Annotated in this window: 100 protein-coding genes (2 of these 100 cut by a window edge); 45 read left to right on the forward strand and 55 right to left on the reverse strand. The window is 56.6% G+C overall.

Features of this window, described 5'->3' with window-relative positions:
- Positions 1-247, reverse strand: partial view of a patatin-like phospholipase family protein gene (locus tag ACP7A4_RS04860; protein ID WP_059764318.1) — the 5' end (the start) only. It extends 794 nt beyond the left edge of the window; 247 of the gene's 1041 nt are visible here — the first part of the coding sequence; it begins with the start codon at positions 245-247; its stop codon lies off the left edge, out of view.
- Positions 248-400: 153 nt separating this feature from the next.
- Here ACP7A4_RS04860 and ACP7A4_RS04865 point away from each other — a divergent pair, with 153 nt between their 5' ends.
- The 3 genes from ACP7A4_RS04865 to ACP7A4_RS04875 all read left to right on the forward strand — a co-directional run bounded on the left by ACP7A4_RS04865 (position 401) and on the right by ACP7A4_RS04875 (position 2347).
- Entirely contained in the window at positions 401-679 is a 279-nt protein-coding gene (locus tag ACP7A4_RS04865; protein ID WP_048365212.1) for a hypothetical protein, read from the forward strand.
- Between the two features lie 26 nt (positions 680-705).
- Complete coding sequence (locus ACP7A4_RS04870) at positions 706-1473, forward strand: CHAD domain-containing protein (RefSeq protein WP_203302683.1); 768 nt, start codon at positions 706-708, stop codon at positions 1471-1473.
- Positions 1474-1549: 76 nt separating this feature from the next.
- Positions 1550-2347, forward strand: a complete 798-nt coding sequence (locus ACP7A4_RS04875) for an acyl-CoA thioesterase (protein ID WP_426245779.1) — start codon at positions 1550-1552, stop codon at positions 2345-2347.
- On the opposite strand, the gene ACP7A4_RS04880 is transcribed toward ACP7A4_RS04875, so the two are convergent.
- The 3 genes from ACP7A4_RS04880 to ACP7A4_RS04890 form a co-directional block, all read right to left on the reverse strand.
- Positions 2348-2602: a terminase gene (locus tag ACP7A4_RS04880; RefSeq protein ID WP_203302685.1), complete on the reverse strand. Its 255-nt coding sequence runs from the start codon at positions 2600-2602 to the stop codon at positions 2348-2350.
- Positions 2603-2707: 105 nt separating this feature from the next.
- Positions 2708-4189 (reverse strand): methyl-accepting chemotaxis protein, encoded by a 1482-nt coding sequence (locus tag ACP7A4_RS04885; RefSeq protein ID WP_059764309.1) that lies wholly within the window; start codon positions 4187-4189, stop codon positions 2708-2710.
- A 156-nt stretch (positions 4190-4345) separates the two neighbouring features.
- Positions 4346-5152: a TatD family hydrolase gene (locus ACP7A4_RS04890; RefSeq protein ID WP_426245782.1), complete on the reverse strand. Its 807-nt coding sequence runs from the start codon at positions 5150-5152 to the stop codon at positions 4346-4348.
- A gap of 238 nt (positions 5153-5390) precedes the next feature.
- On the opposite strand from ACP7A4_RS04890, the gene ACP7A4_RS04895 reads away from it, so the two are divergent.
- The 3 genes from ACP7A4_RS04895 to ACP7A4_RS04905 all read left to right on the forward strand — a co-directional run bounded on the left by ACP7A4_RS04895 (position 5391) and on the right by ACP7A4_RS04905 (position 8189).
- Positions 5391-6809, forward strand: a complete 1419-nt coding sequence (locus ACP7A4_RS04895) for a transglycosylase SLT domain-containing protein (protein WP_059764305.1) — start codon at positions 5391-5393, stop codon at positions 6807-6809.
- A 103-nt stretch (positions 6810-6912) separates the two neighbouring features.
- Positions 6913-7350 (forward strand): DoxX family protein, encoded by a 438-nt coding sequence (locus ACP7A4_RS04900; RefSeq protein WP_059764303.1) that lies wholly within the window; start codon positions 6913-6915, stop codon positions 7348-7350.
- A 530-nt stretch (positions 7351-7880) separates the two neighbouring features.
- Positions 7881-8189, forward strand: a complete 309-nt coding sequence (locus tag ACP7A4_RS04905; RefSeq protein ID WP_059764301.1) for a hypothetical protein — start codon at positions 7881-7883, stop codon at positions 8187-8189.
- A 5-nt stretch (positions 8190-8194) separates the two neighbouring features.
- Here ACP7A4_RS04905 and greB read toward each other — a convergent pair whose 3' ends face one another.
- The 3 genes from greB to ACP7A4_RS04920 are packed head-to-tail and all read right to left on the reverse strand — an operon-like array spanning position 8195 to position 11914.
- The gene (gene greB / locus ACP7A4_RS04910; RefSeq protein ID WP_048365220.1) at positions 8195-8692 is read right to left on the reverse strand and encodes a transcription elongation factor GreB; all 498 of its coding nucleotides are present in this window, start codon (positions 8690-8692) and stop codon (positions 8195-8197) included.
- 34 nt (positions 8693-8726) lie between these two features.
- The gene (locus tag ACP7A4_RS04915; protein WP_426245785.1) at positions 8727-11231 is read right to left on the reverse strand and encodes an ABC transporter permease; all 2505 of its coding nucleotides are present in this window, start codon (positions 11229-11231) and stop codon (positions 8727-8729) included.
- Entirely contained in the window at positions 11231-11914 is a 684-nt protein-coding gene (locus ACP7A4_RS04920) for an ABC transporter ATP-binding protein (RefSeq protein ID WP_048365222.1), read from the reverse strand. The genes ACP7A4_RS04915 and ACP7A4_RS04920 overlap by 1 nt, the downstream gene beginning before the upstream one ends.
- Positions 11915-11924: 10 nt before the next feature.
- Between ACP7A4_RS04920 and ACP7A4_RS04925 the strand changes: the two genes are divergently transcribed.
- The 3 genes from ACP7A4_RS04925 (at position 11925) to ACP7A4_RS04935 (ending at position 14027) form a co-directional block, all read left to right on the forward strand.
- Positions 11925-12530, forward strand: coding sequence for an arylesterase (locus ACP7A4_RS04925; protein WP_426245787.1), 606 nt, complete (start codon positions 11925-11927; stop codon positions 12528-12530).
- A 58-nt stretch (positions 12531-12588) separates the two neighbouring features.
- Positions 12589-12882, forward strand: a complete 294-nt coding sequence (locus tag ACP7A4_RS04930; RefSeq protein WP_048365224.1) for a hypothetical protein — start codon at positions 12589-12591, stop codon at positions 12880-12882.
- Positions 12883-12989: 107 nt separating this feature from the next.
- Entirely contained in the window at positions 12990-14027 is a 1038-nt protein-coding gene (locus tag ACP7A4_RS04935; RefSeq protein ID WP_059764291.1) for a L,D-transpeptidase family protein, read from the forward strand.
- Between the two features lie 124 nt (positions 14028-14151).
- On the opposite strand, the gene oprI is transcribed toward ACP7A4_RS04935, so the two are convergent.
- Positions 14152-14403, reverse strand: coding sequence for an outer membrane lipoprotei OprI (gene oprI / locus ACP7A4_RS04940; RefSeq protein ID WP_003172710.1), 252 nt, complete (start codon positions 14401-14403; stop codon positions 14152-14154).
- 486 nt (positions 14404-14889) lie between these two features.
- Here oprI and ACP7A4_RS04945 point away from each other — a divergent pair, with 486 nt between their 5' ends.
- The 3 genes from ACP7A4_RS04945 (at position 14890) to ppk2 (ending at position 17166) form a co-directional block, all read left to right on the forward strand.
- A complete protein-coding gene (locus ACP7A4_RS04945; protein WP_048365226.1) occupies positions 14890-15171 on the forward strand; it encodes a GNAT family N-acetyltransferase in 282 nt (93 codons plus the stop codon).
- Positions 15172-15316: 145 nt separating this feature from the next.
- On the forward strand, positions 15317-15823 hold the full coding sequence (locus ACP7A4_RS04950) for a macro domain-containing protein (protein ID WP_426245790.1): 507 nt from the start codon (positions 15317-15319) through the stop codon (positions 15821-15823).
- A gap of 173 nt (positions 15824-15996) precedes the next feature.
- The gene (ppk2, locus tag ACP7A4_RS04955) at positions 15997-17166 is read left to right on the forward strand and encodes a polyphosphate kinase 2 (protein WP_420877429.1); all 1170 of its coding nucleotides are present in this window, start codon (positions 15997-15999) and stop codon (positions 17164-17166) included.
- A 44-nt stretch (positions 17167-17210) separates the two neighbouring features.
- On the opposite strand, the gene ACP7A4_RS04960 is transcribed toward ppk2, so the two are convergent.
- Both ACP7A4_RS04960 and ACP7A4_RS04965 read right to left on the reverse strand, forming a co-directional pair.
- Positions 17211-18287, reverse strand: coding sequence for a 3-deoxy-7-phosphoheptulonate synthase (locus ACP7A4_RS04960; protein ID WP_059764364.1), 1077 nt, complete (start codon positions 18285-18287; stop codon positions 17211-17213).
- 131 nt (positions 18288-18418) lie between these two features.
- On the reverse strand, positions 18419-18865 hold the full coding sequence (locus ACP7A4_RS04965; protein ID WP_059764286.1) for a PilZ domain-containing protein: 447 nt from the start codon (positions 18863-18865) through the stop codon (positions 18419-18421).
- Between ACP7A4_RS04965 and ACP7A4_RS04970 the strand changes: the two genes are divergently transcribed.
- From ACP7A4_RS04970 to cysB, 4 genes are all read left to right on the forward strand, one after another.
- Positions 18864-19250 carry a thioredoxin family protein gene (locus ACP7A4_RS04970; RefSeq protein ID WP_059764284.1) on the forward strand — a complete coding sequence of 129 codons (387 nt, stop codon included), beginning with the start codon at positions 18864-18866 and terminating at the stop codon, positions 19248-19250. The two genes, ACP7A4_RS04965 and ACP7A4_RS04970, sit on opposite strands and share 2 nt — an antisense overlap.
- 39 nt (positions 19251-19289) lie before the next feature.
- A complete protein-coding gene (locus ACP7A4_RS04975; protein ID WP_203302691.1) occupies positions 19290-20207 on the forward strand; it encodes a 5'-nucleotidase in 918 nt (305 codons plus the stop codon).
- A gap of 83 nt (positions 20208-20290) precedes the next feature.
- Positions 20291-20791, forward strand: a complete 501-nt coding sequence (locus ACP7A4_RS04980; RefSeq protein ID WP_048398855.1) for a universal stress protein — start codon at positions 20291-20293, stop codon at positions 20789-20791.
- A 113-nt stretch (positions 20792-20904) separates the two neighbouring features.
- A complete protein-coding gene (gene cysB, locus ACP7A4_RS04985; RefSeq protein WP_048365233.1) occupies positions 20905-21879 on the forward strand; it encodes an HTH-type transcriptional regulator CysB in 975 nt (324 codons plus the stop codon).
- A gap of 117 nt (positions 21880-21996) precedes the next feature.
- Here cysB and ACP7A4_RS04990 read toward each other — a convergent pair whose 3' ends face one another.
- On the reverse strand, positions 21997-23133 hold the full coding sequence (locus ACP7A4_RS04990; protein WP_426245795.1) for a catalase family protein: 1137 nt from the start codon (positions 23131-23133) through the stop codon (positions 21997-21999).
- Between the two features lie 46 nt (positions 23134-23179).
- On the reverse strand, positions 23180-24994 hold the full coding sequence (locus tag ACP7A4_RS04995; protein WP_426245905.1) for a di-heme-cytochrome C peroxidase: 1815 nt from the start codon (positions 24992-24994) through the stop codon (positions 23180-23182).
- Positions 24995-25261: 267 nt separating this feature from the next.
- Here ACP7A4_RS04995 and ACP7A4_RS05000 point away from each other — a divergent pair, with 267 nt between their 5' ends.
- The 4 genes from ACP7A4_RS05000 (at position 25262) to ACP7A4_RS05015 (ending at position 27575) form a co-directional block, all read left to right on the forward strand.
- A complete protein-coding gene (locus tag ACP7A4_RS05000) occupies positions 25262-25999 on the forward strand; it encodes an FKBP-type peptidyl-prolyl cis-trans isomerase (protein WP_048365236.1) in 738 nt (245 codons plus the stop codon).
- Positions 26000-26415: 416 nt separating this feature from the next.
- Entirely contained in the window at positions 26416-26754 is a 339-nt protein-coding gene (locus ACP7A4_RS05005) for a helix-turn-helix domain-containing protein (protein ID WP_059764278.1), read from the forward strand.
- Positions 26751-27119, forward strand: coding sequence for a hypothetical protein (locus tag ACP7A4_RS05010; RefSeq protein WP_048365238.1), 369 nt, complete (start codon positions 26751-26753; stop codon positions 27117-27119). The genes ACP7A4_RS05005 and ACP7A4_RS05010 overlap by 4 nt, the downstream gene beginning before the upstream one ends.
- Positions 27120-27575, forward strand: coding sequence for a sel1 repeat family protein (locus ACP7A4_RS05015; RefSeq protein WP_059764276.1), 456 nt, complete (start codon positions 27120-27122; stop codon positions 27573-27575). It begins immediately after the preceding gene.
- Positions 27576-27688: 113 nt separating this feature from the next.
- Here the strand turns inward: ACP7A4_RS05015 and ACP7A4_RS05020 are convergent, their stop codons facing one another.
- Positions 27689-29770: a carboxy terminal-processing peptidase gene (locus tag ACP7A4_RS05020; RefSeq protein ID WP_165599943.1), complete on the reverse strand. Its 2082-nt coding sequence runs from the start codon at positions 29768-29770 to the stop codon at positions 27689-27691.
- Between the two features lie 139 nt (positions 29771-29909).
- Between ACP7A4_RS05020 and ACP7A4_RS05025 the strand changes: the two genes are divergently transcribed.
- The 4 genes from ACP7A4_RS05025 to ACP7A4_RS05040 all read left to right on the forward strand — a co-directional run bounded on the left by ACP7A4_RS05025 (position 29910) and on the right by ACP7A4_RS05040 (position 38119).
- Entirely contained in the window at positions 29910-30872 is a 963-nt protein-coding gene (locus tag ACP7A4_RS05025; protein ID WP_203302695.1) for a zinc-binding dehydrogenase, read from the forward strand.
- 290 nt (positions 30873-31162) lie between these two features.
- Positions 31163-33103: a hypothetical protein gene (locus ACP7A4_RS05030; protein WP_203302696.1), complete on the forward strand. Its 1941-nt coding sequence runs from the start codon at positions 31163-31165 to the stop codon at positions 33101-33103.
- 297 nt (positions 33104-33400) lie between these two features.
- Positions 33401-35437, forward strand: coding sequence for a hypothetical protein (locus ACP7A4_RS05035; protein ID WP_203302697.1), 2037 nt, complete (start codon positions 33401-33403; stop codon positions 35435-35437).
- A 327-nt stretch (positions 35438-35764) separates the two neighbouring features.
- Positions 35765-38119 carry an autotransporter outer membrane beta-barrel domain-containing protein gene (locus tag ACP7A4_RS05040; protein ID WP_426245799.1) on the forward strand — a complete coding sequence of 785 codons (2355 nt, stop codon included), beginning with the start codon at positions 35765-35767 and terminating at the stop codon, positions 38117-38119.
- A gap of 171 nt (positions 38120-38290) precedes the next feature.
- Here ACP7A4_RS05040 and ACP7A4_RS05045 read toward each other — a convergent pair whose 3' ends face one another.
- The 8 genes from ACP7A4_RS05045 to ACP7A4_RS05080 all read right to left on the reverse strand — a co-directional run bounded on the left by ACP7A4_RS05045 (position 38291) and on the right by ACP7A4_RS05080 (position 51583).
- Complete coding sequence (locus tag ACP7A4_RS05045; protein ID WP_426245801.1) at positions 38291-41809, reverse strand: hypothetical protein; 3519 nt, start codon at positions 41807-41809, stop codon at positions 38291-38293.
- Between the two features lie 357 nt (positions 41810-42166).
- Complete coding sequence (locus ACP7A4_RS05050) at positions 42167-46132, reverse strand: RCC1 domain-containing protein (protein ID WP_426245803.1); 3966 nt, start codon at positions 46130-46132, stop codon at positions 42167-42169.
- Between the two features lie 156 nt (positions 46133-46288).
- Positions 46289-46942 carry an HAD family hydrolase gene (locus ACP7A4_RS05055; protein ID WP_059764259.1) on the reverse strand — a complete coding sequence of 218 codons (654 nt, stop codon included), beginning with the start codon at positions 46940-46942 and terminating at the stop codon, positions 46289-46291.
- Positions 46943-46976: 34 nt separating this feature from the next.
- Positions 46977-47966 carry an ABC transporter ATP-binding protein gene (locus ACP7A4_RS05060; protein WP_059764257.1) on the reverse strand — a complete coding sequence of 330 codons (990 nt, stop codon included), beginning with the start codon at positions 47964-47966 and terminating at the stop codon, positions 46977-46979.
- Positions 47963-48763 carry an ABC transporter permease gene (locus tag ACP7A4_RS05065; protein ID WP_203302700.1) on the reverse strand — a complete coding sequence of 267 codons (801 nt, stop codon included), beginning with the start codon at positions 48761-48763 and terminating at the stop codon, positions 47963-47965. Before ACP7A4_RS05065 ends, ACP7A4_RS05060 begins: the two co-directional genes overlap by 4 nt.
- Complete coding sequence (locus ACP7A4_RS05070) at positions 48750-49586, reverse strand: ABC transporter permease (protein WP_059764253.1); 837 nt, start codon at positions 49584-49586, stop codon at positions 48750-48752. The genes ACP7A4_RS05065 and ACP7A4_RS05070 overlap by 14 nt, the downstream gene beginning before the upstream one ends.
- Positions 49583-50398 (reverse strand): alkaline phosphatase family protein, encoded by an 816-nt coding sequence (locus ACP7A4_RS05075; RefSeq protein ID WP_203302701.1) that lies wholly within the window; start codon positions 50396-50398, stop codon positions 49583-49585. Before ACP7A4_RS05075 ends, ACP7A4_RS05070 begins: the two co-directional genes overlap by 4 nt.
- 117 nt (positions 50399-50515) lie before the next feature.
- Positions 50516-51583 carry an ABC transporter substrate-binding protein gene (locus ACP7A4_RS05080; protein ID WP_059764249.1) on the reverse strand — a complete coding sequence of 356 codons (1068 nt, stop codon included), beginning with the start codon at positions 51581-51583 and terminating at the stop codon, positions 50516-50518.
- Between the two features lie 344 nt (positions 51584-51927).
- On the opposite strand from ACP7A4_RS05080, the gene ACP7A4_RS05085 reads away from it, so the two are divergent.
- Positions 51928-52647, forward strand: coding sequence for a UTRA domain-containing protein (locus ACP7A4_RS05085; RefSeq protein WP_059764247.1), 720 nt, complete (start codon positions 51928-51930; stop codon positions 52645-52647).
- A gap of 17 nt (positions 52648-52664) precedes the next feature.
- On the opposite strand, the gene ACP7A4_RS05090 is transcribed toward ACP7A4_RS05085, so the two are convergent.
- The 7 genes from ACP7A4_RS05090 to minC all read right to left on the reverse strand — a co-directional run bounded on the left by ACP7A4_RS05090 (position 52665) and on the right by minC (position 59547).
- Positions 52665-54824 carry a mechanosensitive ion channel family protein gene (locus ACP7A4_RS05090; RefSeq protein WP_203302702.1) on the reverse strand — a complete coding sequence of 720 codons (2160 nt, stop codon included), beginning with the start codon at positions 54822-54824 and terminating at the stop codon, positions 52665-52667.
- Positions 54825-54942: 118 nt separating this feature from the next.
- A complete protein-coding gene (locus ACP7A4_RS05095; protein ID WP_048365256.1) occupies positions 54943-55125 on the reverse strand; it encodes a hypothetical protein in 183 nt (60 codons plus the stop codon).
- Between the two features lie 135 nt (positions 55126-55260).
- Positions 55261-56550, reverse strand: a complete 1290-nt coding sequence (locus ACP7A4_RS05100; protein ID WP_048365257.1) for a M18 family aminopeptidase — start codon at positions 56548-56550, stop codon at positions 55261-55263.
- 261 nt (positions 56551-56811) lie between these two features.
- Positions 56812-57498 carry an RluA family pseudouridine synthase gene (locus tag ACP7A4_RS05105; RefSeq protein WP_125828512.1) on the reverse strand — a complete coding sequence of 229 codons (687 nt, stop codon included), beginning with the start codon at positions 57496-57498 and terminating at the stop codon, positions 56812-56814.
- Between the two features lie 39 nt (positions 57499-57537).
- Entirely contained in the window at positions 57538-57792 is a 255-nt protein-coding gene (minE, locus tag ACP7A4_RS05110) for a cell division topological specificity factor MinE (protein ID WP_059764243.1), read from the reverse strand.
- 3 nt (positions 57793-57795) lie between these two features.
- Entirely contained in the window at positions 57796-58608 is an 813-nt protein-coding gene (gene minD, locus ACP7A4_RS05115; protein WP_048365260.1) for a septum site-determining protein MinD, read from the reverse strand.
- Positions 58609-58809: 201 nt separating this feature from the next.
- Positions 58810-59547, reverse strand: coding sequence for a septum site-determining protein MinC (gene minC / locus ACP7A4_RS05120; protein WP_059764241.1), 738 nt, complete (start codon positions 59545-59547; stop codon positions 58810-58812).
- Between the two features lie 120 nt (positions 59548-59667).
- Here minC and ACP7A4_RS05125 point away from each other — a divergent pair, with 120 nt between their 5' ends.
- Together ACP7A4_RS05125 and ACP7A4_RS05130 are read left to right on the forward strand one after the other, a co-directional pair.
- Entirely contained in the window at positions 59668-60600 is a 933-nt protein-coding gene (locus ACP7A4_RS05125) for a lipid A biosynthesis lauroyl acyltransferase (protein ID WP_203302703.1), read from the forward strand.
- 27 nt (positions 60601-60627) lie between these two features.
- Entirely contained in the window at positions 60628-61773 is a 1146-nt protein-coding gene (locus ACP7A4_RS05130; protein WP_426245810.1) for a patatin-like phospholipase family protein, read from the forward strand.
- A 43-nt stretch (positions 61774-61816) separates the two neighbouring features.
- Here ACP7A4_RS05130 and ACP7A4_RS05135 read toward each other — a convergent pair whose 3' ends face one another.
- Positions 61817-62605 (reverse strand): MlaA family lipoprotein, encoded by a 789-nt coding sequence (locus tag ACP7A4_RS05135; RefSeq protein WP_059764234.1) that lies wholly within the window; start codon positions 62603-62605, stop codon positions 61817-61819.
- Positions 62598-63896, reverse strand: coding sequence for a serine/threonine protein kinase (locus tag ACP7A4_RS05140; RefSeq protein WP_059764233.1), 1299 nt, complete (start codon positions 63894-63896; stop codon positions 62598-62600). The genes ACP7A4_RS05135 and ACP7A4_RS05140 overlap by 8 nt, the downstream gene beginning before the upstream one ends.
- A 231-nt stretch (positions 63897-64127) precedes the next feature.
- On the opposite strand from ACP7A4_RS05140, the gene ACP7A4_RS05145 reads away from it, so the two are divergent.
- Positions 64128-64493 (forward strand): hypothetical protein, encoded by a 366-nt coding sequence (locus ACP7A4_RS05145; protein ID WP_059764230.1) that lies wholly within the window; start codon positions 64128-64130, stop codon positions 64491-64493.
- A gap of 104 nt (positions 64494-64597) precedes the next feature.
- Here ACP7A4_RS05145 and ACP7A4_RS05150 read toward each other — a convergent pair whose 3' ends face one another.
- Positions 64598-66145, reverse strand: a complete 1548-nt coding sequence (locus ACP7A4_RS05150) for a glycosyl hydrolase family 17 protein (protein ID WP_059764228.1) — start codon at positions 66143-66145, stop codon at positions 64598-64600.
- A gap of 213 nt (positions 66146-66358) precedes the next feature.
- Between ACP7A4_RS05150 and ACP7A4_RS05155 the strand changes: the two genes are divergently transcribed.
- The 3 genes from ACP7A4_RS05155 to ACP7A4_RS05165 all read left to right on the forward strand — a co-directional run bounded on the left by ACP7A4_RS05155 (position 66359) and on the right by ACP7A4_RS05165 (position 69403).
- Positions 66359-67210, forward strand: coding sequence for a glycine betaine ABC transporter substrate-binding protein (locus tag ACP7A4_RS05155; RefSeq protein WP_059764226.1), 852 nt, complete (start codon positions 66359-66361; stop codon positions 67208-67210).
- Between the two features lie 226 nt (positions 67211-67436).
- Complete coding sequence (locus ACP7A4_RS05160; RefSeq protein ID WP_059764223.1) at positions 67437-67748, forward strand: DUF485 domain-containing protein; 312 nt, start codon at positions 67437-67439, stop codon at positions 67746-67748.
- On the forward strand, positions 67745-69403 hold the full coding sequence (locus tag ACP7A4_RS05165; protein ID WP_059764221.1) for a cation acetate symporter: 1659 nt from the start codon (positions 67745-67747) through the stop codon (positions 69401-69403). Before ACP7A4_RS05160 ends, ACP7A4_RS05165 begins: the two co-directional genes overlap by 4 nt.
- A gap of 296 nt (positions 69404-69699) precedes the next feature.
- On the opposite strand, the gene gltA is transcribed toward ACP7A4_RS05165, so the two are convergent.
- Positions 69700-70989, reverse strand: coding sequence for a citrate synthase (gltA, locus tag ACP7A4_RS05170; RefSeq protein WP_059764219.1), 1290 nt, complete (start codon positions 70987-70989; stop codon positions 69700-69702).
- Between the two features lie 351 nt (positions 70990-71340).
- Between gltA and sdhC the strand changes: the two genes are divergently transcribed.
- From sdhC to ACP7A4_RS05225, 11 genes are all read left to right on the forward strand, one after another.
- Positions 71341-71727: a succinate dehydrogenase, cytochrome b556 subunit gene (gene sdhC / locus ACP7A4_RS05175; RefSeq protein ID WP_070411961.1), complete on the forward strand. Its 387-nt coding sequence runs from the start codon at positions 71341-71343 to the stop codon at positions 71725-71727.
- Complete coding sequence (gene sdhD, locus ACP7A4_RS05180; RefSeq protein ID WP_003446906.1) at positions 71721-72089, forward strand: succinate dehydrogenase, hydrophobic membrane anchor protein; 369 nt, start codon at positions 71721-71723, stop codon at positions 72087-72089. The genes sdhC and sdhD overlap by 7 nt, the downstream gene beginning before the upstream one ends.
- Positions 72090-72092: 3 nt before the next feature.
- On the forward strand, positions 72093-73868 hold the full coding sequence (gene sdhA / locus ACP7A4_RS05185; RefSeq protein ID WP_016780168.1) for a succinate dehydrogenase flavoprotein subunit: 1776 nt from the start codon (positions 72093-72095) through the stop codon (positions 73866-73868).
- A gap of 11 nt (positions 73869-73879) precedes the next feature.
- Positions 73880-74584 carry a succinate dehydrogenase iron-sulfur subunit gene (locus ACP7A4_RS05190; RefSeq protein ID WP_048365272.1) on the forward strand — a complete coding sequence of 235 codons (705 nt, stop codon included), beginning with the start codon at positions 73880-73882 and terminating at the stop codon, positions 74582-74584.
- A 260-nt stretch (positions 74585-74844) separates the two neighbouring features.
- Entirely contained in the window at positions 74845-77676 is a 2832-nt protein-coding gene (locus ACP7A4_RS05195; RefSeq protein WP_059764217.1) for a 2-oxoglutarate dehydrogenase E1 component, read from the forward strand.
- Positions 77677-77715: 39 nt separating this feature from the next.
- Entirely contained in the window at positions 77716-78939 is a 1224-nt protein-coding gene (gene odhB, locus ACP7A4_RS05200; RefSeq protein ID WP_059764215.1) for a 2-oxoglutarate dehydrogenase complex dihydrolipoyllysine-residue succinyltransferase, read from the forward strand.
- 106 nt (positions 78940-79045) lie between these two features.
- Complete coding sequence (lpdA, locus tag ACP7A4_RS05205) at positions 79046-80482, forward strand: dihydrolipoyl dehydrogenase (RefSeq protein WP_048365275.1); 1437 nt, start codon at positions 79046-79048, stop codon at positions 80480-80482.
- A 226-nt stretch (positions 80483-80708) separates the two neighbouring features.
- Positions 80709-81875 (forward strand): ADP-forming succinate--CoA ligase subunit beta, encoded by a 1167-nt coding sequence (gene sucC, locus ACP7A4_RS05210; protein ID WP_016780173.1) that lies wholly within the window; start codon positions 80709-80711, stop codon positions 81873-81875.
- A complete protein-coding gene (gene sucD / locus ACP7A4_RS05215) occupies positions 81875-82756 on the forward strand; it encodes a succinate--CoA ligase subunit alpha (protein WP_016780174.1) in 882 nt (293 codons plus the stop codon). Before sucC ends, sucD begins: the two co-directional genes overlap by 1 nt.
- A 373-nt stretch (positions 82757-83129) precedes the next feature.
- On the forward strand, positions 83130-84443 hold the full coding sequence (brnQ, locus tag ACP7A4_RS05220; RefSeq protein ID WP_059764211.1) for a branched-chain amino acid transport system II carrier protein: 1314 nt from the start codon (positions 83130-83132) through the stop codon (positions 84441-84443).
- A gap of 149 nt (positions 84444-84592) precedes the next feature.
- Positions 84593-85333: a DUF599 domain-containing protein gene (locus tag ACP7A4_RS05225; protein ID WP_059764208.1), complete on the forward strand. Its 741-nt coding sequence runs from the start codon at positions 84593-84595 to the stop codon at positions 85331-85333.
- A gap of 63 nt (positions 85334-85396) precedes the next feature.
- Here the strand turns inward: ACP7A4_RS05225 and ACP7A4_RS05230 are convergent, their stop codons facing one another.
- A complete protein-coding gene (locus ACP7A4_RS05230) occupies positions 85397-85666 on the reverse strand; it encodes a hypothetical protein (RefSeq protein WP_048365279.1) in 270 nt (89 codons plus the stop codon).
- Positions 85667-86001: 335 nt separating this feature from the next.
- Between ACP7A4_RS05230 and htpG the strand changes: the two genes are divergently transcribed.
- On the forward strand, positions 86002-87906 hold the full coding sequence (htpG, locus tag ACP7A4_RS05235) for a molecular chaperone HtpG (protein WP_203302708.1): 1905 nt from the start codon (positions 86002-86004) through the stop codon (positions 87904-87906).
- A 59-nt stretch (positions 87907-87965) separates the two neighbouring features.
- Positions 87966-88694 (forward strand): dienelactone hydrolase family protein, encoded by a 729-nt coding sequence (locus ACP7A4_RS05240; RefSeq protein WP_426245818.1) that lies wholly within the window; start codon positions 87966-87968, stop codon positions 88692-88694.
- A gap of 104 nt (positions 88695-88798) precedes the next feature.
- Here the strand turns inward: ACP7A4_RS05240 and yegQ are convergent, their stop codons facing one another.
- Entirely contained in the window at positions 88799-90151 is a 1353-nt protein-coding gene (gene yegQ, locus ACP7A4_RS05245; protein WP_048365282.1) for a tRNA 5-hydroxyuridine modification protein YegQ, read from the reverse strand.
- 161 nt (positions 90152-90312) lie between these two features.
- Here yegQ and ACP7A4_RS05250 point away from each other — a divergent pair, with 161 nt between their 5' ends.
- Positions 90313-91395: an AI-2E family transporter gene (locus tag ACP7A4_RS05250; RefSeq protein WP_059764201.1), complete on the forward strand. Its 1083-nt coding sequence runs from the start codon at positions 90313-90315 to the stop codon at positions 91393-91395.
- On the opposite strand, the gene ACP7A4_RS05255 is transcribed toward ACP7A4_RS05250, so the two are convergent.
- From ACP7A4_RS05255 to ACP7A4_RS05355, 21 genes are all read right to left on the reverse strand, one after another.
- Positions 91392-93491 carry a TonB-dependent receptor family protein gene (locus tag ACP7A4_RS05255; protein WP_426245820.1) on the reverse strand — a complete coding sequence of 700 codons (2100 nt, stop codon included), beginning with the start codon at positions 93489-93491 and terminating at the stop codon, positions 91392-91394. The genes ACP7A4_RS05250 and ACP7A4_RS05255 overlap by 4 nt on opposite strands.
- Positions 93492-93579: 88 nt before the next feature.
- Positions 93580-94812: a YcaO-like family protein gene (locus tag ACP7A4_RS05260; protein WP_426245822.1), complete on the reverse strand. Its 1233-nt coding sequence runs from the start codon at positions 94810-94812 to the stop codon at positions 93580-93582.
- Positions 94813-94860: 48 nt separating this feature from the next.
- Positions 94861-94992, reverse strand: a complete 132-nt coding sequence (locus ACP7A4_RS05265; RefSeq protein ID WP_256209902.1) for a hypothetical protein — start codon at positions 94990-94992, stop codon at positions 94861-94863.
- A 281-nt stretch (positions 94993-95273) separates the two neighbouring features.
- A complete protein-coding gene (locus ACP7A4_RS05270) occupies positions 95274-96233 on the reverse strand; it encodes a class I SAM-dependent methyltransferase (protein ID WP_426245824.1) in 960 nt (319 codons plus the stop codon).
- 65 nt (positions 96234-96298) lie between these two features.
- Positions 96299-96433: a hypothetical protein gene (locus ACP7A4_RS05275; RefSeq protein ID WP_426245826.1), complete on the reverse strand. Its 135-nt coding sequence runs from the start codon at positions 96431-96433 to the stop codon at positions 96299-96301.
- Between the two features lie 505 nt (positions 96434-96938).
- A complete protein-coding gene (gene nuoN / locus ACP7A4_RS05280; protein WP_048365286.1) occupies positions 96939-98408 on the reverse strand; it encodes an NADH-quinone oxidoreductase subunit NuoN in 1470 nt (489 codons plus the stop codon).
- Positions 98409-98415: 7 nt separating this feature from the next.
- Positions 98416-99948 carry an NADH-quinone oxidoreductase subunit M gene (gene nuoM, locus ACP7A4_RS05285; RefSeq protein ID WP_048365287.1) on the reverse strand — a complete coding sequence of 511 codons (1533 nt, stop codon included), beginning with the start codon at positions 99946-99948 and terminating at the stop codon, positions 98416-98418.
- A 38-nt stretch (positions 99949-99986) separates the two neighbouring features.
- Positions 99987-101840 (reverse strand): NADH-quinone oxidoreductase subunit L, encoded by a 1854-nt coding sequence (gene nuoL, locus ACP7A4_RS05290; protein ID WP_048365288.1) that lies wholly within the window; start codon positions 101838-101840, stop codon positions 99987-99989.
- A complete protein-coding gene (gene nuoK / locus ACP7A4_RS05295) occupies positions 101837-102145 on the reverse strand; it encodes an NADH-quinone oxidoreductase subunit NuoK (protein ID WP_048365289.1) in 309 nt (102 codons plus the stop codon). Before nuoK ends, nuoL begins: the two co-directional genes overlap by 4 nt.
- A gap of 1 nt (position 102146) precedes the next feature.
- Positions 102147-102650 carry an NADH-quinone oxidoreductase subunit J gene (nuoJ, locus tag ACP7A4_RS05300; protein WP_048365290.1) on the reverse strand — a complete coding sequence of 168 codons (504 nt, stop codon included), beginning with the start codon at positions 102648-102650 and terminating at the stop codon, positions 102147-102149.
- Positions 102651-102659: 9 nt separating this feature from the next.
- On the reverse strand, positions 102660-103208 hold the full coding sequence (nuoI, locus tag ACP7A4_RS05305; protein ID WP_048365291.1) for an NADH-quinone oxidoreductase subunit NuoI: 549 nt from the start codon (positions 103206-103208) through the stop codon (positions 102660-102662).
- A gap of 12 nt (positions 103209-103220) precedes the next feature.
- Complete coding sequence (gene nuoH, locus ACP7A4_RS05310; protein WP_048365292.1) at positions 103221-104228, reverse strand: NADH-quinone oxidoreductase subunit NuoH; 1008 nt, start codon at positions 104226-104228, stop codon at positions 103221-103223.
- On the reverse strand, positions 104225-106939 hold the full coding sequence (nuoG, locus tag ACP7A4_RS05315; RefSeq protein WP_426245831.1) for an NADH-quinone oxidoreductase subunit NuoG: 2715 nt from the start codon (positions 106937-106939) through the stop codon (positions 104225-104227). Before nuoG ends, nuoH begins: the two co-directional genes overlap by 4 nt.
- A 132-nt stretch (positions 106940-107071) precedes the next feature.
- On the reverse strand, positions 107072-108427 hold the full coding sequence (nuoF, locus tag ACP7A4_RS05320; protein WP_048365294.1) for an NADH-quinone oxidoreductase subunit NuoF: 1356 nt from the start codon (positions 108425-108427) through the stop codon (positions 107072-107074).
- Positions 108424-108921 (reverse strand): NADH-quinone oxidoreductase subunit NuoE, encoded by a 498-nt coding sequence (gene nuoE / locus ACP7A4_RS05325; protein WP_019412098.1) that lies wholly within the window; start codon positions 108919-108921, stop codon positions 108424-108426. Before nuoE ends, nuoF begins: the two co-directional genes overlap by 4 nt.
- A 2-nt stretch (positions 108922-108923) precedes the next feature.
- Entirely contained in the window at positions 108924-110708 is a 1785-nt protein-coding gene (gene nuoC / locus ACP7A4_RS05330) for an NADH-quinone oxidoreductase subunit C/D (protein WP_048365346.1), read from the reverse strand.
- Between the two features lie 74 nt (positions 110709-110782).
- The gene (locus ACP7A4_RS05335; protein WP_016780200.1) at positions 110783-111457 is read right to left on the reverse strand and encodes a NuoB/complex I 20 kDa subunit family protein; all 675 of its coding nucleotides are present in this window, start codon (positions 111455-111457) and stop codon (positions 110783-110785) included.
- 10 nt (positions 111458-111467) lie between these two features.
- Positions 111468-111881 carry an NADH-quinone oxidoreductase subunit A gene (locus ACP7A4_RS05340; protein ID WP_003446990.1) on the reverse strand — a complete coding sequence of 138 codons (414 nt, stop codon included), beginning with the start codon at positions 111879-111881 and terminating at the stop codon, positions 111468-111470.
- A 621-nt stretch (positions 111882-112502) separates the two neighbouring features.
- Positions 112503-113828 carry an isocitrate lyase gene (aceA, locus tag ACP7A4_RS05345; protein WP_048365296.1) on the reverse strand — a complete coding sequence of 442 codons (1326 nt, stop codon included), beginning with the start codon at positions 113826-113828 and terminating at the stop codon, positions 112503-112505.
- A gap of 245 nt (positions 113829-114073) precedes the next feature.
- Positions 114074-114802 (reverse strand): secretin N-terminal domain-containing protein, encoded by a 729-nt coding sequence (locus tag ACP7A4_RS05350; protein ID WP_426245834.1) that lies wholly within the window; start codon positions 114800-114802, stop codon positions 114074-114076.
- 170 nt (positions 114803-114972) lie between these two features.
- Positions 114973-115343 carry the 3' portion of a GNAT family N-acetyltransferase gene (locus ACP7A4_RS05355; protein ID WP_426245836.1) on the reverse strand. It continues 52 nt past the right edge of the window, so only the last 371 of its 423 coding nucleotides appear in the window; its start codon lies off the right edge, out of view; its stop codon occupies positions 114973-114975.

Genomic DNA, 115343 nt, shown 5'->3' on the forward strand with positions numbered 1-115343 from the left:
GAATGGCGCCGAGTCGAAAGCTCACGTCCACCAGCCGTAACACATCGAGATAGTCCAGGCTTTGAATCCAGTCCCGGTACAGGTCAAGCTTGCCGGCCGCGTAAATGCCGCCTACCACGGCCCCCATCGAGCACCCGGCAATGCAGGCAATGTCGTAACCACGGCGTTCGAGTTCTTCAATGACGCCAATGTGCGCGTAACCTCTGGCACCGCCAGAGCCGAGCACTAATGCAATGCGCTTTTTCATGACACGATCCTTCGTCAGACAGGCGTTAACAATGCAGTGCCTTTTCCCTAATCAGCAAGCTAGTCTTGCACAGACGCGTTGGCGGACCGGGCACTTTTCCCACGCTTTTGCGTCTCAGCCTCTAATTAACATTAATTGTTTGAGGATATGTGCATGAAAGCCCTTATTTGTGTGCCGTTGATGGCCTTGGTACTGGCGGGTTGTGCCGGTAAAACAGCCTATCGCGACACCTGCGCCACCCAGTTGGACAGCGCTTGGCACGAGCTGGACCTGGCCAAGGCAGAAGGTTTCGCGGGCACCATCAGTTATTCCAAGGCCCTGTCATTGCTGACCGGGGCTAAAACACAACAACAGTTCGAAGCGTTTGAAGGCTGCTCCAAAAAAGCCGAGAAAGCGCGTTTCTATATTCGTGAGTCGCGCGCAGGGCGTTAAGCCCGCGTATGACCGGGAGGGGCAGGATGGCGCAATTGGTAGACCGGATCGTGGCGAATATTGTGCGTCTGCAGGTCAGGTTGTTGGCGTGTCAGGCGCGTTTGCAGGCTCACACCGACCCTGAGGCGCTGCACGACTTGCGCACCACGGTGCGTCGCTTGCGCAGCCTGTTACGGCCCTTGCGCGGTTTGCCGGGTGTGGTGCAGCTGGAGATGGCGGCGTCACAGGTGGGCGCCTTGACCACGCCGTTGCGTGACCTTGAAGTGCTGGCCGCGCATTTGCAGCAACACGGACACGCCGCCTTGGCAGAACGCAGGCTGGAGCAGCTGTCGGGCAGTTATGCGGCGGTGGCCGACAGCGCGCAGTTGGCGCAACTGCAGATGATCCTCGATGTGTTTCCGCGTTTTATACGTGCCGCCGAGCGTGAAGGTTTGCTGCGTGGCTTACGCCAGCGCATCGAGCGTGTACTGGAAAAACAGTGGAAGACCCTTGAAACCGCCCTGAATGATCCGGGGCATGACCGTCATCGTGTGCGGTTACTCATCAAGCGGGTGCGTTACGGGGCCGAGGCGTATCCCGAGCTGGACCGTCTACCGGCCCTGGTAGCGGCTCGTCTCAAAGCCGCACAAAAAGCCCTGGGCGATTGGCATGACGCGTGGCAATGGCTGTTGCAGGCCGAACAACAGACCGATTTGCAACCGTGTGTCGCGCAATGGCGCGAAACACTGGCGCGTGGCGAGAAGCAGGCCGATCGGGCACTGATCAAATTGAGCGCGGCCTGTTTTCGCTCATGATTTGGCCGATATAAGCGCTGTGCAGCGTAAGGCGCGTGGGTAGTATTGGCGCTTATTCATCGGTTTCGAGGTGCTCATGCAGTTTTGTGAATTGGTTGCGGCCGTGCGTAACGACCCGTCTGCGGTGACGATCCCGGCGGATTGGGGTCAGGGACGCGCCACCTTTGGTGGCTTGATGGTGGCCTTGCAGTACGAGGCCATGCGCGCGCAGATCAGCCCTGAGCGCGCCTTGCGTTCTTTATCGGTGAGTTTTGTCGGCCCGGCCGAGCCTGATGTGCCGATCAGTTTTGAGGTCCAGGTGCTGCGTGAAGGCAAGGCAGTCAGCCAGGTGCTGGGGCGTGCGCTGCAAAACGGTCAAGTGGTAACGCTGGTTCAGGGCAGCTTCGGCGCGCCGCGTGAGTCTGCGGTCAAAATGCACAGCCTGCCCGCACCGGATATGAAACCGGTCGACGAGTGCCCGCTGCTGCCTTACATCAAAGGGATTACCCCTGAATTCATGCGCCATCTGGCGATGGGTTGGGCAGTGGGCGCGCTGCCGTTTACCGGCAAGGGCGGGCGTGAAATGGGCGGCTGGGTGCGTTTGGCGGGAGAGGTCAAGGATGAACCGCTGACTGAAACCCATTTATTGGCGCTGGTCGATGCCTGGCCGCCGGCATTGCTGCCACTGCTCGACAAGCCGGCCGCTGGCAGCACGTTGACCTGGACGGTCGAGTTTGTGCAGCCCTTGGCGCAGATCAGCACCCTTGAATGGTGCAAGTACCTGGCGGTGATCGAGCATGCGCAGGACGGTTACGGTCATGTGGCGGCTAACCTGTGGTCGCCCGCAGGCGAGTTAATTGCGATCAGCCGCCAAACAGTTGCGGTGTTTGGTTAATCAAAACGCTTGGCTATGTGGCTCGTTTTGAACCTTGTGCCCTTGATGTTGCAAGCTCATTGCTGCAAACAGGGTGACCAGGCCAATCACGGCGCTTGAAGCGTTGCCACTGAAAATGCCAGCAGCCAGCAGCAAGAAAGCCACTACCATCAAGGCGACGGCGATCAGATCAATTGCCTGGTGGGACGCGCCCTGACGGCTCTGTGGGTTCGAGCGCCATTGCCAGGCTGGCAGGTTGGGATGACGTTTGCCCATGAGTGCACTCCTTTGTTCAGTTCAGAGGTTCAGCGCGTGCTGAACCGGATGAACAAAGGATAGGCCGGGGCCACTGACGAGACGAATCAAGAATGGCTATTGGCCTTATAGCTTCAACTGGCCAATGGCCCTATTCAATTCACCGGCCAGGGTCGCCAGTTGATTGCTGGTGGTGGCCGAGTCGACGGTTTGTTGCACGGTGTTTTCGGTCACATCGCGAATACTGACCACCGCGCGGTTCATTTCTTCAGCTACCTGGCTTTGTTGTTCGGCGGCGACCGCGATCTGCGTATTGCTCTCGCGCATCTGCGCTACGGCACTGGTGATTTCTGCCAGGGCTGCGCCGGCCTCTTGGGCTTGCTGCACGCAATCGTCAGCTTTGAACGAGCTTTCCTGCATGAAGTCTACGGCGTCGCGCGTGCCCGCTTGCAGGGCCGAGACCATGGTGGTGATTTCGTCGGTCGAACTTTGCACGCGCTTGGCGAGGTTGCGCACCTCATCGGCCACCACCGCAAAGCCGCGTCCCATCTCGCCCGCGCGGGCGGCTTCAATGGCGGCGTTCAAGGCCAGCAGGTTGGTTTGCTCGGCAATGCTGTGAATCACGCTGACCACGCCGTTGATTTTTTGACTGTCTTGGGCCAGTTGCTGAATCATCTCGGCGGTTTGCTGCACGCCGTTGGACAGGCTGGCGATGGAGTCTTGCACGCGAATGACCACTTGTTGCCCGCTGCCCGCGAGGGTGTCGGCGGTTTGTGACAGGTCGCGGGTGGCGCCTGCATGCTGGGCAATGTGATAGACCGTGGCAGTCATTTCGTTGATGGCAGTGGCGGCCTGGTCGGTCTCACTTTGCTGACCGAGCATGCCGTGGCGCACCTCGTCCATGCTGCTGGCCAGCCGCGCGGCGCCTTCATCCAATTGCGCGGCAGTGTCGGCGACGGTCTGCACGATACGTTGATAACCGGCCTGCATGGCGTTGAACGCACCTGCCATTTGCCCGACTTCATCGGTGCAGGCCAACGGCACACGGGCCGACAGGTCGCCGGTTTTTTCAACGTGCAGCATCACGTCTTTTAATTTGTTGAGTTGACTGAGCAAAAACTGAATCAGCACTTGGGAGGCGCACAGCATGGCCAGCATCAGTACAAACACGGCCACGGCGTAGTTGGCCAGGCGTTCCACAAACACTTGTGCCAGGCTCGGCGCCCAAGCGAGCACGGCCACGCGCTGGCCATCGGGGCGGGTGACGACATCGGCGCCCAGCAGCGGGTCCTGGCCGAAGAACGGCATGTGATTGATCGATACCCAGCCGGTGGCTTCACTCAACTGCGCCAGGGGTTGCTCGTTGAGGGTGGGGATGTGGCTGGCACTGACCGGCAACAAAAAATCCGCCTGTGGCAGGGGTTGCCCCAGCGGCCAGGCAGCGAGAAGCTGCGCCTGGGCGCGGGCGTTGGCCTGCGCGGCGTCGCTACGCGATTGCTGTTCGAGTTGCACGGCGTAGAGCACCAGCAACAGCGTGGTGACAAAGGCCACTGCGTTGACGGCCCAGAATTTGTATTTGAGCGAGATGTTGCTAAGCCAGGCACCCATGGAAGGTCTTCTCTGATTTGGCGGAAACAATATTGGCAAGGTGCCATCATTGTGCCGTCAGTCGATGACGTTCGTGTTGATATGGGTCAAGGGCGTGGGAGGGGCTTGTCTTGGGTAACCGCGGGTGCAGTCTGCGCCAGCGGTTACCAGGCACGGTTAAATCGGAGCAGGCAAAGCAAAAAATGCGCGGGCGCAAGCGGTGCTGTGTTCGGCCAGTTCGGCTTCACTTTCAGCGCGATGCAACGCCACTTCACGCAGCACTTCAGGCAAATAGGCGGGCTCGTTGCGGCCATTTTTGGGTTTGGGGCGCAAGGTGCGCGGGAGCAGATACGGCGCATCGCTTTCGAGCATCAGGCGACCCCGCGGGATATCGCGTACCAAGGGGTGTAAATGCGTGCCACGGCGCTCGTCACAAATCCAGCCGGTCATGCCGATGTGTAAATCGAGATCGAGGTAGCTGAACAGCGCGCGCTTCTCACCGGTGAAGCAATGCACGACAGCGGCGGGCAGGCGGTCTCGGTAGTCGCGCAGTATTTCCAGCAAACGCTGATTGGCGTCGCGCTCATGTAAAAACACCGGCAGTTGCAAGTCCACGGCCAGCGCCAGATGTTCTTCCAGGACTTTTTCTTGTTGTGCGCGGGGTGAGAAGTCGCGGTTGAAGTCCAGCCCGCATTCGCCGACGGCGCGCACTCGCGGCTCTTTGAGCAATGCGCTTAAACGCGCGGCGCTGTCGGCGTTCCAGTCGCTGGCCGAATGCGGGTGAATACCCGCCGTACAGAACAGCCGCTGAGCGCTTTCATCCAGTTCGTGGCACAACTGAAGTGCCTGTTCACTGCCCTCAATGCTGGTGCCGGTGAGCACTAATTGGCTCACGCCAGCGGCGTAGGCACGGTCCAGCACCGCCTGGTGTTTACCGTCAAAGCTTGGGTTGGTCAGGTTGACGCCGATATCGATGAGTTGCATGGTGCTACCTCAGGCCACAGGCCGCGAAGCATATCAGAGCTGTAGATTTAATAAGAAAAACCAAGAACTACAGACAGTTATGGTTGTCTTTGAATGCCGCAATTGTGCAATGCCCGGTCTTTGAACGGTGGCATTCGCGCATTTGCACACAACTGGCAGCGCTGCAAAAGCCTCATAAAGGCGACCGGTTGTCGGGTTACCCGACAGGCTGGCGGGCTGTATTGTTTGCGGAGAACGGATGACGAGAGCGACGCTATTGATTGCGCTGTGCCTGATGCTGTTGCCTTTGACGGCCACGGCACGTTTGGCAGGCCCGCTACAAGCCGGGCAGCCAAGTCAGGTGCGCGATTTGGCGCAAATCCGCAGCAGTCAGGTGCTGCGGGTGCTGGTCAATCAAAGTCGCAACAGTTCGGGGCAAGTGCAGGGCGAGTCGATTGGTGTTGAATATCACCGGCTGCGGGCTTTTGAGCGCTACCTCAACGGGCATGCCCGCGACGGTCAGGAAATCACCCTTAAAATCATTCCCAAGGCCAAAGATCAATTGCTCGGCGCATTGTTGCGCGGGGAAGGCGATTTGATGGCGCCCGGCGAACTGCTGGACGTCAAGCCAACGCACGCAGTTACCCCCAGTGATCCGATTATCGAACGCGTGCCGCTGATGCTGGTGGGGGTCAAGGGCGAACGTCGTTATACGCGTCTGGAGCAGTTGTCGGGTCGCACGGTCGCGCTCACGACGGGTAGCGCGGCGGGGGAGGCGCTGAACTTGATCAATCAAAAGCTGGCGCTGCGCAAATTGCCGCCAGTGAACATCGAATGGGTTGACCCCACGTTGGCCGTGGAAGATGTGCTGGAGATGGTGCAGGCGGGTATTTATCACCTCACCTTGGTCGAGCAACCGATTGCCGAGCGCTGGGCGAAATTGATGCCCAAGTTGCGTTTTGATCGCAAGGTACTGGTGAGCGAGCCGGGGGCGATGCGCTGGTATGTGCGGCGCGATGCGTCGATGTTACGCGCCAGTGTTGATCGTTTTTTGACCACTTACACCGTGCCGGCGGATCAAAATGTGGCGTTTGAACGGGTCTATCGGCGCTTGTATCGCGTGCACTATCCCCTGGCGCGTGCCGATCGCCAGAAGCTTGAAAAGCTGCGCCCGGTGTTGCAAAAACATGCGCAGCAACAGGGGATGGACTGGTTGAACCTTGCCGCCCTGGCCTTCAAGGAGTCCACGCTCAACCCCAATGCCAAGGGGACGGGAGGCGCGACCGGGCTATTGCAAATCACGCCTTCGGCCGCTCAGCGGGTGGGCGTCAATAACATTCAGAATGTTGAGGGCAATGTGCAGGCCGGGGCCAAGTACCTGGCAATGATCCGGCGCAAATTCTTTGCCAGCCCGCAATTGAACGAGCGTGAACGCATGGCGTTTGTACTGGCGGCCTACAACATGGGGCCGGAGCGGGTGCAAGGCATGCGCGCAGAGGCCAGGCGCCGGGGGCTGAACCCCAATCAATGGTTCTTTCAGGTCGAACGCATTGCCATGGAGCAGGTGGGAATGGGAGCGGTCAGCTATGTTAATAGTGTGAACAAATACTATTTAGCGTTTGACCGGGAGCGCGACTCGCTGGAGCCAGCCCAGCCCAAACTGGTCTCTCGCAAATAATCGAATAAGTTGATTGTTATGTCGCGTTTATTCGGCTTTTTATATGATAAAAACCGATTAGTATGGCGTTCATTCCCAACCTGATTAACGAAAGGACTGCACCATGAGCAAATTGACCCAATCTGTTTTAGGGACTCACGCGGGTTACGGCCTGACAGTGTTACGCATTTTTGTCGGCATCATCTTTGCGGCCCACGGCTCACAAAAACTCTTTGGCTGGTTCGGCGGCGGGGGTCTGGCGGGTACTGCGCAATGGATGGAAAGCATAGGTCTGGCGCCGGGTACGTTGATGGCACTGCTCTCGGGCGGCACTGAATTCTTTGGTGGTCTGGCGCTGATCATTGGTTTGCTGGCGCGCCCCGCTGCGTTGGGCTTGTCGTTCACGCTACTGGTTGCGATCTTCACGGTGCATATCAGCAATGGTCTGTTTATGGCCAATAACGGTTATGAGTTTGCTCTGGCATTGCTGGGTGGCACCCTTGCGGTGTTGATTGAAGGTGCGGGCAAGGCTTCGCTCGACGGTGCGATTGCCCGCCGATAATGCGCAACAGCCATCAACCTTGTGGGTGAGCCATTCGACGGGGCACCTCAGGTAAAGGAAAGGCTGCAACGGTCGGGTTTACGAGCGCTGCGCACTCGATCGCAGCCTCGTACCTCGTCAGCGACGACAAATGATGGGCACACCATTCGTAGGCTCTGACGAGTATTGCGAGGCTGTGCAGCAGTCGCAAAACCATTCAATCGAGTACGACCTTCACACTGCCTCCATCGCACAGGCGCATTTGTTTGCAGTCTTGTACTTCGTCAGCTCAAAGCACCCAGGGACTGTGGCAGGCATCAATCGGTGCCCGCATTGATATTGTGCAAATACTTGGATACGTGATTCTTGACAGCTGCAAGCCGGTTTATCTAGGATGTTTTCTTGCGCCGATTTAAACAGCTACTTGCGGGGCGCCAGGTGTTCGTCAGACCACCTAAGAGGCTTGAAGCAGGCCTCGAAATACCGCTAAAGCGCTGGTTCGGTGTTGCCTCTCACCTGCCACGCAGAATCCTGAGGCGGAGAACCGATAGATGAGTCAGCCACGTCCCTTTGTACGTCTTGCGCCGATCACGGCGAATCAAACCTTTCGCAATCCAAAAATCCTTCTGGGCGGCAAGCATCAGCCAACGCTGTTGCGTTATCTGGACGGCTGGCCGCGTCGCAAGGGCCGGGCTTCTGCGTTTTTGATCCAGTTTGTTGAAGCGGGTGACACCCTCGCGCGGTTTGCCAACGACAGCTTCGATCTGGCGGTGATCCAGTCTCCCGGCGCTTTTCAGGCCGAAACGGTGATTCGCCATCTTGTACGCGTAGCGCGTCAGGGGTTGATCACCTTGCGCTGAAGCGCTTACGGGTAATCAATCGCTACGATGTACACCCACTGTTCGCCGGTAGGCGTCTGGACTTGCACCTCGGCGTCCAGCGCCTTGCCAATCAGTGCGCGGGCCAGAGGTGAGTCAATGCTGATCAGACCTTGTTTGAGGTCCAGCTCATCAGGGCCAACGATGCGGTAACGCGCTTGCTTGCCTTCTTCATCCTCAATCGTTACCCAAGCCCCGAAATAGACCTTGTTGGGGTCGCTGGGTTTTTCGCTGACCACCTTGAGGCTTTCAAGGCGCTTGGTCAGGAATCGCACGCGGCTGTCTATTTCGCGCAGCATTTTTTTGCCGTAGGTGTATTCGGCATTTTCGGAGCGATCACCTTGAGCCGCCGCTTCGCTGACGGACTGTGTCACTTGCGGCCTGCGCACATGCCACAACTCGTGAAGTTCAGCACGCATCCGCGCTTCACCTTGCGGGGTGATCAGCGCGGTGCCAGCAGGGCGAGGAGGGCGATAGCGGCTCATGGGCAATCCATTGGCAGAGAAGGGCGCGAGTCTATCAGCCCTCGCGCAGGACTGTCAGCGGGCTGGTATTGAGCGCCCTTCGGGTGCCGAAAACACCTGCAGCGCCCACCATCAGTGCGCCCACCACGGGCAGCAGCAATAGCCACGGGTGCGGGTGCCACGGCAGGTCGAAGGCAAACCGGTACAGCACCAGGCTGACCAATTCGGTGCCCAAGGCTGCGAGCAGGCCACTGGTGGCACCGAGCAAGCCGAATTCGATGCGCCGTGCCTTGATCAGTAATGCGCGTTCGGCACCCAGTGCGCGCAGCAGGGCGCCCTGGCGAATACGCTCGTCGAGGGTGGACTGCAAGCCGGAAAACAACACCGCCATGCCTGCCGCCAGTACAAACAGCAGCACGTACTCGACGGCGATGGTCACTTGCGCAAGGATGCTGCGCAGTTGAGCCAATAAGGCTTCGATTGGCAAGATGGTGACCGCCGGGAAGCTGCGTGACAGTTCGATGATCTCCTTGTCGTGTCCCGGAGCCAGGTAAAAGCTGGTGAGGTAGGTGGCAGGCAAATCTTGCAGGGTGCCGGGTTGGAAGATCATGAAGAAGTTGGGCTGAAAGTTGTCCCAGTTGATGCTGCGCAGGCTGGTGACGGTTGCCTCACGGTTGACCCCGGCGACGCTGAAGGTCAGGTGATCGCCCAGTTTCAGCTTCAGGCTTTCGGCCACTTTGGCTTCGACCGACACACCGGGGATGCCGCCGCCGGGCTGTTGAGCCCACCAAGTGCCGGCGGTCAGTTCATTGCCCGCAGGCAGGTCGGCGGCCCAGGTCAGGCTCAGGTCGCGCTGGATGGCTTTGTCACCGCTGGAGTCTTTGCTGACCAGACCCTGCACGGCCTCGCCGTTGATGCTGATCAAACGCCCCGGCACCACCGGGTAGAGCGGCGCGGCTGTGGCTTGCAGGTCCATCAACCGGGCGCCGAAGGTGTCTTTGTCGGCGGGCAGGATGTTCAGCGCAAAATAGTTGGGTGCGTCTTTGGGGAGCTGGTTTTGCCAGGTGTCGAGCAACTCCCCGCGCAACAGTGCAATCAAGGCCATTGATAACAGGATCAAGCCAAAGGCCAGGGCCTGACCGGCCGCCGCCAGTGGGTGACGCAGCAACTGACCCAGACCCAGCCGCCACGCCAGTGACGCCCCGGCCAGCAGGCGACGCAGGCTTTGCAGGCCCAGCAACAGCAGCCCGCCCAGCACCAACGCCGCCAACACGCCGCCGCCGAGCAGGGCGAAGGTCAATACCAGGTCCAGGCTCATGCGCCACATGATCAGCCCGAGTGCGAGCAATGCTGCGCCGTAGACACTCCAGGTGCTGGCGGGAATCGGCAGCATGTCGCGACGCAATACACGCAGCGGCGGCACGCGCCCCAGCGCAGCCAGCGGCGGCAAGGCAAACCCGGCAAGCGCCACCAGGCCGGTGCCCATGCCTGCGATAGCGGGCATCAAACCGCCCGGCGGCACGTGCGAGGGCAACAAGTTGTGCAGCAAGGCAAACAGGCCCAGTTGCGCGAACCAGCCGAGCAGGGCGCCTGCCAGGCTGGCCAGTAGCCCGAGCACAGTCAGTTGCAGGGCAAACAGCCACAAGGTTTCGCGGCGCGACAAGCCCAGGCAGCGCAGCAGTGCGCTGGCATCAAAACGGCGATTGGCGAAGCGGGTGGCCGAGAGTGCGACGGCGACACCTGCCAACAACACGGCAACCAGACTGGCCATGTTCAGATAGCGCTCTGCCTTGCCCAGCGCGCCGCCTATTTGCGGGTTACCGTCACGGGCGTCCAGCAGGCGCTGATTGGCCTCAAGGCCGGGCTCGATCACTTGGCGGTAGGATTGCAGCGCAGGCGCTTCGCCGCTCCACAGTTCGCGGAAATTGACCCGGCTGCCGGGTTGAATAATGCCGGTGGCCACCAGATCGTTCAGGTTGATCAATACGCGGGGTGTGAGGCTGTACAGGTTGCCAGCCCGGTCGGGTTCGTAGGTCAACACGCGGGTGATGCGTACGGTTTTGGAACCCACGTCGATGGTGTCGCCGACGTGCAAGTCCAGCGCGGTGAGCAATCGCGATTCTGCCCACGCTTCCCCGGGCAGGGGCCCGCCGCCTGTTTGTTCATCGGCATAGGGTTGGGCCGCGCTTTTCAGTTCGCCCCGCAAAGGGTAGGCGTCATCTGCCGCTTTGATGCTGGACAGCTGAATGCCGTTGTCCGTGGCGATCACGCTGGAAAACTCCACCACGCGTGCATGTTTGAGCCCCAGTTCTCTGCCCAGGCGCACTTGCTCGTCACGGGCAGGCGAGGTGCCATCCAGCACCAGGTCGGCCCCCAGAAACTCGGTGGCACGCAGTAACATGGCGCCATTGAGGCGCGCCCCGAAGTAACCAATCGCGGTACTCGCCGCGACGGCCACCAACAGGGCAAAGAACAACACGCGCAACTCGCCTGCGCGTGCATCACGCAGGAGTTGGCGCAGGGCAAGGCTGAACAGGCGCAACAGCGGCAGGCGTGCCATCAAGGCTCCAGAGGGCCGACCATGCGGCCAGCTTCAAGGCGGATCAGGCGTCGGCAACGATGTGCCAGGCGTTCGTCATGGGTCACCAGTACCAGCGTGGTGCCGCGCTCTTTGTTTAATTCAAAGAGCAGGTCGGTGATGCGCTCCCCTGTGTGGCTGTCGAGGTTGCCCGTGGGCTCATCGGCAAACAGCACATCCGGGTTGGCGGCGAAGGCGCGAGCGATGGCGACGCGTTGCTGCTCACCGCCGGACAGTTGGCGCGGGGAGTGGCTCAAGCGTTGTCCCAAACCGACACGCTCCAGCAGATGGCGGGCCTGCTCGCGGGCGTCTTTGCGGCCCTCAAGCTCCATGGGCAACATGACGTTTTCCAGTGCGTTGAGGCTGTCGAGCAACTGAAAGGACTGAAAAACAAAGCCGACATGTTCGGCGCGCACCCTGGCGCGTTGGTCTTCGTCCAGCGTACTCAGGGCACGCCCGGCGAGGGTGACTTCGCCGCTGCTGGGCAAGTCCAGTCCCGCCAGCAGGCCCAGCAAGGTTGACTTGCCAGAGCCGGAAGCCCCGACAATGGCCAGGCTGTCGCCTTTGTTCAATTCAAGGTTCAGCGGGTGAAGGATGATTAACTCGCCTTCCGCGCTGGGAACCACTTTGCTAAGGTTCTGCGCGGTGAGAATACTTTCGCCCATGGAGAATCCAATGCGTGTGTGGTTTTTAAGTGCTGCTCTGGCCCTGATGTGTATGGCGCAGAACGCAGCGGCGGGAACAATCTTGATCGTTGGCGATAGTATCAGCGCGGGTTTCGGCCTGGATACCCGTCTGGGCTGGGTCTCTTTGCTTGAGCAGCGACTGAGCAAGGAAGGTCATGACGATAAAGTGATCAATGCCTCCATCAGTGGCGATACCAGTGCCGGCGGGCTGGCGCGTTTACCGGCGCTGCTTGCAGAGCATAAACCGGATGTGGTGATTGTCGAATTGGGTGGCAATGACGGGTTGCGCGGGCAACTGCCTGCTCAATTGAAACAGAATCTTGCAAGCATGATCGAAGCCTCGCAACAGGCGGGGGCCAAAGTGTTGCTGTTAGGTATGCAGTTACCGCCCAATTATGGTGCGCGTTATACCCAGGCATTTGCGGCGGTTTATGGTGAGTTGGCCAACGAGAAAAAGGTCGCGCTGGTGCCGTTTCTGCTGGAGGGCGTGGGGGGTAAACCCGAGCTGATGCAGGCTGATCGCATTCACCCGGCGGCCGGGGCACAGGGGCTTTTGCTGGATAATGTGTGGCCAGTGCTAAAACCGCTGCTTTGATGCTTTTCTAGTGGCAGCGTTTCGGCTAAGGTGGCGCCCCCCCGATTTGGAGCCCCTGATGTCGCGTCCTGCCTGGTCTTTATATGCCTATCAACTGATCGAGCCCGATGAACAGCTCGATTTGTTCGCCTGCCAGGAGGTACGGGTGCATTTGGTGACGCGTCAATTGGAGCTGGGAGGCACGATTGACCGCACATTATGTGGCTCGTTACTGCCTGCGCAGCCTCGTTGGTCCGATGTCACCCGCAAGGTTTTTCAAGACCAGCGGCTGTGCCCGCTGTGCCGCGCAATCATTGAATCGCAACGCCGTGGCACCGAGCCGATCTGGCCTGAGTTGCGCTTTGAACTATGATCTACCTCGTCTGAGTGTTTCGGCGTGGTACGCCGCCTCCTGATCCCGGCAGGCTGCGTGTACACTCCCATTTTTGTCCCCCGTTGATTATGCGAAGGATGTTCCGGATGTTGTCGCGCCTACCTGCCGTCACCCGCTATCTGTCAGTTGCCGCCCTCTGTGTTGCGGGCCCTGTGAGTGCTCTCGAATTCCCGCTGCCGCCGCCTGGCGACGATGTGGTGGGTGAGGTGCAGGTCATCCAGGGCAGGTATGAAGACTCCTTTGCAGACCTGGGCAATGAGTACGAACTGGGCTATTCGGAAATGATTGCAGCCAACCCTGGCGTGGATGCCTGGTTGCCGGTCAAAAAGAACCTCGACGGGACAATTGTCGACACCAATATCGTGTTGCCAACGCAGTTCATTCTGCCGCCAGGCAAGCGTGAGGGGATCGTGATCAACCTGGCCGAGTACCGGTTGTACTACTTCCCCAAAGACCAAAACAAGGTCTATACCTTTCCGCTGGGCATTGGCCGTGAAGGCTGGGGATCGCCTCTGGGTCAGACCAAAATCACCGCCAAGACGCCTAATCCGACGTGGACACCGCCGGCCTCGATCAAGGCTGAGCATGCCAAAAATGGCGATCCGCTGCCCAATGTCGTGCCTGCTGGCCCGGACAATCCCCTGGGGCCCTTCAAGTTCACCCTCGGCATGCCCGGTTATTTGATTCATGGCTCCAACGCCAAGTTTGGTATTGGCACGGGCACCAGTCATGGCTGCTTTCGCATGTTGAATAAAAACGTGCTTGAAATGTCGCAGATGGTGCCGGTCGGCACACCGGTGCGCATCATCAACGAGCCTTATAAAATTGGTTTCAGCAACGGCAGGGTTTACCTGGAAGTGCATGAACCGCTGAATGTCAAAGATGGCTCTCTCGTCGCCAAGAGCGACAAGTCTCATCTGACACCAGAAGATTTGCAGAACAAATACGCAGGCTTTATCAATTTCCTGCTCAAGCACAAAGAACTGGAAAACAGCATTCAAATCGACAAAGACAAAGCGTTCGCGGTGGTGGGTGCTGAAACCGGAATACCGCAAGAAATTGGCGTTACTACGACCGTTATGCCTTCGACCGATGAAGGACAGTCGCTCGACTACGTGCAGTAAGCGTTCAACTAATAGCCGCCGCAGTTAACACTTCGGCGGCTTTTTTTTACCTGTTGATAAAGCATCAGGCAAAAAAAAGCCGACCCATAAAATGGATCGGCTTGGTAACAGCCCCGAAGGACTATTACTTGCGGCTTGCTTTTTCAAGCATGCGCAGAGCACGTTCGTTTGCTTCATCAGCAGTCTGTTGTGCTTTTTGAGCAGCAGCCAGTGCTTCGTCAGCTTTACGGTAGGCTTCGTCAGCACGAGCCTGGGAACGTGCTGCTGCATCTTCAGTTGCAGTCAGACGGGCTTCAGTTTCTTTAGATACGCTGCTGCAACCGGTAGCCAGAACTGCGGCCAATGCCAGAGCAGAGAATTTCAGAACGTTGTTCATCGTGTTCCCCTTCAAGGACTTTCTAATTGAAGCTGCTCCTTCAACATGAGGAAACAGCCGGCGTACATACTACCCATTACTTGTAGTAAGTAAACTGACCTAGCGCAAGAACCAAAAAAAATAATTGGTAATGGCTGGTCATGGGCTAGCTTTAACAGATTGTGCTTGAAAAACAGTCAGTTTGACGCACTAAGCACAGCGCCCTATATGAGGTCGAGCCCTAAGGTTTCAAGTGACTTTAGTCCAGGGTTCACGTCATAGCCTCAACGTTCCGTAAAAAGGTTCAGTTGTGCTGCGCATTAACGAGCGATTCAAGCGTGCGTTTGGTCGTAGCGCATGAGCATTTATTCCGAGGTTGGCTACTCTTTATGCAGGCTTGGCACCTTGGTTTTTGCAGGCGCTATCAGGCTGGGTGCCGGGTGGTTCCCTCGACGGAAAAACATCAGTAAGGTAGGGGTCACGGTTCAAGACCCGCGAGGAATAATGATGAGCGAGGCGCTGTCTATCCACCATGACCAGGCAGGTCACCAGTTTGAGACCACTGTCGACGGTCATCGTGCCTACCTGACCTACATGGATCTGGGTAAGCAGACGCTGGATATCTACCGCACATTTGTACCCAATGCCTTGCGTGGACGCGGGATTGCGGCTGCTTTGACCGAGCAGGCCCTTGAGTATGCAGAGCGCATGGGTTACGAAGTCATTCCTTCCTGCTCATATGTTGAGCGCTACATGGAACGCCATAAGCGCGCTCAAGCCAAAACCTGATGTCGCCTGAGCCGTGCCCTCCTATGGCGGTGTTGACCTGTATCAAAGCTGTGTCCTGACCCCTCGCTTAGGCTGTTAGCAAGCGGGGGAGGTTGTCGACTGGCCGCTGAACTCGGGTTAATCACTGTAAGGAGAGGCATCGCATATGATCCGTGAAGTCGAAGGTGACATTTTGCTGAGTGACGCGAAGGTGATTGCTCACGGTATTGCACCCAAGGACCCGTTCGATACCGGTTTGGCCCTGGCCTTGCGTGAGCGCTGGCCGTCTTTGGTTGCCGATTATCGACACGCCGCTCATAGCAAAGCACCGAACCCGGGTGAAATCTGGTGCTGGTCCGGTGTAGACGAACAGGGCTCGGTGCGCAGCATTGTTAACCTGATCACCCAGGATTCCCTGCACGCAGGCCATGCGGCCAAACCGGGCAAGGCGACCTTGAAGAACGTGGGTCACGCGTTGCGCGAGCTGGCTGAATACATCCGCAGTGAAAGGATCCACAGCGTAGCCCTGCCGCGCTTGGCCACCGGGGTTGGCGGCCTGGAGTGGAGTGATGTCAAACCGTTGGTGGAGAAGCACCTCGGTGAGCTCGACAGTCAGGTGATTGTGTACGAGGTTTTTCGCAAGGGCCTCAAAGCCGATGAGCGCTTAACCTGACCCCCTATTTTTGGATTGGATAAGTGGCTGCATTACCCCCGCGAGAGCCTCTCTCTCGCGGGGTTTTTGTGTGCGCAACGGTTTGATCAGCCATTTTTTGATCTGTGTCTAAGGTGTGCCTGAGGTGATGCTGTATTTATTTGAACCATCCGCAGTTCTTTTAAGGAAATCTCATGACCGATAGGGTCACGCGCACTGACACGGTAAAACCCGCTGCAAAAACTGCCGGACGTACACCGCGCACGCGACGCGTTAAAGCAGGGGATGTTGCTCCCACGCAAAAAGCCGCTCAACTTGAGCGCTATGTCGTTGATGACAGAGTCCAATCGCGTCAGGCGGCCACCAGCGCTGCCGTAAAGGACATCTTGCAGCAGATCCCTCAAGGCGATACGCAAGCACTGATCAAGACCTTGGGCACGTTGATGACGGGGCTGTCCCCCGACGATGCGGTTGTGCTGCGCAATGCGTTACTCAGCCAGGAAAGCGAATCGGTGTTTCATCAGCGCCCCCTGCACCCTGACGATCAATTGGCGCCGGACTGGCGCAAAGGTAATTACCCGTACAAAAATCTGATGTCGCGCCGCAACTACGAGCGCGAAAAATACCGCCTGCAAGTGGAGTTGCTTAAGTTACAGGCGTGGGTGAAAGAGACAGGCCAGAAGGTGGTCATTCTGTTTGAGGGTCGCGACGCGGCAGGCAAGGGCGGCTCGATCAAGCGTTTCATGGAACACCTCAACCCACGGGGCGCACGGATTGTGGCCCTGGAGAAACCCAGCGAAGTCGAACGCGGACAATGGTATTTCCAGCGTTATGTGCAGCACCTGCCCACGGCCGGTGAAATCGTCATGTTTGACCGCAGTTGGTACAACCGTGCCGGGGTCGAGCGGGTGATGGGGTTTTGCACGGATGATGAATACCTGGAGTTCATGCGTCAGGCGCCTGACTTCGAACGCATGTTGGCGCGTAGCAACGTTCATCTGATCAAGTTTTGGTTCTCGGTCAGCCGTGAAGAGCAACGCCGACGCTTTAAGGAGCGCGAGAAGCACCCGCTCAAACATTGGAAACTCAGCCCGATCGATCTGGCGTCACTGGACAAGTGGGACGATTACACCAAGGCCAAAGAGGGGATGTTCTCGTACACCGACACTGCCGATGCGCCGTGGACGGTGATCAAGTCCAACTGCAAGAAACGCGCGCGTCTGAGCGCCATGCGCTATGTGCTGCACAAGTTGCCGTATGCCGACAAGGATTTGAAGGGTATTGGCGCGCTGGATCCGCTGATCGTTGGCCGCGCTAACGTGGTGTATGAGCGGGGCGAGCGCAGGGCCACCATCCCGTTGTAGGCGCGAGCGTGCTCGCGTCTACAACAGGCCGCAGGAGGGCTTGATCAGGCGCGAGCGCGCTTTGGCAGTACATCCTTGAGCTTGGCATGCATGCTGCGCAAGGTGCTTTCAGTGCTGGCCCAGTCGATACAGGCATCGGTGATCGACACGCCGTACTGCAAATCTTCAAGGTTTTTAGGAATCGCCTGGCAACCCCAGTTCAGGTGGCTTTCAACCATCAAACCGATGATGGACTGATTGCCTTCGACGATCTGGTTTGCAACGTTTTCCATGACCAGCGGCTGCAGTGCCGGGTCTTTGTTGGAGTTGGCGTGGCTACAGTCGACCATGATGTTGGGGCGAATCTTGGCTTTGTTCAGCGCTTGCTCGCACACGGCGACGCTGACCGAGTCATAGTTGGGCTTGCCATTGCCGCCGCGCAGCACGACGTGGCCATAGGCGTTGCCTTTGGTGGTCACAATCGACACGCCGCCTTCCTGGTTAATGCCCAGGAAACGATGCGGGCTGGAGACCGACTGCAAGGCGTTGATCGCAACGGTCAGGCCGCCATCGGTGCCGTTCTTGAAGCCAACCGCCGAAGACAGGCCTGAAGCCATTTCACGGTGCGTTTGCGACTCAGTGGTACGCGCGCCAATGGCGGACCAGCTGATCAGGTCTTGCAGGTATTGCGGGGAGATCGGGTCCAGGGCCTCAGTTGCCGTCGGCAGGCCCATTTCGGCCAGGTCCAGCAGCAGCTTGCGGCCAATGTGCAGGCCGTCCTCGATCTTGAACGAGTCATCCAGGTACGGGTCGTTGATCAGGCCTTTCCAGCCCACCGTGGTCCGTGGCTTTTCGAAATACACGCGCATCACCAGGTACAGCGTGTCGCTGACTTCAGCGGCCAGTGCCTTGAGACGCTCGGCGTACTCATGGGCAGCCTTGATGTCGTGGATCGAGCAAGGCCCGATGACAACGAACAGGCGATGGTCTGTGCCATCCAGGATGTTGCGAATCACCTCACGGCCTTTGGTCACGGTCTGCAACGCGGTTTCACGCAGAGGCATCTCGCGCTTGAGCTGTTCAGGTGTGATCAGGGTTTCGTTGGAGGCAACGTTTAGGTCGTCGATCGGTAAATCAGCCATCGTGTTACTCGTCAGGTCACGGGTGCCGGCCGCCAGCGATCCCCGTGCGGCGGAGCACAGCATGATTGAGCGCAACGGGGAGCCGAACCTTAACGCGTTAAGCGGTTATCCGACAATGGGCACACGCAGGTTTAATCCAGCGCTGACTGCGCCAGTGCTCTGTCCAGCGTGGCTTGAGAGAATTCCACCGCGTTCAGGCTGATCCATTCCAGGGCCAGGGCTTCGATGTTGTCCTGAGGCGGGTTTTGTTGCTGTTGCAGCCGGTAATAGTGTTCGATCTGGCAGACCTGTTCACCCATGCGCGCGCCAAACAAGGTTTGGGGATCAGTGAAGGCAATACCGACGCGATAGCCAGGCGCCCGTTTTTCACACCAGGCGATATAGCCCGCGTAGTGGGCGTCGTTGCCCAGCGTAGGCATATGCATGTCGACCGCCGCGCCCCGCTTCCAGCCTCGATCACTGTTGCATGCGACGCCGCCCAGGCTGATAGAGTGCAGCTTGCGGCGGGAAAGGGCAGGGTGTTTACGGGGCGTTATCTCAGCGGGAATATCATCTGGGTGAGGTAGAAAACGACCCATGAACGCACACTCCAAGTGCCAGCACTTTGATATTGTTTTCCTCAGTATAGTGATTGAAATGGAACTGACTGACTTTGATGCGGACCAGCACCTTTTGAATTTGCCGGGTACATCGCTGGTGGTGTTTACCAGCGCCGGGTGTTCGAGTTGCCGGACCGCGCGGCGCCTGTTGCCGAGCATGACGTTGCCCCTCGATCGCCTGTGCTGGATCGATGCCGGTGAAAACGGCGGGTTGGTGGCCCGCTACGAAATTTTTCATCTGCCCACGCTGTTGGTGGTGCGCGACGGCGAGTTTTATGGCGAGTTGAAGTCGCGCTTGAGTGAAGGCGAGCTGGCACACCACATTCGCCTCGCCTTGATGAGTAAACCTGATGAACTGCCTTGAAGCGGTGGTTGATCAATCCTGAAAACTGGCGGAGGCGGCATGAGTAAAGGCTTGAAGGGCAAGTTGGTATTGGCCATTTCGTCGCGCGCACTGTTTGACTTGAGCGAAAGCCATCAGGTGTACCTGACCCAAGGCATTGAAGCCTATCGCCAATATCAGATCGAGCATGAAGATGAAGTGCTGGAGCCGGGGGAGGCATTCCCTCTGGTCAAAAAACTGTTGAGCTTCAATGCAAGCCTGGGCCGTGATCGCGTCGAAGTGGTGCTGGTGTCGCGCAACAGTGCCGATACCGGTTTACGCGTATTCAATTCGATTCAGCACTACGAGTTGGCCATTTCGCGCGCCGCCTTTTCGGGTGGGCGTAACCCGCACCCTTATCTCAACGCCTTTGGCTGTGACCTGTTCCTGTCCACCCACGCGGATGATGTCCGCAGTGCGCTGGATGCAGGGTTCGCCGCTGCGACGATTTTGGCCGGGGGCACGCGGCGTGCACAAAGCAATGAGCTGCGAATAGCCTTCGACGGTGACGCGGTGCTGTTTTCCGATGAGGCTGAGCGCGTCTATCAGGCGGGCGGCATTGAGGCGTTTCAGGTGCTGGAACGTGAGTCCGCGCGCAGCCCTTTAAGGGGCGGGCCGTTCAAAGGCTTTCTTGAGGCGCTCAACCTGTTGCAGCGTGAATTCCCTGACGATGCTTGCCCGATTCGTACAGCGTTGGTCACAGCGCGCTCAGCGCCCGCGCATGAGCGGGTGATTCGCACCTTGCGCGATTGGGATATCCGGCTGGATGAGTCATTGTTTTTGGGCGGGCTGGACAAGTCGGCGTTTCTGGAGGCCTTTGCCGCCGATGTCTTTTTCGATGATCAGGCGGGGCATTGCGAAAGGGCGCGCCAAGTCGTTGCCACCGGTCACGTGCCCCACGGCATCAGCAACCCATTGCGTGATTTGCCCGCCGACTGAGTGCAGCGATGTTAGCCATCGCACTTGCCATGGCGCTGCTAAGCTCAATCCATCTCGGCCATTCAGGCAGTCGGGGAGGTCGCATGATTCGCTCGATACTGTTTGCCACTGACCTCGGTATTTATGCGCCGGTGGTGATGCAGCACGCCTTGGGCATGGCACGCACATTCGGCGCTGACTTGTATGTCGTACACGCGGTTGAACCGATGGGATTGTTTGCAGAATCAGTGTTGCAAAGTTACCTCGATGAGCAGGCGTTCAATGACCTGCACCAATTGGGCATGAGCACCATGCTCTCGAACATCGAATCACGCGTACTGGACAGCCTTCGCGAAGAGTTGGGCGAAGGCGAGCAAGAGCTTGACCTGATTCGCTCGGTCAAGGTGATACAAGGCGAGCCAGCGCAGGTGATTTTACAGCAGTCGCAGAGCTTGTCGGTTGACCTGCTGGTGCTGGGCAGTCATGGCCAGCCTGCCGGGGGCATTACGCATTTGGGGCGTACAGCCGCGCGGGTGATCGAGTTGGCTCAAATGCCGGTCTACCTGGTGCCGCTTCTTCAGCGTCGACGTCGCACTGATGCATAAAGGGTGGGCGCCGCTAAAACGATAAAAAAGTTCTAGATTTATTCTTCTTACCTTCCATATAGTTATATACCGCCGCCGATACCCTTGGCGTCTATTTGCTTTGAGGGATGCATATGAAGCTTCAACAATTGCGCTACATCTGGGAAGTGGCGCACCACGACCTCAACGTTTCCGCCACTGCGCAGAGCCTTTACACCTCACAGCCGGGTATCAGCAAACAGATTCGCCTGCTTGAAGACGAGTTGGGCGTCGAGGTTTTTGCCCGTAGCGGCAAACACCTGACCCGCGTCACACCGGCCGGTGAACGCATCATCACCACGGCCGGCGAAATTTTGCGCAAGGTTGAAAGCATCAAGCAAATCGCCCAAGAGTTTTCTAACGAGAAAAAGGGCACGCTGTCGATTGCCACGACGCACACCCAGGCGCGTTACGCTTTGCCCCCTGTTATCAGCAATTTCATCAAACAATACCCGGATGTTTCGCTGCACATGCATCAGGGTTCGCCGATGCAAATTGCAGAGATGGCCGCTGATGGCACGGTTGATTTTGCAATTGCCACCGAGGCTCTGGAGTTGTTCGGCGATCTGGTGATGATGCCGTGCTACCGCTGGAACCGCTGCGTGGTGGTGCCGCAAGGTCATCCGTTGACCAAATTGCCAAAGCTGACCCTCGAAGCGCTGGCTGAATACCCGATCGTGACCTACGTGTTCGGCTTCACCGGCCGCTCCAAACTTGATGAAGCATTCAGCCATCGCGGCCTCACGCCCAAAGTGGTATTCACTGCCGCCGACGCCGACGTGATCAAGACCTATGTGCGCCTGGGTCTGGGTGTGGGCATCGTGGCCAAGATGGCCGTTGATACCCAGCTTGATAAAGACTTGGTAGTACTGGACGCCAGCGAACTGTTTGAGTCCAGCATCACCAAAATTGGCTTCCGTCGCGGTACTTTCCTGCGCGGGTTTATGTGCGACTTTATCGAAAAGTTTGCCCCCCACCTGACCCGCGAAGTCATGGCTAAAGCCATCCAGTGCCATAACAAGCAAGAGCTTGAGGACCTATTTGAAGGGGTTGAATTGCCCGTGCATTAAGTGCTTGGAGCTACACGCGCTCTGCAAGGCTGCGGGTGAACTGTGCAACCTTGCAGAGGCAGTTGGTCAGAGGCAAGGGTTCAGGTCGCACTTATCCTGAACCCCCGGTCTAGAGGGTTATTGCTGTGCGTTGCGTGTATGGCGGTATTCACTGATTGAGTCATAGACCGCCTTGCGCAGGCGATTGATACCACCAATCGGCCGGTGCGCCTCGATGCCATGCCACGGGCTGAACGACAGGTTGTCACAGGCCAGGTTTTGGCTCGGGGTGTCAAAGTCTTGCGCTGGCACGGTCACACGCGCCACCGTTTCAAACGGTGCATCCGATTCACGCCATTCGATACTGGTGTCTTCGATAGGCATGAATCGGTTGGCGTTCTGACGCTGAATTTGCAGCACGAAACACGCAGGTACACGGTCGGTCGACAGTTGCCGGGTCAGTGCGCTGCGCAAAAAATTAGGCAAGGCCTGGTTTTGCTCGGGCAGGGCATAGGCTGGGCAACTGTCAGGATCGGGCGCTACGCGGTACTTGGCGTTCACGCTGCCAAATTTGTAAGGCGATACCGAAAAGTAGGTGGTTTGAGTCGGGCTGGCCGGAGCCGGTGCCAGTGTGGCCAGGGCAATGAACAGGTGGCGAACTTGCCATTCCTTCGGGTTCCATGAAGGAAAAAACGCCATGACTTTTTTGCCGTCGGCCTGTGCGCCAATGTTTTGCCGGTACTCGGCCACATCGCTGACAAAGAAGTTGGGATGGTTGAACATCACAAAATCCTGTTCGTTGCGACCTTGCTGGCTCGGCATCAGTTGAGTGCCGGGTACTGCTTGCAGCTTGATCGCCATGCCCCGCGCATCACGAATGCTGTCGAACTGTGGATACGCATTGCCATTGGACAGGCGCATTACCGCTTGCCAGGTTTTGCCTGGTTCGGCAAACACCCCTTGGCGCAACGCCGGCTCAAGATCTGTCAGCACCTGAACCTCGGCTTTGACGCAGCCGTGGGCCTTGGCATGGGCATCGCGCAGGTAGCGGGTGTTTTCACGGTGTTGATCCACGATTTTGATCGCGGTCTGGATCGTGTCTTGAGTCATCGCGGCTTCACCCGCCGGGATTTCTTCCTGGGTAGACACCGGGCCTCGGTGTTGCCACGCGTACCAGCCGGTGGCCATTGCCCAGCCGATCAGACCCAGCGCGATCAACATCACAATCAACGTGCCCAGCCACGTGCCGAGGCGAAGCCAAAGTTTAGTCAGCATGTAAATATCCTTTTAGCCAAAGAGGCGGTGCGTGTAAGAGGGCACCTCATGGTGTGGGCAATTGTTGTTCGAGCGGGCTGCCCAAGACTTTCAAATACTCCAGCAGCGCCCAACGTTCCTCAGGTTGCAGCAGACGCCCGATGACGCCATTGCCGCGTGGCCCGGGGCGGAACTCGTGGCCGCTGTTGTGGTTGCCGCTGATACGGGTGTCGAGCACAAACCCGCCCTCAAATGCGGTGGTGCGATACCCCAGGTGGCGCGGGTCGTATTCAAACGTACCGCGATAAAAGGTCGGGTCCCGTTCGGACTGAGGTGACAGCAGTTGATAGAGGGTTGGCACCGATCCGTTGTGCAAATACGGCGCCGTGGCCCATATGCCATCCAGAGGCCGGGCTTTGTACGCGCGCACTTCCTGTACCGCAATCGGCAGGCCAAAACCATTGAGGCGGTCTTGCTCTTGCGCGCTGATCCCCGCTACGCCGTACGCATGCTTTTCAACAAACGCGGTGATGTAGGCCAGCCCTTTGGCCACGGACAATGCGTGCAAGTCCAACGGTTCGTCGGTCTCGGGAAACAGCGTCACGTTCATTTTGGCCAACTCGGTCGGGTCCCATTGCAGGGCGCTGACGTCATAGCGGTTATCGGCGATGTTGTTGGCGGTATTGGGGTCCGTCCCGATGAACTCAAGCGGGATGACCTTGAGTTGTTGTACCCCGCGGCCATTTTCATCCTTGACCTGCGGGACGTGGCACCCCGCACAATTTTCAGCAAACAGGGCACGGCCTTTGGCCGCCAGAGGGCGATCTACCTGACCAAAAAGCGCTTCAGGCCACGCCGGTGGTTTGAGCTTTTGCAGGGTTTGTTCGATCACATGCAAGTCATGCACGCGCACGCTCGACGGATAGCGAGCGTCACCTTGCAGCGGCTGGCCGTGGCTGTCGAAGAAGTTCAGCGTTGCACCTACGCCCAGTGCTTCGCCGATGTTGCGCGCCATAGGCTGTTTGGCCGAGGCGTTCCATTGCACCCAGTCGAATGTCCACATATCCCACAGATGCGGGTAATCGACTGGCGCGTTCGCGATGCGGTAGTTGTCCGGGGAAATAGCGTCACCAAAGCTTGCGTTGGCAATGCGCCCGAAAGCATCCGTACGGCCGGGGCCTTCCTGTGTGGGGTACAGGCCGCGATGGGTGTCGTTCCAGGCCACCGCGAGGAAGTTGTCCAGTGAGGCTTTGAACTCGCTGCGCAGTTGAGTGTGCTGCGCCTCATAGTCGTCACCCAACACGGTGCGTGCGAAGCGCTCAAATTTCCACGGGTTGTAGTAGGTGGCTGCCAGGCTGGCGACCAGTGCTTGCCCAAAACTGCCGCCGCGCAAGGTGGGTACGCTTGAAGGCAGGACGTGTTGCGCCGGAGCGCCATCAATGCGCAGCGCCTGGCCGTTGTAATGCAGTTCACCGGTGTGGCAGGCCGCGCAGGTGATGTCCAGATACTGGACGTCGCTGCCCGGGTTGGTGTGACGAGTAAAGCCTACGGGCAAATTGCCAGGGTTGGCGACGCTGGCTTTTTGTTGCGGCTCCACCAGAAACCCGAAGCGCGCCAAGTACTCAGGGGCTGCAAACGGTTGCTTGGAAAACGGCAGCTCCAGCGCGCTGAACCAGTTATAGCGCAAGCCTTTCACTTGCGTGCCTTGGGGCGTGTAGTAGTAGGTCTGGCGGTCGGCCTGGCTCCATTGATCAAGGTAATGCAGTTGTTGCGGCGCTTTATAGGTCGGTAATTTGGGGTTGGCAGTGAAATACACAATCAGGCCAAGCAACCCTCCCAGGGCCGCCAGCAGTACCAGCAAAACACGGTAAAACAGACGCACAGTCATGCTCCTTATAAGATTTTTCACACTCTTATGCCTTAGCTCATGTCTGTCATCAAGTGGCCATAAGTTCCCTCTGAATAATCCAGGCCAGGCTTGACAGGTGCCCAGATGTGTTAGCAAAAGTTACGCTGAATATGAATTGTGTTTTAAGCGTGAACTTCTGCGCCATTTACCGCTCTCATGCCGGTAGCCATTGGTCGCGGCCGCCTGATAAGCTCGCGGCTTTATTCGATTGCCCATTTGGCGCATGAACAAGGAAATAGCATGAAACAGCATCGGTTGGCGGCAGCTGTGGCTCTGGTAAGCCTGGTACTGGCGGGTTGTGATTCGCAGACCAGCGTAGAGCTGAAAACTCCGGCGCAAAAAGCTTCTTATGGCATTGGCCTGAACATGGGCAAGAGCCTGGCTCAAGAGGGCATGGATGATCTGGACTCCAAAGCCGTTGCTTTGGGCATCGAAGATGCCGTGGGTAAAAAAGAGCAAAAGCTTAAGGATGACGAGCTGATCGAAGCTTTTTCTGCCCTGCAAAAGCGTGCAGAAGAGCGCCTGACCAAGATGAGCGAAGAAGCGTCATCTGCGGGTAAAAAATTCCTCGAAGAAAATGCCAAGAAAGCCGGTGTGACCACCACAGCTTCTGGCTTGCAGTATGAAGTGATCAAAAAAGCCGACGGCCCTCAGCCTAAGGCCACAGACGTGGTGACCGTTCACTACGAAGGCAAGCTGATTGACGGCAAGGTGTTCGACAGCTCCGTTGAACGCGGCAGCCCGATTGATTTGCCAGTGAGCGGCGTGATCCCGGGTTGGGTTGAAGGCTTGCAACTGATGCACGTCGGCGAGAAGTACAAGTTGTACATTCCTAGCGAACTGGCTTACGGCGCACAAAGCCCAAGCCCGGCCATCCCGGCGAACTCGGTGTTGGTATTCGATCTGGAACTGTTGGCCATCAAAGACCCGGCCAAAGCTGAGCAAGAAACTGCACCGGCAGCCCCTGCCAGCAAATAAGCGGTTCTGGCTTCACGTAACGCCCCGTCTCGACGGGGCGTTTTCGTTTCTGTAGTTCTATTCCTACGCGCCTGATGAACCCGATGCAGACTATTACTTCACCCGTAATCCTCTGTCGCTAGTGGTTGCTGACTGCCAAGTCAATGAATTTATGGGTTTTTTTATGTGTGTAAAAAACGCCCGATCTGAGCGCAGCCCTTATGGTGCGGGGCTTTCAGCGATGAAAATCAGCTCTGTTCACAAGGTTATCCACAATTTGTGTGGATAACATTTGTCATTCTTCGGGCTGTTTATCCTCACTCAATGATTTTTTCCTACGCAAGATCAAAAACCCCAGAGACCTTATCCGCTGTTAGGATTAAGCTTCTAAGGAAAGTTCCGACTCGATTTACTTAAAAGTCTGACGGGGTTTAGTAATGGATCTTCAAATTATCAAGCGCAATGGTGAGCCCGAGTACGCGGTTTTGTCATGGGAAAGCTATCAGGCACTCCTCACAGCGGCGGGTCTTAATCAGCCGTCGGCCCCTGTTGAACCAATACCGGCGCCCTCCACCGAGCAGGTGCTACCAGGGCTTGATCAATTGCGCACTCTGCGCGAAGCCAAGGGGCTGGCGCTTGAAGCGTTGGCCCGTACGGTAGGCATCAGCCCGTCTTACCTGAGCATGATTGAAACCGGAGAGCGAAAGCCCGACAGCGCCATCAGTCGCAGCCTGGGTTGGGAACTTGGCATTGCCGGGTGGAGGGACGCGTCATGAGCGTACGCATCAGTCGTCAACATTGGGAAGGTTTACTGACTGAGCTTGACCAGGCGCGTCGACAGCGCCACTTGCTGACCTATCGCGCGTTGCTGGAGCGTTTGCAACTGCCCAGTCCAGCCATGTTGACCCTGACCGCTGCGCTTGAGCATTTGGCGGCCCTGGACGCCAAATCGGAACAGCCGCTGCGCAGCTCGCTGGTGATCAGCCAGGGAGCCAGCCGCTTGCCGCGCACTGGTTTTTTTGAATGTGTTGAGCGGCTAGGACGTTTTAGCGGGCCGCCTGATGGTATTGCAGCGGCTTCATGGCACGCCTCCGAGGTGGTCCGCGTTTTTGAGTACGCTTATGAACACGAGGAGGCTTGAGTGGTGTGGCGTCTTAAGGCGCGCTTAAGCTACTGGGTGGCGCGCAAGTTGTTCCACTGGCCGTGGTGTGTACGCCAGCCACGGCTGTGGCGCTGGATGGAGGGTCAATTCGCGCGCATGGCGAACTTGGGCGATACCGATGCTCAAAGCTTCTATGGGCACATTCTGGCCTTTCGCGGGCAAGGGCTGGGCGCCAAGCAGGAGGGTGTGCGCTTGTTGCGACTGGCAGGTCTGGCGGGCGATGGCAAAGCAGCGTATCAAGTGGGCGCTTTCAGCCTGGCGGGCAGCGTGAATAAAGCCCCGGATGCTGCTGAAGCGGTTCGCTGGTGGACAATGGCCGCCAAGGCGGGTCATCCGCTGGCGTCCATCAAGCTGGTGGAGTTATATCAGCAGGGCGGCCCAGGGTTGATGCCGGATCCCGATCTGGCACGGCGCTACCAACGCGACGCGAATTAAGTCAGCTCAGTGGCCAATAAAAAGGGCGGATCGCATAATGCGACCCGCCCTTTTTACATTGAGTGAACGCCGGTGTAGTCGCTAAGGCGCTTAGCGACGCGACGGGTTCTGTTTTAGCGTTTGGCCACCTGACCATTAAGCTTGAGGTAGTCCAACAGAATCCGCCCGGTTTCACTCAGGTAGGCGTCATCTTCCGGTTTAGTCTTTTCAGGTTCTACCGGCAGGGCGTCTTCGTCTTCTTTCTTCATTTCTTTGAGTGGCGCTTCACCTTTGGCCTTGCGACGGGCGTTTTCCATCGCCAGTTGCTTGGCTTCAATGTCTGCATGTTGCGCGCGGCGCTCAGCTTCATTGAGGCTGACGGTCTTCTCGCTCATCAGCTTTTCGGCCAACGCCAGCTTGTCACGGATAAAGATGAACTCGGCATCTTTGGCCGTGCGCGCATCATGATCAGCCTTGAGCTGAGCAATGAATGGCTTGAACGGGTCAGAAGCAGGTTTGATGGCCGGGCGGATGGTGTCCCACGGCATGGCTTCAGGCAGTGCGCTTTCGCCGATTTCCTTGGTGTCGATGATCGACGGGAAGGCGACGTCAGGCAGGACGCCCTGGTGCTGGGTGCTCTGGCCGGAAACCCGGTAGAACTTGGCCAGGGTCAGTTTCAGTTCGCCGTGATTGAGCGGCTGAATGGTTTGCACTGTTCCTTTGCCGAAGGTCTGACCGCCGATGATCAGTGCGCGGTGATAGTCCTGCATGGCACCGGCAAAAATTTCAGAAGCCGAGGCTGACAAACGGTTAACCAACAGTGCCATCGGGCCTTTGTAGAACGCGCCAGGGTTTTCATCTTCAAGGACATCGACTTTGCCGTCGGCATTACGCACCAGCACGGTTGGGCCTTTGTCGATAAACAGGCTGGTCAGTTCTGTCGCTTCCTGCAACGAACCGCCACCGTTGTTGCGCAAGTCGATGATCACACCGTCGACTTTTTCTTTCTGCAATTCGGTCAGCAGTTTTTTAACGTCGCGAGTGGTGCTCTTGTAGTTCGGATCACCGGCACGGAATGCTTTGAAGTCCAGATAGAACGCCGGGATTTCAATCACGCCCAGTTTGTAGTCTTTGCCATCCTGTTTCAGGTTGAGAATCGACTTTTTCGCCGCTTGCTCTTCAAGCTTCACGGCTTCACGGGTGATGGACACGATTTTGCTGGTCTGGTCATTTGGCGCGTTGCTGGCCGGAATCACTTCCAGGCGCACCACAGAGCCTTTAGGGCCGCGAATCAGCTTGACCACTTCGTCCAGGCGCCAGCCGATCACGTCGACCATCTCTTTGTCGCCTTGGGCAACTCCGACGATTTTGTCCGCCGGAGCCACTTGCTTGGTCTTGTCGGCAGGGCCTGCCGGCACCAGACGCACGACCTTCACCTGATCGTTATCGCTTTGCAACACGGCGCCGATGCCTTCCAGCGACAGGCTCATGTTGATGTCGAAGTTTTCCGCGTTATCGGGTGACAGATAGTTGGTGTGCGGGTCGTAAGACATGGCGAAGGTATTGATATACGCCTGGAAGATGTCTTCGCTGCGCGTCTGATCGAGGCGCGAGAGTTGATTCTTGTAGCGCTTGGTCAGCAGTTCCTGAATTTTTGCAGGCTCTTTGCCAGCAATTTTCAGGCGCAGGACTTCGTCCTTGATGCGTTTGCGCCACAGGTCATTGAGTTCGGCTTCGGTTTTGAGCCACGGTGCGTCCTTGCGGTCGATCTCCAGCGCTTCTTTTGCGTTGAAGTCGAACGAATCGACGCCCTTGTTCAGTTCGGCAAGGGCAAAGTCCAGACGCGATTTGACACGGTCCAGATAGCGCTTGTAGATCGTGAAGCCAGGGTTGAGGTCGCCGCTTTTGAGGAAATCGTCAAATTGGGTTTTCCATTTGTCGAATTCGGCTATATCACTGGCCAGGAAATAACTGCGCGAAGGATCGAGCAGCTTCAGGTAGCTGTCATAAATGATCGCGGAACGCGCGTCATCCAGTGGCGGCTTGCTGTAATGATGGCGTTTGAGCAGCTCAACAACGTTAAGACTGGCAATTACCTCATCACGATCGGGCTGAAGGTTATCCCAACTGTTAGCGGCGAATGTATTGGCCGACAGCGGCAAAACGCCGAGGCCAATGAATAGGGCGAGTGCGGTGCTAGGGAATAAATGCTTCATGCTGATTCGACGCGGGGGCAATTGATAACGCATATTAGGCCGTCTTTGAAGTCGCCGGTTCCATCAAGGACCGGTCGCATAATGCAAAAAGCCCGGTGCTTCAGCGCCGGGCTCAGTCCAGACTCACTATGGAGGCACTGTGAAAGCATTGCAAGGCGTTGAAGGTCAGGTGAAGTGGCTAGAAGAGCCAAGTCCTACCTGTGATGCAGGACAAATTCGGATTCGTGTGGCGGCAGCGGGGCTTAATCGTGCCGACCTTTTACAACGTGCGGGGCTGTATCCGCCACCACCGGGGGCGAGCCAAGTGTTGGGGCTTGAGTGCTCCGGGATCGTCAGCCAAGTAGGACCTGGCTCGTCATGGCAGGTCGGCGACCGCGTATGCGCGTTGCTGGCCGGGGGCGGCATGGCTGAAGAAGTAGTCGTGGATGCGCGCCATGCGCTGGCGGTGCCAGAAGGTTTGTCTCTGGTTGAAGCGGCAGCTGTGCCAGAGGTCTACAGCACCGCGTGGCTGAACCTGTTCCAGCTCGCGGGCCTGCGCCCCGGTGAAAAAGTGCTGTTGCACGCTGGGGCAAGTGGTGTTGGATCAGCGGCTATTCAGCTGTGCAAAGCGTTTGGCAGCCCGTGCTGGGTGAGTGTGGGGTCTGAGGAGCGACTGGCATATTGCCAATCCTTGGGCGCTCAGGGTGGGGTAGTACGCACCGAGGGGATTGATGCGCTGGGCGCATTTGGCCCCTTCGATGTCATCCTCGATCCGGTGGGCGCCAATTACGCTGCCAACAACCTTAAGCTGCTGAATCTGGATGGCCGTTGGGTGCTGATTGGCCTGATGGGTGGGCGCAATGCGCAACTGGATTTGGCCCAAGTGCTGGCCAAGCGGGTGCAATTGCTGGGTTCGACGTTACGCAGCCGCGATGATCAGTTCAAGGCGCAACTGTTAAGTGAGTTGAACCAACACGTGTGGCCCTTGTTTACAGAGGGTCGCTTGAGCCCGCAACTGGCCAAGACCTTCCCGGTAGAGCAGGCAGAAGCCGCGTTTAATGAGCTGGCGGACAATAACGTGTCAGGCAAGTTAGTGTTATTGATTGATAAAACACTTGTTTAATCGCCTCTTGGTATATAGCGGCCTGTGATGTAAAGAGAGGGGCGTATTGGCTGCGCCTCTCTAGCACCACGGGATGTGCTTAGCCTCATTCCTCTCGTTGCTTCTAAGTAACCCCCGATGTTTAGCAGGTGACCTGTCATTTCTGACAGTAGACAGTGCATGGCAATAAGAGTGCAGTAGCACTGTGCTCGCGGATCATTAAACGAAACGGTGCGAGTTCTAGGTTGCTCTTGGGAATGGCCGGTAGGCCTACGTTGTCATCATGCGTGTTAACTGTATGTAGGCAAAACATGAATCAAAAAAATAAGTCGTCAGCCAATAATCTGAATGAACATCGCATACCGTTAATTCAACTTCGAGTGCCTGATGTTATAGACCCTGCCGATCCTGAGGGTTTACTCCCAAGTGGTTCGGATACGAAAGACCTTCACGCTTACGTCGATACCCTGTGGATCAACCCGGCAGAAGCGCCAGAGTATGACATTATTAAATGGTATTGGGCGCCAGAGAAAATGGACCCCGCCGATGAGAGTTATTGCGCAGGCACTGTTGTTTTGTTAGGGGATATTGATCCCGCGTTGTTTCCTTATAAATTAGTGTATGACAAATCTTTATTGCAACAGGATGGCGGGTATGACCTGTGGTACACCGTCACCAACTCGGGGACTGGCGTGACCGATACGTCGGTTGAGAAAAAACTGACGGTTGATACTCAAGCGCCTAGTTACGATAAGCAAGCAGGCGCCCTGATACCCCCTGGCGATTTGATGGGTGTGATCACCGATGCTTATTTAGACACGCATGACGATAAAGTTGAATACTCACTTCCATTGCCTCTTTATACGGGGGCTCATGAGCGTGATGTAGTGTCTTTATATTGGTTTGACTCTAATCCAGCGATCGGGCTACCGGTGGCTGAGTACACTGTCTCTCAAGCGGATATCGACGCGAATGACGTTAGGGTTTATTTGACAGGCGATGTCATCCGGGCGGCCCAGAAGAATGGGACTTTTTACGCGGGCTATAAGTTGAGGGATCGTGCGGGCAATGAAACGCTGAACGTCTCTAAAGAAGTCAGTGCCGTGGTAGCGCTGACGCCTTGGCCAAGCATTCTTCCTCCTCCTACAGTTCCCCTGTTTGAAGACGATTCGCTGATTCATCGGGCGGATGCGCGCTCAGGCGTATACGCACATATAGACTGGATCGTCGACACTCAGCCTGGGGATTTGATTGCGTTTGAGTGGGATGGCATTGCACTGTCAGCGGTAGTGGCTAACTTTCCTTTGGCTGTATTCGTACCGTGGAGTGTCATGGTTGCTAATGGACTGGGGCCTCGTAGCGTACAGGTCGGTTATAAATTGGTACGTGGCTCAAGTTCAAAACTGTCCCCCAGCCTATCTGTAAACATTAATTTTACCGTGGCCGGACAGGACCACCCGGGCGCGCCAGCTTTGGTAAACCCTTTGCTGAATCACGTTGTGGTGAGGGGTAAATCCGGGGTTCCTAACGTACTTAAAGCCACCGATAAAGATTTCCCCGTGAAGGCGAGTCTGCTTCTTTATCAAAACCCAGTGGTTGGACAAACGCTGGTGCTTTATTGGGGTACTTGGGCCACTGTTGCTGGTACGTATACGATCAAGACGGGTGACAGTGCAGGGCAGGAGATTTTTTTTACAGACATTCCCTGGACCCTTATCGATTCAGAACCTAACAACCTGGCGTTACCGGTGTACTACTCCACGAGCAATGGCGTGAACCAGCAGCACGCGTCTAACACATTGGTCAGCGTACAAGTTGAAACCATTGATGATTTATCGATGCCTGAATTTCCCGGTGCTGACAAATGGGGCTATATCAATTGCTCCAGCCTAGAGAAACCCTGGGATGGTATTCGGGTCAGAATTGTTTTCACGGGAGGTTATTTTGAATATGGTGATGAGCTGCGAGTATTTTGGCAAGGATGCAGTAATTTTAATGGTACGGACCCTATCGCAGGAACTGACAAGGAAATTGTACTTTCTGTGCAGAGGGTTCATGTAACTCAAGGGTATGCAGATGTCACGGTAGCGCCCTATGAACCTCATATAAAACCGATCGTAGAGGGTTCAGGACGGGTGTATTACACACTTACCAAGAAAGATGGTCGTTTTGGAGAGGCACGTGCAGACTTTGTGAAAATCACAAGGGTGGTTCCTGGAGGTGATCCTTGCGAGCCACCAGTAAATAGATAGACAACCTGTACCCGGAAGTGCTCAACACTCCGTCAGTGTCTAAGGCAGCAAATTAACAGGCCATAATTTATTTAATAAGTACGAGTCTTCAAAGGGGGGCGTGCGCGGATGTAACGCTGTGGGCTGTCAGAATTCGAATGGGCGACATGTTTGAAGCGCGCGTCGCAGGGGGCTCTTCATTTTAGAAGAGGGGAGGTGATTAAGCAGTTTATGAAATTGTTGTTTAGGCGAGTGTTGCACCCATCCTATTGTTTACACCCAATGCAGTAATCATCCGGTGACATGGAGATCGATGAAATGAAAGAAAGTCAGAATAAGGTGACCTCCCAGCAAGCGCGGGAGCATTATGCAAAGTGGCTTAGAAATCGACAGGCTCTAGGCACGAACCGTGCTGATGGAGCCACTCTCCCAGAGGCTGTTTTGCCCGACTACGTTTTTTGGCCTGAGGATCCTAGTTTAGATGGGTATTTACCATTAAACAAACAAGAAACAGATCTGGTCATAGGTATACCTGCCTGGACGAACGGTGCAGAAGCCGGTGGTGAAGATAAAATTGTTATTGAGTGGAAGCGCATTGAAGCGGCAAACTATGAAACCATTTTGACTGTTCCCCAGCCAGGTCCGAATGAGGACACAGACCCCGATGTGCAAATTACTATTGCAAAATTTAATTTTGAGGATCACGCAACTTATAGTTTTCGATATTGGGTTCTGAATGAGCTAGCGGAGGGGGGGTATTCAGTTGCACAAACTATTACGGTAGACAAAATCGCCCCCCATTATGGGCGCGAACCGGATGCACTGTCGTTTACAGAACCTGAAGCTGAAAATGGGGATGTAACACAGGACTATCTGGATAATCATGGTGATGTACTGGCCGTCACAATCCCGGCCTATGATCAGCCCAAAGCCGGTGACATTGTTGAAGTTTTTATCGAGGGTAATGTTCCTGATCCGGCCGCTATACCGGTTTTTACCGGGGATATATTTATTGATCCTCGCGTAGTTAATATCCCCGGTTCGCGAATTAGAAGAATTCCAGACGGCCCTCTTTTTGTGACGTATCGATTGATTGATAGAATCGGGAATATAGGGAAAGACTCTAAAAAGAAAAAATCCTATCTTGCTATCAAACCTTTGCCGGTTGCCCCACTTCCAGCGCCGGGCGTTCCACTCGCAGAAGATAACAATACACTCGTCGATATTGCAGATGCTCAAGTGGGGGTCAGTATTACTATCCCGCTCTACACCAATTGGGATCCTTCGGATGAGATTATTGTCAATTGGGCCGGTCATGAGCGTGCCCCCTTCACGGTGGGTACATTTCCCGGTAATCCGATAATTATTGATGTGCCCTATTCACTGTTAAAACTTGCTTATGGCGCGGACAGTATAGGTGACGTACCCGCGACTGTGGAGTACCGCATCATTAGAGGCAGCGCACAAGTGGAGTCTTTGCAGACCACGGTGAATGTGAATCTTTGGGTGCCGGGGCCGACTAACCCTAATGAACCTGGGCCCATTAACCCGTTGCTTAATCTTGTGAGGGTTCAGGGCGGAGGGGTCGCCCCGCAAGATAACAAGTTACTTGCTTCGGACAAAGGGTTGGATGCACGGGCTTTCCTTCCCCTCTACAGTTCACCTGAAGTGGGTCAGCGCTTGGAGCTTTTCTGGGGCAGTCTTACTGACCCTGTGGCGCTCTATGATATTACGGCAGCAAACAATGAGGGCGATGTAGTTACTTTTAATATTCCATGGAGTGAGATTGAAAAGGAGCCTGGCAGTTCATCGATACCCGTGTACTACAAAATTAGACTCATCGCGGGGGGGGGAGGCTCAAATTCACAGCAGTCAGCCAATCAAAGTGTTGATGTAATCGGCGCGCTACCTATTCTGTTAGGTGAACCTCAATTCCCTGACAAAGTAATGTCTAGTGCCACACCGCCTGTTGCGTCACTGAGCTGCAAATCTTATATCAGTGATGGCGGCGGTGATTATTATGTCAGGGTTAAAATCCCGGGTAATTCTACGCTTCTAAAGGCCGGTGACACGGTCAGTATTACCTGGCAGCCGTATACCGATAGAGCAGCAACTCTGCCTGTCACGTCAGGAAAGTGGGAGCTGTTAAATAAAGTCCTGACCAGGGATGAGGCGGCCAACGGTTTTGAAATTCAGGTGAAACCTTATCTAGATCACATTGAGGTCGTTGGCTCTAAGGGGGCGGTGAAAGTGAGTTACACCGGTACGCCAGCAGGAGGTAGTCCTATTCCAGGGGAAGCAACTATTTATGCCTCGTCTACGCGTCCTGGCGGCGGGTGTATTGTCTTTCCTTAGGGGGTGAAACAGGTGAGGTGATTATAAAAGAGGGCATTGTGCCCTCTTTTATAATAAGGGCGTTTGGCAGCTTTTGTGGTGTCGGGTTAGTGCCATGTTATGACTTTTTTGTTCCTGAAGAGCTCATCTATTAATCATCTCAAAATATGTGGCCTTTTTTTTGTAGAGGGAGAGGGTGACATGTAGGTGTTTTCCTACGTATAAGAAGGGCTTTTACTACATTGCACTAGGAGGTTTGTCAGTAATCTAGCGCCTGGTAGCTGACCTGAACTATTAAGGGTTTGGGGGCGGTTAACCTTCACAGCTTTATACTCACGGAGTATTTGTATGCGCGTTATACGAATGTCACGATGGTTTTCCTCAGAAAGTATGCCACATGCTCTTCTGTTGGGTGCTTTTGTTGTGGCGAGCCCCTCTGCGGGCGCTGTACTCATTGAAAATGGAACCACGATTACTATAAGTTCCGCTCATCCTAAAACGGACTATACGCTGCGCACAGGGGCCACACTTAATATTGAAGGAGGAACGGCTGATCAGGTGAGTTCAAATGCCTCCAACCTGAACATTAATAAAGGTAATACCGCAGAAATTTTTGGATTAAACGGTTCAGTATTAACGCTCAGCGGCGCTACGGTAACGGGTACTGTGGGCAGTGGTGTAGGTATTGAATTGCACCAGAGTGAGGCAACAATATCAGCAGGCAGTACGGTTATTAGTGACGGTATTGGACTTAAGGCGATGCAGAATTTGGGGGCGTCCACCGGGTCTACATTTAATGTGTCTGACAGTACGATTATTGGCACTACAGCCGGTGCCCAAGCGTCAGGGCATAGCACACTTAATTTCACTAACTCGCATGTTGAAGCGACAGGCGAAGGCAGCGCTGGACTCATTCTGTTTAGTGCGGATGTGACAGCCAAAAATAGCAAAATTATTGGCGCAGACAATGGCATCAGGGTGTTTAGAAACGGATCTACTAACCCCAAGGAAGGCAATATAGTTTTAGACGGTACATCTGTTCAAGGTGTTACCGGTTCTGCGATTCTTGTGGATGGGGCTGGGCGTAAAATCCCTGACGTCAACCTGGATATTATTAACGGCTCGACACTACTAGCGGGCAATAACCTCTTGTTGGATGTCACAGGGGGCGCCACGGCCAACGTGAATGTTTTAGAAAGTCATCTTGAGGGCAATATCAAAATGTCCGGGGAAAGCACGGGCAATCTTGATTTCACTCATGGCTTCCTGACGGGCGATGTCATTGCCGAGGCGGGAAGTACAGCGTGTATTACTTTGGACAAGGCCTCCGTATTTACCGGCAATGTGGACAATATTGAGAGTGTTGCCATCAACAACGCTTCGCGTTGGAACATGAAGGGTGACAACCGCGTGGGTACGCTGGACTTGCACGACGGTACGGTCGATTTCGGTTCAAGTACCCCCGGCACTTTTTACCAGTTAAATGCTGAGCATCTTTCTGGCCAAGGCACATTTGTCATGGACGTGGATATGGCACAAAACCTGGGCGACAAGCTCAATGTGACAGGACATGCCACCGGCAGCCATAGCCTGCTGGTCACTGCCACAGGGGCTGATCCAGTGACCGACCCGGCCAACCTGACGTTGGTGCATATTGCGTCTGGTGATGCAACGTTTGGGCTGGCCAATGCGGCACCCCGCGTTGATCAGGGCACGTACTCCTATGCGCTTGAATCAAAGTCTGATGGCGCTGGCGGCACAGAGTGGTATTTAGGGGCTAACAAAAAAATCAGCCCTAGCACAAGTTCGGTGTTGGCTCTGTTCAACACGGCACCGACTGTTTGGTACGGTGAGCTGAGTTCGTTACGCAGTCGTATGGGGGAGTTGCGTTTCGATGGTGGCCAGTCAGGTTTCTGGATGCGTTCGTACGGTAATAAGTTCAATGTCTCTGAAAGCACAGGCCTGGCTTACAAACAAACTCAGTACGGTTTCTCGTTGGGCGCCGATGCTCCCCTGCCAATCGGTGATGGGCAGTGGTTGGTCGGGGTGTTGGGGGGGACCAGCAAATCGGACCTGGACTTGAGTCGTGGTACTTCGGGCACAGTAAAAAGCTACTACGTAGGTGCCTACACCACCTGGCTTGATCAAAGCAGCGGCTATTACGTCGATGCTGTGCTCAAGTTCAACCGTTTTAACAACGAGGCCAAAGTTTCCATGAGTGATGGCGTCCGCGCCAAGGGCAGCTACGACAACGTAGGTCTGGGGGCATCTGCTGAATTCGGTCGGCACATCAAGCTGGATGATGGTTATTTCATCGAACCCTTTGCCCAAGTTGCGGGTGTTGTGATTCAGGCCAAGGACTACGATCTGGATAACGGGATGGAAGCTGAAGGTGATCGTACACGTTCATTATTGGGCAAAGCGGGTATGACCGCAGGGCGTAACGTGGCATTAAAAAATGGGGCCATAGTTCAGCCTTATATTCGGGCAGCCATGGTTCATGAGTTCGCCAAAAACAATGAAGTTCAGGTGAATAACAACGTGTTCAACAATGACCTGTCGGGTTCACGCGCCGAGTTCGGGGCGGGTTTGGCAGTGTCAGTTACGAGCAACCTGCAAGTGCATGCCGACTTTGATTATGGCAACGGTAAAAATATCGAACAGCCATGGGGGGCTAATGTCGGGTTGCGCTACAGCTGGTAATCAGTGCTCGGCTTAGCTTAATGGCTGTTTGAGAACACGTGCGCATCACGGGTATCTCCTTAATAACCTCAATCTCCCTGTCTGTGGAGATTGAGGTTTTTTTATGGGGGGAGGTGAGGTGGGACATGTTTAATAAACGCCTCGGATGAGGCGTTCAGGGGCGGGGTGGGTTTATTTTTTCAAGTACAGTGCGTCCCAACTAATAAAGTCCAAGTAAGCGAAGGTGGAACCGTTCAGTAAGTTGTAGGCCCAATACTTTTTAGGGAAGAAGAACGCCTCGTCTGAGGTCCAGAGTGGTCCGCCAAAGGGAAAACCACTTCCGCCGAACGTTTGGTAAATCCTGGACATGTCGCCGCGCGACGGTAACCAGCCTCCTTTTGACTGCGCGAATCGGGTTAATGAGGGTTGTGATCCACTCCCTGCATACAGGATCTGGGTGACACCTGAAACGATGACGCGATAGGTTTGCCGCTGTCCCGCTCTGTCCTGCACAGTAATGTTGGATTGCCCGTTGCCGAATGCACGGACGTACCCGGAGCTGGAGTCGACTTTCGCAACGTCTGTATTGGATGAGTAATAGGTGTAAGGGGGAACACCGCTGCTGGGGGTGCGAGTCAGTGAGTTGCCTGACCCGTGCTGAGATTGAACCTGTCCTTGCGGGAAAATATAAATATGCCCGGACAAACGTGCGTCACCGTTATCGATGACGAGTGGCGGCGTGGCCACTGAGATAGTAAAAACCCGTGCGGCTGAAGTAAGGCCACTCCCGTACAGCGCTTTGGCTGTGATGCTATGGGATCCTGTAGCCAGCCCTGGCAGTGAATAGATCCAGTTTGCGTTTGAGTCTACGTTTGCCACTCCCTTGGTCGTGGCGCCATCAAAGATCTCCACTTTCTCACTTGGCATTGCCGTGCCGGCTGCTGTGAAACTGGTAGACGTCGTTGTACCGCCGTTGGGGATTTCTGTTCCTCCCGAATCCTTGACTGAGCTGATGAGAGGCACTATTTGGACGGTCACGGTAAAGGTCCACGGTGCAGAGGATAAGGCGTTGCCATACAACGCTTTTGCCGTGAGGCTGTGCGCCGTCGAGGCCAGTCCGTTGAGTGTGTAAGTCCAAATACCAGCGGCGTTAACGTTTACTTTGCCCTTGGCGGTGCTGCCATCGTAGATCTCCACGCTTTTACTGGCCTCTGCACGGCCGCTTACTGTCACGCTGGTGTCGCTGGTGCTACCTCCATTGGCGATAGCTGCCCCGCTAGAATCCCTGACTGAAGAGATCTGCGGTACGACTTCGTCTGTGACGGTGAATGACCAGACGGCTGAAGTGGGTTGGTTATCGTAGAGGCCTTTGGCGGTGATGTTGTGCGCTGCCAGGGTCAGCCCGCTAAGTGTGTACACCCATTCTCCGGCACTACTTACGAGGGCCTGGCCCAAAGATTTTATGCCATCGAAAATTTCAACCGTTGCACCCGCCAATGCTGTGCCAGCCAGTTTTAGCTGGGTTTGCGTCGTGGCCCCACCATTAGGGATCTCCAGATTATTTGAATCCTTGAGTGAGGTAATGGCAGGAAAAACCGGCTCCTCGATGGTGAGCGTCCACGGCAGAGAGATTAATTGCTCGCCATACAGCCCCTTTGCGGTAAAGCTGTGGCTGGACACGCTTAGCGTGCCCGGTTCTAGGCTCCATTTTCCTGATGGGTCAACGGCGGCTTCACCCAGTGAGTTGGCACCGTCGAACACTTCAACTTTGAATCTGGCGCGGCCTGTCCCAAACACTCTCAGGTGTGTGTCGCGGGTGGTGCCACCATTGACGATATCTGTGCCGTTAGAGTCCTGGACCGAAGCAATGATGGGTGCTTTATCTGATTCCACTCTCAAGTGCAAAGTAGCGGAGTAACGGTATAGCCCATTGCTGGCTTGCAGCACGTTGTAGCGAACTTTGGCACCTACATCTCGGCTGGCCTCAATGTATGAGTACGGCACGTGAAAGCCCACAGGTTTGCCAGCAGATCCTATCGTGATGGGTATCCAGTCGCTGACAGTTCCTTCTGGCGAAAAAGAGGTCCAAAAGTAGGTCACGACATCGCCTGGCTCAGTGCCAAGGTAATTAATCCGTACATCCGCACCGTTGGGAACCCACTCAGGTTCTAGTACATCATCAGGCGCCTGCTCAACTTTTGGGGCAGGCAATTCCTGACGTAATTCGCCCACGTTTATCAGTAAATGGTCGGATTTGCTGGTACCGAATGTCTGCACACGATCATCGTTGAAGGCGGTATACGATAAATCCAGTTTCCCGTTTGCCAGGCCTGTGAAGTGTTCAGGTTCCACATACAGGGTGAGGACTTTGCCTGCCTCGTTACTGGTCACGGAGTGCTGGATTTCATGAACATACGGGTTACCGCTGACGGTGGTGCCCAGCCAGATGACGTCGAGAGTGTCGCCGGCTTTGATCAATTGCGACGCAGGAATTTGTACCGTTGCCCAATTATTCGAGGGTTCCAGAGTGTCCCCGACGACTTCAAGAATATAGGGCGCGGCCAACGGATTAGTCTCACCGATGACTTTGGCGAAGGCCCTTTTTGAGGAGACGGGCGGATCGCCATTGCCTCGCATGACCATATAAGAGGCCACGGCGGACCCTTTGATAATGTCTTTGATTTTGGCGTTAGGCACCCTTGCGTCAATGACGGAGGGGATATTGAAACCGTCAAAGCGTTCTTCGTGAGGGACGATAGCGCCATTCATGGATGTCCCTAGCCAGTTCATGATGATTGAATCGCCGGGGCCGAAATCACTGGCGCGAACAACGATTTGAACAATCACATCTGCCGTACCAAGCTGTTCGAAATCAATGATGCCGGCCGCGTTGACATTCTTGATGATGGGCGCATCAAGGCGCCAGCCGCCGGCCTCCACTGCCACCTTGGTGTTTTTCGACCAGTCCTCGGAGAAATTCCACACCTCGTCAAATACCTGATACTCCACGAGCAGCTGGTTGGTATCGCCTGCGGAGAGAATCGTTTGTTGATCGACTAATACAGTGACTGGTGCAGTACCGGCGGCTTCTTCTGGCGTGATTGGCCGACGTAGAAAGACAGTTCCCCATTTCAATTGCACGGTATCGCGGCGGAATCTCCCGGGATAGTTCTCTATCACGACGGGTACGCCTCTGCTGGCCCATTCGGCGCTGACCCCGTTGTCGATGACATCCTGGGGCAGCCCCGGCTTCTTCAATTTTGAATGTCCGGGAAGATGTGGATCGCCGTCTGGGCCGCCGGGCAAATCGAGCTTGACCAGTAAGGTGAGGGGGATGGAGTCTTCGGGAGGTGTTGTGGGGTTAACGCGGTTCAGCGTGTAATACACATCGTCTATCAGGCCGGGTACGATTTTGTCTTCTGGCAGATAGAGAAACAGTCGCGTATCAACTTCGGAGGCACTCACCCGCCGCGTGGCGATCTTGTTACCTGCGCCCCAGTAAATATCAATACTGTCGTTGGTGCTCATCATGTTGTAGGGGTCAATCGCGCAGAGCAGGCCGAACGAACTGCCATAAACCACACTGTGTCCTATCCCGCCATCAGCATCCACGACCGGTCTAGCCAAACCTGAAATCAGGATCGGGCGCAACGTAAGTGTCGAGTTGTCCTGGTTTACAGGCGGGAACAGGCGAGTTGTAAATCGAGTCATTGTCTTATCCTCGAGGCGATGTTTTTGTGTTGCGCTCTGAAGTGGACTTAGGTGTGAACTAACGCCTGAGTCCTGTTGGCGTTGTTGTGCAGCCAGGCACAGGAGAGGGGGAGCTTCCAATCATGGTTATGGCCTCCCGCTGTAAACGAGAGGTACAGCAGATAGTCGTGATGCCACTGCTTGATCGCGCAATTTAAATAATACGCAGGTTCAATCTCGCACCCAGACGAGCATCTGTGACGGCTGCTGACTCGCGCTTTTACGCAAAAATGGAGCCTCGACATCGCTGATCTCTGGCTTCTTTAACTGATCCGGCGGCCCGCAGGCGCGCCGGAATAACGGTTAAATGCAGATGAATCAGCGGGGTTGAGGTTTGGACGACGTGTGCTTAAGCAACCAGCGGTTAGCCATCAGCCCACGGCCACGTGACGCGCTTGTGGCTTTGTAGGTGACTTTATCTTTGAGGAACTCCTGGACAGCGCTGCTGTTGCCACCACCGGTCGGATCCCCCCATGTCACGACACGGCCGTCGGAGGTCAGGGCTACGAAGGCATTGTTGTTGGCGTATATCGCTTGAACATCGGTCAGGTGCGAGGCCACAGGCGATACATCCCCACCGGTAGATGCCAGCCCCCATGCCACCACCCTGCCGTTTTTACGCAAGGCCGCAAATGCGTTGCTGTTACCGGCCACCTGTACGATATCGTCCAACTGCGCGATGCTGGCTGGCACCGTTCCGCCCGTATTGACAGACCCGCCCCAGGCCACAACATGGCCGTTTTCCCTGATTGCCGCGAATGATGACCAAGTGCTCACAACCGATACGATATCAGTCAAACCGGCGATGTCGGAGGGGACGCTTCCTCCATACGTGGAAGCTCCCCATGCCACCACAGATTTGGTCTCAAGCAGCGCGGCAAAGGCATAGAAGTTTCCGCTAGCGATGTAATCGACATTATCGAGGCTTGCAATGATTGCCGGGACGGCACCACCATAACTAGCATGGCCCCAGGCTACGATGCGTTTGTTTGCACGGACCGCTGCAAACGCGTAGAAATTGCCAACAACTTGCTTGATGTCCGTCAGTCCAGCGATGTCGGTTGGGACGGTCCCTCCCATGCCGGCAGCGCCCCAGGCAACCACTGCGCCATTGTTGCGCAGACCGGCGAACGCGGTTCCGGAACCGTACAGATGACGAAAGTCGTCATACTCCGAGAGCTTAGGGGGAACTTTACCCCCATTCGCTACGGTGCCCCATGCCGCGATCTTGCCGTCGGTTTTAATCCCCGCAAAAGCAACCGTATTGGGGATGACCTCTACAAAGTCCGACAACGGTAAATTATAAGAACCGCCCTCGCCGGGAGCTCCCCAGACCGCCACGCGTCCGTCTAGCCGGCGTGCTGCATAAGCACTGTGGGTGCAGCTGACTTCGGCGACATCGTCATAGGTGATGATGGTCGACGGAATGTCGCCTCCACTGCTCCCGTGGCCCCAGCCAGTCATGGCGCCTTTGTTGCGATGAGCGACGAAGGCCGAGTAGGTTGAGGTATAGCTCTCATGGCCGGAGCCAACAATGTTGGCCGGGTTTAAATTGACGGCATCATCTGTGGTGCGCACTTGAAGGACTTTCCAGGGCGCAGTGTCGCGCCACACGGAGGCAGCCACCCACGCTGTATCACCCTGATACTGCCATTGAGCCGTAAGGGGCTGGTTAGTGTTGGCGTTAAAAGCCATCAATATTTGCGATGAGCTATATGCCCGAGAGGTACTGCGGTTGTAGCGCGCGCCCATCACCTTTATCACACCTGAGCCGACCGTGCTCATGACGCTATATTCTGCGCTCGCCGAAGGATCCTGCGGCGAGCCGTCTGCACGCGCTACGTTGTAGAACAGTTCAATATCGAATCCGTCATTGGCGACAACCGTCGCGTACTCGACCGTGATTTCAAGATCTTCACCATCCTGGCTCACGGTTTTATGTTTCGACACCGTGCCACTGCCAGGCTGGCCTTTCCATTCAAGAGTGACCTGGTCGTTCTTTTTGAGGCCGGCCTTTTGAATCAGAACCGTAGCCCCCTCGCGCGCGTCACCAGGATTGAGGATGTCGCCCCTCGCCTCCTTGATCTGCGGCGCCGGTAACTGGCTCTCAGCAAGGCTGACCACGAACGTCAAGGGTGCCGATGTTCTGTCATCAGCCTCAGCGTCATACGGATCCACGCTATAGGTCACGGTTACAGTCGCGTCAAGAAACTTGATGGCGTCGGCATAGGGAACATAGAAAAGCACAGGTTTATTGTCCATGCTCCCGCTAATGGACCGGTAATCAGTGTAGGGAGCGGCCCCATTGGCAGCTGTCCACGTCATAAATACCTGATCCCCCGGATTCATTTCGTTATTGGGGTCTTCAGGAGAACTTATCCAGGGTTCTATCGTGACAATGACTTCGCCTTTTTCACCAATTCCTTTCAGGTCCAGAACCCCGCCCTCGACTACCCCTTCTATAGAGGCAGGGGTAAGCAGTTCGCTTTGAGCTTCGCCCACGCTCAGGGGCAAGATGTTGGATTGGCTGACATTACCGTTGGCACGCTCAACCCAATAAGACGCTTCTATCGTGCCGCCCAGATTGGGTGTGACGTGTTCTTTGGCGATCTGAAAAGGAATTTCGCGCGTAGCCGAACTGCTGTTGAGTTTGATCCAGTCTTCGGTCTTGCCGGTTTTGGAGCCGACCCAGTTGTAATGCACGGTGTCGCCAGCCTCTATGCCGTTATACATCGGCACAATCAGTGTGACGCCGCGCGGAAACAGCTCAGGATCAATGACGCCATCCACCTTGTCGACATGAGGTGCAGGCAACTCTGCACGGGGTTCGCCGACATTCAACCGGGCGGTATGCAGTGATTTACGTTCGGAATCACTACTCATCAGTATGTAAAAAAGCTCTAGCGTTCCCCCCTCGATAAGCTTTAGATGCTGCCCGTCAATATACATATTGATGGGTTGTTGGGCAGACCACTCTGAACCGGTAATCAAGTGCGGCCGCAGTTTTGGTAAATAGATGCTGCCGTCGGGCAGTGTGCCGAGCCATTGCAAGTCAATCGAATCACCGGCGTTCATGGACGCGTCGAATGGGATTTCGATGGTGGTCTCGATCAGGTCAGGGTCGAGCGCGCCCGCCGATGCGTCGATAGCTGTCGGGGCTTTAAGCAGGTAAGGCTGTCCTGTGACTATGGCAAAAGTGGCCTTGGACTTAAATGTCCCCGAGCCATTGCCTTTGGTCAGCTCATAGGAAAACGAGACGGTCGTTTTGACTAACGTGCGCAGCAGAGCAACGGAAACAGGGATGTCATAAACACTAGGGACATTTTCGATGCGCTGTGCGTAGGTTTCTAACACGGCGACGCCGGCTATCGTGGTGCCCTTGAGTGTCAGAACTAAATTGTCCCCACTGGAAAATGCAGGTGGAAAACAGGCCACAGCCACATCCGTGGTTTCGCCCTCAAGCAGGTCTAGATCCAGAGTGTTGCCATTCACCAGTTTTCTAGGAATGGGGGGTAGTAGCCGATTGCTCGCGGTATCCACCACGATACGTTGTTCTGCACTCCAGTCCTCAGACTGGTTATCAACAAGGTCATAGACCTCGAAGGCCACCGGTAACTCATCCGAATCCTCGGCAGCGAGAATCGTTTCATAATCGACGACTATTTCAATAGGGTTCTGTATCGGGTTTTCAGCTTGCGCATTGCTCACCTCGTGCCTGATGTGCTGCGAGCCCCAGATCAAGTCGATAATGTCCAGCTCGGTAATATGCATATAAGGAAGGATGGTGACTTTGATGCCCGCCATTGCCATCTCTTTATCGACGCCGTTCGCGATAACCTCTTCGGGTAAGCGAAAGAGCAGTGCCGAATGGCCGGGGGTGTCACCATTCTGATCCTGGCCGCCTGGCAGTGTCAGTTTGACGTAGATATCTACCGGGACCGAGGGTTCGGGCGTTGAGGCCCCTGTGCGCAGTACGTTATAGCTGATGCTATAAGAGCCTTCTTTAAGACGTGAAGACGCAATAAAAGCAGTAACAATCTGATTCTCTTCACCGATATTAATGCTTTTGCTAGCCACGATAACGGGGCCACTGTTATCCGTCAGGATGACATTAAGCCTGTCGCCGGGAGCCATGTTAGTCCAGGGGTTAATCCGAACTTGCAGGCCCCTGTCCGGGAAGTTTTTTTGCGCGGCGGCAAGATTGATACCCAACTCACCGCTGTCTAGAGCACCGGTTGAGCCAGGAATGTCTATCGGTTGAAGGGTGGTCAGTGGCGTATGCATTGTGACGGCTCCAGATTGTCGTGATGACTGGAGTCATTTCATACTCAATGCCAAGGCTGCGCTACTGTCAGAAATGACAGTGAGCCTAGGTTTCCCCCTGTGCTCAAGGGCCTTGCCGTGGGGCGCCAGCCGGGCCCTGGTCGAAGCGGGAGGCGGTTAAACCCAATTAAGAATCGGCCACCCGGCCTGTTGCGCGTGTTCACGTAACACCGGATCAGGATTCACAACATGCGGATGATCGACTTTCTTCAACAGCGGCAAATCATTACGCGAATCGGAATAAAAACTCGCGCCTTCCAGATTTTCTTCCTCGGCGTCCAGCCACTCCAGCAAACGCGTGATTTTGCCCTCGCGGTAGGTCAGGGTGCCGACAGTGTGCCCGGTATACACCCCATGCTTGACCTCAAGTTCGATACCCAGCACTTCATCGATACCCAGACGCTCAGCAATCGGTTTCACCAAATACGTACCTGATGCCGAGATCACCAGAATCCGGTCACCGGCTTTGCGATGATCGGCGATTGCTTTGCAGGCATCGCTGAAAATGATCGGCTCGATGCGGTCCTCTACCCACGGCTCGACCAAATGTGCGACCTCCTCAGGTGTACGGCCGATCAACGGCTCCAGGCTGAAGGCCATGAAGTCTTCCATCGCCAGTTCACCCCGGCTGTACGCTGCCATCAATTCGTTATTGCGCGCCATGAAGGATGTAGGATCGACCCAGCCCAGGCGGCCCATTTGCTCGCTCCACAGGGTGGCGCAGTCGCCATGAATCAGGGTTTCGTCCAGATCAAAAATTGCCAAGGCCATCAGCGCAGCTCTCTTTTCAGTGAATTCAAGAACATCAGGCTACCTCACACAGGGTGCCTGCATCGATGGACAGTGCCACGCGTTGGCCGTCGGGGTACAGATCGGTCGGTGAGCGGTTGAGCACATCGACGATCAACTCCACGCCGCGTACCTCGACGCGATAGCGAATCACATTGCCCAGCAGGCTGTGACTGCGGATCAGTGCATCGGGTTCACCGTGCAGGCTTAAGCCCAACGTTTCCGGGCGAATCGCGATACGGCTACTGACCGGGCGTTGCAACAGACGGCTGGCCGCCTCGGGGTCGAGCAGGTTGTAATTGCCGATGAAGCCTGCCGCAAACGCATCCACGGGTGCGGCATACAAGGTTTGTGCATTACCGCTTTGTACGATGCGTCCCTGATTCATCAGGAAGATACGGTCGCTCATGGTCAGCGCTTCTTCCTGGTCATGGGTGACAAAGATCGTAGTCAGGTTCAGTTCACGCTGAATTTGCCGGATTTGCTCGCGCAAGTGCTTGCGAATACGTGCATCCAGCGCAGACAACGGCTCATCGAGCAGCAACAGGCGCGGGCGGGTGACCAGCGACCGGGCCAGGGCCACACGCTGGCATTGCCCGCCAGACAACTGATGCGGGTAGCGCTTGGCAAAGTCATTGAGCTCGACCAGTTGCAGGGCCTCGGCCACGCGCTTGTGGCTGTCAGTGGCCTTGACCTTTTGCATGCGCAAGCCGAAGGCGACGTTTTGCTCGACGGTCATGTTGGGGAACAGCGCATAGCTCTGGAACACCATGCCGATGCCGCGCTTTTGCGGACTCAACGGCACGATGTCTTCGCCATCGAGCAGGATCTTGCCATCATCCACCGGCGTCAGCCCCGCGATGCAGCGCAACAGGGTGGACTTGCCGCAACCCGAAGGGCCGAGCAGGGTGACGAACTCGCCCTGGGCGATGCTGCAATTGATGTCGCTGAACACCGGGGTGGAGGCGTAGCTCTTTTGCAGGTGTTCGACGCTGACGAAGCTCATGGGGTTTTGTCCTTGTTCAGAAAGGTGGCAACCCAGGTCAACACCCATACAAAGAGGAAGTAGGAGATCACCAGCGCGCTGGTGAAATGCCCGCTGCTGTTGCGCATGTTGTTCAGGAACACCTGCAAGGTTTCGTAGCGGGTGCCGACCAAGATATTGGCGAATACAAACTCGCCGAACAGGAATGAGAACGACAGCAACAGTGCCACCAGCAAGCCTTTGCGCAGGTTGGGCAGCACCACCAGAAATGCGGCTTGCCACGTATTGGCGCCCAGCAGTTGCGCGGCATCCATCAGGTCTCTCAGGTTGATCGCTTGCAGGTTGTTGGTGATGGCGCGGTACATAAACGGCAACGCCACCGTGAAGTAACAGCCGATCAAAATCCACGGAGTACCGACCATTTGCAGCGGGCCGGAGCCATACAGTTGCAGTAACCCCACGGATGACACCACCGGCGGCACAGCGAAGGGCAGCAGGATCAGGATATTCATCAGCGCATCGAGTTTGGGGAAGTGGTAATGCACGACAAACAGCAGCGGCAAAATCAGCACCACCGACAGCACCAGTGCGGCCACACACACCAGCAACGACTGGCCGAAGGCGGTCAAAAAGCGCGGGTCACCCCAGAGTTGGCTGTACCACTTGAAGGTGAAACCGCTGGGTAAAATGGTCGCCGACCAACTGCTGGCAATGGAGTAAACCAGCGTGCCGAGCAGCGGCAGCAGCAGGATGAGAAACAACAGCCACACCACACAGCGGTGGTACACATTGCCCGACGCAGATTCAGCGCGCGACATGGTAGGTCCTCTTTAGCAGCCACTGGTGCACCAGCGTGACCAAGGTCATGAGCCCAACCAGAATTACCGCCAGAGCGCTGGCCATGTTGGGGTCCAGGCTGATGTCACCCGACACCATTGCGGCTATTCGAATCGGCAGCACGTTGAAGTTACCCGTGGTCAGTGCGTACACCGTGGCATAAGCGCCCAGCGCATTGGCCAGCAAAATCACGAAGGTGCCGAGCAGGGCGGGGGTCAGCACGGGCAGACCGATGAAGCGCCAGAACTGCCAACTGTTGGCGCCCAGCAAGGAGGCTGACTCGCGCCAGTCTTCACGCAGCGAATCGAAGGCGGGGTACAGCAGCAACACCCCCAGTGGAATCTGAAAGTAGGTGTACAAAATGATCAGCCCGGTTTTCGAGTAAAGGTTGAAATCCTCGATGATCCCCGCCTGTTTGAGCATGATCGTGATGCTGCCGTTGAACCCCAGCAGGATGATGAACGCAAACGCCAGTGGCACTCCGGAGAAGTTACTGGTCATGTTGGCGAAGGCGTTAACGAAATTGCGCAGGCGCGAATCCACTTTGCGCAATGAATAGCTGCCGAGCACGGCAATCACAATGCCAAACACACTGGACCAAAAGCTGATCTCCAGACTGTGCTGGATCGCCTGCAAGTAAAACCTGGAGCTGAAAATCTTGCTGAAATTGGCCAGGCCCCAGCCGCTGTCTTCCGATTGCACGCTGTGGATCAACACCCACACCAGCGGCGCGATCTGGAACACGATAAAAAACACCGCGAAGGGCACCAGACACAACAGCGCGAGCCATTTACCTCGGCTCATACGGCGGGCCTCAACAGGTCGCGGCACAGCGGTTTGTCATGGGCAACGCCCAGCAGCTCGCACACGGTGCCGCACAGTTCGGTTTGTTTGGGCTCAACATCCGGGTTGAAACTGAACGCATCGCCCAGAACAAACAGCGGCACCTGGCGTTCTTCGTCCAACAAGCCATTGTGCGAGCGATCGTTGTTCATGCCGTGGTCGGCGGTGACCAAAACCTGGTAACCCGCCTGCAGCCAGCCTTGCAGGTAGTCGGCCAAAATGATGTCGGCCGAGCGCGCACTGTTGCGGTATTGCGCAGAGTCCAGCCCGTGTTTGTGACCGGCATCGTCGATGTTCATCGGGTGCACCAGTAAAAAATTGGGAGCGTGCTGCGTACGCAGGTGTTCGGCATCTGCGAACAGGTGCGAGTCGGGGTAGTGGTCGCTCCAGTAAAAATGCCCGTATTGAATCGCCAGGTCGGGCGCTTGAGTGTGACGATCACGCGCGATGACAAATGGCGAGCGGTTATACAGCTCGCTCACCCAGTGATAGGCCGCGGCGGCGGTGCTCAGTCCGCCTTCACGCGCGTAATGGAACACGCTGCGTTGGTTGGACAGGCGCGAAACAGCGTTGTGCACGATGCCGCTCTCGATGGGCGGCACGCCCGTGAGGATGCACTCATAGAGCGGGCGCGATAGCGCAGGTAACTCACACGTGAGTTTGTACAAGGCGGCGCGCTCGGCACCTACATACGCCTGCAGATGGCCCATGGCATGGCGGGCGACCTCGTAATTCAAACCGTCGAGGATCACCAGAATCACGTTGTGTTTCATGTACGACTCGCAAACAGGGGGACAGGTGCTTCCCGGCCACGTAGGCGCTGGCGAAGGCGGCGATCTTTTGCTCAATAAAAAGATCGCCGCCTCCGTGCCTCGGCAGCTTCTACGGGGTTATTGCATGTTGATGATGACTTCTTCTTGCCACAGCTGCGGCAGGGCTTTGGAGGTTTTCTCCCAGGCAGCGGCATCTTTGATCGGCGTTACGTTCTTGTACTGCTCGTTTGGCAGCAGTTGTTTTTGCACGTCTTCGGGCAGCTTGAGGTGTTCAGCGCGAATCGGCCGCGCATTGCCTCGCGCCAGGTTGGTCTGGCCCGCATCACTGAAGATGAATTCGCGGGTCAGCTTGGCCGCGTTCGGGTGCTTGGCGTATTTATTGATGAGGGTGGTGTAACCCGAAATCACCGAGCCATCGGAGGGGATCAGCACCACGTAATCATCGGGGTTAGCCATTTTTGCCTTGTAGCTCAAGCCATTGAAATCCCAGACCACGCCGACTTCCACTTCACCTTTTTCCATCGTGGCGATGGTCGGATTGGCCAGTGACAAGCGACCTTGTTTGGCGATGTCGGCAAACATCAACAACGCGGGCTGGATGTTGGTCTCATCACCTTTATTGGCGATCGCGGCAGCCAAGACGCCGTTGGTCGCTTGCGCCGCCGTGCTGACATCACCGATGGACACTTTGTACTTGCCGGTTTTGAGGTCGGACCACGTGGTCGGCACTTCGGAGCCGTGCAAAAGTTTTTTGTTGACGATAAACGCAATGGTGCCGGTGTAGGCCAATGCCCAGTTGCCGTCTTTGTCTTTTGCCCAATCCGGGATTTGCTCCCACGTTGTCGGTTTGTACGGCTGGGTGACGCCTTTGGCCACGGCGATCGGGCCGAAGGCTGCACCCACGTCCCCGATATCGGCACTGGCGTTGTCTTTTTCGGCCGCAAACTTGGCCACTTCTTGTGCCGAACTCATGTCTGTGTCGATGTGTTTGAGGCCGTAAAGCTTATTCAGGTCTGCCCACGTGCCTTTCCAGTTGGCCCAGTCATCGGGCATGCCCACGCTGTTGACAGTGCCTTCGGCACGGGCCGCTGCTTCGAGGGTTTTCAAGTCGACGTCAGCGGCCATGGCCGTGGTGCACAGGGCAATGCTTGAACCTAACAGTGATGCCAGAAAAAACTGTTTCATCCGTAGCTCCTGGGGCGTTTTCACGCTGGGTTTTATTGATTTTTTGCAGTGGGTTGGTCTAGGTCAGCAATACCTGAGCCAATTTAAGGCGCACGTATGACACTTTAATGTCGGCCTCCACCAGACACGGCCCAGTTGGGGTTTCAGTACTTGTTGCGGGTAAGCGTAGACCATGCCAAAAGCCCCGGATTCAGGGGCTTTGGCCGCATGGGTCGGGGCATGATGGCCAGGCGTGTCATCGAACAGTCATGTGATCTGCCTAGGCTTGGCAGTCTCACGGCGCGGCTATTGAACAGCGCGCTGGCCCGTGTTTGGTGCTGGACTAGTCCAGATAGGTAACGTTGATGCAAACAGGTGCACCCAAAGCGGTGACAGCGATCAGCCGCGCGCTGCAAGAACAAATTGAATGTGGCCTGTTGGCCTGCGGCAGTCAGTTGCCGGCCGAGCGCAAACTCAGCGAACTGTTCTCCACGACCCGCGTGACGCTGCGCGAGGCGTTGTTACAGTTAGAAGCGCAAGGGTTGGTGTACCGCGAGGAGCGCCGAGGCTGGTTTATTTCACCGCCGCGCCTGGCCTACAACTTGATGCAGCGCAGTCACTTTCACGCGATGGTCAGCGCTCAAGGCCGGGTGGCCACCACGCAGGTGCTTTCGGCGCGCCTGCAACCTGCGTCAGCCGCGGTGTGTGAGCGCTTGAAGTTGCCCGCACTGTCGAGCGTGATTCAGATCTGTCGCGGGCGGTGCATTGATGGGCGACGGGTGTTGTATGTCGAGCACTATCTCAACCCGCAATATTTCCCTCGGATTCTTGAGTTCGACCTCACGCAGTCAATCACCGAACTGTATGCCCGGCACTACGATTTGCACTATGGGCGGGTGCAGTTTGAAATCGTGCCCACGGCATTGCCTGGGCAAGCTGCCGCCACCTTGAAGGTGTCAACGGGCAGCCCCGGCCTGCGCATAGCGCGGGTTAACTACGATCAGCACGAGCGGCTGATTGATTGCGACCTGGAGTATTGGCGACATGACGCGATCCACGTCGGGGTCGACGTACTGGCGCAATAATCTGCTCGGCGTAGGCTTTAATCCTTTTGCAAAATGCCACTCCCCGCGGTGACGACTTGCACGCTCAAGCGCGGGGTTGCCAAGTCCAGCCCCGCCTCATCCAGATGCCGTTTGAGCGACAGGTTAAACGCGCGGGACACTTCCCATTGCTTGATCGGCGCGGTCTTGAAGCGGGCACGCAAAATCGCGCTGCCGGACTCGAAGCTCTCCACGCCCTGAATCTCCAGGGGCGACCAAATGTTGCGACGCTGAAGCGGATCGGTGCGCATTTTTTGCCCAACGTCACGCATCAGTTTGATCGCATCGTCGATTTCCATGTTGTACGGGATCGCCACGCGAAAGATCGCGTAGCCGAACTCGCGGGAATAGTTCTTGATGCTTTTGATTTCGCTGAACGGGATGGTGTGCACAATGCCGTCGATATCGCGCAGACGCACGGTGCGAATCGTCAGCCCTTCAACGGTGCCGAGGTGGCCGCCGACGTCCACGTAATCGTCGATGGCCAGCGAGTCTTCAATGATGATGAACAGGCCGGTAATCAAGTCCGCAACCAGCGATTGCGCACCGAAACCAATGGCCAGACCGATCACACCGGCACCGGCCAGCAGCGGCGTTACGTTCATGCCCATGTTGGCCAGGGCGACGATCAGGGCAATGATAAAAATGGCCGCGAACAGCACGTTGCGAATCAGCGGCATCATGGTTTGCGCGCGTGCATTCGCCAGCCCTTTGCGCGAGCGGGTCAGGGCGTGGTGAATGGCGGTGTCGGCAAGAATCCAGATCAGCCAGGCAAATAACAGCGTGCCGCCCAGGCCAAACAGTTTGACGGTGATTTCATGGCCATCACCTTCGGTGAAGCGGATCAGCGACAAGCCCCACACCCGCAGCCCCAATTCAATGAACACCAGCCACACCACCAGATGCGCCAGAGTGTAGACAAAGCTCTTGAGGCGCTCCGAATACAGCGCGTGACGTTTGTGCCCGCGTTGAGGCTTGTGCGCATGTCGGCGCACCAACCCGTTGATCACCATGCACAGCACCACCAGCACGGTGCAGATCAGCGATTGGCGCAAGGCGGTGCTGGTGTCGCCAGCGGAAATGAAGGTGGCGGCCAACGAAATGCCCACCAGAATCAATGCTGCGATCCACCAGTAAGTACCGAGTAACTCGATGGTGTCACTCAAGGCGCGGCGGGTCAGGCGTCGCGATAACGGCTGGTTACGGATCAGGTGCGCAATCGGTCGACGGAAGCGGATGATAAACAGCCCGGTGGACAGCGCTGCCATCACATTGGCGAACGTCGCGGCGGTATGGGCCAAATGCACGCCCAGCGTGGCCACCAGTCGCGGGTCGCTGAGGGCTTCGCCGAACGCTGCAAAACTGCCGATCCACCACAACGGGCGGAATGCCTGATGACGCAGAATGTGCAGCGCACGATGGCGGTGCGGGCCATCGAGCAGCGAGAACGCGATCACACAAATCGCCGAAAAGCAGGTGCCAATAACCAGCGCGTAGGCCAGCACCATCGCCAGATCTTTGCCTAGCGAGGACGGCAGCGAGTAACTCATGTACACGGTGATCATCAAGGCCACCAGCCACGGCCCCAGTTTGCGCAAGGCAAAGCGCAGCATGTCCACCGCCTTGGGGTGCTGCGGCAGCTCTTCACTCAAGCCAAAACGCAAGCGCACCCGATGGCTGACCCAAATCAGCAGGGCGGCCAGCAGGCTCCACAGCATGATGATCAGGGCAAAGGCGAAGATGATCGGCAGCCACTGACTGGCGGGCAGCATCAGGGCTTTGAGTTCGTCCTGAGCTTGTTCAATTTCCCGTGCCCAACGATAAGACGGGCTGTCCGTGCCGGTGAATTGTTTTTCAAGATCACCCAGCGTGCTGCCAATCAACCCGAGCACTCCCAGCTCGGCCTCGGGTTGGGCTTTTTTGGTCGCATCGCGCAGTTTTTTCAGGTCGGCCAGCAGTTTGCTGCGTTGCTGGTCGTTCTCAAGGTTCTTGATCACCTCGTCCAGCGATTGGCCCAGCGGCTCGGCGGGTTGGGCCTGGGACTTATCCGAACTGCCCAGCAAACCGGGCAAGCCAACGGCCTGGGCTGAGGCCAGGGGGAGCAGCGTCAGCACGCAAGCGAGCAGGAAATAGGGCAGAGCGAGCAGACGAAGAAACAAGGGCGATCAACCTCAAGGGAAGCGGGTTGAGCGAGTGTACGCTAGGGCCAGCGATGATTCATTTCTTGTCACACAGGAAATCAATCATCGCTGGATTTTACGAAAAGAAACGAAACGTTTATGAGTTCAGCTTGGCAAGTATCTTGAACACGATGGTGCCGAAAATCAGCAGCATGCCGCACCAGATCATCAGGACGCCGATGCCGCTGGTTCGCTCGCGAAGGGTGAAACCGATGGTCAGCAGCAGCATGCCGCACACAATGGGAATCATCATGGAGTGGAACGCAGACATCTCAATCATTGTTATGGACCTGAAGGAATGAATGCGCTCAAGTCTAGGCGTCTTTACAAAATTTTGCGGTGACGTGTATCAAATTTGAGCCTTTCGCCTGGAGCACCGCTGCGGTGCTCCAGAGCATGCGCAGTGAAATGCTTTTTAAGGCAGTTGCTGGCTGGCGTAGAACGCACTTAACACTTTGACCAGATGCGCCAGGTCATGGCTGCCCGCCAGTTCGCGAATGGAGTGCATGGCAAATGTCGGCAGGCCGATATCCACTGTGCGCACACCCAGGTGGCTGGCGGTAATCGGGCCGATGGTCGAACCACATCCCATGTCGCTGCGCACCACAAAGCTTTGCACGGGCACTTCTTCGGCCATGCACAAGTGACGGAAGAAGCCGGCTGTTTCGCTGTTGGTGGCGTAACGCTGGTTGCTGTTGACCTTGATCACCGGGCCTGCGTTGAGCTTTGGGCCATGGTTGGCGTCGTGCTTGTCGGCGTAGTTGGGGTGTACGCCGTGAGCGTTGTCAGCAGACACCAGCAGCGATTTTTGAATGGTGCGTACGAACTCATCACCTTCAGGCAGCAGGCGTTGCAGGATTTGCTCCAGCATCGGGCCGTCAGCGCCGCAGGCTGAACAGGAGCCGACTTCTTCGTGGTCGTTGGCCACAAACAGGCAGGTTTCATCGGTTTCGGTATTGAGCAGCGCTTGCAAACCGGCGTAGCACGACAGCAAGTTGTCCAGACGTGCCCCGGCAATGAAGTCGCTGTTCAGACCAATCACCGCGGCACTTTGGGTGTCGTAGAAGCTGAGCTCGAAATCGAGCACCACGTCGGCATTCAGGCCGTGCTCGCGCGCCAGTTGGTCGGTCAGCAAGGCGCGAAAGTCTACCCGCTCATCGCCCGCGACCTGCGCCAGAATCGGTGGCAGCTCGGTTTGCGGGTTGATCGCCCAGCCTTCATTGGCGGCGCGATTGAGGTGAATTGCCAGGTTGGGAATGGTGGCGATAGGCGTTCTGAAGTCAATCAGTTGGCTTTCGACCATGCCGTCGCGGCGGAAGGTGACACGGCCGGCCAGCGACAGGTCGCGGTCAAACCAGGGGGCGAGCAACGCGCCGCCATACACCTCAACGCCCAATTGCCAAAAACCCTGACGTTGCAGTTCGGGCTGAGGCTTGACTCGCAGGCAGGGGCTGTCTGTGTGCGCGCCGACCATGCGAATACCACCGTGCAAAGGTGAGTGGCGGCCCAGCTTGAAGGCAACGATAGAGGAGTCGTTGCGAGTGACGTAATAGCGCCCGTTGGCTTCAGTGAACCAGGTTTCGCGTTCGTCGAGGCGCTGATAACCGGCGGCCTCCAGACGCTGAACCAGACTGGCGGTGGCATGAAAGGGGGTAGGGGAGGCCTTGAGAAAGTCGATCAGGCCTTGGTTCAACTCTTCGCGCATAAGTTACTCCAGACAGCAAGGCCGCGAGTTTAGCGCATTGGTCGCAAGAATTGACCTCAAATGAACGTGAAACCTGTAGTCGCTGCCCAGGTACGCAGGCTGCGATCGGGCGCGAAGCGGCCGTAAATCCAAATCACTGCGGTACAGCTGACACAGCGGATTTAACGGTTTTACGACGGCTTTGGCGCCGATCACAGCCTCGTTTTACTCGTCAGTGCCTACAGGTGTTATCCGTCCACGCGCTAACGGGCAGGGCCTGGTTTAAAACGGAGCGGGGCATTCGAAGCGCAAGCGTTCACCGGTTTGCGGGTGAGTGAAACTCAGCATGCTGGCGTGCAGGCACAGGCGCGGGTAAGCCGCGAGCGCTTGCTCATGGGCATACAGACCGTCACCCAACAGCGGATGGCCGATAGACAACATGTGGACGCGCAGTTGGTGCGAGCGCCCGGTAATGGGCGTCAGTTCAACCCGGCAATAATCCCCGCAGCGCTCCAGTACTTTCCAGAACGTCAGCGCATTTTTGCCGAACTCGTGATCCACCACATGCCGGGGCTTGGTCGGCGGGTCGTAGCGCAGTGGCAAATCAATGCTGCCGCTGTCCAGTTCTGGCTGGCCCCATGCCAAGGCGGTGTAGGCTTTTTCGGTTTCGCGGTCATGAAATTGACGAGACAGTTCGCGGTGGGTGTCGGCGTCACGCGCAAGCAAAATGATCCCGGAGGTTTCCCAGTCCAGCCGATGCACGATCCGCGCTTCGGGGTAGCCGTTTTCTTGCAGGCGGGTGATCAGGCAATCCTTGTTGTCATCTGCACGGCCGGGCACGGACAGCAGCAACGTCGGTTTGTTGACCACAAGAACACCAGCGTCCTCGTGGATGATATGGATGTTCGACAACGGCATTAAAACAGCCTCATGAGAAACGCCAACGGCGACGTGGGAGCCTTCTTGCAAGAGAAGGCGCCCAGGTCGCCGTGGTGTCAGCCGGATTGATTAACGATCTGGCAGGGTGATATTGAGTTCCAGGATCGAGCAGCTGCCTTCGTTTTCAAGGGCAATTTGAACTTGATCAGACTCGATGTTGACGTACTTGCGGATCACTGCGACCAGTTCTTTTTGCAGAGCTGGCAGGTAATCCGGCGTACTGCGCTGGCCGCGTTCATGCGCCACGATGATCTGTAGACGCTCTTTCGCCACCGACGCCGTGGTGGGTGATTTCCTTGTACGAAAGAAGTCAAAAATATTCATTGCTTAGTTGCCTCCAAACAGGCGCTCGAAGAATCCCTTCTTCTGTGCATCGAGGAAACGATGCTCAACGGTTTTGCCCAGCAAGCGATCAACCGCATCGCTGTAGGCCTGACCGGCGTCGCTTTGATCATCAAGGATCACGGGCACGCCCTGGTTGGAAGCCTTGAGCACGGCCTGAGATTCCGGAATCACGCCCAGCAGGGCCACGGCCAGAATTTCTTTGACGTCTTCAACGCCCAGCATCTCGCCTTTACTGACGCGCTCAGGGTTGTAGCGGGTCAGCAGCAGGTGTTCTTTGATCGGGTCTTCACCCAGCTCGGCGCGACGCGACTTGCTCGCCAGCAGGCCCAGCATCCGGTCGGAGTCACGTACCGAGGACACTTCCGGGTTGGTCACGACAATCGCTTCATCGGCGAAGTACATGGCCAGGTGAGCACCGGTTTCGATGCCGGCCGGGGAGTCGCAGACCACGAAGTCGAAGGTTTCTTTAAGTTCCATCAGAACTTTTTCGACGCCTTCTTTGGTCAGCGCATCTTTGTCACGGGTCTGGCTGGCGGCCAGCACGTACAGGTTTTCCAGGCGCTTGTCTTTGATCAGTGCCTGTTGCAGGTTGGCTTCGCCATTGACCACGTTAACGAAGTCATACACCACGCGGCGCTCGCAGCCCATGATCAAGTCCAGGTTACGCAGGCCAACGTCGAAGTCGACGATGACTGTTTTGTGACCGCGCAGTGCGAGGCCGGTACCGATAGCGGCGCTGGTGGTGGTCTTACCCACACCACCCTTGCCGGATGTAACCACGAGAATCTTGGCCAAGGTGTTTCACCCCTAAGGAAAAAGGACTTTTTAGCCCCTGAATAACATCTCTATTAACGACGGCAGGTGAACAGGCCTGGCGGGTTGTCGTTCGGGCTAACACTGACGTGCAGTCAATACCGCCTGATTACGTACTTCCTACAAGATTTAAACTGTTTTCTCTGCGCTTTTGAGACGGTTGGAAAATGGCGAGAGTATCCGTTAAAGACGGGTGATGTTCAACATGTCACTTGACAGACTGATTTGAACCCCTGCGCCCCACAGCGGATCGCGGCGCAGGTCTTCGGATACTTTGTACTTGCCGGCAATCGACACCAGCTCGGCGCTCAGCTGCTGACAGAAAATCCGCGCCTTGGTGTTGCCTTTATGTCCGGCCAGTGCGCGACCGCGCATAGGCCCGTACACATGGATGTTGCCATCGGCCATAAGTTCCGCACCGGGGCTGACGGCCGCCATCACCACAAGGTCGCCGCCTTCGGCGTACACCGTCTGGCCTCCGCGTACCGGGGTGGTAATGATTTTGGTCGGCTTGATCACGGGCTCGGGCGGTTTTTCGGGCTTTTTCTTGACCTGGGCTTCAACCGGTTCAATCGGCCGTTCACGTGCACCGGAGGGCGGCAGCACTGGCAGGTCGATAGCGATGGCGGCGGCAATGTCTTCAATGCGGCTGGCACGGATCGCCAGGGTGCGCAGGCCATGTTGGCGGCACACGCGCATCAGGCCGGGCAAATCAATGGCGCCTTCGCCTGCGGGCATTTTGTCCAGAGCCAGCACGAGCGGTGTGTTGCTGAAAAAATTGGGTGCTTGAGCCACCTTGGCGGCCAGTTGGCGATCAAGGGCTTCAAGGTTGTTTTTGGCCAGTTCCAGCACCGTGATGGCGAGCATACTGCCCTTAAGCTGGAACACAGGGGCTTGGTCTAGCGATTCGGTTTGGCTCATGGTCGGCTTAATGCGGCTTGTCACTTAAAGTGCTGAGACTTATAACGAGAACGCCCGCCAGCCGCAAGCGGGGTCTAACGATGTAGAATGCCCGGCCCTTGTGTCTGTCCGGAATCATTAATGGATCGCCCGCGTTTTCGTGCCACTTTTTTTCACCCGCGTTTTTGGCTGCTTTGGCTCGGCCTGGGCGTGCTCTGGCTGGTGGTTCAACTGCCCTACCGGTTACAACTGTGTATCGGTCGCGCGCTGGGTGCGCTCATGTACCGTGTGGCCGGTGACCGTCGACGTATTGCCGCGCGTAACCTCGAACTGTGTTTTCCCGACAAGTGCGCGGCCGAGCGCAAACACCTGTTGAAAGAAAACTTCGCCTCCACCGGCATCGCCTTTTTTGAAATGGCCATGAGCTGGTGGTGGTCCAAACCACGTTTGGCCAAGCTCGCCCATATAGAAGGGCTGGAGCACCTCAAGCAGGCGCAACTGGAAGGCCGGGGCGTGATCTTGATGGCGTTCCACTTCACCACGCTGGAAATCGGCGCCGCCTTGCTCGGTCAGAAGCACACCATCGACGGCATGTACCGCGAGCATGGCAACCCGCTGTTCGACTTTATTCAGCGTCGCGGCCGTGAGCGGCACAATCTGGATTCATTGGCCGTGGAGCGCGACGACGTGCGCGGCATGCTCAAATTGCTGCGCTCCGGGCGGGCGATCTGGTACGCACCTGACCAGGACTACGGCGCCAAGCAAAGTATTTTCGTGCCGCTGTTCGGTATTCAGGCGGCGACTGTCACGGCGACCAGCAAGTTTGCCAAGTTGGGCAAAGCGCTGGTTGTGCCCTTTACTCAACAACGACTGGCGGATGGCAGTGGTTACACGTTGGTGATTCATCCGCCGATGAAGGATTTCCCTGGAGAAAGCGATGAGGCGGACTGCTTGCGCATCAATCAGTGGGTCGAGCGGGCTATCCGCGAGTGCCCCGAGCAGTACCTGTGGGCGCATCGTCGGTTCAAAACACGTCCACCGGGCGAGCCGAAGTTGTACGACAAACGCCGCTGAGGGTGATCGCCTCTTCGGAGTGCTGCGTTGAGTGCCACGCAGGCGGTCACAGGTCTGATTCTTTCCGGGGGTGGTGCGCGCGCGGCCTACCAGGTGGGCGTGCTGGCCGCGATTGCCGAGTTGCTGCCTGAGGGCGCGGCTAATCCATTTCCGGTGATTGTCGGCACCTCCGCCGGTGCTATCAATGCGGTCAGCCTGGCCAGCGGTGCAATGAACTTTGCCAGTGCGGTGGAGCATTTGACCGCGTTCTGGCAGGCGTTTGAAAGCCGTCGCGTGCTGCGCAGCGACTGGCCGGGAGTGATGCGCCAGGCCAGTCGTTTTGTGGGCCATAGCCTGCTGGGGCTTGGCTCGCATGTACCGGTGGCGCTGCTCAACAGTTCACCCCTGCGCGAGCTGCTCAGCGACAAAATCAATTTTTCGGGCATCAACCAAGCGATTGAGGCGCAGCAACTGCGTGCGGTGGCGGTCACCGCGTTCGGCTATTCATCGGGCCAGGCGGTGACGTTCTACGAGGGTAAGGGCGCAATCGACGGCTGGTTACGCCACCGCAGGATCGGAATGCCGACGCCATTGACGATTGAGCATTTACTGGCCAGTTCAGCCATCCCCTTGTTGTTTGCCCCGGTCAAAATTGGCGAAGAGTATTTCGGTGATGGCGCGGTCCGTCAGTCTGCCCCCATCAGTCCTGCGCTGCATCTGGGCGCCAACCGCGTGTTGGTGGTCGGGGTCAGTGGCAACCCGCGCGGGCCAGATGCGCAAGACAGCCAGCTACGTCAGTTCAGTGCGCAGCAACCGACGTTGGCACAGATAGGCGGTCACATGCTCAACAGCACGTTTATCGACAGCCTTGAGAGTGATATCGAACTGCTGGAGCGTTTGAATCACTTCAGTCGCGTGCTGCCTCGGCAAACCGACCACTTGGGTTTGTCGCCGGTGGAGGTACTGGTGATTGCACCGAGCCAGCCCATTGACGAAATTGCCGCACGTCACCGACATGAGTTGCCTGCGGCGCTACGCCTGTTTTTGCGTGGGCCGGGAGCGACTAAAACCAGTGGCGCGGGGGTGTTGAGTTATTTGTTGTTCGAAGCGGGATATTGCCGCGAGTTGATCGCGCTGGGGCGCATGGATGCTTTGGCCAAACGCAAACAGCTGTGCACGTTTCTGCGGATTTAGCCGTCGGGCTGCGCGCAGGCAGCGCAGCCCGAAGGGGAGAGGTTTACTCGGCGATTTGCAGTTTTCGCGCTTCTGTATAGATGTAGCGCAGCTTGTCGTATTCAAACGGCGAGTCGAACTGGCCATAGCGGAAGCTGGTGTTGTAGCGCTTGTCGACTGCGCCCAGCACCCAGATTTCCGGGTGGCGGGTGCTTTCGTGGGGCACGTTGAGGAAGTTGATTTCCTGGTTCGCGCCGTAGTCGACCACCAGGCCGGTGGTGTCTCGCAGGTTGGATGGCCCCAGAATCGGCAGCATCAAGTACGCGCCGCCGGGCACGCCATAGAAGCCCAGGGTTTGCCCGAAGTCTTCGCTCTGGCGTGGCAGCCCCATGGCCGTGGCCGGGTCCCACAAACCGGCTACGCCCAGTGTGGTGTTCAGCAGCAGGCGCCCGGTGGTTTCCAGTGAACGATGGCCCTTGAGTTGCAGCAGACTATTGAACAGGTTGGGCACATCACCCAGGTTGTTGAAAAAGTTGCTGACGCCGGTGCGCAGGAAGCTGGGGGTCACGTAGCGGTAGCCGTTGACCACCGGCAGGAACACCCATTGATCGAACCGGTAGTTGAAGTGGTAGATGCGGCGGTTGACCGACTCCAGCGGGTCATAAACGCTCAGGGCGTTCATGGTGGCGCGTTCGAATTCTCGCTGATCCAGCCCCGGGTTGAATTTGAGCAGCTTCAATGGCTCAGTGAAGCCATCGGCATCTACTGTGCGTTCGGTCTGTGCTTTGCTGTTGTCCGCTTGGGCGACGCCGGCGCTCAGTAGAGCGGCAGCCAGTAATAGATGTTTAGCCACGGAAGAACTCCAGCATAGCGTCAGCGTTGACACGGTAGTTGAGGTTGCCGCAATGGCCACCATACGGGTACACCGTCAGGCGATTGCCGAACGTTTCACGCAAAAAGCCCAAATCGCCAGGGCCGAGGATGATGTCGTCGGCATTGTGCATGACCGCGATCTTCGGGCTGTTTTTCAGGTAGTCCTTGAGGGCGTACAGGCTGACCTGATCGATCAGTTGCAACAGGCTGCCGCCATCGGTGCGGGCGCGCCACATCGGGATGACTTGCTCGGTCAGGTAACAGTCAAAGTCGCACTGCAAGGAGCGCTTGAGGAAAGGCGTCAGGCTGGTGCCTTCGGTGATCGGGTAGTTGGGCGGGGTAATCAGGCCGCGGCGGTTGATCAAGTCCGAGGTGAACACGATGTCGGCCGACGAGAAACGGAACATAGTGCCGATCAGCATCGCCATTTGTTCGTTGGTCAGTCGTTCTTTGGAGTTCTGGATGTCGTACACCAGCGCTGCGTTGAGGTCGACATAGCCTTTTTGCTTGAAGTACTCGGTCAGTTTGTTCAACACCAGCTCGTAGAACGTGGTGCTGTTGTTGATGCCTTTAACTTCTGTTTGCACCAGTTTGTCGAGGTTGCTGATGGAGGTGTACAGGTTGACTGGGGGGTTGAGCATCAGCACTTTTTTGAAGTTGAAGCTTTTACGGGTTTCATCCAAGTGGCTGACAAAGGCGGCATTCAGCGCGCCAAGGCTATACCCGCTGAGGTAATAGTCGGTGACGGGCACGTCGGCCTGTTGCGCGCGAATGGCCTGCATCACGCGATACAAATCTTCGGCGTCGTATTGGCTGATACCGGGGGTGGCATAGCGTGAGGCTGCGCTCATAAAGTCATAGCTGGTGGGCGATGACAGCTGCACTACGTGATAACCGGCCTGGTAAAACAGCTTTTTCAGGAATTCGTTGAGGCTGCTGTCATAGGGCGCACCGGTGCCTGCGATCAGGAAGATCAGTGGGGCCGGATGATCTTGCCTGGCCATGCGGTAGGAGAGTTTTTTTACCGCCCAAAAGTTGGCCGGCAGCGTGAACTCACGTTCAGGGCGCATCGTCAGGCTGTAGTCCGATTGACGGATGTCATCTTCGCTCGGCAGATAGGGGCGCATCTGCGGTGGTGTTGTCGCGATGGTGGCTTCAAACGGATTGGTAATCGGGTAGCCATAGGTGGCGGGGTCGACATCGACCGCCTGCGCGGACGCACTCAGTAATAGGCCGCCCAGAAGGGCGACGAGGGGCAGAGAACGAAGCATGAAGGCTATCCCTAGAGAAGGTGCGGAGAAGATTCGCAGGCTATGACCACAGGGCTGACGTCGAAGTGCCGTGGTGCACCCCTAAATAAATCCCCAAGTTGTCGCAGGCAGGCAATTAGCTATCGCAAGATACACGTTGAATGACTTTAGTGAACAGATATCTGATTGCAAGGCTTGCATAGCCCATAAGTGCGATTAAGCTGGGCGCCGCTTTTGCTTATCGGAGTTGTTATGCGTCCTCGTTTGCCATTTATATTGCTTCTAATTGCTTTGCCTGTATGGCTGGCGGCCGGCTATGGCCTGCGTTATGGCCTGATGGAAGATGCGCAGTGGGTAGGCACGTGCGTGGCAGAAGCAACACGTTGGGAGTGTCAGTTGCGCGCCAACCTGGGGTGGTTGATCCACTTCAGGGCGATGGGTTGGGTTGCCGTGGCAGTCGCAGTGGTGGCGTTTTTTGTACGCGGGCGCGTTGGCAGTGCACTGGCGGTTGTGGCGTTGGCATTCGGGTTGCCTGCACTGGCGTTGTATAACGCCAGTCTGGCCGTGTTTGCAGTGGTGATTGCGGGGCTGCGGCTGGTAAGAGCGCGCACAGTTTGAGGAGGGCCAGTTGCAGTGGCCGGGGAGCAGGCCGAGACCGCTGCACCTTATGTGTGTGGTGCAGCGGCTACTGAGTGAGTAGCCGCGGCCTGCTCGAGCCTCGTTCAGCGAGTGCGTATGCTGCGCCACAAAGCGAGTACCAGCAGCAGACTAACCAGCGCCCACCCCCATGCCTGTTCGTTGCTCACTCCTTCGCGATACAGCTGTAACGGAATGCCAGCGCCGATGATAAACGCCAGCAAGCCAAACTCACGCCGTGGTCCGCACACGGGGCGCAGCAGGTAAACCAGCGCGGGCAGCAACAAGGCTGCACTGGGGAAGCTGCGGTAGCGCGGTTCAAACACCAGCCCCAGCATCATGACCGCTCCGGCAAATCCGGCAGCAGCCAACCACCAGCCCGCACGGCGTTCCAGGTGGTTGAACAGGCGCTCGCGCCACCCCTCTTTTTGACCCAAGGCCAGTGCCGCATGGGTCATCACAATCAGGTTCAAGGCCAAGAGTGCCCCGGCCCACACCCATTCCCCGGCAAAGCGGCTGGTGACGGAGGCCAGTTCAGCCCAGGCAATGATCGTGCACCCTGACACTGCGCCCAGTGCGGGCAACAACAACGCTGCACGCGTGCTGCGAACGCGCCCGCCAATCAGCAGGGTGGCGAGGAGCAGGGCTGTACCCAAGCCGAGCCAGACGGGCCAATGCGGCAAGTTGGAGACCGGCCCGGCCAGAATGCCTTTGTCCTGGCGGTCAGCGTCAAACAACCCCCAGTAGCCACCTACTGCTCCTTCGCTGCCACGTTTCCAGGGCTGGTCAAAGGCTTCGATCAGGTTGTACTTCCAGCCGTTTTGTTCGGCCAGGGTGACAAAGCCGCGAATGAACTTGGCTTCGTTGACGCGACTTGGCAGGGCAGTTTCGCGCTGTCGGCCTTCGCTGGGCCAGCCGGTCTCACCAATCAGGATGTCTTTAGGGGCGAATTTGCTGCCGAAGACTTCACGGATCTGTTCGACGTGTTTCACGGCTTGGTCGACGCCTGCCGGGTCATCTTCCCAGTAAGGCAGCAGGTGAATGGTCAGAAAATCCACCGCAGGTGCGATTTCAGGGTGTTGTAACCAGAACTCCCATACGTCTGCGTACGTCACCGGTTGTTTGATTTGATGCTTTACCTGCTCGATCAGTGTGACCAGTTGCGGGGCAGTGATTTCTTTACGCAGCAGGGCCTCGTTACCCACGATCACGGCACTGACGACGTCGGGGTTGGCATTGGCCGATGCAATGAGCGCCTTGACCTCTGCGGCGGTCGCTATCGGGTCCGGGCTTACCCAGGCGCCGATCATCAACTTGAGCCCGTGCTTGCGGGCCAGCTCGGGTAATGCCTCCAGCCCGGCCTGCGAATAGGTGCGAATGCACTGAAAGCGCGTGGCGAGTAACGCCAGGTCTGCATCCATGCGCTCAATGCGCGGCACGAACGGTTGGTCGAAGGGCGATTGATCTTTATCGAACGGGGTGTAGGAGGCACATTGCAGTTTGTGTGTCGCAGTGGCCGCGTCGGGCAACAGGACGGGTTGGCCCAGGCCGTACCAGAAGCCGGCAACTGCAAACAGGCTGAGTAGACAGGCGAAGAGGTAGGGCAGGGCTGGAAAGCGGGCAGTCGCGGACATGGGCAGGCCGTATAGGAGCAAAGCCGCGCATCTTACCTGCAATTGAGTGTGCTCAGCGCTTGTGAATAATTTTGTTACGTCTACGCGTGATGTCGCTTGCGGCTGCCTTGATGTCGTCGTCAGAGCAGGTCGATCGTAACGGGGCGTTGATGATCAAGGTGTGGGTTCGGGCGGTCCGGCACTCGTCGGGCCCGACACAGTGAGGAATCAGTGATGAGCATGCGACGACTCTTGAGTGTGGGGGCTGCTGTAGTGCTGGCGATGAGTGCGGGGTTGGCCAGCGCGCAAACCAAACCGACGTTGACCATTGGGTATGTGGACGGCTGGTCTGACAGCGTGGCAACGACTCATGTGGCCGCTGAAGTGATCAAACAAAAGTTGGGGTATGAGGTCAAGTTGATGCCGGTCGCAACGGGCATCATGTGGCAGGGCGTGGCCACGGGTAAGCTGGACGCCATGTTGTCCGCCTGGTTGCCTGTCACGCATGGCGAGTATTGGGCCAAGAACAAGGACAAAGTGGTGGATTATGGTCCCAACTTTAAAGACGCCAAAATCGGTCTGATTGTGCCTGAGTACGTGAAGGCCACCTCCATCGCGGATCTGAAAGATGACAGTGGCTTCCAGCAAAAAATCGTCGGAATTGATGCCGGGTCAGGGGTGATGCTCAAAACGGATGAGGCCATCAAGGATTACGGTCTGGGCTATAAATTGCAGGCCAGTTCTGGCGCGGCCATGACTTCGCAGTTGGGGCGCGCGTATGCCAAGCAAGAGCCGATTGTGGTCACGGGGTGGGTGCCGCACTGGATGTTTGCCAAATGGAAGCTGCGCTTTCTGGATGATCCCAAAGGCGTGTATGGCGCTGCTGAGACAGTTAATAGCATTGGCAGCACAGCATTGGGCACCAAAGCGCCTGAAGTGGCGGCCTTCCTGAAAAAATTCCACTGGAACTCAAAGGACGAAATTGGCGAGGTCATGTTGGCGATTCAGGAAGGGGCCAAGCCTGATGTTGCTGCCAGAGAGTGGGTGGCAAAGCACCCTGAGCGCGTGGCTGAGTGGGTCCAGTAAAAACCGCTGAAGTGTCTAGCTCGCAGCCCCCAGAACCGCCCGGCGATATTGCCCGGCGGTTTTTTCATTTATAGGCTGGCAAATTGATGTCGTTATCCTTGCAGGCTAGATAAACCGGGGGCTACAGCAGATTGAGGGTTCTACTACTAAAGTCGTCTGGCTTAGAAATTGAAGCCCCCTAATAGTGAAAACGTTCCATCTCATCTGTGCTGCGAGGACAAAAATAATGAACGACAGCATTTACCTCAAGATTCAAAACAGCCCGCGTTTCAAGGAGCTGGTTAAGAAAAGAGAGCGTTTCGCCTGGATTCTATCGGCGATCATGCTTGGCTTGTACGCCGCTTTTATCCTGTTAATTGCCTACGGGTCGCACATCATGGGGGCGAAACTGAGCCCCGATTCGTCTATCACCTGGGGGATTCCGATTGGTGTGGGGCTGATTATTTCGGCTTTTATACTGACCGGTATCTATGTGCACCGGGCCAATGGCGAATTTGACGACCTGAACAACGCAATTCTCAAGGAGGCTGCGCAATGATCCGGCGTCTATTGGCAACATTGGGCCTTGCAGCCTTATCTTCCGGCGTCTGGGCAGCCGATGCCTTGACCGGTGAAGTTCAAAAACAACCGCTCAACGTGTCGGCGATCATTATGTTCGTCGTCTTTGTGGGGGCGACCCTGTGTATTACCTATTGGGCTTCCAAGCGCAATAAGTCGGCAGCGGACTACTACGCAGCGGGCGGTAAGATCACAGGCTTTCAGAATGGTCTGGCGATTGCGGGCGACTATATGTCTGCGGCGTCTTTTCTGGGTATTTCCGCGCTGGTGTACACCTCTGGCTACGATGGCCTGATCTACTCGATCGGCTTTCTGGTGGGCTGGCCCATCATTTTGTTCTTGATCGCAGAGCGTTTGCGCAACTTGGGCAAGTACACGTTTGCTGACGTGGCCTCGTACCGGTTGGGTCAGACTCAGATCCGCTCCTTGTCTGCCTGCGGTTCGTTGGTGGTGGTGGCGTTTTACCTGATCGCGCAAATGGTCGGTGCAGGCAAGCTGATCCAATTGCTCTTTGGTCTGGATTATCACGTTGCGGTCATTCTGGTCGGCATCCTGATGTGCCTGTACGTGCTGTTTGGCGGCATGCTGGCCACTACGTGGGTACAGATCATCAAGGCGGTGCTGTTGTTGTCGGGCGCAACCTTCATGGCTGTCATGGTAATGAAGCACGTCAACTTCGACTTCAACGCATTGTTTGCTGAAGCGGTGCAGATTCACCCTAAAGGTGAAGCGATCATGAGCCCGGGCGGTTTGGTCAAAGACCCGATTTCTGCCTTCTCCCTCGGCCTTGCACTGATGTTTGGTACGGCTGGTCTGCCGCACATTCTGATGCGCTTCTTCACGGTGAGCGACGCTAAAGAAGCCCGTAAGAGCGTGTTCTATGCGACTGGCTTCATTGGTTACTTCTACATCCTGACGTTCATTATTGGTTTTGGTGCAATCATCCTGGTCAGCACCAACCCGGCTTTCAAAGACGCTGCTGGCGCCTTGTTGGGCGGTAATAACATGGCGGCGGTGCATTTGGCTGACGCAGTGGGTGGCAGTATCTTCCTGGGCTTTATCTCGGCGGTCGCGTTTGCCACCATTCTGGCAGTCGTTGCGGGCCTTACATTGGCGGGCGCCTCGGCGGTGTCTCACGACTTGTATGCCAGCGTCATCAAGAAGGGCAAGGCGAACGACAAGGACGAGATTCGCGTCTCGAAGATCACCACCATCGCGCTGGGCGTGTTGGCGATTGGCCTGGGTATTCTGTTCGAAAGCCAGAACATCGCGTTCATGGTTGGCTTGGCGTTCTCGATTGCGGCCAGCTGCAACTTCCCGGTACTGCTGCTTTCCATGTACTGGAAAAACCTGACCACGCGAGGGGCCATGATTGGCGGCTGGCTGGGTCTGATCAGTGCTGTTGGCTTGATGATCCTTGGCCCAACCATTTGGGTGCAGATCCTTCATCATGAAAAAGCCATCTTCCCTTACGAGTACCCGGCACTTTTCTCAATGATCATTGCGTTTGTGGGTATCTGGTTCTTCTCGATTACTGACAAGTCCAAGTCGGCCGAGAAAGAGCGGGCACTGTTCTTCCCGCAGTTTGTACGTTCCCAGACAGGGTTGGGGGCAAGCGGGGCGGTGGATCATTAATCCGCGCTAGACAGCCTGCTTAAAACAATCCCCCTGTCGTGAGGCAGGGGGATTTTTTATTGGCCCCGACATCTGCGGCACGCACAAATCCCATAGCAGTCGCAAAGTCATGCGCAGCGGTGTGTCAGTTCAACCTCGCTTGGCATTTACGATGGCTTTGCCATCGGACGTAGCCTCGCGGAGCTTGGCAACTGCTACGAAATGAGTTTGGTGTTTGTGGGCACAAAAAAATACGGCCTCTATTAGATAGAGGCCGTATTCGGTGCAGCTAAGACACTGTCGTGCAATGACAGGCCTTACTTGCGGTCTTCCAGGTTGGTCAGGTCACGCTGCTCGTAGCCGGTGTACAGCTGGCGCGGACGGCCAATCTTGTACGGGCTGGAGAGCATTTCTTTCCAGTGCGAGATCCAGCCGACAGTGCGCGACAGGGCGAAGATCACGGTGAACATGCTGGTTGGAATGCCGATCGCCTTGAGGATGATCCCCGAGTAGAAGTCGACGTTCGGGTACAGCGAGCGTTCGATGAAGTACGGGTCGGTCAGGGCGATCTCTTCCAGGCGCATGGCCAGTTCGAGTTGCGGATCGTTCTGAATGCCCAGCTCTTTGAGAACTTCGTCGCACGTCTTCTTCATGACCGTGGCGCGCGGGTCGCGGTTTTTGTAAACCCGGTGACCGAAGCCCATCAGTTTGAATGGATCGTTTTTGTCCTTGGCCTTGGCGATGAATTTGTCGATGTTGGACACATCGCCAATTTCGTCGAGCATGGTCAGCACGGCTTCGTTGGCGCCGCCGTGGGCAGGGCCCCACAGTGCAGCGATGCCCGCCGCAATACAGGCGAACGGGTTGGCACCCGAAGAGCCTGCCAGACGCACGGTAGAGGTTGACGCATTCTGTTCGTGGTCGGCGTGCAGGATAAAGATCTTATCCATCGCCTTGGCCAGTACCGGGCTGATCGGTTTGATCTCGCACGGGGTGTTGAACATCATGTGCAGGAAGTTTTCGGCGTAAGTCAGGTCGTTACGCGGGTACATCATGGGTTGGCCCATGGAGTACTTGTAAACCATCGCTGCCAGGGTCGGCATCTTGGCAACCAGACGGATCGCGGAAATTTCGCGATGCTGCGGGTTATTGATGTCCAGAGAGTCGTGGTAGAAGGCCGAGAGGGCGCCGACTACACCGCACATGACTGCCATAGGGTGGGCATCACGACGGAAGCCGTTGAAGAAGGTCTTCAACTGCTCGTGAACCATGGTGTGGTTCTTTACGGTGCTGACAAATTGAGCTTTCTGCTCTGCGGTCGGCAGTTCGCCGTTGAGCAGTAGATAAGCGGTCTCAAGATAGTCAGAGTGTTCGGCCAGCTGTTCAATCGGGTAGCCGCGGTGCAGCAGGATACCGTTGTCACCATCAATATAGGTGATCTTCGACTCGCAAGACGCGGTCGACATGAAGCCAGGGTCAAATGTGAACCGGCCCGTGGCCGTCAGGCCTCGCACATCGATTACATCGGGACCCACGGTGCCAGTTAAAATGGGCAGCTCGACGGGGGCTGCGCCCTCGATGATCAACTGCGCTTTTTTGTCAGCCATGTGGCCTCCTATTTATGCTTGAAATCATCAGACAGACCCCCCACGCAGGGCCCGCACCACTATAGTGAGATAAATTTGAATGTCAATTTGCCTAAAGTCTTGCTGTACAAGGCTTTGAGGTGTGTTTTTTAGCGATTATCCCTGCCGTTTACGCCTTTTATAGCCTGAGCGCAATGCGCTATTAGAGGCAGGTGATTGCGTTGTCATTAGTAAGCCAACTGTCTATACTCGGCAGCCGACCGCCAGAGGCTTTAGGGCCTGTTTAGATGGGGGTCGTCACTCCCCGGGTGGTGGGTACCTGACCAGTGCGCATCCCAACAAACTTGCCCTGATTGTTAGGGGCTCTTCAGTGTGAAAAAAGCCGTGAATAGCCAACGACCTGTAAACCTAGACCTAAGGACCATCAAACTCCCCATCACCGGCGTTACGTCATTCCTGCACCGTGTATCGGGCATCATTCTGTTTCTTGGCCTGGGCATCATGCTTTATGCATTGAGCAAATCCCTGGGTTCGGAAGAAGGTTTTGCCGAGGTGAAGGCGTGCTTGACCAGTCCGCTGGCCAAATTCGTTGCGTGGGGGCTGCTATCTGCCTTGCTGTATCACCTGGTGGCAGGTATTCGCCATTTGATCATGGACATGGGTATCGGTGAGACGCTGGAAGGCGGCAAGCTGGGCTCGAAAATTGTCATCGTCATTTCCGTGGTGATGATCGTTCTGGCAGGAGTTTGGATATGGTAACCAGCGTTACGAACCTATCGCGTTCGGGCCTCTATGACTGGATGGCACAGCGTGTGTCTGCGGTCGTTCTAGCGGCTTACTTCATTTTCCTGATCGGATACCTCGTTGCGAACCCTGGCATTGGCTACGCCCAATGGCATGAGCTGTTTGCAAGCAACTGGATGCGTATCTTCAGCCTGCTGGCCCTTGTTGCACTCGGCGCTCACGCCTGGGTCGGCATGTGGACCATCGCGACCGACTACCTGACGCCAATGGCGCTGGGCAAGTCCGCGACCGCAGTACGTTTCCTCTTCCAGGCAGTTTGCGGCGTTGCAATGTTCGCTTACTTCGTCTGGGGTGTGCAGATTCTTTGGGGTATCTGATTCATGGCTAACACAGTTAATACACTTTCGTTCGACGCCATTATTATTGGCGGCGGCGGTGCTGGCATGCGCGCTGCTTTGCAGCTGGCACAAGGCGGTCACAAGACTGCTGTAATCACCAAGGTCTTCCCGACCCGCTCCCACACCGTTTCGGCTCAGGGTGGCATCACCTGCGCAATCGCCTCTGCCGATCCAAACGATGACTGGCGCTGGCACATGTACGACACCGTCAAGGGCTCCGACTATATCGGTGACCAGGACGCTATCGAATACATGTGTTCCGTAGGCCCTGAAGCCGTATTCGAGCTGGAGCACATGGGTCTGCCATTCTCCCGTACCGAGCAAGGCCGCATCTACCAGCGTCCTTTCGGCGGTCAGTCCAAGGACTTCGGTAAAGGCGGCCAGGCTGCACGGACTTGCGCTGCGGCTGACCGTACCGGTCACGCGCTGTTGCACACCCTTTATCAAGCCAACCTGAAGGCCGGCACCGTATTCCTGAACGAATACTACGGCGTCGATCTGGTGAAGAACGAAGCTGGCGATTTTGTCGGCATGATCGTTATCTGCATCGAAACCGGCGAAACCTCGTACGTTCGTGCCAACGCCACCGTATTGGCGACGGGCGGTGCAGGCCGTATCTACTCCTCGACCACCAACGCCTTGATCAACACCGGTGACGGTATTGGCATGGCGCTGCGTGCTGGCGTACCGGTACAAGACATCGAAATGTGGCAGTTCCACCCCACCGGTATTGCCGGCGCCGGTGTACTGGTTACCGAAGGTTGCCGTGGTGAAGGTGGATACCTGATCAACAAGCACGGCGAGCGTTTCATGGAGCGCTATGCGCCGAACGCTAAAGACCTTGCTGGTCGTGACGTTGTGGCTCGCTCGATGGTTAAAGAAATCATCGCGGGCAACGGCTGCGGTCCGGATGGCGACCACGTCATGTTGAAACTCGATCACCTCGGTGAAGAAGTTCTGCACAGCCGTCTGCCAGGCATCTGCGAACTGTCCAAGACGTTCGCTCACGTTGACCCGGTACTGGCTCCGGTTCCAGTAGTTCCAACTTGCCACTACATGATGGGCGGCGTTGCCACCAACATTCATGGTCAGGCAATCACTCAGGACGCCGACGGCAACGACCAGATCATTCCTGGCCTGTTCGCAGTGGGTGAAGTGGCGTGCGTATCGGTTCACGGTGCCAACCGTCTGGGCGGTAACTCGTTGCTCGACCTGGTGGTGTTCGGTCGTGCTGCCGGCCTGTTCCTTGAGCAGACCCTCAAAGAAGGCGTCGATTATGCGCGCCCACGCCAGTCCGATATCGACGCTGCCCTGGCACGTCTGGACGGCCTGAACTCGCGTACTGACGGCGAAGACGTGGCAACCCTGCGTAAAGAACTGCAAAGCTGCATGCAGAACTACTTCGGTGTATTCCGCACTGGCGAATACATGCAGAAGGGTATTGCCCAGCTGGCCGATCTGCGCAAGCGCATCGCCAACGTGAAAATCAACGATAAGAGCCAGGCGTTCAACACGGCCCGTATCGAAGCCCTTGAGCTGCAAAACCTGCTCGAAGTGGCTGAAGCGACTGCAATCGCTGCTGAAGTCCGTAAAGAATCGCGCGGTGCTCACGCCCGTGAAGACTTCGAAGATCGTGACGACGTTAACTGGCTGTGCCACACCCTGTACTTCCCGGGTGACAAGCGCGTAGCCAAACGTGCGGTGAACTTCTCGCCGAAAACCGTTCCGACCTTCGAACCTATGGTTCGGACTTACTAAGGGTGGCCGATATGTTGAAAGTCAGTGTTTATCGCTACAACCCGGATCAAGACGCTGCGCCGTTCATGCAGGAGTTCCAGGTCAATACCAACGGTAAAGACCTGATGGTGCTGGACGTACTGGCTCTGATCAAAGAGCAGGACGAAGGTTTCTCCTATCGTCGCTCTTGCCGTGAGGGCGTTTGCGGCTCCGACGGCATGAACATCAACGGCAAAAACGGCCTGGCGTGCGTAACGCCACTGTCCGCTGTCGTTAAAGGCAACAAGCTGATCGTTCGTCCTCTGCCAGGTTTGCCGGTTATCCGTGACCTGGTCGTCGATATGAGCATCTTCTACAAGCAATACGAGAAGGTGAAGCCGTTCCTGCAGAACGATACGCCGGCCCCGGCCATCGAACGTCTGCAATCGCCAGAAGAGCGTGAAAAGCTCGACGGTCTGTACGAGTGCATCCTGTGCGCTTGCTGCTCGACTTCCTGCCCGTCCTTCTGGTGGAACCCGGACAAGTTCCTGGGCCCTGCTGCACTGCTGCAAGCCTATCGATTCCTGGCTGACAGCCGTGACACCAAGACCAGCGAGCGTCTTGCTTCACTGGATGACCCGTTCAGCGTATTCCGCTGCCGCGGGATCATGAACTGCGTCAACGTGTGTCCGAAGGGCTTGAACCCGACTAAGGCCATCGGTCACGTGCGTAGCATGCTGCTGCAAAGCGGCGTTTGATACACAAGCTGTAACGTAGATCGCTGTAACCGTAGATGCTACGGCGCAGGCTTCAACCGGCGCCGTAGTTATAACCTGAGCAGCAGCTCACAAAGTTGCGGCTCTTATTTTGAAGAAATGAGACCAGCAGGGGCATCCGGGCTGGTACCCGGACTATCAGCGTGATCCTAAGTGGCTTGTTTTAGTCGCTGTATTCGGACTTTCTCAAGCGTGCTCTGGTGTTCTCGTCGATGGTGTCCCCTAACCGAGGGTGACCAAGCATGCAAGAAAGCGTGATGCAGCGCATGTGGAACAGCGGCTATCTTTCAGGTGGTAACGCTGCCTATGTGGAAGAGCTCTATGAGCTCTACCTGCACGACCCTAACGCTGTGCCAGAAGAATGGCGCACCAAATTTCAGACGTTGCCGACTGACGGCAACTCTGCCAACGATGTTTCGCACTCCACAATCCGCGACCATTTCGTGCTGCTGGCAAAGAACCAGCGCCGCGCCCAACCGGTTTCCGCCGGGAGCGTGAGCAGTGAGCACGAGAAGAAGCAGGTTGAAGTGCTGCGATTGATCCAGGCCTATCGGATGCGCGGCCACCAGGCAGCCCAGCTTGATCCGCTGGGGCTGTGGCAGCGTCCTGCACCTGCAGACCTGTCGATCAATCATTACGGCTTGACCAATGCCGATCTTGATACGACCTTCCGTGCCGGCGACCTGTACATCGGCAAAGAGGAAGCGAGCCTACGCGAAATTCTCGAAGCGTTGCAGCAGACATATTGCCGCACCATTGGCGCAGAGTTCACGCACATCGTCGATTCCGAGCAGCGCCACTGGTTTGAACAGCGCCTCGAAAGCGTGCGCGGCCGCCCAACGTATTCGGCAGATGTCAAAAGCCACCTGCTTGAGCGCGTCACGGCTGCTGAAGGTCTGGAAAAATACCTGGGTACCAAATACCCCGGCACCAAGCGTTTCGGCCTGGAAGGCGGCGAGAGCCTGATTCCTTTGCTGGACGAACTGATCCAGCGTTCGGGCAACTACGGCACCAAAGAAATCGTCATCGGCATGGCCCACCGTGGTCGTCTGAACGTATTGGTGAACACCTTCGGCAAAAACCCGCGCGAATTGTTCGACGAGTTCGAAGGCAAGAAGAAGATCGAGCTGGGTTCCGGTGACGTTAAATACCACCAGGGCTTCTCCTCCAACGTCATGACCTCCGGTGGCGAAGTTCACCTGGCAATGGCGTTTAACCCTTCCCATTTGGAGATCGTTTCTCCTGTGGTTGAAGGCTCTGTACGTGCCCGTCAGGATCGTCGTAACGACAAGACTGGCGAGAAAGTGCTGCCAATTTCCATCCACGGTGATGCTGCTTTCGCAGGTCAGGGCGTGGTCATGGAAACCTTCCAGATGTCGCAGACCCGCGGCTTCAAGACGGGCGGTACGGTGCATCTGGTGATCAACAACCAGGTTGGCTTCACCATCAGCAACCCGGAAGATTCCCGTTCTACCGAGTACTGCACTGACGTTGCGAAAATGATTCAGGCGCCGATCCTCCATGTGAATGGTGATGATCCGGAAGCCGTGTTGTTCGTGACCCAGTTGGCCATCGACTACCGCATGCAGTTCAAGCGCGACGTCGTGATCGACCTGTTCTGCTACCGCCGTCGCGGTCACAACGAGGCCGACGAGCCAAACGGTACGCAGCCGCTGATGTATCAGCAAATCGCCAAGCAGCGCACCACCCGTGAGCTGTATGCCGAGCGTCTGACGCAAGAGCAAGTGGTTGACGCAGAGCGCGTTCAGGCCAAGATCGACGAATACCGCAACGCGCTGGACAACGGTCTGCATGTTGTGAAAAGTCTGGTCAAAGAGCCGAACAAAGAGCTGTTCGTTGACTGGCGTCCATATCTGGGCCACGCCTGGACGGCGCGTCACGACACGCGCTTTGATCTCAAAACCCTGCAAGAACTGTCTGCCAAGCTGCTGGAAATTCCAGAAGGCTTCGTGGTACAGCGCCAGGTTGCGAAGATCTACGAAGACCGTCAAAAAATGCAAGCCGGCGGCCTGCCGATCAACTGGGGTTATGCCGAAACCATGGCATACGCGACCCTGGCGTTCGAAGGTCACCCGATCCGCATGACCGGTCAAGACATCGGCCGCGGTACGTTCTCGCACCGTCACGCCGTGTTGCACAACCAGAAAGATGCGGGCACCTACATTCCGCTTCAGCACCTGTACGAAGGTCAGCCACGTTTTGACCTGTACGACTCGTTGCTGTCGGAAGAAGCCGTACTGGCATTCGAATACGGTTACTCGACCACTACGCCAAACGCGCTGGTGATCTGGGAAGCCCAGTTCGGTGACTTTGCCAACGGTGCACAAGTCGTGATTGACCAGTTCATCACCAGCGGCGAGCACAAGTGGGGTCGCCTGTGCGGTCTGACCATGCTGCTGCCACACGGTTATGAAGGTCAGGGCCCTGAGCACTCCTCGGCACGTCTTGAGCGTTACCTGCAACTGTGTGCCGAGCACAACATTCAGGTGTGCGTACCGACCACGCCAGCGCAGATCTACCACCTGCTGCGCCGTCAGGTTATCCGTCCGCTGCGCAAGCCGCTGATTGTGCTGACACCCAAGTCGTTGTTGCGTCACAAACTGGCCGTTTCGACCCTGGAAGACCTGGCCGAAGGTTCGTTCCAGACCGTTATTCCAGAGATCGATGCACAAGATCCGGCCAAGGTCGATCGCATCGTGCTGTGTAGCGGCAAGGTCTACTACGACCTGCTGGAAAAACGCCGTGCCGAAGGTCGTGAAGACATCGCCATCGTGCGTCTTGAGCAGCTGTACCCATTCCCTGAGGACGACTTGATTGAAGTCCTGGCTCCGTACAAAAACCTCAAACACATTGTTTGGTGTCAGGAAGAGCCGATGAACCAGGGTGCCTGGTACTGCAGCCAACATCACATGCGCCGCATCATTGGCGGTCACGACAAGTCGCTCGTACTCGAGTACGCGGGCCGTGACGCTTCTGCTGCACCTGCTTGTGGTTATGCATCGATGCACGCTGAGCAACAGGCCAAACTGTTGCAAGACGCGTTTACTGTTTAACGCCTTCGCGCACTGAACCGAATTAAAGGAACCACGAACATGGCTATCGAGATTAAAGCCCCAACTTTTCCGGAATCGGTTGCCGACGGCACCGTTGCCACTTGGCACAAGCAACCAGGCGACGCTGTAAAGCGTGACGACCTGATCGTTGATATCGAAACCGACAAGGTTGTGCTGGAAGTGCTGGCCACAGCTGATGGCGTGCTGGGCGCTATCGTCAAGAACGAAGGCGACACTGTTCTGTCCGACGAAGTGCTGGGTTCCATCGTTGAAGGCGGCGCTGCTGCTGCCGCTCCAGCCGCTCCAGCCGCTGCACCGGCTGCCCAGGCTGCTGCACCTGCCGCTGACGGCGAAGACGATCCGGTTGCTGCTCCGGCTGCGCGCAAGATCGCTGAAGAAAACGGTATCAACATTGCTTCCGTTGCCGGTACTGGCAAAGGCGGTCGTGTGACCAAGGAAGACGTAGTCGCTGCTGTTGCTGCCAAAAAGGCCGCGCCTGCTGCTGCACCTGCCAAGGCCGCCGCGCCTGCCGCTGCTGCTCCGGTATTCGCTGCTGGCGACCGCGTTGAAAAACGTGTACCGATGACCCGCGTTCGCGCCACCGTGGCCAAGCGTCTGGTTGAAGCACAGTCGAACATGGCGATGCTGACCACCTTCAACGAAGTAGACATGACCGAAATCATGGCACTGCGTTCGAAGTACAAGGACCTGTTCGAGAAGTCCCACAACGGCGTACGCCTGGGCTTCATGTCGTTCTTCGTTAAAGCGGCCACCGAAGCGCTGAAACGCTTCCCGGCAGTTAACGCTTCGATCGACGGTTCCGACATCGTTTACCACGGCTTCGCCGACATCGGTGTGGCTGTTTCCAGCGACCGTGGTCTGGTGGTTCCGGTTCTGCGTAACGCAGAACTGATGAGCCTGGCTGAAATCGAAGGCGGCATTGCCGCTTACGGCAAGAAAGCCCGTGACGGCAAACTGTCGATCGACGAAATGACCGGCGGTACGTTCACGATCACCAACGGTGGTACTTTCGGTTCGATGATGTCGACCCCGATCGTCAACCCGCCGCAGGCTGCGATCTTGGGCATGCACAACATTCTTCAGCGCCCAATGGCAATCAACGGTCAGGTCGTTATCCGTCCGATGATGTATTTGGCTTTGTCTTACGATCACCGTTTGATCGATGGCAAAGAAGCTGTAAGTTTCCTGGTAGCAATCAAAAACCTGCTGGAAGATCCAGCGCGTCTGCTGCTGGATATCTGATAGAAGCAGCCCTGCGCTGCAAGTCTGGAGCCTTCAGTCGTTCGCGACCGGGTTCTGACTTGCAGCGGTCGGCTTGAAGCGTGTCGCTAAAAGAGGATTCTTTTACATGTCTCAGAAATTTGACGTTGTAGTGATTGGTGCGGGCCCTGGCGGCTACGTTGCAGCCATCAAGGCCGCGCAACTGGGCCTTTCGACTGCATGCATCGAAAAATACACCGACAAGGAAGGCAAACTGGCGCTGGGCGGTACTTGCCTGAACGTTGGCTGCATTCCATCCAAGGCGCTGCTGGACAGCTCCTGGAAGTATCACGAAGCTAAAGATGCGTTCGCCATTCACGGTATCACCACCGGTGAAGTGAACATGGACGTGCCAGCGATGGTCGGCCGCAAAGCCAACATCGTTAAAGGTCTGACTTCCGGCGTTGCCACCCTGTTCAAGGCGAACGGCGTTACTTCCCTGCAAGGCCACGGCAAACTGCTGGCCGGCAAGCGTGTAGAGCTGACCAAGCCAGACGGCAGCGTAGAAATCATCGAAGCCGAGAACGTGATTCTGGCCTCGGGTTCGCGTCCGATCGACATTCCGCCAGCACCTGTTGACAACAACGTCATCGTTGATTCGACTGGCGCACTGGAATTCCAGTCGGTGCCTAAGCGTCTGGGCGTGATCGGCGCGGGTGTTATCGGTCTGGAACTGGGTTCGGTATGGTCCCGTCTGGGCGCCGAAGTCACTGTTCTGGAAGCGTTGGACACGTTCCTGATGGCAGCTGATGCTGCTGTGTCCAAAGAAGCCTACAAAACCCTGACCAAACAAGGTCTGGACATCAAGCTGGGCGCTCGCGTAACCGGTTCCAAGGTTAACGGCGACGAAGTCGTTGTGACCTACACCGATGCCAACGGCGAACAGACCATCACCTTCGACAAGCTGATCGTAGCGGTAGGTCGCCGTCCGGTGACCACTGAACTGCTGGCAGCTGACAGCGGTGTGACCATCGATGAGCGCGGTTTCGTGTTTGTTGACGATCATTGCGCCACCAGCGTTCCGGGCGTATTCGCCATCGGTGACGTGGTACGCGGCATGATGCTGGCTCACAAAGCGTCCGAAGAAGGCATCATGGTGGTTGAGCGCATCAAAGGTCACAAGACCGAGATGAACTACGACCTGATTCCATCGGTTATTTACACTCACCCGGAGATCGCGTGGGTCGGTAAAACCGAACAGGCCTTGAAAGCTGAAGGCGTTGAAGTTAACGTCGGCACCTTCCCGTTCGCAGCCAGTGGCCGTGCCATGGCAGCTAACGACACCGGTGGCTTTGTAAAAGTCATTGCTGATGCCAAAACTGACCGCGTACTGGGTGTCCACGTGATTGGCCCGAGCGCAGCAGAGCTGGTACAGCAGGGCGCAATCGGTATGGAATTCGGCACCAGTGCCGAGGATCTGGGCATGATGGTTTTCTCCCATCCAACCCTGTCCGAAGCGTTGCACGAAGCAGCGCTGGCAGTGAATGGCGGCGCCATCCACATTGCCAACCGTAAGAAACGTTAAGACCAGACAATAAGAAACCACGGCGGTTTGCCCGTCGTGAGCCTTGCTTGCAAGCCTCACCGCGGAACTTCCGCCGGACGCAGTCTTGTCTTTTGTCAAACAGGCCCGGCCCTGCTTTCGCGGGTGCCGGGGGTGTTGAAACAGCACAAGCAGCAGTCACAGGTGGTGCGGCACTAATAAAAGTGCAGCGCCGAATGCGCAGTACCTAACGAAGACGGTAAAAAGCATGAATCTTCACGAGTATCAGGGTAAGCAGCTGTTCGCTGAATACGGCCTGCCAGTATCCAAGGGTTATGCAGTAGACACCCCGGAAGCGGCCGCAGAAGCTTGCGACAAAATCGGCGGGACCGAATGGGTTGTAAAAGCTCAGGTTCACGCAGGTGGTCGCGGTAAAGCGGGCGGCGTAAAGCTGGTTCGCAGCAAAGAAGACGCTAAAGCGTTTGCACAACAGTGGTTGGGCAAGCGTCTGGTGACTTACCAGACTGATGCCAATGGTCAGCCGGTCACCAAGATCCTGGTTGAATCGTGCACTGATATCGCTAAAGAGCTGTACCTGGGCGCTGTCGTTGACCGTTCGAGCCGTCGTATCGTGTTCATGGCGTCCACCGAAGGTGGCGTGGACATCGAGAAAATCGCTCACGACACTCCAGAAAAAATTCTGAAAGCCACTATCGACCCACTGGTTGGCGCTCAGCCATTCCAGGGTCGCGAGCTGGCTTTCCAGCTGGGTCTGGAAGGCAAGCAAGTTGCTCAGTTTGCCAAGATCTTCGTAGGCCTGGCCAAGCTGTTCAAGGATCACGATCTGGCACTGCTGGAAGTGAACCCGCTGGTTATCAAGACTGACGGCGATCTGCACTGCCTCGATGCGAAAATCAACATCGACGCAAACGCCATGTACCGTCAGCCCAAGCTGAAAACTTTCCACGATCCGTCGCAAGACGATCCGCGCGAAGCGCACGCTGCCAAGTTCGAACTGAACTACGTAGCGCTGGAAGGCAACATCGGCTGCATGGTTAACGGCGCTGGTCTGGCCATGGGCACCATGGACATCGTTAACCTGCATGGCGGCAAGCCAGCCAACTTCCTCGACGTTGGCGGCGGTGCTACCAAAGAACGCGTTACCGAAGCGTTCAAAATCATTCTGTCCGACAGCAATGTCGCCGCAGTACTGGTTAACATCTTCGGCGGCATCGTTCGTTGCGACATGATTGCCGAAGGCATCATCGGTGCAGTGAAAGAAGTCGGCGTGAAAATCCCGGTAGTTGTGCGCCTTGAAGGCAACAACGCTGATCTGGGCGCTAAAGTACTGGCAGAAAGCGGTTTGAACATCATCGCGGCTACCAGCTTGACCGACGCTGCTCAACAAGTTGTTAAAGCTGCGGAGGGCAAGTAATGAGCGTCCTGATCAATAAAGACACCAAAGTTATCTGCCAGGGCATCACTGGTTCGCAGGGCAGCTTCCACACCCAGCAAGCCATCGAATACGGCACCAAGATGGTCGGTGGCGTTACTCCGGGTAAAGGCGGCACCACTCATCTGGACCTGCCGGTTTTCAACACCGTGAAAGAAGCTGTAGCTGCCACTGGCGCAACCGCCAGCGTTATCTACGTACCGGCTCCTTTCTGCAAGGATTCCATCCTTGAAGCAGCATTCGGCGGCATCAAGCTGATCGTTTGCATCACCGAAGGCATTCCTACCCTGGACATGCTGGACGCTAAAGTTAAGTGCGACGAACTGGGTGTTACCCTGATCGGCCCTAACTGCCCAGGCGTTATCACCCCAGGCGAATGCAAGATCGGCATCATGCCAGGTCACATTCACTTGCCAGGCAAAGTAGGCATCGTGTCGCGTTCCGGCACCCTGACTTACGAAGCTGTCAAGCAAACTACTGACGCCGGTTTCGGTCAGTCGACTTGCGTAGGCATCGGTGGTGACCCGATCCCGGGTTCCAACTTCATCGACATCCTGAAGTTGTTCCAGGAAGACCCGAAGACCGAAGCGATCGTCATGATCGGTGAGATCGGCGGTTCGGCTGAAGAAGAAGCGGCTGCCTACATCAAGGCAAACGTGACCAAGCCGGTTGTTTCCTACATCGCTGGTGTGACTGCCCCTGCGGGCAAGCGCATGGGTCATGCGGGCGCAATCATCTCTGGCGGCAAGGGCACAGCAGACGAGAAGTTTGCTGCCCTGGAAGACGCAGGCGTTAAAACCGTGCGTTCGCTGGCAGACATCGGCAAGGCTCTGTCCGAGCTGACTGGCTGGGCAATCAAGTAAGCCTCTCGCTTAACTGATCGCTACACCAGACAAAGGCCACCTTCGGGTGGCCTTTGTGCGTTTACAGATACCCTAAACTCGGCAGCTCCCAGGTGGTAGTTGCGTAGGAAAACAAGAGTTCGCGGCATGGAAACCACACCGAACCAAATTTAGATGTCATTCAGGCGACAACTGCGTGCGTTCATCGGACAGAACGCCCTGCAACAGTGCGTTACAGGAAAAAACTCGGTAATCTGGCAGCCAAATCTGCGTACGCATCCCACAAGGAAGCCGCGCGCTAGACGGGTTGGACTTATACAGTTCGACAGCATTTCCCACATCCGCACGGGAAATTCCCCTCTAAATTCCGATTCAGTAGTGTGGTATTTCCGTAATGAAAGTATTGAAAGGCCAGGACATCCTGGCACTTGGGTTTATGACATTTGCCCTGTTCGTTGGGGCTGGCAACATCATTTTCCCGCCGATCGTTGGCCTGCAAGCCGGACCTAACGTCTGGATCGCTGCATTGGGCTTTCTGCTCACCGCGGTAGGCCTGCCGGTCATCACCGTTGTTGCCCTGGCCAAAGTCGGGGGTGGCATGGATGCACTGAGCAGCCCGATTGGTAAAATTGCTGGCGGTTTGCTAGCCGCTGTCGCGTACCTGGCGGTGGGGCCGTTGTTTGCCACGCCACGTACCGCCACGGTCTCGTTTGAGGTCGGTCTTGCGCCGTTGACCGGTGAAAGCCCGCTGGCGTTGTTTTTGTACAGCTCGGTGTACTTCCTGATCGTGTTCTTTGTGTCGCTGTACCCAGGCCGCCTGCTTGATACCGTGGGCCGTTTTCTGGCACCCCTGAAAATCATCGCGCTGGCGATTCTCGGCATTGCCGCTTTCGCTTTGCCCGCTGGCGACATTGGCGTGGCAACCCCGGAATACGTAGCGGCGCCGTTCTCTCAAGGGTTCATCAATGGCTATCTGACCATGGACACCTTGGGCGCTTTGGTATTCGGCATCGTGATTGTTAACGCGATCCGTTCCCGTGGGGTTGAGTCACCCAAGCTGATCACCCGTTACGCCATCATTGCGGGCCTGATCGCAGGTGTGGGTCTGGCACTGGTTTATGTCAGCCTTTTCCGCCTCGGTGCTGGCAGTCACGAAGTGGCCGCGGGTGCAACCAATGGCGCGGCCGTTCTGCACGCGTATGTTCAACATACCTTTGGCTCGCTGGGCAGCGGTTTCCTGGCCGTACTGATTGCCTTGGCCTGTCTGGTAACAGCGGTCGGCCTGACCTGCGCGTGCGCTGAATATTTCAGCACCGTGCTGCCGCTTTCGTACAAGACGCTGGTGGTGATTCTGGCCGTGTTCTCACTGGGTGTGTCCAACCTGGGGTTGACGCAGTTGATCGCGTTCTCGATTCCGTTGCTGACCGCTATCTACCCGCCGTGCATCGTGCTGGTTGCGTTGAGCTTCTGCAAAGGGCTGTGGCATGCACAGGCGCGGATTGTGGGCCCGGTGATGCTGGTGTCGTTCATCTTCGGCTCGATTGATGCGCTCAAGGGCGCTGGCCTGGCTGACTGGATTCCGACCCGCCTGGCCAATATGCCTTTCAGCGAACAGGGTCTGGCGTGGCTTGTGCCGTCGCTGGTGGTTTTGCTCGGTGCATTCATTTGCGATCGCATGCTGGGTAAGCCTCAACAAGCGTTGGCTTAAGTGTTCAGCAAGCCAAAAGCTTGCACTGAATAAACAAAAATGCCCTGTATCAATTAGATACAGGGCATTTTTTATGGGCGTGTCTTTTTGCTGGGCAAAGCGTCGAACTCAGGTGCATAACGTTCACCTCACGCGCTTCGGGATATCCCATGTCGTTCATTCAGTCCAATTTGATTCATCTGCTGGCGGCTTTATGGTTTGTGGTGTGTTGGGGCGGCTACACCCGTTACGCGACCTTCAAAGCCCGGGACACCGCCTGCCTGGCCAGTGTGTTGCACCTGTACCGCAAAGACTGGATGCGCCGCATGCTGTTGCGGGACAACCGTATCGCCGATGCCAGCGTGATTGGCAATCTGGAGCGCAACGCATCGTTTTTCGCCTCCAGCACGTTGATTATTCTGGCGGGTATTTTGACAGTACTGGGCGCCTCGGAGCGCGCGGTGTCATTGCTGGCCGATATTCCGATGGTGCAGCAAGCCTCGCAGGGTATGTCAGAGATCAAGTTGCTGTGCCTGGCGCTGGTGTTCGTGTACGCCTTCTTCACGTTCAGTTGGTGCATGCGCCAATACAACTTTGCCGCGATTCTGATCGGCTCGGCACCGATGATCGGTGAGCGCGATGTGACGGAGCAAGAACGTAAGGCATTTGCGCTACGCGCCGCCAAAGTGATTTCGATGGCCGCTAACCAGTTCAATTTTGGGCTGCGCGCCTACTATTTCGGCATGACCATGCTGGCCTGGTTTGTCAGCCCCTGGTTATTTATGTTGATGAGTGCAGGGGTCGTTGTGGTGTTGTATCGCCGCGAGTTTCATTCCGACGTACTGAGTGTGATGTTCTATACCCCGACTGAAGGGCCTGCGCCTGAATCCGCCAAGGATTCTGCCCTCTGAGCAAACAGCAGGCAAAGTAAAGCCCGCGCGAAGCGGGCTTTCTTTTGCAGCCAGGTAAATGAATTACTTGGTAGCAGGTGCGGCTTCTGGAGCAGCCGGTGCAACTGGAGCTGCTTCTTCAGCAGCTGCTTTGTTCGACTCAGCCTGATCTTTAGCGGCTTCAGCGTTTTCTTTTGCAGCTTCGTTCACTTTGTCTTGTGCTTCATTCATTTTTTCTTGAGCTTGCTCAGCGTGCTGAGTAGCGTCTTGTGCTTTGTCTTCGGATTTTTTGTCGCAAGCAGCGAGACCGAGGGAAGCAGCCAACATCAAAGCAACAGCGAAAGTCTTACGCATGGGGTGTTTCTCCTTATTGAGTATATCTACCGGCCGTTTGAGCACAGGCCAATAGCTTAAGTTCCTTGGGCGTGCAGATATATAAGTGCATGCCGCGCGCGGATTCTACGCAGTCCCTGGCTGCCAAGCCAAGCAGATTAATAAATGACCTGACGCCTACCCCGGATGCCTTGTTTAGAGCGTGTCGAGCCAGTGGTTCAACATTCTGTAAAAGGTAGTGGTGGGTTGTTTTGAGGTGTGGCCTTGAATTTTCACCGTCAGCCCCAACTTTTATGACATCCCGCCGCCAACCCTCTAGGGCGTGGCACATGCCATCTAATTGGAGCTTTATAACAATGAGCGTGGACACTCAAAAAGAAACCCTGGGTTTTCAGACCGAGGTTAAACAACTGCTGCACCTCATGATCCATTCGCTGTACTCCAACAAGGAAATCTTCCTTCGCGAATTGATCTCGAACGCTTCCGACGCGGTCGACAAATTACGCTTTGAAGCGCTGTCCAAGCCAGAACTGCTGGAAGGCGGCGATGAACTCAAGATCCGTGTGAGCTTCGACAAAGATGCCAACACCGTCACCCTTGAGGACAACGGTATCGGCATGAACCGTGATGACGTGATTGCCCACTTGGGTACGATTGCGAAATCCGGCACGGCCGACTTCATGAAAAACCTCTCGGGCGATCAGAAGAAAGACTCGCACCTGATCGGTCAATTCGGTGTGGGCTTCTACTCAGCCTTTATCGTGGCGGACAAAGTGGATGTTTACAGCCGTCGTGCAGGTACACCTGCAAGCGAAGGCGTGCACTGGTCCTCCAAAGGCGAAGGCGAGTTCGAAGTCGCCAATATCGACAAGCCTGAGCGCGGCACCAAAATCGTTCTGCACCTAAAGTCGGGCGAAGAAGAGTTCGCTGACGGCTGGCGTCTGCGCAATATCATCAAAAAGTATTCCGATCACATTGCCTTGCCGATCGAGCTGCCTAAAGAGCAGACCGTGGCTGAAGGCGAAGAAGTACCTGCGCTGGAATGGGAAACCGTCAACCGCGCCAGTGCGTTGTGGACCCGTCCTCGTACTGAAGTCAAAGACGAGGAGTATCAGGAGTTCTACAAGCACATCGCCCACGACTTCGAGAACCCGCTGGCGTGGAGCCACAACAAGGTTGAAGGCAAGCTGGAATACAGCTCGCTGCTCTACGTTCCGGCCCGTGCACCGTTCGACCTGTACCAGCGTGAAGCGCCTAAAGGCCTGAAGCTGTACGTACAGCGTGTATTCGTTATGGATCAGGCTGAGTCGTTCTTGCCGCTGTACCTGCGTTTTATCAAAGGTGTCGTTGACTCCAACGACCTGTCGTTGAACGTGTCGCGTGAAATTCTGCAAAAAGACCCGATCATCGACTCCATGAAGTCCGCGTTGACCAAGCGCGTGCTCGACATGCTGGAGAAGCTGGCGAAGAACGAGCCGGAAAAATACCAGGGCTTCTGGAAAAACTTCGGTCAGGTGCTCAAAGAAGGCCCGGCTGAGGATTTCGCCAACAAAGAAAAAATCGCCGGCCTGCTGCGCTTTGCTTCGACCCACGAAGACGGTGGCGAGCAAACGGTTTCCCTGGCGCAGTATCTTGAGCGTGCCAAAGAAGGCCAGGACAAGATCTACTACCTGACCGGTGAAACCTACGCTCAGGTTAAAAACAGCCCGCACCTGGAAGTCTTCCGTAAAAAAGGCATCGAAGTGCTGCTGTTGACTGACCGTATCGACGAGTGGCTGATGAGCTACCTCAGCGATTTTGATGGCAAGTCGTTTGTAGACGTGGCCCGTGGCGATCTTGATCTGGGTAACCTGGACTCGGAAGAAGACAAGAAAGCCGCAGAAGAAGTCGCCAAGGCTAAAGAAGGTCTGGTTGAGCGGATCAAAGCTGCACTGGGCGAAAGCGTGAGTGAAGTACGCGTCTCGCACCGTCTGACTGACTCTCCAGCCATTTTGGCCATCGGCGAGCAGGACCTTGGCCTGCAAATGCGCCAAATCCTGGAAGCCAGTGGCCAAAAAGTGCCGGACTCCAAACCGATTTTTGAATTCAACCCGGCACACCCGCTGATTGAAAAGCTGGATACGGAGCAGAGCGAAGAGCGTTTTGGCGACCTGTCGCACATCCTCTTCGACCAGGCGGCACTGGCAGCCGGTGACAGCTTGAAAGATCCGGCGGCTTATGTCCGTCGTCTAAATAAGTTGTTAGTTGAGTTGTCAGCGTAAGACGTCTATAAAAAACCCGCTTCGGCGGGTTTTTTTTGTTTCGCATTCAGGAGTTTTCGATGGAATCAATAACGCTGCAACCGGTGGTCTATCAAATTGATGGCCAACCCTACGAAGGCCTTCTTGCCTATGACTCCAGCCGCGTCGATCCGTTGCCGGGCCTGCTGATGGCACCTAACTGGATGGGCGTCAGTGATGGGGCCCAAGAGATTGCCAAGTCTGTGGCCGAGCAGGGTTATGTCGTATTGATTGCCGATTTGTATGGCCAAGGCATTCGCCCCGCCAACGCAGACGAAGCGGGCGCTGCGATGATGCCGCTGAAAAATGACCGTGCTTTGCTGCGCAAGCGCATGTGGGCGGCGTATGACACGTTGCGCAATACCTCGTTCGCCCAAGTCGACAGCAGCAAACTGGCGACGTTCGGCTTCTGCTTCGGCGGCTGTTGCTCACTGGAGCTGGCACGCGGCGGGGCGCCATTGAAAGCGGCGATCTCGTTCCATGGTTCTCTGGACACGCCAAACCCGATTGACGCAAACAGCATCAAGGGATCTGTGCTGGTTCTGCACGGGGCTGCTGACCCGTTGGTGGCGAACGAACAACTGCCTGCGTTCGAGGCAGAGATGACAGCGGCGGGGGTGGACTGGCAATTGACCAGCTACGGTGGCGCAGTGCACTCCTTTACAGATCCCCACGCCAATGTACCGGGCAAGATGATGTACGACGCCAGGACGGCAAAGCGTGCCTTTATAGCGATGCACAACTTGTTGGATGAAGTGTTCCGCGACTGAGCCTCTTACTCTTTTGCGCACAGGCATCACCTACTGTCCTCTGTAGGAGCCGCCGCAGGCTGCGATTGAGTGCGCAGCGCGTCAGCACCGACAGAGGTGTTTATTCAAGCCGGGCGTTCGAGGGTCTCGGTGACGGTCAAATCGCGCATCAGCAGGGCATAGCGCAAATCCACCTGGTCCGGAATGGGCAGGTACACCGTGTGACCATCCCCCGGCGCCACTTGAATCGGCAAGCCAGCACTGTTGTGCAATTGGTCGAGATCAAAATGGTAATTGCCGCGCGGGGTCATCAATTCCAGATGATCAGCCAGGGCGAAGCGGTTTTTGACTTTGACCTCTGCCAGACCATTGCGACGCTCTCCGGTCAGCTCCCCGACAAATTGCTGGCGATGTGACAGTGAGCTGCCATGCAGGTAATTCTGGTATTCGTCATGCACATGGCGGCGCAAGAAACCTTCGGTATACCCTCGCTGTGCCAATGATTCGAGGTCGGTCATCAGGCTGCGATCAAACTCACGTCCTGCCACCGCATCATCGATGGCCTTGCGGTACACCTGTGTCGCGCGGGCACAGTAAAAGTGCGACTTGGTGCGGCCCTCAATTTTCAGGGAGTGAACACCCATCTGCGTCAGGCGTGCGACGTGTTGCACCGCGCGTAGGTCTTTGGAGTTCATGATGTAGGTACCATGCTCGTCCTCAAAGGCAGCCATCGGCTCATCAGGGCGGTTTGCCTCATGCAGCACGAATACCTCATCCGTTGGTGCGCCAATGCCCAGGGTCGGCTCTACCGGCGGTTCTACAATCTGCACCACATTGCCCAGTTCGTTCTCTGTGGCCGGTGTGGCCTCGTATTTCCAGCGGCACGCATTGGTGCAACTGCCCTGATTCGCGTCGCGCTTGTTCATGTAGCCGGACAACAGGCATCGGCCGGAGTAGGCCATGCATAGCGCGCCATGTACGAAAATCTCCAGCTCCATATCAGGGACTTTTTGGCGAATTTCTTCGATTTCTTCCAGTGACAGTTCACGCGACAAAATAATCCGGCTCAAGCCTTGTTGGTGCCAGAACTCAACACTGGCCCAGTTCACCGTGTTGGCCTGCACAGACAAGTGAATCGGCATCTGCGGGAAGTGTTTGCGCACCAGCATGATCAGGCCCGGGTCTGACATGATCAGCGCGTCCGGCGCCATCGCGATTACCGGCTCCAGATCCTTGAGGAACGTGCGTAATTTGGCGTTGTGCGGTGCAATGTTCACGACCACATAAAAACGTTTGCCCAGGGCTTGGGCTTCTTTGATGCCAACGGCCAGATTGTCATGGTCGAATTCGTTATTGCGCACCCGCAGGCTGTAGCGCGGCTGGCCTGCGTACACGGCATCGGCGCCATAAGCGAAGGCGTAACGCATGTTTTTCAGGGTGCCGGCGGGGGCGAGGAGTTCGGGCGGTGCAAGGGACATAGTCGAGCCATTCGCAAAAGGGCGCGATGGTAGTCGAGCTCAAACGGCGCAATGTTGATCTGGATCTATGCTTTATGCAGCAAAAATGGCACTCGGCGGTATATTGGCGGACTAAGCTGCGGCTAACCGATCAATTTGCGCCTTACCGACATGGACGGCATATGAACGAAACAAGTCTGCAACGTAAAACCCTGCTGTTATTGCTGGCGCTAGTCACCCTTGCTTTTATCTGGATACTGCTGCCGTTTTATGGCGCAATTTTTTGGGCGGTTGCTCTCGGTATTTTGTTCGCGCCCTTGCAGCGCAAGTTGCTGCTCAAGCTCAGGGGGCGGCGTAATCTCGCAACATTTTCCACGTTGGGGATATGCACCGTAATCGCCATTTTGCCGGTGATTATCACCACGGCTTTACTGGTACAAGAAGTGGCCACGCTTTACAGCGATGTCCAAAGCGGCAAGATCAACGTCGCCAGCTACGTCATGCAGTTCAAGGACATTTTGCCGACGACTGTGCAGGACTGGCTGGATCGCTTTGGCCTGGGCAATATCGACGGCCTGAGCGAGAAAGTGTCCAAGGGCGCGCTGGAAGGCAGCCAGTTTTTCGCTACCCAAGTGTTCAGTTTCGGTCAGAGCACGTTCGAGTTGGTGGTGAGCTTTTTCATCATGCTCTACCTGTTGTATTTCTTTATTCGTGACGGCCAGCAGATGGTGCGCCTCATCCGCAATGCTGTGCCGTTGGCAGAGCAGCAAAAGCGCTTGTTGCAGCTTAAGTTGCGACGCGTGGTGCGGGCATCGGTCAAAGGCAATCTGGCAGTCGCCATTACTCAGGGTGCGCTGGGCGGGTTGATGTTCTGGTTTCTGGGCATCCACAGCTCGCTGTTCTGGGCGGTGCTGATGATGTTCCTGTCATTGCTGCCAGCCGTTGGAGCGGGCATCGTGTGGGCGCCGGTTGCGGTGTACTTTCTGGTCACGGGCCAGATCTGGGAAGGTGTGGTGTTGGCGCTGTACGGGGTATTGGTGATCGGTATGGTCGATAACGTATTGCGCCCGATCCTGGTAGGCAAAGACACCAAGATGCCGGACTTTCTTATCCTCATTTCAACGCTGGGCGGTATGGCGATCTTCGGCCTCAACGGCTTTGTGATCGGGCCGTTGATTGCCGCGTTGTTCCTCTCCAGCTGGGGGTTGTTCAGCGGTACACGCCGTAAAGTGCGACTGCCCGCTGATATCGAGCCGGGCAATTAACGAAAGCTGTATGACACCCCGACATAAGCCCCCATGCCAACGCCTGGGGTTGAGCGCGCAGCGTCTTTGCCGTTGTCGTCATACCCTGGCGTGACCGTGGCAGCATAGCGCTGGTTAGTCAGGTTGCGCAGGTCCAGCCAGGTGCTCCAGTCTTGTTTGGGCGAGGCGTAACCCAGGCTGGCGCCAAACAGTGTGTAAGACGAGGCGTAATACGAGTTGGCGTAATCCACGGCTATGCGCGAGGCCGCTTGGGTATTTACCCCGGCATAGAAACCTCGGGGGTGGTCGTATCGCACTTCGGCCTGATAGTAGTGCTGCGCGATACCGGGCAATGAATGACTGCCAAATCGTGCATCGTCGCGGTAATGGAAATCACTGAAGGTGTAAGCCTGACGCAAAGACACCTTGCCGATCGCATCGTGCTCCCACAGCACGCTGTTCAGTCCCGCTTCGAACCCTTGGTGCACGGTCGGGCTGGCGTTGTACTCGCCGACAATGAGCGGCTCGATTTCAACCGTCAGCAATTCGTGACGCACAGCGGAGTAGTACCAGGCCAAATCCCACTGTCCGATCCAGGACTGGCCACGGGTGCCGAGTTCAAGCGTGGTTGCTGTTTGATTATTCATGGCGATGGGCGTGCTTTGACGACCGGTAGCCGGACCGCTACCACCAGGGAATCGAGCAGGCGAACTCCAGATCAATGACCACGGGTGCGGTGGCTCAACCGAGCGGCTCAGGTTGCCGTACACCTGCACGTCTGGGCTGAGCTCATAACGCAGGCCAATACGTGGCGCGTAGTCCCAATCATGCTGGCTCACTTTGCCACCGGTTTCGGGGTAGCTCACGTCGCTTTCGCGGCGGGTATAAATCAGCGCCATGCCGGTGGTCAACCACAGGTCAGGCATCAGTTCCAGATCATTGCTGACGTGCAGCACGGTGTCTGACCCTTGATAGCTGAAGTCGCGCATTTTGGTGCCGGGCGCGTAGCGGGCTGTCGCGTCACGCGGGATGCGCAAATATTCCGACGCACCGGTATTGGGTAAATGCCGGGTTGTACGCCAACCGACAGTGGTTGCGCTTTGAAGCCCGAACAACGTGTCACGCCGTTTATAGTTCAACGTGCCGCTGACGTCGGTGTAGGCCACCTTCAATCGATTGGGTCCTTCGCGCAGATCCATGGGGTAGTCGTGATAAACCACCCCCGCCTCCAGTTGCGAGTCGTCATCCAGATACATCGTGGTTTTGTTGGCCAGCCAGGTGCTACCCGGTTGTGGGCGCGAGTAGTCGCCGCTGACATACGCCGGGTTGGCCGAGCGCGGGTGATGTTTGATCTGGTCTTGGGTCACACGACCTGCCAGTTCGTTATCCGTTTCGCGATAACGCAGATAGAAGCGTGTCTCAAGCTGCGGGTTGAAGCGATAACCGATGTTGGCCGCGATGCCTTTACTGCTGCCTCGCGTGTGATCCTGATAACCGTCAGTGTCGGAATCGGTCAGCGAAACGTAGTAATCAAGGTCTCCCAGTACCTGTCCTGTGCTGATCTGGCGTTTGCGATAACCATAGCTGCCCGCTTCGTACCGTACTTGCAGCGGCGCAGCGTCGTAGCCCGTATGTGTTACGTAGTTGATGGAGCCGCCCAAGGCCAGCGAGCCGGCGCCGAATCCATTGGCGCCGCGCAGCACTTCGGCGCGGCTCAACCACAACGGTTCGAACAGTTCATAGGGAGTGCCGCCCGGGCCCGTCAGCGGCAGGCCGTCGAACATGACATAGAGGCCAGAACCGTGGGCGCCGGGCGCGCGGTTGATTGCGGAACCCCGCACCGATACTTTGGCGCCATCATTGCCCGCTGATTGAGCGTAGATACCAGGCTGGTAAGCCAATACATCAACGTTGCTTGCCGTGCGGCCGTTTTCGACACGGGTTAAATCAATCAGGTTGCCGGCGCCGGGCACCTCACGCAGTGCCGACTGTGCGGCCTCCAGGTCACTACTTTCTTCACTGCGAACTTGCACCTCGCTCAGTTCCAGCGCACTGCCATAGGAGGGGGCAGCGCAAGCAAGCGCCAAAGGTAGAAGTGAAGTAAAGGCGCAGCGCATTAACGGAGATTCCAGGGCGATTGGCGAGGGCGCGCCAGCCTATACAAGCCGAGAATCACTCGCAACTGTTAGCGCCGTACCGATGGTTTTAACCATAAAACTCATGCAGTTGAAGACCCCGCGCTTGCGGAATGACGACATTGCCACTGGTGACGATGTAAAAACGTTCGAGCCCCGGAATGACCACATTGGCCAGTGTCGTACCCAGTGCGGTGTGGTACATGACACTGACGCCCAGCTCTTTTTGGTGACTGCGAATATCCTCGGCCAGCCTGCGAATATGTTCGGATACGGGCTGTTTGGGCTGAGGGACGGGAAGTTGCACACGGTGAGTCACGGCACGTGCCAGCAAATCGTCGGTGTCGAGTTGAAGGCAGCGCTGCAAACGGGGGAACGGTGCCAAGTGACAGTCTTGAAGGCGCAGCAGCCGCGCTACGTCCGGCTGCTGCACGGCCAGTACCATTTGCGCCAATTCTGTCAACGCGCGACTGACCGCATGTTCAGGGCATAGCGAGGTACCGGAGCCGAACAGACCCACAGGCCGGATACAGGGGACAGTGAAGGCAAGGTAGGTACGCGCTAAAAACTCACTGCTGATATCCAGCACGATGACTTGCGTGTCCAACTCCTTTTCTACATCGCTCCAGAGTTGGAACAGAGGCTCGTGGGCGGCAGGGCGGTTGAGCATGCGCAAGGGATGGTCATGTAAATAGTAAAAGTGATGAAGCAGAAACAGCGAGAGGGCGTCGCGCTCCAGGCATTCATTGATGGCATGCAGGACCGCTTCGTTCCAGGTCGCACCAATGGCGATGCCGCTGTTGCAGCAATAGCGTTTCAAGCTGGCGTAGTTGAATGTATCGCCGTTGACGGGGGCCTCTGAGTAGCCTGGCAGGCTTAAGGCGAGCGGGTAGCAAAAACTGTGGTCATCCAATGGGCTGGTATAGCGGCGGCAGGCAAGCGTTGAGTCCTGATCTTGGTAAATAACATCCAGAACGCTGTCATCGGTTAAATAATCACGGCGGCTGAAGTGGTGTGCAGGTATTAGCTCTATCGGTGCTTGCTTGCCATGGAACTCGGTCAAGTAGTGCTCCAGGGCCTCGAAGTACGCCCCTGTGCAGGCGGCTTCTTTGTAACCCTTGCCCGAGCCGCCGGTTTGGCGGCTCGCGTCTGAAGAACTCAAGAGCACACGAGCATTGACGACCGTGTTGCCCGCGACGTGCAGTGTGCTGGAAAGGCCGAGGCTGGCCAGTTCTTGATGAATACGAACATGAGCATCAAACAATGAAAGTTCACGTTCATCAGGGGGCGAGAGTGCGCTCATGGAAGTCTCCGGTGAAGAAGGGCGTTTGCAACACCCTTCTTGCAGTAATTACACAGCCTCGAGTTCCGACTTTTCAGCGTCGGTAAGTTCGAGAGGCTCAAAAGAAGGCAGGCCTGTTTCAGTGTCGGCGGTATCTTGCTCTTTCAGCTTTTGTGCGTTAAGTGCCATGTAATAACCCATGTTATTAACCTCGTGGAATTGTCGGACTCAGGTGAGTTTGCGTGTGTCAGTAATGTCACGCGCAGGGCGAATGTAGGTAAGCACTTCTGGGTTGTCAAATGCGAGCTAAAGGTTAATAAGCGATGGGTAATATTCTGTTCAGTGTCCGTGTGTTGTCGTGAGTGTTGCCCTCTGTGTGTTTAAAGTCAGGTGTGTAATCAGGGTATTTTCTGAGGTGGGTGCTGCAAAAAAAGTGCGGTGCTTATTGGTAAGTGTTGGGTGTATTTAATGGGGTGAAGGCGTTAGTTGTGCATGCTTGGCTTTTTCATTACATAGAACTCAAACAGTTCTGTGTGGCCAGGGCGCGCAGCTAAAGACGATATCAGGCGTAAGCCTAAAGCTTGAGCCCTATTACGTACATTGATCAGGACCGGTGTATGGCCAAATACAATGAGCATGGCACCAGGTTTGAGCGTGTTGACCATATGTTTAAACACGCAGTGGGCGTCATCTCGGTGAATAACTTCAGCATTCAAAAAACGCAGGATCAACACATCACACAGGCTTGCGAGTTGCGTCAGGCCAGCGTCCATGTGTTTGAAGACCAGCGCAGGAAATCGGTTGCGCGCGTGCTCAATCATGGTTGCAGACTGATCGGAGCCAATGCAGTGTGCTTCAGGAAAGGCTTGGGCTAAGGATCCAATGAACGTGCCGGTTGAACAGGCCGGATCGTAAATAACCATGCCGGGTTGAATCATGGTCTGTAAAAAAAAGGCGCAGTAGTCGCGAAAGTGCTGCTCGTCGTTGTCGAGTTGTCCCGCCAGTTGTGGGGTACAGGCCCATTGCTCCTGCGAGAGCGTGCACTCCTGTCCGGTGCTATCAAGTAACGGGAAAGGAAAATAAACCTCGCTGTCAGGGTGTTGAACAGCGGCGTTAAAAAGATCATGCCTTTGAGTGTCTTCGAGTGAAATGAAATGCACCGCCAAGCCATGATCGGTATACGCAATGCTTAAAAGTTGCCCTAAAAGTTGTGAAGGCTTCAGGCAACTGGATTGATACCAGCCGCGCTCGTCTGAGTGAGTTAAAAGTTTACGTCCTGCGTAGGTCACATCATTCACGGATAAGAAGAACAGGTTGTTTAATTCGGGCCCTGGCGGTGAGTTAAAGCGCAAGGCTTTCCTCGGTGTGATGCTGATTGCCTGGAATTGACGTATGAGCGCAACTTCATTGGCCAGTAGCTTGCAATTAACCGAATCAGGCATTGTCGTCCCCTTACCGTATGAAGGTTCGCGAAAGGGGAAAGCCACGCGCTTTCCCCTCTGGGGAGTTACTCGATGTTTAACTCGGCTTTTTCTTCTTCGCTAAGCCCTAGTGCTTCAATTCGTTGTTCTTCGGTTTCAGAATGTTGAAGTTCATTGTCAGGAAGTGCCGCTCCGATGAAGCCGCGTGCCATATAGCCCATGATGAGGTGCCTTTTTATTAGAGGTAATGTAGGGAATGGTTTAAGTGACTCTTTCAAGTTGCGGGATCAATTTATGGCGGTGCAGAGAAGGTGTCAATGCAAGGGTGGGTGTGCCTGCTGAAGGATTAAGAAGTGTGTTTGCCTGTCTGCACATATTTACAAATGTTTATAGCGTTGACACGCCAAGCTATTAAACAGTGAGACGTGGGTGTTGATGTAGGCAGCCTGTGGCCAGGGCCCATTGGGGTAGGGGGTGTATACAGATAGGAAGCGCTGATACGACTGGCGGGGTTGCGGTTTTAAACGCGTGGCCTGGATCGCAAAAATAGGTGGGACAACGCAAGGCAGTTTAGTGATTTGAAGGTTTATCGATCTCTACAAAAGGATGCGTCTTGGTCGAGAGAGGGGCTGTACCCGGTGAAGCGGGTGCGTGAGCCCTGACCGTGAGCAAAAAAATACCCCGTGAAAGCCAGGCTTTCACGGGGTATGGGTCAACCACTACTGTTTAGCCCATAAGGCCCAAGGTTGCGCGTTGTACAAGTTCCAGCATCGGCTGCGGGTACACGCCCAGGAAGAACACCAGTACCGAAACCGCCAGCAGCATGACGCCGCCTGCTTTCTGCTCCCAGTTCAGTGGAGCGTCGTGGCGATGCAGTTTTGGTTCAACCAGATACAGGGTCACCATCACACGCAGGTAGTAGAACACGCCGATGGCGCTGCCCAGGATCAAGGACGCTACCAGCCACCATTGATGAGCCTCAACACCGGTCGCGATGATGTAGAACTTGCCGATAAAGCCTGCGGTCAGCGGGATGCCGGCCAGCGAGAGCATCATCACGGTCATCACCGCGGTCAGGTACGGACGGCGCCAGAACAGGCCGCGGTACTCGTACAGCGCATCGGCGTCACGGCCTTTGTACGGCGAGGACATCAGGGTGATCACACCGAATGCACCCAGGCTGGTGAGCACGTAGGTGATCAGGTACACACCGATGGCTTCCATGGCCATGCCTTTGCTCGCCACCAGGGCGATCAGCAGATAGCCGAAGTGAGCGATGGAGGAGTAACCCAGCAGGCGCTTGAGATTGTTCTGGGTCAGGGCCAGCAAGTTACCAAACAGGATCGAAGCAATCGCGATCACGGTCAGCACATCGCTCATCACTCCCGTCGTGGCCGACGGAGTGATTTGGAACAGACGCACCATTACCGCAAACACGGCCACTTTCGACGCAGTCGCCAGGAACGCAGCCACTGGAGCCGGAGCACCTTCGTACACGTCCGGCGTCCACAAATGGAAAGGTACCAGCGACAGTTTGAATGCCAGGCCGACCAGCATCATGCCAAGACCCAGCTGGGCCAATGGCGCAGGTACGCCAGTGGCTGCCAGAGCCTGACCGATTCCGCTGAAGCTCAGGCTACCGGCTTCGGCGTAGAGCAAAGCCATACCAAACAACAGGAACGCAGAGCCGGCGGCTGACAGCACCATGTACTTGATGCCGGCTTCCAGCGAACGCTTGTTGAAGAAGGCATAAGCCACCAGACCGTAAACCGGCACCGACAGCAGCTCCAGGCCGATAAACAAACCGGCCAGATGTTGTGCGCTGACCAGAACAATACCGCCGGTCGCAGCCAGCAGCATGAGCAGGTACAGCTCTTCGCGATTGCCCGGATAACCCGTGCCGCCTTCGCCCAGGTAGGCGTGAGCCAACGTGACGCAGGCCAGCGTCGCGGCCAGAATCAGCCCGATGTAGAGATAGGCGAAGTTGTCCATCATCAACAGCGGGGTGACTGCCAGTGGCGCGACTTTCAACGCCGGGAAAATCGACAGCAGGGCCAGGTTAAGGCCCGCTACCGAGAGTAGGAAGGTTTGCGAGTGGTTGCGGCGCCACGCGATTGCCAGCATCACCACCACAACGGTGAGGCTGGTAATCAGCAGCGGAGCAAGCGCGATAAAGTGTTGGATCGTGAATTCCATAGCGCTCTTACCGGGCCGAAGCGAGTTGAGTGAAGGCGGTGCCGATCCATTGCTGCACGCCATTCATGGTGGCAGCCGAGGTATCGAGGAACGGTTGTGGGTACACGCCGATGAAAATCAGCAGTACGGCCAGACCGAGCACCATGATCAGTTCACGTGCATCCATACCGGCCAGTACAGCGTCCGATTTGGAAGGGCCGAAATAGGCGCGGTGAATCATGATCAGCGAGTAGACCGAACCAAACACCAGACCGGTCGTTGCAATCGCCGTGACCCAAGGGAAGTGTGCAAACGAGCCCATCAGAATCAGGAACTCACCGACGAAGTTACCGGTGCCCGGCAAGCCCAGCGAAGCGGCCGCGAAAAACAGGCTGATGGCCGGCAGGTAAGCGATCTTGGACCACAGCCCGCCCATTTCACGCATGTCGCGGGTGTGCAGACGTTCGTACAGTTGACCGCTGAGGATAAACAGCGCGGCTGCCGAAACACCGTGGGCCAGCATCTGGATCACCGCGCCTTGAAGGGCCAGCAGGCTACCGGAGTAGATACCGATCAGTACAAAGCCCATGTGCGAAACGCTGGAGAAAGCGATCAGACGTTTGATGTCGGTTTGTGCGAAGGCCAGGAACGCACCGTAGAAAATCCCGATCAGACCCAGGGTCATGGCAATCGGCGCAAACTCGGCCGACGCATTCGGGAACAGCGGCAAGGCAAAACGCAGCAGACCATAGGCCGCGGTCTTCAACAGGATACCGGCCAGATCGACCGAGCCTGCGGTAGGCGCCTGTGCGTGAGCATCCGGCAGCCAGGAGTGGAACGGCACAACCGGCAGCTTCACGGCAAAGGCAATGAAGAAGCCGAGCATCAGGATGTACTCGGTGGTGAGCGACATCTTGGTTTTCAACAACTCGGCGTAGCTGAAGGTAATGACGCCGGTGTTGTTGAAGTTGACCAGTACCAGGCCCAGGATCGCCACCAACATGATCAGACCTGAGGCCTGAGTGAAGATGAAGAACTTGGTGGCGGCGTAGATACGGGTTTTCTTGCCGTCGGATGAACTGTGACCCCAGAGCGCAATGAGGAAGTACATCGGTACCAGCATCATTTCCCAGAAGAAGAAGAACATGAACAGGTCGATGGCGAGGAACACGCCCACCACACCGCCCAGGATCCACATCAGGTTCAGGTGGAAGAAGCCCACATGACGCTGAATTTCTTTCCAGGAGCACAACACCGACAGCACACCGAGCAAGCCGGTGAGCAGGATCATCAGCAGCGACAGGCCATCGAGTGCCAGGTGCACACTGATGCCGAAGCGCTCGATCCAGGTGTGCTGGAACTCAAGCGCCCAGGTTGGAGCGACGCCGGGGTTGGGTGCCAGTGAATAGTTACCTTGAGACCACAGCCAAAGGCCGAGGGCAAGTTCAAGGGACATGGTCAGCAATGCAATCCAGCGGGGCAGGGTGGAGCCGAAACGCTCACCCAGCCAGCACAGGAGGCCGCCGATAAAGGGGATCAGGATTAGCCAAGGCAGAATCATGACGGGCTCAATTCCTTTCGCAAAGTCGAAGGTTCATATCAGACCGCTACCAGTACGATGGCGCCCATGACCAGTACAGCACCGGCGGCCATGGATGCAGCGTACCAACGCAGTTGACCGGTTTCGCTGCGGCTCAGGGCGTTATGCCCGGCCTTGGCCATCTTCGGGATCAAACCAATGGTCTGATCCAGAGGATCTTTGGCCAGCAAGCGGCAGATCAACAGGTACGGTTTGACGAACAGTTTGTCGTACAGCCAGTCGAAGCCCCAGGCAGCGAACCACCAGGCAGACAGGAAGCGACCGATGCCGCTGTTGGCGACGGCGGTGACAAAGCTACGCTTGCCCAAGTACAGCAGGGCGGCGAGCAGGATACCGGCCAGGGCAATGGCACCCGAGGCGATTTCGAGGCTGTGCTTGGCTTCACCGCCGGCATGGCCAACGCTTTGTGGCAGAACACCGGCCAGTGGCGGGGTGATCATGGCGCCGATGAAAGTCGACAGTACGATCAGCACGCTCAATGGCAGCCAGTAGGTCACGCCGTGGCCTGCGTGAGCTTGGGTCTTGGCTTCGCCGTGGAAGGTGACGAAGATCAGGCGGAAGGTGTACAGCGAGGTCATGAACGCACCCACCAGACCGGCATACAGCAGCTCGTTGTTACCGCTGGCGAAGGCTTCCCAAAGAATTTCGTCCTTGGAGTAGAAGCCGGCCGTCAGCAATGGCAAGGCAGACAGCGCCGCGCCACCGACGATAAAGCTGGCGTAGGCCAGTGGCAGTTTTTTCCACAGGCCGCCCATCTTGAAGATGTTCTGCTCGTGATGGCAGGCAACAATCACTGCGCCGGAGGCAAGGAACAGCAGGGCCTTGAAGAAGGCATGGGTCATCAGGTGGAAGATCGCGCCGTCCCAGGCACCCACGCCCAGCGCCAGGAACATGTAGCCGATCTGGCTCATGGTCGAGTAGGCGAGGATACGTTTGATGTCGGTTTGCACCAGTGCCGCAAAACCTGCCAGCACCAGGGTCACACCGCCGACAATGCCCACCAGGTGCAGCACATCAGGCGCCAGCGTGAACAGGCCGTGGGTACGGGCAATCAGGTAAACACCGGCCGTAACCATGGTTGCAGCGTGGATCAGTGCCGACACCGGCGTCGGGCCAGCCATCGCGTCTGCCAACCAGGTTTGCAGGGGCAGTTGCGCCGATTTACCGACCGCGCCGCCCAGCAGCATCAGGGTCGCAAGAACGATCCAGAAATCACCGGCCTTGAACTTGATCGGGGCCTGAACCAGCAGCTCTTGAATGTTCAATGTGCCCAGTTGCTGGAACAGGATGAACAGGCCGATGGCCAGAAACACGTCGCCGATACGGGTCACGATAAAGGCTTTGAGTGCGGCGTTACCGTTGTTGCGGTTGCTGTAGTAGAAACCGATCAACAGGTACGAACACAGGCCCACGCCTTCCCAGCCGAAGTACACGAACAACAGGTTATCGGCCAGGATCAGGAACAGCATGCTGGCAATAAACAGGTTGGTGTAGGAGAAGAAGCGCGAGTAGCCGTCTTCTCCGCGCATGTACCACGAGGCGAAGACGTGGATCAGAAAGCCTACACCGACGACAACGCCGAGCATGGTGACTGACAAACCGTCCAGGTGCAGGGCGAAGTTGGCCTTGAAATCACCGGCCGCCATCCACTGCCACAGCACTTGCGTGTACTGACCGCCTTCAGGCGGCGCCACGTTGAATTGCCAGATCACATACGCGGCCACGATGGCTGACAGGCCAATGGAGCCGACGCCGATCAGGGCCGAGAGGTTTTCGCTGAAGCGTCCACGGGAGAACGACAACAGCAAAAAGCCGATCAGGGGGAATACGAAAGTCAGAAAGAGAAGGTTCATCCGCGCATCTCACTGGCAGCATCGATATCAAGCGTGTGGAAGCGGCGATACAGTTGCAGCAGGATCGCCAGGCCAATACTGGCCTCGGCCGCTGCCAGGGTGATCACCAGGATGAACATCACTTGCCCATCCGGCTGCGCCCAACGTGCACCCGCCACAATGAACGCCAGTGCAGCGGCGTTCATCATGATTTCCAGACTCATCAACACGAAGAGAATATTACGGCGAACCATCAGTCCAACCAGACCGAGGCAGAACAGGATGCCCGCGACTGCGAGACCATGTTCGAGAGGTATTGATGGCATGTTATTGCTCCTTCGCCTCAGTGCGGCCCAAGTGGAACGCCGTCACGGCTGCGGCAAGCAACAGCATCGAGGCGAGTTCGACCACTAGCAGATACGGGCCGAACAGGCTGACGCCCACGGCTTTTGCATCGATGGTGGTTTGACCGATTGCGGCACCGCTCGACTGGGCGAACAGCACGTACAGCAGTTCGGCCAGCAGGATGGCGGACAGAATGCTCGGTCCGACCCAGATACCGGGCTTGAGCCAATGGCGCTCCTGAGTCACCGAGGCCGGGCCTTGGTTGAGCATCATCACCACAAACACGAACAGCACCATGATGGCACCGGCGTAGGCGATCACTTCGAGCACACCGGCAAAGGGTGCACCGAGGCTGAAGAATGTCATCGCCACGGCAATCAGCGAAATAATCAGGTAGAGCAGGGCGTGCACAGGGTTGGTGTTGGTGATCACGCGTAGCGTGGACACGACAGCGACACCCGATGCGAAATAGAAAGCGAATTCCATCGTTCTTCCTTAAGGCAGCAAGCTCTTCACGTTGATCGGTTCGGCTTCGTTCTGAGCAGCACCTTTCGGTTTGCCCTCAACGGCCATGCCCGCAACACGATAGAAGTTGTAATCAGGGTTCTTGCCCGGCCCTGCGATCAGCAGATCTTCTTTTTCGTACACCAGATCCTGGCGTTTGAACTCGGCCATCTCGAAATCCGGTGTCAACTGGATCGCGGTGGTCGGGCAGGCTTCCTCACACAGGCCGCAAAAAATGCAGCGTGAGAAGTTGATGCGGAAAAACTCCGGGTACCAACGGCCATCTTCGGTTTCGGCTTTTTGCAGCGAGATGCAGCCCACCGGGCACGCGACGGCGCACAGGTTACAGGCTACACAGCGCTCTTCGCCGTCCGGGTCGCGGGTCAGGACAATACGGCCACGGTAGCGCGGTGGCAGATAGACCGGCTCTTCGGGGTATTGCAGCGTGTCACGCTTGCGGAAGGCATGGCCAAACACCATCACCAAGCTGCGAAGCTGGGTGTAGGTGCCATGCACGATGTCAAACAGATACTTGAACATGGGTCTCTATCCTCACTGAACCGCGCCGGCAGGCGTGTTCAACAACACGACTGCGGCGGTCACCAGCAAATTGATCAGGGTCAGCGGCAGGCAGAACTTCCAGCTGAAGTCCATCACTTGGTCATACCGTGGGCGCGGAATAGAAGCGCGCAGCAGGATGAAGATCATGATGAAAAACGCGGTCTTCAGGGCGAACCAGATAAACGGAATCTGCGGCAGGATGCCGAAAGGCCCGTGCCAGCCACCGAAGAACAAAGTCACCAGCAACGCCGAGATCAACACGATCCCGATGTATTCACCGACGAAGAACATGCCCCATTTCATGCCGGCGTATTCGATGTGGTAACCATCGGCCAGTTCCTGCTCGGCTTCTGGCTGGTCGAAGGGGTGACGGTGAGTCACGGCCACGCCAGCGATGAAGAAGGTCAGGAAACCGAAGATCTGCGGAATGATGAACCACAGGTTCTGCGCTTGGTATTCAACAATGTCGCGCATGTTGAACGAGCCTACCTGCACCACGATGCCCATCAGCGCCAGGCCCATGAACACTTCGTAGGACACGGTCTGGGCCGAGGCACGCAAGGCGCCCAGCAGGGCGAACTTGTTGTTGCTCGACCAGCCGGCAAACAGCACCGCGTACACCGACAGACCGGCCATGGCGAAGAAGAACAGGATGCCGATGTTCAGATCCGCCACACCCCAGGTCGGGGTGATCGGGATGATCGCGAAGGCAATCAGCAAGGCGCTCATGGCCACTACCGGTGCCAGGGTGAAAATCACCTTGTCGGCAAACGGCGGCGTCCAGTCTTCCTTGAAGAACATCTTGATCATGTCGGCGGCGATCTGGAACGCGCCGAACGGGCCCACGCGGTTAGGACCGTAACGGTCTTGCCACAGGGCCAGCAGACGACGTTCAACCCAGCTGAGCAGCGCGCCGCACACGACGACCGCCAGCAGAATGACCACGGCTTTGACCACCGATATGATCGCGTCGATTACTTCAGGCGTGAACCAGGTCATTGGGCTGCCTCCTGCAAACCGTCAACGGTAAGGCCAAAGATCGCAGGCGGGATACCGGCAAGCCCGGCAGGCAATGCCACCAGACCCGCACCCAGCTCTTCATTGATGCGCAGTGGCAGACGCAGGGTCACACCGGCAACGTTGAGGCTGAGCAGGGCGCCATCGTTGACACCCAGGCGGTCGGCTTCAGATTTGGCCAAGGCAATGTACGCGGCCGGGATGCGTTCCTGAACAGGTGTGGCTTTGGACGAGTTTTCTTCGCTGCCCAGCAGGTGGAAGAACGGCACCACTTGCCAGCTGCCACGTGCCGGGTTGAAAGCGCCCGGAATGTTGGCGCACCAGTTCAGTGAATCACCGGTGCTTTCGATCAGGCGGGTGCCCGGGTCGCCTGCACGGATATGCCCACCGACTTCATCCTGGAACTTGTTCCACGCTTGTGGCGAGTTCCAGCCCGGCGACCAGGCGAACGGCACTTGCTGGCGCGGTTCGACGGAGCCTGAGTAACCTTCCATCGAGAACGCGAACGCGGTGTCCGGGTCTTGTGGGGTGCGCGGCTCGTGCACGCTGATGTTGGCGCGCATCGCGGTGCGGCCGCTATAACGCAGCGGTTCGCGGGCCAGTTTCATGCCCTTGATACGGAATGCAGCGGACGGCGCTGCATCGACGATGCGGGCCAGTTCAGGTGTGCTGGCTGCCGTGGCTTGCGTGACGTGGTCGAGCAGGGTCCAGTCAACCGGCTTGTTCAGCAGGGTACTGCGCAAGGCATGCAACCAGCGCCAGCCTTCGTGGACCAAAATGTTGGCGTCCAGGTAAGTCGGGTCGAAGACCTGGAAGAAGCGCTGGGCGCGACCTTCCTGGCTGACCAGAGTGCCGTCGCCTTCAGCAAAGCTGGCCGCTGGCAGTACCAGATCGGCACGGTCGGTGGTGGCGGTCTTCTGGTGGTCGGCAACGATCACGACCTTGGCAGCGTCCAGTGCAGCATTGACTTTGACCGCGTCAACGCGGGTGAACAGATCGTTTTCCAGCACTACGATGGCGTCGGCGTTACCGTCGATCACCGCTTGCAGGGCGGCGTCTACCGAGTCGCCCCCCAGCATGGCCAGGCCGAGGCTGTTGGCTTCCGGCACGATCAAGCTGATGGAACCGGCCTTTTCACGCAGGTGCAAGGCTTTGGCGATGTTGCCTGCGGCTTCGATCAGGGCGTTGTTGCCCAGCGAAGTACCGGCAATGATCAGTGGGCGTTTGGCGGCGAGCAGGGCGTCGGCAATACGTTTGGCCAGCTCCAGCGCCTCAGCGTCCAGACCGGTAACGGCCGGTGCGCTGGCATCGATGGCATGAGCCACGGCAAAACCGATGCGCGCCAGATCGTCCGGTGCCGCATGGACGCACTCTTCCGCCACGTCATCGAGTTTGGTTTCAGCCAGGCTCGCGATAAACAGCGGGTTCAGCGCGTGCTGACCGATGTTCTTCACGGCGGCGTCGAGCCAAGGCTGAACGCGCATGGCATCGGCCATTTCTTCAGCTTTGCCCTTCACCGACTGACGGACCGACAGCGCCATACGGGCAGCGGTTTGCGTCAGGTCTTCGCCCAGTACGAACACGGCGTCGTGATCTTCGATCTCGCGCATGTTCGGAACAGGCAGCGGGCTGTCTTTCAATACTTGCAGCACCCGGCGAATGCGCGCCAGCTCACCGGCTTCGATGCCTGAGTAGAAGTGTTCGGCGCCGACCAGCTCGCGCAACGCGTAGTTGCTTTCGAGGCTGGCGCGTGGCGAGCCGATACCGACAATGTTGCGCCCGCGCAGCAGGTCAGCGGCTTTATCCAGCGCAGCGTCGAGGCTCAGCTTGGTGCCGTCGGCCAGGAGTGGCTGACGTGGACGGTCGGTACGGTTGACATAGCCATAGCCAAAGCGGCCACGGTCACACAGGAAGTACTGGTTGACCGAGCCGTTGAAGCGGTTTTCGATACGGCGCAATTCACCATAACGCTCGCCGGGGCTGATGTTGCAGCCGCTGGAACAACCGTGGCAGATGCTTGGCGCGAACTGCATGTCCCACTTGCGGTTGTAACGCTCGGAGTGGGTTTTGTCAGTGAACACACCGGTCGGGCAGACTTCTGTGAGGTTGCCCGAGAACTCGCTTTCGAGCACACCGTCTTCAACGCGACCGAAGTACACGTTGTCGTGGGCGCCGAACACACCGAGGTCAGTACCGCCTGCGTAGTCTTTATAGAAGCGCACGCAGCGATAGCAGGCAATGCAGCGGTTCATTTCGTGGGAAATGAACGGGCCGAGTTCCTGATTCTGGTGAGTGCGCTTGGTGAAGCGATAACGGCGCTCGTTGTGGCCGGTCATCACGGTCATGTCTTGCAGGTGGCAGTGACCGCCTTCTTCGCACACAGGGCAGTCGTGCGGGTGGTTGGTCATCAGCCATTCGACGACGCTGGCGCGAAACACTTTCGCCTCTTCGTCTTCGATGGAAATCCAGCTTCCGTCAGTGGCCGGGGTCATGCAGGACATGACGATACGACCACGGGTGTCGTTTTCGTCGGTGTATTGCTTGACTGCACACTGGCGGCAGGCGCCAACACTGCCCAGGGCAGGGTGCCAGCAGAAATACGGAATATCGAGTCCTAGCGACAGACAGGCCTGTAACAGGTTGTCTGCCCCATCGACTTCGAGCTCTTTGCCGTCTACGTGGATAGTGGCCATGGTTCAAAGATCTTCGTTGGCCCGGTGTCAGCGGGCGTGGCTAATGGAATCTTGTTATGCGTTCGAAGCAACCCAGCCTTACGGCGTTATCGAACGATCAGAGGGCGGCACGGACCGCCCTCAGTCAGAGCGTTACGCGCCGATAACAATCGGGCGTGCCAGAGGCGGAACACCGGGGGTTGCTTGCGCAATACCGGCTTCAAACTCTGGACGGAAGTACTTGATCGCGCTGCCCAAAGGCTCCACGGCACCCGGTGCGTGTGCACAGAACGTCTTGCCAGGGCCGAGGAAGCCGACCAGACCCAGCAGGGTCTCGATATCGCCGGGCTGACCTTCGCCGTGCTCGATTGCCATCAGCAGCTTGACGCTCCAGGGCAGACCATCACGGCAAGGGGTGCAGAACCCGCACGATTCGCGCGCAAAGAATTGTTCCATGTTGCGCAGCAAGGACACCATGTTGACGCTGTCGTCGACGGCCATCGCCAGACCGGTACCCATTCGGGTGCCGACTTTAGCAATACCACCGGCGTACATTTGTGCGTCCAGGTGTTCAGGCAGCAAAAAGCCCGTACCGGCGCCGCCTGGCTGCCAGCACTTGAGCTTGAAGCCGTCGCGCATGCCACCGGCGTAATCTTCGAACAGCTCGCGTGCAGTCACGCCGAACGGCAGTTCCCACAGGCCGGGGTTCTTCACTTTGCCGGAGAAGCCCATCAGCTTGGTGCCGTGGTCTTCGCTGCCTTCGCGGGCGAGGGATTTGTACCAGTCAACGCCGTTGCCGATGATGGCCGGTACGTTGCACAGGGTTTCAACGTTGTTCACGCAGGTCGGCTTGCCCCATACGCCCACAGCAGCCGGGAATGGCGGCTTGGAACGCGGGTTGGCGCGACGGCCTTCGAGGGAGTTGATCAGTGCGGTTTCTTCGCCGCAGATGTAACGCCCCGCGCCGGTGTGCACGAACAGTTCGAAGTCAAAACCCGACCCTAGAATGTTCTTGCCCAGCAGGCCTGCTGCTTTGGCTTCTTCGACGGCGCGGCGCAGGTGTACGGCGGCAGTGGTGTATTCGCCACGCAGGAAGATATAGCCGCGGTAGGTTTTCAGTGCACGGGCACTGATCAGCATGCCTTCGATCAGCAGATGGGGCAGTTGCTCCATCAGCATGCGGTCTTTCCAGGTGTTGGGCTCCATTTCATCGGCGTTACACAGCAGGTAACGGATGTTCATGGATTCGTCTTTAGGCATCAGGCCCCACTTCACGCCCGTGGGGAAGCCCGCACCGCCGCGACCTTTGAGGCCCGCGTCTTTCACGGTCTGGACGATGTCGTCCTGAGCCATGTCGGCGAAGGCTTTGCGCGCAGCGGCGTAGCCGTCTTTTGCCTGATATTCGTCGAGCCATACCGGCTCGCCGTCATCACGCAAACGCCAGGTCAGCGGGTGAGTTTCAGCCGAACGCTTGATCAGGTTGGCAGGGCCGAAAGAAGTCAGGCTCATGGGTAGCCCTCCAGCAACGTGGCGACGCCAGCAGGCTGCACGTCACCGAATGTGTCGTCGTCGATCATCAACGCCGGCGCCTTGTCGCAGTTGCCCAGGCAGCACACCGGCAGCAGCGTGAAGCGCCCGTCCGCAGTGGTCTGGCCCAGGCCGATGCCCAGCTTGTTCTGGATTTCGCCGACCACCGATTCGTGGCCGCCGATGTAGCAGACCATGCTGTCGCACACACGGATGATGTGGCGGCCCACCGGCTGGCGGAAGATCTGGCTGTAGAACGTGGCCACGCCTTCAACGTCGCTGGCCGGAATGCCCAGCAGTTCGCCAATGGCGTACACCGCGCCGTCCGGCACCCAGCCGCGTTCCTTCTGAACGATCTTCAGGGCTTCGATCGACGCTGCGCGTGGATCTTCGTAGTGATGCATCTCGTGCTCGATGGCCGAGCGCTCGGTTTCGCTCAGGGCGAAACGGTCTGTCTGGATAAGCGTGCTGTTCATGCTTAGCGGTCCACGTCGGCCATAACGAAATCGATACTACCCAGGTACGCAATCAAGTCCGCGACCATTTCACCTTTGATCACCGAAGGGATCTGTTGCAGGTGCGGGAAGCTTGGGGTGCGAATCCGGGTGCGGTAGCTCATGGTGCCGCCATCGCTCGTCAGGTAATAACTGTTGATGCCCTTGGTCGCTTCGATCATCTGGAAGGATTCGTTGGCTGGCATTACCGGGCCCCACGAAACTTGCAGGAAGTGTGTGATCAAGGTCTCGATGTGCTGCAACGTGCGCTCTTTGGGCGGCGGCGTGGTCAGCGGGTGATCCGCCTTGTACGGGCCTGCTGGCATGTTGCGCATGCACTGCTCGATGATTTTCAGGCTCTGGCGCATTTCTTCGACACGCACGATGCAACGATCGTAGGCATCGCCATTGGCCGCCAGCGGGACTTCGAATTCGAAGTTTTCGTAGCCGGAGTACGGGCGCGCTTTACGCAGGTCGAAGTCGCAACCGGTCGAACGCAGGCCTGCACCGGTGACGCCCCATTCCAGGGCTTCTTTGGTGTTGTAGGCGGCAACGCCGATGGTGCGGCCACGCAGGATGCTGTTGTCCAGAGCGGCTTTTTGGTATTCGTCCAGACGCTTTGGCATCCAGTCGATGAACTCTTTGACCAGGCGTTCCCAGCCGTTTGGCAGGTCGTGGGCAACGCCACCGATGCGGTACCAGGCCGGGTGCAGACGGAAACCGGTAATGGCTTCGATCACTTTGTAGGCGCGCTGACGGTCGGTGAAGGTGAAGAACACCGGGGTCATGGCGCCTACGTCCTGGATATAAGTCCCCAGGAACAGCAGGTGGCTGGTGATGCGGAAGAACTCGGCCATCATGATGCGGATGGTGTCGACCCGATCCGGCACCTTGATCCCGGCGAGTTTCTCGACCGAGAGCACGTACGGCAGGTTGTTCATCACGCCGCCCAGGTAGTCGATACGGTCGGTGTACGGGATGAAGCTGTGCCAGGACTGGCGCTCGGCCATTTTTTCGGCACCACGGTGGTGGTAGCCGACGTCAGGCACGCAGTCGACGATTTCTTCGCCGTCCAGTTGCAGGATGATGCGGAAGGCACCGTGAGCCGAAGGGTGGTTCGGGCCCAGGTTGAGGAACATGTAGTCCTCGTTTTCGCCGGAACGCTTCATGCCCCAATCTTCAGGACGGAAGCGCGCGGCTTCTTCTTCCAGCTGCACTTTGGCCAGGGTCAGGCTGTATGGATCGAATTCTGTGGCGCGGGCCGGGAAGTCCTTGCGCAGCGGGTGACCTTCCCACGTCGGCGGCATCATGATGCGCGACAGGTGCGGGTGACCTTTGAAGTCGATACCGAACATGTCCCAGACTTCACGCTCGTACCAGTTGGCGTTCGGCCAGATGCTGGTGATGCTCGGCACGCTCAGGTCGGTTTCGGACAGCGCCACTTTGATCATCACGTCGCTGTTACGCTCCAGCGACATCAAGTGGTAGAAGACAGTGAAGTCTGCGCCTGATGGCAAGCCCTGACGCTTGGTACGCAGACGCTCGTCCACACCGTGCAGGTCATAGAGCATGACGTAAGGTTTTGGCAGGTTGCGCAAGAAGGTCAGGACTTCAACCAGTTTGGCGCGGGTAACCCAAAGCACCGGCATGCCGGTGCGCGTGGCCTGGGCGGTGAACGCCTCGGGGCCAAAACGGGTATTGAGTTCGACAACCACATCTTGGTCGTCAGCCTTGTAAGGCGGGATGTACAGAGCGGAGCCTGTAGTCATGGTTTTTTATCGCTTTCGTTCAACGTAAAGAATGAAGCCAGTGTCTCGTTCTAATAAATAGACGCGGGGCTGGATCAGACTTCGTCGGGGCTGCGCAGGTTAGTGACCTGAATACGCTGTTCGCGGCGCTGTTCCTTTTGCGATGGCATCTCGGCGCGGTACACGCCTTGTTCGCCAACGACCCAGGAAAGTGGGCGACGCTCCTGGCCAATCGACTCTTGCAAGAGCATCAAGCCTTGCAGAAAAGCTTCAGGGCGGGGTGGGCAGCCGGGTACGTAAACGTCCACGGGCAGGAACTTGTCGACCCCTTGAACCACGGAGTAGATGTCGTACATGCCACCGGAGTTGGCGCACGAACCCATGGAAATAACCCATTTAGGTTCAAGCATTTGCTCGTAGAGACGCTGAATGATCGGCGCCATCTTGATGAAGCAGGTACCGGCAATCACCATGAAATCCGCCTGACGCGGCGATGCCCGGATCACTTCGGCGCCAAAGCGCGCGATGTCGTGGGGCGCCGTGAAGGCGGTGGTCATTTCCACGTAGCAGCACGACAGGCCGAAGTTGTAAGGCCACAGGGAGTTTTTACGCCCCCAGTTGACCGTGCCGTTCAGCACGTCTTCAAGCTTGCCCATGAAAATGTTTTTGTGGACTTGATCTTCTAACGGATCGGCAACGGTTTCCCGTGTGCCGATCGGGTACTGCTCGTTAGGAGCGTCCGGGTCGATCCTGGTAAGTTCGTATTGCATCGCCAAAGCCTCATTGTTTCAGCTTGGCCTGTCGCTTACGACGAGCTTCTGGCGCCCAATCAAGAGCACCCACCCGAAATAGGTAGACAAGGCCTGCCAACAGAATTGCTATGAAAACGAGAGCTTCGACGAATCCGGTCCAGCCGCTTTCGCGTACAGACACAGACCAGGCAAAGAGAAAGAGGGCTTCGATATCGAAGATCACGAACAGCATCGCGACCAGATAGAATTTGGCTGAGAGCCGCAAGCGGGCGCCACCGGTAGGTAGCATGCCGGACTCGAACGGTTCGTTTTTGCTGCGGCCCCAGGCTTTTGACCCAAGGAGGCTGGAGACGCCAAGCATGAAGGCGCAAAGGCCGACAACGCCGAGAAGGAAAATGGCAAAGCCCCAGTTATGGGCTATGAGTCCTGTCGCTTCGGGCATGCTGGTAATCCTTAACAGAGAGCACGTGTCTCTGAACTCAAAAAGGTAATAAAGCAGTGACGATATGTCGCAGCGCAATTGATGGGCGCGATTTTATGGCTAAACACCCAGCAAGTAAATTTTCTAAGATGAATTAATTCAGTCCTTTAGTGGTATGGCTTCTCCTAAAGTCTGCGCAAGCCTCGTGGTCCGGGCATTACAGCGTATTTGAGTGATTATGTTTTGTTCGGTAAGTAATGAACAAAAGCGCTTCTAAATGATAATGAATATCGTTTAATGGCTGATTAATTGTTCCTATGCTTCGCTCGCCTTTGAAAGTTGGCTTATATAAGCATTCTTGGCAAGTTTTGAACTTGGCTTTCTACCCTGTTTTTGTATGGGGTTCATGGATCTGGGTCAGGGTTAGGGTTAGAAAATGTGCACGCGTGTAGTCGCGGCTGATGAAGGGATGCTGCGCTTGAGAGGCGCTATTTAAAAGCTCGCGGTGTCCGTACCTCGGCAGCGACTGCCAAGGCGTGTGAAATTCAGGCAAAAAAACGCCCCGAACCAGTCGGGGCGCTACGTTCAAGGCATTGCGATTGTTCTTTACAGGCTAGGCAATGGCCGTGGTTCCACGATCAATCAGTGGAACTGTTCTTCTTCGGTCGAGCCGGTCAGGGCGGTCACCGAGGACGAGCCACCTTGAATCACCGTGGTCATGTCGTCGAAGTAGCCAGTGCCCACTTCCTGCTGGTGTGCCACAAAGGTGTAGCCTTTGGCCGCGTCAGCAAATTCCTGCTCTTGCAGCTTCACGTAAGCCGTCATGTCGTTGCGGGCGTAGTCGTGCGCCAGGTTGAACATGCTGTGCCACATGTTGTGGATGCCTGCCAGGGTAATGAACTGATGCTTGTAGCCCATTGCCGACAGTTCGCGCTGGAACTTGGCGATGGTCGCGTCGTCCAGGTTCTTCTTCCAGTTGAAAGAAGGCGAGCAGTTGTACGACAGCAGTTGGTCCGGGTATTCCTTTTTGATCGCTTCGGCAAAACGACGCGCTTCTTCCAGATCCGGCTTGGCAGTCTCACACCAGATCAGGTCGGCGTAAGGCGCATACGCCAGGCCGCGTGCAATCGCCTGGTCCAGTCCTGCACGCACTTTGTAGAAACCTTCCTTGGTGCGCTCGCCAGTCACGAACGGTTGGTCGTACGGGTCGCAATCGGAGGTCAGCAGGTCAGCCGCGTTGGCGTCGGTGCGGGCCAGAATGATGGTCGGAGTACCTGCAACGTCAGCCGCCAGACGCGCTGCGGTCAGCTTTTGCACGGCTTCTTGAGTCGGTACCAGCACTTTGCCGCCCATGTGGCCGCATTTTTTCACTGAGGCAAGTTGGTCTTCGAAGTGAACGCCGGCGGCGCCTGCTTCGATCATGCTTTTCATCAGCTCGTAAGCGTTCAGCACGCCGCCAAAACCGGCTTCGGCATCCGCCACGATCGGTGCGAAGTAGTCGATGTAACCTTGGTCGCCCGGATTTTTACCGGCTTTCCACTGGATCTGGTCAGCACGACGGAATGAGTTGTTGATGCGCTTGACCACGGTTGGCACGGAGTCCACCGGGTACAGCGACTGGTCGGGGTACATGGATTCGGCAGAGTTGTTGTCTGCCGCCACTTGCCAGCCCGACAGGTAGATTGCCTGGATGCCGGCTTTAACCTGTTGTACCGCTTGGCCCCCGGTCAGGGCGCCCATGCAGTTGACGAAATCTTTCTCAGGACGGAAGGACGGGTGTGCGCCCTGTGTCACCAGTTTCCACAGCTTGTCAGCGCCCATTTTTGCAAAGGTGTGCTCGGGTTGAACCGAGCCGCGCAGGCGGACCACGTCAGCAGCGGAATAATCGCGAGTCACGCCTTTCCAGCGTGGGTTTTCGGCCCAGTCTTTCTCAAGGGCTGCAATTTGCTGTTCGCGTGTCAGTGCCATGGTGATAAACCTCGTCGCATAGGTCTGGGTTGAAAAAATCAGCTCCACCAAGCACACAGCAATATTGTTTGAGTGAGTGCGTGAATGGCGTCTCGCCTTTGATCCAGGGCCTTTGCAAGGCGCTGGATCGGCGGGAGCGGGGCCATCATGCCTCTGCTTTTTTGAGTCGTCAAACGTTTTGTAGTGCCTTTTTTAATTCACTACATATTTTCTCGATTACGACTTGCCAGTCAGTTTTGGGCCTTTTAGTCGAGTGCGTCGACTTTGACCCGCAATGTCATGTCATCGCGGTTCTGAGTCGAGTACGTGCGGGTTGCGCCTTGTTGGTCGGCCTGACTCTGGCCATTGATGCCTGCCACCGTGATCCATTGCCCGAGTGGGCCGCTGACCTGTGTGTCGGTACTTTGCACGTTCACTACATCTGGTTGTGCCTGGCTCATGCGGTCGCGGTTGGTACTGATCGCCAGGTGTACCGTTTCACCTGTGACGCTTGCGGTGACATAAAACCCTTTGGTGACGTTGCGGTAACTGGTTTGCGCCGACAGGCGACCGTAGGCATCTGTCTGAGTGCTGGTGAGCGGTACGCTTTGGCCGGTCTGGATCAGTGCCGGTACGCCTTCGGTAGCTTGTATCTGCTGGACACCGCCGTCGCGGCTGGCGGTGCTATAGACCCGAGTGTTGCTGTCGGTGTCGGGGGAATTGTTGTCGCTGGTGTCAACGGTGATCAGCAGGCGCTTGGCAGGTGTGTCGAGTTCGGCCAGCAGGTCCTCCAAGCCCTGAATTTTCTGTGCGGGCGCTTCGACGATCAGTTGGTTGCCATACTGGGTGACTTTGCCTTCGGTGCCGATAAAACTTTGCGCCACCGGCAGCAAGGCCTCACCCGTGCGATTTTGCAGGGAGATGACTTGGGTCTCGGCGAGGGCGTTGAAGCTGAGCATCAATAGCAGGCTGACGATGAGAGGGCGTAGGGACATGTCCGTTATCTCCGCAATGTGTAAAGGGTTATGACAGGAGTGTGCCAGTTTGTCGGCGCCAATGGGGCGAGGTTGAATGCCACCTAGCAAAACGCCCTGCGATCCGAAAATGGCAGGGCGTTTTGTAGGGTGTTGCAGTCGCTAGCGCAGGCTGCGACTAACGGCGGATATCAGGCACCGCGCACCATGTCGACGTGCGGGATTCCGGCTTCCAGAAACTCGTCACTGACGACCTTAAAGCCCAGTCGTTCATAGAAAGGCGTGGCATGCACTTGCGCGCTGAGCTTTTGCTCTTTAAGGCCACGCTTTTCGGCTTCAATGATGGTCGCCTGCATCAGCGCATCACCCACTTTCAAGCCGCGCCAGTCCTTCAAGACTGAGACGCGGCCGATATGGCCGTCTGGCAGTAGCCGGGCGGTACCAATCGGAAAGTCACCTTCGTAGGCCAGGAAATGCACGGCGCTACTGTCGTCCGAGTCCCACTCCAGCTCAGGCGGGACTTTTTGTTCGGCAATAAACACCGCCTCACGAATGCGTCGAA

Source organism: Pseudomonas sp. TWR3-1-1 (assembly GCF_049896545.1).
Lineage (GTDB): Bacteria > Pseudomonadota > Gammaproteobacteria > Pseudomonadales > Pseudomonadaceae > Aquipseudomonas > Aquipseudomonas weihenstephanensis.

Coding starts and splice junctions, on each gene's coding strand:
- ACP7A4_RS04865 (WP_048365212.1), top strand. CDS start 401: ATGAAAGCCCTTATTTGTGTGCCGTTGATGGCCTTGGTACTGGCGGGT.
- ACP7A4_RS04870 (WP_203302683.1), top strand. CDS start 706: ATGGCGCAATTGGTAGACCGGATCGTGGCGAATATTGTGCGTCTGCAG.
- ACP7A4_RS04875 (WP_426245779.1), top strand. CDS start 1,550: ATGCAGTTTTGTGAATTGGTTGCGGCCGTGCGTAACGACCCGTCTGCG.
- ACP7A4_RS04880 (WP_203302685.1), bottom strand. CDS start 2,602: ATGGGCAAACGTCATCCCAACCTGCCAGCCTGGCAATGGCGCTCGAAC.
- ACP7A4_RS04885 (WP_059764309.1), bottom strand. CDS start 4,189: ATGGGTGCCTGGCTTAGCAACATCTCGCTCAAATACAAATTCTGGGCC.
- ACP7A4_RS04890 (WP_426245782.1), bottom strand. CDS start 5,152: ATGCAACTCATCGATATCGGCGTCAACCTGACCAACCCAAGCTTTGAC.
- ACP7A4_RS04895 (WP_059764305.1), top strand. CDS start 5,391: ATGACGAGAGCGACGCTATTGATTGCGCTGTGCCTGATGCTGTTGCCT.
- ACP7A4_RS04900 (WP_059764303.1), top strand. CDS start 6,913: ATGAGCAAATTGACCCAATCTGTTTTAGGGACTCACGCGGGTTACGGC.
- ACP7A4_RS04905 (WP_059764301.1), top strand. CDS start 7,881: ATGAGTCAGCCACGTCCCTTTGTACGTCTTGCGCCGATCACGGCGAAT.
- greB (WP_048365220.1), bottom strand. CDS start 8,692: ATGAGCCGCTATCGCCCTCCTCGCCCTGCTGGCACCGCGCTGATCACC.
- ACP7A4_RS04915 (WP_426245785.1), bottom strand. CDS start 11,231: ATGGCACGCCTGCCGCTGTTGCGCCTGTTCAGCCTTGCCCTGCGCCAA.
- ACP7A4_RS04920 (WP_048365222.1), bottom strand. CDS start 11,914: ATGGGCGAAAGTATTCTCACCGCGCAGAACCTTAGCAAAGTGGTTCCC.
- ACP7A4_RS04925 (WP_426245787.1), top strand. CDS start 11,925: ATGCGTGTGTGGTTTTTAAGTGCTGCTCTGGCCCTGATGTGTATGGCG.
- ACP7A4_RS04930 (WP_048365224.1), top strand. CDS start 12,589: ATGTCGCGTCCTGCCTGGTCTTTATATGCCTATCAACTGATCGAGCCC.
- ACP7A4_RS04935 (WP_059764291.1), top strand. CDS start 12,990: ATGTTGTCGCGCCTACCTGCCGTCACCCGCTATCTGTCAGTTGCCGCC.
- oprI (WP_003172710.1), bottom strand. CDS start 14,403: ATGAACAACGTTCTGAAATTCTCTGCTCTGGCATTGGCCGCAGTTCTG.
- ACP7A4_RS04945 (WP_048365226.1), top strand. CDS start 14,890: ATGAGCGAGGCGCTGTCTATCCACCATGACCAGGCAGGTCACCAGTTT.
- ACP7A4_RS04950 (WP_426245790.1), top strand. CDS start 15,317: ATGATCCGTGAAGTCGAAGGTGACATTTTGCTGAGTGACGCGAAGGTG.
- ppk2 (WP_420877429.1), top strand. CDS start 15,997: ATGACCGATAGGGTCACGCGCACTGACACGGTAAAACCCGCTGCAAAA.
- ACP7A4_RS04960 (WP_059764364.1), bottom strand. CDS start 18,287: ATGGCTGATTTACCGATCGACGACCTAAACGTTGCCTCCAACGAAACC.
- ACP7A4_RS04970 (WP_059764284.1), top strand. CDS start 18,864: ATGAACGCACACTCCAAGTGCCAGCACTTTGATATTGTTTTCCTCAGT.
- ACP7A4_RS04965 (WP_059764286.1), bottom strand. CDS start 18,865: ATGGGTCGTTTTCTACCTCACCCAGATGATATTCCCGCTGAGATAACG.
- ACP7A4_RS04975 (WP_203302691.1), top strand. CDS start 19,290: ATGAGTAAAGGCTTGAAGGGCAAGTTGGTATTGGCCATTTCGTCGCGC.
- ACP7A4_RS04980 (WP_048398855.1), top strand. CDS start 20,291: ATGATTCGCTCGATACTGTTTGCCACTGACCTCGGTATTTATGCGCCG.
- cysB (WP_048365233.1), top strand. CDS start 20,905: ATGAAGCTTCAACAATTGCGCTACATCTGGGAAGTGGCGCACCACGAC.
- ACP7A4_RS04990 (WP_426245795.1), bottom strand. CDS start 23,133: ATGCTGACTAAACTTTGGCTTCGCCTCGGCACGTGGCTGGGCACGTTG.
- ACP7A4_RS05000 (WP_048365236.1), top strand. CDS start 25,262: ATGAAACAGCATCGGTTGGCGGCAGCTGTGGCTCTGGTAAGCCTGGTA.
- ACP7A4_RS05005 (WP_059764278.1), top strand. CDS start 26,416: ATGGATCTTCAAATTATCAAGCGCAATGGTGAGCCCGAGTACGCGGTT.
- ACP7A4_RS05010 (WP_048365238.1), top strand. CDS start 26,751: ATGAGCGTACGCATCAGTCGTCAACATTGGGAAGGTTTACTGACTGAG.
- ACP7A4_RS05020 (WP_165599943.1), bottom strand. CDS start 29,770: ATGAAGCATTTATTCCCTAGCACCGCACTCGCCCTATTCATTGGCCTC.
- ACP7A4_RS05030 (WP_203302696.1), top strand. CDS start 31,163: ATGAATCAAAAAAATAAGTCGTCAGCCAATAATCTGAATGAACATCGC.
- ACP7A4_RS05035 (WP_203302697.1), top strand. CDS start 33,401: ATGAAAGAAAGTCAGAATAAGGTGACCTCCCAGCAAGCGCGGGAGCAT.
- ACP7A4_RS05040 (WP_426245799.1), top strand. CDS start 35,765: ATGCGCGTTATACGAATGTCACGATGGTTTTCCTCAGAAAGTATGCCA.
- ACP7A4_RS05045 (WP_426245801.1), bottom strand. CDS start 41,809: ATGACTCGATTTACAACTCGCCTGTTCCCGCCTGTAAACCAGGACAAC.
- ACP7A4_RS05050 (WP_426245803.1), bottom strand. CDS start 46,132: ATGCATACGCCACTGACCACCCTTCAACCGATAGACATTCCTGGCTCA.
- ACP7A4_RS05055 (WP_059764259.1), bottom strand. CDS start 46,942: ATGGCCTTGGCAATTTTTGATCTGGACGAAACCCTGATTCATGGCGAC.
- ACP7A4_RS05060 (WP_059764257.1), bottom strand. CDS start 47,966: ATGAGCTTCGTCAGCGTCGAACACCTGCAAAAGAGCTACGCCTCCACC.
- ACP7A4_RS05065 (WP_203302700.1), bottom strand. CDS start 48,763: ATGTCGCGCGCTGAATCTGCGTCGGGCAATGTGTACCACCGCTGTGTG.
- ACP7A4_RS05070 (WP_059764253.1), bottom strand. CDS start 49,586: ATGAGCCGAGGTAAATGGCTCGCGCTGTTGTGTCTGGTGCCCTTCGCG.
- ACP7A4_RS05075 (WP_203302701.1), bottom strand. CDS start 50,398: ATGAAACACAACGTGATTCTGGTGATCCTCGACGGTTTGAATTACGAG.
- ACP7A4_RS05080 (WP_059764249.1), bottom strand. CDS start 51,583: ATGAAACAGTTTTTTCTGGCATCACTGTTAGGTTCAAGCATTGCCCTG.
- ACP7A4_RS05085 (WP_059764247.1), top strand. CDS start 51,928: ATGCAAACAGGTGCACCCAAAGCGGTGACAGCGATCAGCCGCGCGCTG.
- ACP7A4_RS05095 (WP_048365256.1), bottom strand. CDS start 55,125: ATGATTGAGATGTCTGCGTTCCACTCCATGATGATTCCCATTGTGTGC.
- ACP7A4_RS05100 (WP_048365257.1), bottom strand. CDS start 56,550: ATGCGCGAAGAGTTGAACCAAGGCCTGATCGACTTTCTCAAGGCCTCC.
- minE (WP_059764243.1), bottom strand. CDS start 57,792: ATGAATATTTTTGACTTCTTTCGTACAAGGAAATCACCCACCACGGCG.
- minC (WP_059764241.1), bottom strand. CDS start 59,547: ATGAGCCAAACCGAATCGCTAGACCAAGCCCCTGTGTTCCAGCTTAAG.
- ACP7A4_RS05125 (WP_203302703.1), top strand. CDS start 59,668: ATGGATCGCCCGCGTTTTCGTGCCACTTTTTTTCACCCGCGTTTTTGG.
- ACP7A4_RS05140 (WP_059764233.1), bottom strand. CDS start 63,896: ATGCTTCGTTCTCTGCCCCTCGTCGCCCTTCTGGGCGGCCTATTACTG.
- ACP7A4_RS05145 (WP_059764230.1), top strand. CDS start 64,128: ATGCGTCCTCGTTTGCCATTTATATTGCTTCTAATTGCTTTGCCTGTA.
- ACP7A4_RS05150 (WP_059764228.1), bottom strand. CDS start 66,145: ATGTCCGCGACTGCCCGCTTTCCAGCCCTGCCCTACCTCTTCGCCTGT.
- ACP7A4_RS05155 (WP_059764226.1), top strand. CDS start 66,359: ATGAGCATGCGACGACTCTTGAGTGTGGGGGCTGCTGTAGTGCTGGCG.
- ACP7A4_RS05160 (WP_059764223.1), top strand. CDS start 67,437: ATGAACGACAGCATTTACCTCAAGATTCAAAACAGCCCGCGTTTCAAG.
- ACP7A4_RS05165 (WP_059764221.1), top strand. CDS start 67,745: ATGATCCGGCGTCTATTGGCAACATTGGGCCTTGCAGCCTTATCTTCC.
- gltA (WP_059764219.1), bottom strand. CDS start 70,989: ATGGCTGACAAAAAAGCGCAGTTGATCATCGAGGGCGCAGCCCCCGTC.
- sdhD (WP_003446906.1), top strand. CDS start 71,721: ATGGTAACCAGCGTTACGAACCTATCGCGTTCGGGCCTCTATGACTGG.
- sdhA (WP_016780168.1), top strand. CDS start 72,093: ATGGCTAACACAGTTAATACACTTTCGTTCGACGCCATTATTATTGGC.
- ACP7A4_RS05190 (WP_048365272.1), top strand. CDS start 73,880: ATGTTGAAAGTCAGTGTTTATCGCTACAACCCGGATCAAGACGCTGCG.
- ACP7A4_RS05195 (WP_059764217.1), top strand. CDS start 74,845: ATGCAAGAAAGCGTGATGCAGCGCATGTGGAACAGCGGCTATCTTTCA.
- odhB (WP_059764215.1), top strand. CDS start 77,716: ATGGCTATCGAGATTAAAGCCCCAACTTTTCCGGAATCGGTTGCCGAC.
- lpdA (WP_048365275.1), top strand. CDS start 79,046: ATGTCTCAGAAATTTGACGTTGTAGTGATTGGTGCGGGCCCTGGCGGC.
- sucC (WP_016780173.1), top strand. CDS start 80,709: ATGAATCTTCACGAGTATCAGGGTAAGCAGCTGTTCGCTGAATACGGC.
- sucD (WP_016780174.1), top strand. CDS start 81,875: ATGAGCGTCCTGATCAATAAAGACACCAAAGTTATCTGCCAGGGCATC.
- brnQ (WP_059764211.1), top strand. CDS start 83,130: ATGAAAGTATTGAAAGGCCAGGACATCCTGGCACTTGGGTTTATGACA.
- ACP7A4_RS05225 (WP_059764208.1), top strand. CDS start 84,593: ATGTCGTTCATTCAGTCCAATTTGATTCATCTGCTGGCGGCTTTATGG.
- ACP7A4_RS05230 (WP_048365279.1), bottom strand. CDS start 85,666: ATGCGTAAGACTTTCGCTGTTGCTTTGATGTTGGCTGCTTCCCTCGGT.
- htpG (WP_203302708.1), top strand. CDS start 86,002: ATGAGCGTGGACACTCAAAAAGAAACCCTGGGTTTTCAGACCGAGGTT.
- ACP7A4_RS05240 (WP_426245818.1), top strand. CDS start 87,966: ATGGAATCAATAACGCTGCAACCGGTGGTCTATCAAATTGATGGCCAA.
- yegQ (WP_048365282.1), bottom strand. CDS start 90,151: ATGTCCCTTGCACCGCCCGAACTCCTCGCCCCCGCCGGCACCCTGAAA.
- ACP7A4_RS05250 (WP_059764201.1), top strand. CDS start 90,313: ATGAACGAAACAAGTCTGCAACGTAAAACCCTGCTGTTATTGCTGGCG.
- ACP7A4_RS05255 (WP_426245820.1), bottom strand. CDS start 93,491: ATGCGCTGCGCCTTTACTTCACTTCTACCTTTGGCGCTTGCTTGCGCT.
- ACP7A4_RS05260 (WP_426245822.1), bottom strand. CDS start 94,812: ATGAGCGCACTCTCGCCCCCTGATGAACGTGAACTTTCATTGTTTGAT.
- ACP7A4_RS05265 (WP_256209902.1), bottom strand. CDS start 94,992: ATGGGTTATTACATGGCACTTAACGCACAAAAGCTGAAAGAGCAAGAT.
- ACP7A4_RS05270 (WP_426245824.1), bottom strand. CDS start 96,233: ATGCCTGATTCGGTTAATTGCAAGCTACTGGCCAATGAAGTTGCGCTC.
- ACP7A4_RS05275 (WP_426245826.1), bottom strand. CDS start 96,433: ATGGGCTATATGGCACGCGGCTTCATCGGAGCGGCACTTCCTGACAAT.
- nuoN (WP_048365286.1), bottom strand. CDS start 98,408: ATGGAATTCACGATCCAACACTTTATCGCGCTTGCTCCGCTGCTGATT.
- nuoM (WP_048365287.1), bottom strand. CDS start 99,948: ATGATTCTGCCTTGGCTAATCCTGATCCCCTTTATCGGCGGCCTCCTG.
- nuoL (WP_048365288.1), bottom strand. CDS start 101,840: ATGAACCTTCTCTTTCTGACTTTCGTATTCCCCCTGATCGGCTTTTTG.
- nuoK (WP_048365289.1), bottom strand. CDS start 102,145: ATGCCATCAATACCTCTCGAACATGGTCTCGCAGTCGCGGGCATCCTG.
- nuoJ (WP_048365290.1), bottom strand. CDS start 102,650: ATGGAATTCGCTTTCTATTTCGCATCGGGTGTCGCTGTCGTGTCCACG.
- nuoI (WP_048365291.1), bottom strand. CDS start 103,208: ATGTTCAAGTATCTGTTTGACATCGTGCATGGCACCTACACCCAGCTT.
- nuoH (WP_048365292.1), bottom strand. CDS start 104,228: ATGACCTGGTTCACGCCTGAAGTAATCGACGCGATCATATCGGTGGTC.
- nuoG (WP_426245831.1), bottom strand. CDS start 106,939: ATGGCCACTATCCACGTAGACGGCAAAGAGCTCGAAGTCGATGGGGCA.
- nuoF (WP_048365294.1), bottom strand. CDS start 108,427: ATGAGCCTGACTTCTTTCGGCCCTGCCAACCTGATCAAGCGTTCGGCT.
- nuoE (WP_019412098.1), bottom strand. CDS start 108,921: ATGAACAGCACGCTTATCCAGACAGACCGTTTCGCCCTGAGCGAAACC.
- nuoC (WP_048365346.1), bottom strand. CDS start 110,708: ATGACTACAGGCTCCGCTCTGTACATCCCGCCTTACAAGGCTGACGAC.
- ACP7A4_RS05335 (WP_016780200.1), bottom strand. CDS start 111,457: ATGCAATACGAACTTACCAGGATCGACCCGGACGCTCCTAACGAGCAG.
- ACP7A4_RS05340 (WP_003446990.1), bottom strand. CDS start 111,881: ATGCCCGAAGCGACAGGACTCATAGCCCATAACTGGGGCTTTGCCATT.
- aceA (WP_048365296.1), bottom strand. CDS start 113,828: ATGGCACTGACACGCGAACAGCAAATTGCAGCCCTTGAGAAAGACTGG.
- ACP7A4_RS05350 (WP_426245834.1), bottom strand. CDS start 114,802: ATGTCCCTACGCCCTCTCATCGTCAGCCTGCTATTGATGCTCAGCTTC.